At 67.7% G+C, this 115,343-nt stretch carries 105 protein-coding genes and 2 pseudogenes (1 of these 107 running past the window's edge); 55 read left to right on the top strand and 52 right to left on the bottom strand.

The window, feature by feature from the left end:
* From GWK61_RS00785 to GWK61_RS00765, 5 genes are all read right to left on the bottom strand, one after another.
* Positions 1-861 carry the 5' portion of an acetaldehyde dehydrogenase (acetylating) gene (locus GWK61_RS00785; protein WP_194903810.1) on the bottom strand. 78 nt of this gene lie to the left of the window's left edge, so only the first 861 of its 939 coding nucleotides appear in the window; it begins with the start codon at positions 859-861; its stop codon lies beyond the left edge, outside the window.
* On the bottom strand, positions 858-1,661 hold the full coding sequence (locus GWK61_RS00780; RefSeq protein WP_194903808.1) for a 2-keto-4-pentenoate hydratase: 804 nt from the start codon (positions 1,659-1,661) through the stop codon (positions 858-860). The genes GWK61_RS00785 and GWK61_RS00780 overlap by 4 nt, the downstream gene beginning before the upstream one ends.
* Complete coding sequence (locus GWK61_RS00775; RefSeq protein WP_194903807.1) at positions 1,658-2,509, bottom strand: alpha/beta fold hydrolase; 852 nt, start codon at positions 2,507-2,509, stop codon at positions 1,658-1,660. The genes GWK61_RS00780 and GWK61_RS00775 overlap by 4 nt, the downstream gene beginning before the upstream one ends.
* Positions 2,506-4,200, bottom strand: coding sequence for a bifunctional 3-(3-hydroxy-phenyl)propionate/3-hydroxycinnamic acid hydroxylase (locus GWK61_RS00770; protein ID WP_194903805.1), 1,695 nt, complete (start codon positions 4,198-4,200; stop codon positions 2,506-2,508). Before GWK61_RS00770 ends, GWK61_RS00775 begins: the two co-directional genes overlap by 4 nt.
* A gap of 119 nt (positions 4,201-4,319) precedes the next feature.
* Positions 4,320-4,865, bottom strand: a complete 546-nt coding sequence (locus GWK61_RS00765; RefSeq protein ID WP_194903803.1) for a cysteine hydrolase family protein — start codon at positions 4,863-4,865, stop codon at positions 4,320-4,322.
* 87 nt (positions 4,866-4,952) lie between these two features.
* Between GWK61_RS00765 and GWK61_RS00760 the strand changes: the two genes are divergently transcribed.
* Positions 4,953-5,570: a TetR/AcrR family transcriptional regulator gene (locus GWK61_RS00760; RefSeq protein ID WP_194903800.1), complete on the top strand. Its 618-nt coding sequence runs from the start codon at positions 4,953-4,955 to the stop codon at positions 5,568-5,570.
* Positions 5,571-5,771: 201 nt separating this feature from the next.
* On the opposite strand, the gene GWK61_RS00755 is transcribed toward GWK61_RS00760, so the two are convergent.
* The 3 genes from GWK61_RS00755 to GWK61_RS00745 all read right to left on the bottom strand — a co-directional run bounded on the left by GWK61_RS00755 (position 5,772) and on the right by GWK61_RS00745 (position 10,030).
* Positions 5,772-6,479, bottom strand: a complete 708-nt coding sequence (locus GWK61_RS00755; protein ID WP_228561518.1) for an IclR family transcriptional regulator — start codon at positions 6,477-6,479, stop codon at positions 5,772-5,774.
* A gap of 73 nt (positions 6,480-6,552) precedes the next feature.
* Positions 6,553-8,358, bottom strand: coding sequence for a flavin-containing monooxygenase (locus tag GWK61_RS00750; protein ID WP_194903796.1), 1,806 nt, complete (start codon positions 8,356-8,358; stop codon positions 6,553-6,555).
* A gap of 16 nt (positions 8,359-8,374) precedes the next feature.
* The gene (locus tag GWK61_RS00745; RefSeq protein ID WP_194903794.1) at positions 8,375-10,030 is read right to left on the bottom strand and encodes an FAD-dependent oxidoreductase; all 1,656 of its coding nucleotides are present in this window, start codon (positions 10,028-10,030) and stop codon (positions 8,375-8,377) included.
* A gap of 211 nt (positions 10,031-10,241) precedes the next feature.
* Here GWK61_RS00745 and GWK61_RS00740 point away from each other — a divergent pair, with 211 nt between their 5' ends.
* The 3 genes from GWK61_RS00740 to GWK61_RS00730 all read left to right on the top strand — a co-directional run bounded on the left by GWK61_RS00740 (position 10,242) and on the right by GWK61_RS00730 (position 13,673).
* The gene (locus GWK61_RS00740; RefSeq protein ID WP_194903792.1) at positions 10,242-11,180 is read left to right on the top strand and encodes a 3-carboxyethylcatechol 2,3-dioxygenase; all 939 of its coding nucleotides are present in this window, start codon (positions 10,242-10,244) and stop codon (positions 11,178-11,180) included.
* Positions 11,181-11,274: 94 nt separating this feature from the next.
* Positions 11,275-12,372 carry an NAD(P)H-dependent amine dehydrogenase family protein gene (locus tag GWK61_RS00735; RefSeq protein WP_194903790.1) on the top strand — a complete coding sequence of 366 codons (1,098 nt, stop codon included), beginning with the start codon at positions 11,275-11,277 and terminating at the stop codon, positions 12,370-12,372.
* A 53-nt stretch (positions 12,373-12,425) separates the two neighbouring features.
* Complete coding sequence (locus GWK61_RS00730) at positions 12,426-13,673, top strand: amidohydrolase family protein (protein WP_194903788.1); 1,248 nt, start codon at positions 12,426-12,428, stop codon at positions 13,671-13,673.
* An 11-nt stretch (positions 13,674-13,684) separates the two neighbouring features.
* On the opposite strand, the gene GWK61_RS00725 is transcribed toward GWK61_RS00730, so the two are convergent.
* Positions 13,685-15,088 carry an amidohydrolase family protein gene (locus tag GWK61_RS00725; protein ID WP_194903785.1) on the bottom strand — a complete coding sequence of 468 codons (1,404 nt, stop codon included), beginning with the start codon at positions 15,086-15,088 and terminating at the stop codon, positions 13,685-13,687.
* Complete coding sequence (locus tag GWK61_RS00720; protein ID WP_194903783.1) at positions 15,085-16,275, bottom strand: CoA transferase; 1,191 nt, start codon at positions 16,273-16,275, stop codon at positions 15,085-15,087. The genes GWK61_RS00725 and GWK61_RS00720 overlap by 4 nt, the downstream gene beginning before the upstream one ends.
* 22 nt (positions 16,276-16,297) lie before the next feature.
* On the opposite strand from GWK61_RS00720, the gene GWK61_RS00715 reads away from it, so the two are divergent.
* From GWK61_RS00715 to GWK61_RS00705, 3 genes are all read left to right on the top strand, one after another.
* Positions 16,298-17,368, top strand: coding sequence for an enoyl-CoA hydratase/isomerase family protein (locus GWK61_RS00715; protein WP_194903781.1), 1,071 nt, complete (start codon positions 16,298-16,300; stop codon positions 17,366-17,368).
* A gap of 546 nt (positions 17,369-17,914) precedes the next feature.
* Positions 17,915-18,091, top strand: a complete 177-nt coding sequence (locus tag GWK61_RS00710; protein ID WP_194903779.1) for a hypothetical protein — start codon at positions 17,915-17,917, stop codon at positions 18,089-18,091.
* 4 nt (positions 18,092-18,095) lie between these two features.
* Positions 18,096-18,869, top strand: a complete 774-nt coding sequence (locus GWK61_RS00705) for a hypothetical protein (protein WP_194903777.1) — start codon at positions 18,096-18,098, stop codon at positions 18,867-18,869.
* Positions 18,870-18,930: 61 nt separating this feature from the next.
* On the opposite strand, the gene GWK61_RS00700 is transcribed toward GWK61_RS00705, so the two are convergent.
* From GWK61_RS00700 to GWK61_RS00665, 8 genes are read right to left on the bottom strand one after another with little or no spacing between them, the layout of a single operon-like run.
* Positions 18,931-19,992 carry a phosphotransferase family protein gene (locus GWK61_RS00700; RefSeq protein WP_194903775.1) on the bottom strand — a complete coding sequence of 354 codons (1,062 nt, stop codon included), beginning with the start codon at positions 19,990-19,992 and terminating at the stop codon, positions 18,931-18,933.
* Entirely contained in the window at positions 19,989-21,314 is a 1,326-nt protein-coding gene (locus GWK61_RS00695; protein WP_194903773.1) for an acyl-CoA dehydrogenase family protein, read from the bottom strand. The genes GWK61_RS00700 and GWK61_RS00695 overlap by 4 nt, the downstream gene beginning before the upstream one ends.
* Before the next feature lie 30 nt (positions 21,315-21,344).
* On the bottom strand, positions 21,345-22,583 hold the full coding sequence (locus tag GWK61_RS00690) for a metal-dependent hydrolase family protein (protein ID WP_194903770.1): 1,239 nt from the start codon (positions 22,581-22,583) through the stop codon (positions 21,345-21,347).
* A gap of 3 nt (positions 22,584-22,586) precedes the next feature.
* Complete coding sequence (locus GWK61_RS00685) at positions 22,587-22,910, bottom strand: hypothetical protein (protein ID WP_194903768.1); 324 nt, start codon at positions 22,908-22,910, stop codon at positions 22,587-22,589.
* Positions 22,894-24,162, bottom strand: coding sequence for an aromatic ring-hydroxylating oxygenase subunit alpha (locus tag GWK61_RS00680; RefSeq protein WP_194903766.1), 1,269 nt, complete (start codon positions 24,160-24,162; stop codon positions 22,894-22,896). The genes GWK61_RS00685 and GWK61_RS00680 overlap by 17 nt, the downstream gene beginning before the upstream one ends.
* 11 nt (positions 24,163-24,173) lie before the next feature.
* A complete protein-coding gene (locus GWK61_RS00675; protein ID WP_194903764.1) occupies positions 24,174-24,716 on the bottom strand; it encodes a carboxymuconolactone decarboxylase family protein in 543 nt (180 codons plus the stop codon).
* Positions 24,713-25,417, bottom strand: a complete 705-nt coding sequence (locus GWK61_RS00670) for an SDR family NAD(P)-dependent oxidoreductase (protein WP_194903763.1) — start codon at positions 25,415-25,417, stop codon at positions 24,713-24,715. The genes GWK61_RS00675 and GWK61_RS00670 overlap by 4 nt, the downstream gene beginning before the upstream one ends.
* Positions 25,414-26,220, bottom strand: coding sequence for a TauD/TfdA dioxygenase family protein (locus tag GWK61_RS00665; protein WP_194903762.1), 807 nt, complete (start codon positions 26,218-26,220; stop codon positions 25,414-25,416). The genes GWK61_RS00670 and GWK61_RS00665 overlap by 4 nt, the downstream gene beginning before the upstream one ends.
* 237 nt (positions 26,221-26,457) lie before the next feature.
* Here GWK61_RS00665 and GWK61_RS00660 point away from each other — a divergent pair, with 237 nt between their 5' ends.
* From GWK61_RS00660 to GWK61_RS00600, 13 genes are read left to right on the top strand one after another with little or no spacing between them, the layout of a single operon-like run.
* On the top strand, positions 26,458-27,192 hold the full coding sequence (locus GWK61_RS00660) for an SDR family oxidoreductase (RefSeq protein WP_194903761.1): 735 nt from the start codon (positions 26,458-26,460) through the stop codon (positions 27,190-27,192).
* Positions 27,138-28,625 carry an aldehyde dehydrogenase family protein gene (locus tag GWK61_RS00655; protein ID WP_369125539.1) on the top strand — a complete coding sequence of 496 codons (1,488 nt, stop codon included), beginning with the start codon at positions 27,138-27,140 and terminating at the stop codon, positions 28,623-28,625. Before GWK61_RS00660 ends, GWK61_RS00655 begins: the two co-directional genes overlap by 55 nt.
* Complete coding sequence (locus GWK61_RS00650) at positions 28,622-29,827, top strand: CaiB/BaiF CoA transferase family protein (RefSeq protein ID WP_194903759.1); 1,206 nt, start codon at positions 28,622-28,624, stop codon at positions 29,825-29,827. Before GWK61_RS00655 ends, GWK61_RS00650 begins: the two co-directional genes overlap by 4 nt.
* 37 nt (positions 29,828-29,864) lie before the next feature.
* A complete protein-coding gene (locus tag GWK61_RS00645) occupies positions 29,865-31,247 on the top strand; it encodes an ABC transporter substrate-binding protein (RefSeq protein WP_194903758.1) in 1,383 nt (460 codons plus the stop codon).
* 47 nt (positions 31,248-31,294) lie between these two features.
* On the top strand, positions 31,295-31,486 hold the full coding sequence (locus GWK61_RS59195) for a ferredoxin (RefSeq protein ID WP_194903757.1): 192 nt from the start codon (positions 31,295-31,297) through the stop codon (positions 31,484-31,486).
* Positions 31,487-31,540: 54 nt separating this feature from the next.
* On the top strand, positions 31,541-32,899 hold the full coding sequence (locus tag GWK61_RS00635) for a cytochrome P450 (protein ID WP_194903754.1): 1,359 nt from the start codon (positions 31,541-31,543) through the stop codon (positions 32,897-32,899).
* The gene (locus GWK61_RS00630) at positions 32,892-34,568 is read left to right on the top strand and encodes a thiolase C-terminal domain-containing protein (RefSeq protein ID WP_194903751.1); all 1,677 of its coding nucleotides are present in this window, start codon (positions 32,892-32,894) and stop codon (positions 34,566-34,568) included. The genes GWK61_RS00635 and GWK61_RS00630 overlap by 8 nt, the downstream gene beginning before the upstream one ends.
* Positions 34,565-35,530, top strand: a complete 966-nt coding sequence (locus tag GWK61_RS00625; RefSeq protein ID WP_194903749.1) for an alpha/beta hydrolase — start codon at positions 34,565-34,567, stop codon at positions 35,528-35,530. Before GWK61_RS00630 ends, GWK61_RS00625 begins: the two co-directional genes overlap by 4 nt.
* The gene (locus GWK61_RS00620; RefSeq protein WP_194903747.1) at positions 35,527-36,048 is read left to right on the top strand and encodes a DoxX family protein; all 522 of its coding nucleotides are present in this window, start codon (positions 35,527-35,529) and stop codon (positions 36,046-36,048) included. The genes GWK61_RS00625 and GWK61_RS00620 overlap by 4 nt, the downstream gene beginning before the upstream one ends.
* 5 nt (positions 36,049-36,053) lie before the next feature.
* Positions 36,054-37,631 carry a methylmalonyl-CoA mutase family protein gene (locus GWK61_RS00615; RefSeq protein WP_194903745.1) on the top strand — a complete coding sequence of 526 codons (1,578 nt, stop codon included), beginning with the start codon at positions 36,054-36,056 and terminating at the stop codon, positions 37,629-37,631.
* Positions 37,631-38,071 (top strand): cobalamin-dependent protein, encoded by a 441-nt coding sequence (locus GWK61_RS00610; RefSeq protein ID WP_228561516.1) that lies wholly within the window; start codon positions 37,631-37,633, stop codon positions 38,069-38,071. Before GWK61_RS00615 ends, GWK61_RS00610 begins: the two co-directional genes overlap by 1 nt.
* 14 nt (positions 38,072-38,085) lie before the next feature.
* Positions 38,086-39,042, top strand: coding sequence for an LLM class F420-dependent oxidoreductase (locus GWK61_RS00605; protein WP_194903743.1), 957 nt, complete (start codon positions 38,086-38,088; stop codon positions 39,040-39,042).
* Positions 39,039-40,085, top strand: a complete 1,047-nt coding sequence (locus GWK61_RS00600; RefSeq protein ID WP_194903741.1) for a CaiB/BaiF CoA transferase family protein — start codon at positions 39,039-39,041, stop codon at positions 40,083-40,085. Before GWK61_RS00605 ends, GWK61_RS00600 begins: the two co-directional genes overlap by 4 nt.
* A 48-nt stretch (positions 40,086-40,133) precedes the next feature.
* Here the strand turns inward: GWK61_RS00600 and GWK61_RS00595 are convergent, their stop codons facing one another.
* Entirely contained in the window at positions 40,134-41,309 is a 1,176-nt protein-coding gene (locus GWK61_RS00595) for a hypothetical protein (RefSeq protein ID WP_194903739.1), read from the bottom strand.
* 363 nt (positions 41,310-41,672) lie between these two features.
* Between GWK61_RS00595 and GWK61_RS00590 the strand changes: the two genes are divergently transcribed.
* Both GWK61_RS00590 and GWK61_RS00585 read left to right on the top strand, forming a co-directional pair.
* Complete coding sequence (locus tag GWK61_RS00590) at positions 41,673-41,993, top strand: hypothetical protein (protein ID WP_194903738.1); 321 nt, start codon at positions 41,673-41,675, stop codon at positions 41,991-41,993.
* A gap of 263 nt (positions 41,994-42,256) precedes the next feature.
* The gene (locus tag GWK61_RS00585; RefSeq protein ID WP_194903737.1) at positions 42,257-42,550 is read left to right on the top strand and encodes a hypothetical protein; all 294 of its coding nucleotides are present in this window, start codon (positions 42,257-42,259) and stop codon (positions 42,548-42,550) included.
* A 100-nt stretch (positions 42,551-42,650) separates the two neighbouring features.
* Here GWK61_RS00585 and GWK61_RS00580 read toward each other — a convergent pair whose 3' ends face one another.
* The 3 genes from GWK61_RS00580 to GWK61_RS59190 are packed head-to-tail and all read right to left on the bottom strand — an operon-like array spanning position 42,651 to position 45,459.
* A complete protein-coding gene (locus GWK61_RS00580) occupies positions 42,651-43,442 on the bottom strand; it encodes an enoyl-CoA hydratase (protein WP_194903736.1) in 792 nt (263 codons plus the stop codon).
* 11 nt (positions 43,443-43,453) lie between these two features.
* Entirely contained in the window at positions 43,454-44,602 is a 1,149-nt protein-coding gene (locus tag GWK61_RS00575) for an acyl-CoA dehydrogenase family protein (RefSeq protein ID WP_194903735.1), read from the bottom strand.
* Complete coding sequence (locus GWK61_RS59190) at positions 44,599-45,459, bottom strand: acyl-CoA dehydrogenase family protein (RefSeq protein ID WP_194903734.1); 861 nt, start codon at positions 45,457-45,459, stop codon at positions 44,599-44,601. The genes GWK61_RS00575 and GWK61_RS59190 overlap by 4 nt, the downstream gene beginning before the upstream one ends.
* Before the next feature lie 145 nt (positions 45,460-45,604).
* Here GWK61_RS59190 and GWK61_RS00565 point away from each other — a divergent pair, with 145 nt between their 5' ends.
* Entirely contained in the window at positions 45,605-46,267 is a 663-nt protein-coding gene (locus tag GWK61_RS00565; RefSeq protein ID WP_323747354.1) for a TetR/AcrR family transcriptional regulator, read from the top strand.
* 45 nt (positions 46,268-46,312) lie between these two features.
* Here the strand turns inward: GWK61_RS00565 and GWK61_RS00560 are convergent, their stop codons facing one another.
* Positions 46,313-46,936, bottom strand: coding sequence for a TetR/AcrR family transcriptional regulator (locus GWK61_RS00560; RefSeq protein ID WP_194903731.1), 624 nt, complete (start codon positions 46,934-46,936; stop codon positions 46,313-46,315).
* A gap of 154 nt (positions 46,937-47,090) precedes the next feature.
* On the opposite strand from GWK61_RS00560, the gene GWK61_RS00555 reads away from it, so the two are divergent.
* From GWK61_RS00555 to GWK61_RS00545, 3 genes are all read left to right on the top strand, one after another.
* Entirely contained in the window at positions 47,091-47,855 is a 765-nt protein-coding gene (locus GWK61_RS00555; RefSeq protein WP_194903729.1) for an SDR family NAD(P)-dependent oxidoreductase, read from the top strand.
* 119 nt (positions 47,856-47,974) lie between these two features.
* Complete coding sequence (locus GWK61_RS00550; protein ID WP_194903727.1) at positions 47,975-49,537, top strand: AMP-binding protein; 1,563 nt, start codon at positions 47,975-47,977, stop codon at positions 49,535-49,537.
* 100 nt (positions 49,538-49,637) lie between these two features.
* The gene (locus GWK61_RS00545; protein ID WP_194903725.1) at positions 49,638-50,405 is read left to right on the top strand and encodes a rhomboid-like protein; all 768 of its coding nucleotides are present in this window, start codon (positions 49,638-49,640) and stop codon (positions 50,403-50,405) included.
* A gap of 66 nt (positions 50,406-50,471) precedes the next feature.
* Here the strand turns inward: GWK61_RS00545 and GWK61_RS00540 are convergent, their stop codons facing one another.
* From GWK61_RS00540 to GWK61_RS00515, 6 genes are all read right to left on the bottom strand, one after another.
* Entirely contained in the window at positions 50,472-54,659 is a 4,188-nt protein-coding gene (locus GWK61_RS00540) for an NACHT domain-containing protein (protein ID WP_194903723.1), read from the bottom strand.
* A gap of 218 nt (positions 54,660-54,877) precedes the next feature.
* Positions 54,878-55,675, bottom strand: coding sequence for an acyl-CoA thioesterase (locus tag GWK61_RS00535; protein ID WP_194903721.1), 798 nt, complete (start codon positions 55,673-55,675; stop codon positions 54,878-54,880).
* A 28-nt stretch (positions 55,676-55,703) separates the two neighbouring features.
* The gene (locus GWK61_RS00530) at positions 55,704-56,492 is read right to left on the bottom strand and encodes an acyl-CoA dehydrogenase family protein (RefSeq protein WP_194903719.1); all 789 of its coding nucleotides are present in this window, start codon (positions 56,490-56,492) and stop codon (positions 55,704-55,706) included.
* Between the two features lie 2 nt (positions 56,493-56,494).
* Positions 56,495-57,583 carry an acyl-CoA dehydrogenase family protein gene (locus tag GWK61_RS59185; RefSeq protein WP_194903981.1) on the bottom strand — a complete coding sequence of 363 codons (1,089 nt, stop codon included), beginning with the start codon at positions 57,581-57,583 and terminating at the stop codon, positions 56,495-56,497.
* 14 nt (positions 57,584-57,597) lie between these two features.
* A complete protein-coding gene (locus GWK61_RS00520) occupies positions 57,598-58,011 on the bottom strand; it encodes a nuclear transport factor 2 family protein (RefSeq protein ID WP_194903717.1) in 414 nt (137 codons plus the stop codon).
* Between the two features lie 82 nt (positions 58,012-58,093).
* Positions 58,094-58,525, bottom strand: coding sequence for a pyridoxamine 5'-phosphate oxidase family protein (locus GWK61_RS00515; protein WP_194903714.1), 432 nt, complete (start codon positions 58,523-58,525; stop codon positions 58,094-58,096).
* A gap of 321 nt (positions 58,526-58,846) precedes the next feature.
* Here GWK61_RS00515 and GWK61_RS00510 point away from each other — a divergent pair, with 321 nt between their 5' ends.
* The 12 genes and pseudogenes from GWK61_RS00510 (at position 58,847) to GWK61_RS00460 (ending at position 67,115) form a co-directional block, all read left to right on the top strand.
* On the top strand, positions 58,847-60,976 hold the full coding sequence (locus tag GWK61_RS00510) for a branched-chain amino acid ABC transporter permease (RefSeq protein ID WP_194903712.1): 2,130 nt from the start codon (positions 58,847-58,849) through the stop codon (positions 60,974-60,976).
* Complete coding sequence (locus GWK61_RS00505; RefSeq protein ID WP_323747352.1) at positions 60,957-61,667, top strand: ABC transporter ATP-binding protein; 711 nt, start codon at positions 60,957-60,959, stop codon at positions 61,665-61,667. The genes GWK61_RS00510 and GWK61_RS00505 overlap by 20 nt, the downstream gene beginning before the upstream one ends.
* Positions 61,664-62,371 carry an ABC transporter ATP-binding protein gene (locus GWK61_RS00500; RefSeq protein ID WP_194903710.1) on the top strand — a complete coding sequence of 236 codons (708 nt, stop codon included), beginning with the start codon at positions 61,664-61,666 and terminating at the stop codon, positions 62,369-62,371. Before GWK61_RS00505 ends, GWK61_RS00500 begins: the two co-directional genes overlap by 4 nt.
* Complete coding sequence (locus GWK61_RS00495; RefSeq protein WP_194903708.1) at positions 62,368-62,751, top strand: hypothetical protein; 384 nt, start codon at positions 62,368-62,370, stop codon at positions 62,749-62,751. Before GWK61_RS00500 ends, GWK61_RS00495 begins: the two co-directional genes overlap by 4 nt.
* A complete protein-coding gene (locus tag GWK61_RS00490; RefSeq protein ID WP_194903706.1) occupies positions 62,717-63,034 on the top strand; it encodes a hypothetical protein in 318 nt (105 codons plus the stop codon). The genes GWK61_RS00495 and GWK61_RS00490 overlap by 35 nt, the downstream gene beginning before the upstream one ends.
* A gap of 27 nt (positions 63,035-63,061) precedes the next feature.
* Complete coding sequence (locus GWK61_RS00485; RefSeq protein WP_194903704.1) at positions 63,062-63,892, top strand: SDR family oxidoreductase; 831 nt, start codon at positions 63,062-63,064, stop codon at positions 63,890-63,892.
* 69 nt (positions 63,893-63,961) lie between these two features.
* Positions 63,962-64,723, top strand: a complete 762-nt coding sequence (locus tag GWK61_RS00480) for an SDR family oxidoreductase (RefSeq protein ID WP_194903702.1) — start codon at positions 63,962-63,964, stop codon at positions 64,721-64,723.
* A gap of 28 nt (positions 64,724-64,751) precedes the next feature.
* Entirely contained in the window at positions 64,752-65,078 is a 327-nt protein-coding gene (locus GWK61_RS00475; RefSeq protein ID WP_194903701.1) for a DUF1330 domain-containing protein, read from the top strand.
* Between the two features lies 1 nt (position 65,079).
* Positions 65,080-65,841 (top strand): SDR family NAD(P)-dependent oxidoreductase, encoded by a 762-nt coding sequence (locus tag GWK61_RS00470; RefSeq protein WP_194903698.1) that lies wholly within the window; start codon positions 65,080-65,082, stop codon positions 65,839-65,841.
* Between the two features lie 69 nt (positions 65,842-65,910).
* Positions 65,911-66,270, top strand: a complete 360-nt coding sequence (locus tag GWK61_RS61450) for a DUF7003 family protein (protein WP_438939744.1) — start codon at positions 65,911-65,913, stop codon at positions 66,268-66,270.
* Positions 66,195-66,455, top strand: a pseudogene (locus GWK61_RS61445) (DUF7003 family protein). Before GWK61_RS61450 ends, GWK61_RS61445 begins: the two are co-directional and overlap by 76 nt.
* Positions 66,456-66,494: 39 nt before the next feature.
* On the top strand, positions 66,495-67,115 hold the full coding sequence (locus GWK61_RS00460) for a YfbM family protein (RefSeq protein WP_323747351.1): 621 nt from the start codon (positions 66,495-66,497) through the stop codon (positions 67,113-67,115).
* Between the two features lie 26 nt (positions 67,116-67,141).
* Here the strand turns inward: GWK61_RS00460 and GWK61_RS00455 are convergent, their stop codons facing one another.
* Entirely contained in the window at positions 67,142-68,728 is a 1,587-nt protein-coding gene (locus tag GWK61_RS00455) for a WD40 repeat domain-containing protein (protein WP_194903695.1), read from the bottom strand.
* A gap of 100 nt (positions 68,729-68,828) precedes the next feature.
* Between GWK61_RS00455 and GWK61_RS00450 the strand changes: the two genes are divergently transcribed.
* Complete coding sequence (locus GWK61_RS00450; protein ID WP_194903693.1) at positions 68,829-71,477, top strand: ATP-binding protein; 2,649 nt, start codon at positions 68,829-68,831, stop codon at positions 71,475-71,477.
* Between the two features lie 52 nt (positions 71,478-71,529).
* Here the strand turns inward: GWK61_RS00450 and GWK61_RS00445 are convergent, their stop codons facing one another.
* Positions 71,530-72,525: a ferredoxin--NADP reductase gene (locus GWK61_RS00445; RefSeq protein ID WP_194903691.1), complete on the bottom strand. Its 996-nt coding sequence runs from the start codon at positions 72,523-72,525 to the stop codon at positions 71,530-71,532.
* A gap of 178 nt (positions 72,526-72,703) precedes the next feature.
* Here GWK61_RS00445 and GWK61_RS00440 point away from each other — a divergent pair, with 178 nt between their 5' ends.
* Entirely contained in the window at positions 72,704-75,604 is a 2,901-nt protein-coding gene (locus GWK61_RS00440) for an AfsR/SARP family transcriptional regulator (protein ID WP_228561513.1), read from the top strand.
* Positions 75,605-75,689: 85 nt separating this feature from the next.
* On the opposite strand, the gene GWK61_RS00435 is transcribed toward GWK61_RS00440, so the two are convergent.
* Genes GWK61_RS00435 through GWK61_RS00405 form a run of 7 tightly spaced genes read right to left on the bottom strand, consistent with a single transcriptional unit; the run spans position 75,690 to position 83,452 of the window.
* Positions 75,690-76,475, bottom strand: coding sequence for an SDR family NAD(P)-dependent oxidoreductase (locus tag GWK61_RS00435; RefSeq protein WP_194903687.1), 786 nt, complete (start codon positions 76,473-76,475; stop codon positions 75,690-75,692).
* A 41-nt stretch (positions 76,476-76,516) separates the two neighbouring features.
* On the bottom strand, positions 76,517-77,665 hold the full coding sequence (locus GWK61_RS00430) for an acyl-CoA dehydrogenase family protein (protein WP_194903685.1): 1,149 nt from the start codon (positions 77,663-77,665) through the stop codon (positions 76,517-76,519).
* A gap of 33 nt (positions 77,666-77,698) precedes the next feature.
* Positions 77,699-78,925, bottom strand: a complete 1,227-nt coding sequence (locus GWK61_RS00425; protein ID WP_194903683.1) for a CaiB/BaiF CoA transferase family protein — start codon at positions 78,923-78,925, stop codon at positions 77,699-77,701.
* Entirely contained in the window at positions 78,915-80,495 is a 1,581-nt protein-coding gene (locus GWK61_RS00420; protein ID WP_194903680.1) for a FadD3 family acyl-CoA ligase, read from the bottom strand. Before GWK61_RS00420 ends, GWK61_RS00425 begins: the two co-directional genes overlap by 11 nt.
* A gap of 19 nt (positions 80,496-80,514) precedes the next feature.
* The gene (locus tag GWK61_RS00415; RefSeq protein WP_194903678.1) at positions 80,515-81,654 is read right to left on the bottom strand and encodes an acyl-CoA dehydrogenase family protein; all 1,140 of its coding nucleotides are present in this window, start codon (positions 81,652-81,654) and stop codon (positions 80,515-80,517) included.
* Positions 81,651-82,622, bottom strand: coding sequence for an acyl-CoA dehydrogenase family protein (locus GWK61_RS59180; RefSeq protein ID WP_194903677.1), 972 nt, complete (start codon positions 82,620-82,622; stop codon positions 81,651-81,653). The genes GWK61_RS00415 and GWK61_RS59180 overlap by 4 nt, the downstream gene beginning before the upstream one ends.
* A 2-nt stretch (positions 82,623-82,624) precedes the next feature.
* The gene (locus GWK61_RS00405; protein ID WP_194903676.1) at positions 82,625-83,452 is read right to left on the bottom strand and encodes an enoyl-CoA hydratase/isomerase family protein; all 828 of its coding nucleotides are present in this window, start codon (positions 83,450-83,452) and stop codon (positions 82,625-82,627) included.
* A 71-nt stretch (positions 83,453-83,523) separates the two neighbouring features.
* Between GWK61_RS00405 and GWK61_RS00400 the strand changes: the two genes are divergently transcribed.
* A complete protein-coding gene (locus GWK61_RS00400) occupies positions 83,524-84,690 on the top strand; it encodes an acyl-CoA dehydrogenase family protein (RefSeq protein ID WP_194903675.1) in 1,167 nt (388 codons plus the stop codon).
* Positions 84,690-85,457 carry an SDR family oxidoreductase gene (locus GWK61_RS00395; protein ID WP_194903674.1) on the top strand — a complete coding sequence of 256 codons (768 nt, stop codon included), beginning with the start codon at positions 84,690-84,692 and terminating at the stop codon, positions 85,455-85,457. The genes GWK61_RS00400 and GWK61_RS00395 overlap by 1 nt, the downstream gene beginning before the upstream one ends.
* A 5-nt stretch (positions 85,458-85,462) precedes the next feature.
* On the opposite strand, the gene GWK61_RS00390 is transcribed toward GWK61_RS00395, so the two are convergent.
* Positions 85,463-86,224, bottom strand: coding sequence for an SDR family NAD(P)-dependent oxidoreductase (locus GWK61_RS00390; protein ID WP_194903673.1), 762 nt, complete (start codon positions 86,222-86,224; stop codon positions 85,463-85,465).
* A gap of 50 nt (positions 86,225-86,274) precedes the next feature.
* On the opposite strand from GWK61_RS00390, the gene GWK61_RS00385 reads away from it, so the two are divergent.
* The 4 genes from GWK61_RS00385 (at position 86,275) to GWK61_RS00370 (ending at position 90,834) form a co-directional block, all read left to right on the top strand.
* Entirely contained in the window at positions 86,275-87,708 is a 1,434-nt protein-coding gene (locus GWK61_RS00385; protein WP_194903672.1) for a class I adenylate-forming enzyme family protein, read from the top strand.
* On the top strand, positions 87,701-88,843 hold the full coding sequence (locus GWK61_RS00380) for a thiolase family protein (protein ID WP_194903670.1): 1,143 nt from the start codon (positions 87,701-87,703) through the stop codon (positions 88,841-88,843). Before GWK61_RS00385 ends, GWK61_RS00380 begins: the two co-directional genes overlap by 8 nt.
* 204 nt (positions 88,844-89,047) lie before the next feature.
* On the top strand, positions 89,048-90,079 hold the full coding sequence (locus tag GWK61_RS00375) for a hypothetical protein (protein WP_194903668.1): 1,032 nt from the start codon (positions 89,048-89,050) through the stop codon (positions 90,077-90,079).
* A 170-nt stretch (positions 90,080-90,249) separates the two neighbouring features.
* Positions 90,250-90,834, top strand: a complete 585-nt coding sequence (locus GWK61_RS00370) for a TetR/AcrR family transcriptional regulator (protein WP_194903666.1) — start codon at positions 90,250-90,252, stop codon at positions 90,832-90,834.
* On the opposite strand, the gene GWK61_RS00365 is transcribed toward GWK61_RS00370, so the two are convergent.
* Both GWK61_RS00365 and GWK61_RS00360 read right to left on the bottom strand, forming a co-directional pair.
* A complete protein-coding gene (locus GWK61_RS00365; RefSeq protein ID WP_194903664.1) occupies positions 90,788-91,516 on the bottom strand; it encodes an alpha/beta hydrolase fold domain-containing protein in 729 nt (242 codons plus the stop codon). The genes GWK61_RS00370 and GWK61_RS00365 overlap by 47 nt on opposite strands.
* 78 nt (positions 91,517-91,594) lie before the next feature.
* Complete coding sequence (locus tag GWK61_RS00360) at positions 91,595-92,326, bottom strand: enoyl-CoA hydratase/isomerase family protein (RefSeq protein ID WP_194903660.1); 732 nt, start codon at positions 92,324-92,326, stop codon at positions 91,595-91,597.
* A gap of 113 nt (positions 92,327-92,439) precedes the next feature.
* On the opposite strand from GWK61_RS00360, the gene GWK61_RS00355 reads away from it, so the two are divergent.
* From GWK61_RS00355 to GWK61_RS00320, 8 genes are all read left to right on the top strand, one after another.
* A complete protein-coding gene (locus GWK61_RS00355) occupies positions 92,440-93,621 on the top strand; it encodes an amidohydrolase family protein (RefSeq protein WP_194903658.1) in 1,182 nt (393 codons plus the stop codon).
* A gap of 29 nt (positions 93,622-93,650) precedes the next feature.
* Positions 93,651-95,078, top strand: coding sequence for a FadD3 family acyl-CoA ligase (locus GWK61_RS00350; protein WP_194903656.1), 1,428 nt, complete (start codon positions 93,651-93,653; stop codon positions 95,076-95,078).
* A gap of 8 nt (positions 95,079-95,086) precedes the next feature.
* Complete coding sequence (locus GWK61_RS00345) at positions 95,087-96,046, top strand: alpha/beta hydrolase (RefSeq protein WP_194903976.1); 960 nt, start codon at positions 95,087-95,089, stop codon at positions 96,044-96,046.
* A gap of 26 nt (positions 96,047-96,072) precedes the next feature.
* Entirely contained in the window at positions 96,073-97,083 is a 1,011-nt protein-coding gene (locus GWK61_RS00340) for a phosphotransferase family protein (protein WP_228561512.1), read from the top strand.
* Positions 97,084-97,298: 215 nt separating this feature from the next.
* Positions 97,299-99,671 (top strand): sensor histidine kinase, encoded by a 2,373-nt coding sequence (locus GWK61_RS00335; protein ID WP_194903653.1) that lies wholly within the window; start codon positions 97,299-97,301, stop codon positions 99,669-99,671.
* Positions 99,672-99,682: 11 nt separating this feature from the next.
* A complete protein-coding gene (locus GWK61_RS00330; protein ID WP_194903652.1) occupies positions 99,683-100,165 on the top strand; it encodes a roadblock/LC7 domain-containing protein in 483 nt (160 codons plus the stop codon).
* Positions 100,134-100,523: a DUF742 domain-containing protein gene (locus tag GWK61_RS00325; RefSeq protein ID WP_194903651.1), complete on the top strand. Its 390-nt coding sequence runs from the start codon at positions 100,134-100,136 to the stop codon at positions 100,521-100,523. The genes GWK61_RS00330 and GWK61_RS00325 overlap by 32 nt, the downstream gene beginning before the upstream one ends.
* Positions 100,504-101,109 (top strand): GTP-binding protein, encoded by a 606-nt coding sequence (locus tag GWK61_RS00320; protein WP_194903650.1) that lies wholly within the window; start codon positions 100,504-100,506, stop codon positions 101,107-101,109. The genes GWK61_RS00325 and GWK61_RS00320 overlap by 20 nt, the downstream gene beginning before the upstream one ends.
* 45 nt (positions 101,110-101,154) lie before the next feature.
* Here GWK61_RS00320 and GWK61_RS00315 read toward each other — a convergent pair.
* The 4 genes and pseudogenes from GWK61_RS00315 to GWK61_RS00300 form a co-directional block, all read right to left on the bottom strand.
* Positions 101,155-102,270 (bottom strand): annotated as a pseudogene (locus GWK61_RS00315) (MFS transporter); the annotation flags it as partial.
* Positions 102,271-102,322: 52 nt separating this feature from the next.
* Positions 102,323-103,441, bottom strand: coding sequence for an ArsR/SmtB family transcription factor (locus tag GWK61_RS00310; protein WP_194903649.1), 1,119 nt, complete (start codon positions 103,439-103,441; stop codon positions 102,323-102,325).
* Between the two features lie 81 nt (positions 103,442-103,522).
* On the bottom strand, positions 103,523-104,017 hold the full coding sequence (locus tag GWK61_RS00305) for a MarR family winged helix-turn-helix transcriptional regulator (protein ID WP_194903648.1): 495 nt from the start codon (positions 104,015-104,017) through the stop codon (positions 103,523-103,525).
* Between the two features lie 130 nt (positions 104,018-104,147).
* Positions 104,148-104,810: a TetR/AcrR family transcriptional regulator gene (locus GWK61_RS00300; protein WP_194903647.1), complete on the bottom strand. Its 663-nt coding sequence runs from the start codon at positions 104,808-104,810 to the stop codon at positions 104,148-104,150.
* Between the two features lie 150 nt (positions 104,811-104,960).
* Between GWK61_RS00300 and GWK61_RS00295 the strand changes: the two genes are divergently transcribed.
* Positions 104,961-106,031: a Gfo/Idh/MocA family protein gene (locus GWK61_RS00295; protein WP_194903646.1), complete on the top strand. Its 1,071-nt coding sequence runs from the start codon at positions 104,961-104,963 to the stop codon at positions 106,029-106,031.
* A gap of 395 nt (positions 106,032-106,426) precedes the next feature.
* Here the strand turns inward: GWK61_RS00295 and GWK61_RS00290 are convergent, their stop codons facing one another.
* The 7 genes from GWK61_RS00290 to GWK61_RS00265 all read right to left on the bottom strand — a co-directional run bounded on the left by GWK61_RS00290 (position 106,427) and on the right by GWK61_RS00265 (position 115,156).
* A complete protein-coding gene (locus GWK61_RS00290) occupies positions 106,427-107,665 on the bottom strand; it encodes a flavin monoamine oxidase family protein (RefSeq protein WP_228561511.1) in 1,239 nt (412 codons plus the stop codon).
* A gap of 288 nt (positions 107,666-107,953) precedes the next feature.
* Positions 107,954-108,484, bottom strand: a complete 531-nt coding sequence (locus GWK61_RS00285) for a TetR/AcrR family transcriptional regulator (RefSeq protein WP_194903643.1) — start codon at positions 108,482-108,484, stop codon at positions 107,954-107,956.
* On the bottom strand, positions 108,481-109,047 hold the full coding sequence (locus tag GWK61_RS00280; RefSeq protein ID WP_194903642.1) for a TetR family transcriptional regulator: 567 nt from the start codon (positions 109,045-109,047) through the stop codon (positions 108,481-108,483). Before GWK61_RS00280 ends, GWK61_RS00285 begins: the two co-directional genes overlap by 4 nt.
* Before the next feature lie 348 nt (positions 109,048-109,395).
* The gene (locus GWK61_RS00275) at positions 109,396-110,799 is read right to left on the bottom strand and encodes an NAD(P)/FAD-dependent oxidoreductase (protein WP_194903641.1); all 1,404 of its coding nucleotides are present in this window, start codon (positions 110,797-110,799) and stop codon (positions 109,396-109,398) included.
* Between the two features lie 88 nt (positions 110,800-110,887).
* Positions 110,888-112,399 (bottom strand): aldehyde dehydrogenase family protein, encoded by a 1,512-nt coding sequence (locus GWK61_RS00270; RefSeq protein ID WP_228561510.1) that lies wholly within the window; start codon positions 112,397-112,399, stop codon positions 110,888-110,890.
* A gap of 10 nt (positions 112,400-112,409) precedes the next feature.
* Positions 112,410-113,792 carry a flavin monoamine oxidase family protein gene (locus GWK61_RS55795; RefSeq protein ID WP_228561509.1) on the bottom strand — a complete coding sequence of 461 codons (1,383 nt, stop codon included), beginning with the start codon at positions 113,790-113,792 and terminating at the stop codon, positions 112,410-112,412.
* Positions 113,793-113,833: 41 nt separating this feature from the next.
* Positions 113,834-115,156 (bottom strand): APC family permease, encoded by a 1,323-nt coding sequence (locus GWK61_RS00265; RefSeq protein ID WP_194903639.1) that lies wholly within the window; start codon positions 115,154-115,156, stop codon positions 113,834-113,836.
* Between the last annotated feature and the right edge of the window lie 187 nt (positions 115,157-115,343).

Below are 115,343 nucleotides of genomic sequence, written 5' to 3'. Positions count from 1 at the left end.
GGCGTACGCCGGGAGGTAGTGAGCCGCGCCTTCGACTTCGAGGAACACTGTCACCTTCCAGGCGACAGCGGCGTCCGGGTCGATCAAGGTCGCCACGTCGGTCTTCTCGACCGGGGTGAACTGGACCTCTTGGACCAGGCGGTACCCGGGGACGTACGTCGCCACCTCGGCCGCCATCCCTAGGATGGACGCCCGCACGGCGTCGTGGTCGGCGTCGCCGATCAGGCAGTAGACCGTGTCCCGCATGATCAGCGGAGGCTCCGCCGGGTTGAGGATGATGATCGCTTTGCCGCGGCGTGCGCCGCCGACCGCCTCGATGGCGTGCGCGGTGGTCTCGGTGAACTCGTCGATGTTCGCCCGGGTGCCGGGGCCGGCGGACTTCGAGGACACCGAAGCGACGATCTCCGCGTAGGGGACTTCGGTGACGCGGGAGATCGCGGCCACGATGGGGATCGTGGCCTGACCGCCGCAGGTGACCATGTTGATGTTCGGGGCGTCGAGGTGTTCGTCGAGGTTCACCGGCGGGATCACGAACGGACCGAGTGCGGCCGGGGTCAGGTCGACCAGGCGGCGCCCGTACGGTTCCAGAGCCCGGGCGTTCGCCACGTGGGCAGCCGCGCTCGTGGCGTCCAGGACGATCTCCACGTCCTCGAACTCCGGCATCGCTATGAGGCCCTCGACCCCGTCGGAGGTCGTGGCGACTCCCAGCCGCGTCGCTCGGGCCAGCCCGTCGGAGGCGGGGTCGATACCGACCATGGCGGCGACCCGGAGAGTCTCGGATCCTCGCAGGATCTTGATCATCAGGTCCGTGCCGATGTTCCCGGAGCCGATGATGGCGACTCCGGTTTTCTCGTCTTTCATGCTTCTGCTTCCTTCTGGGAGAACCGTGCCGTCACGGTCCCGAGCGGTGCGATGACGGCTTCGAAGACGTCGCCGGGATCCACGGACACCATCGGGCCGAGCGCACCGGAGAGCACCAGGTCGCCGGCGCGCAGCGGCGTTCCGAGGTCGATGGCGGTCGCGGCGAGCCACGCGAGGGCGTTGAGCGGGTCGCCCAGACAGTCTCGGCCGGTGCCCTGCGAGACGACCTCGCCGCCGCGGCGCATCGCCATCGTGACGTCCACGGGCTCGAAGGCTCCGGGCGGACTTCCGATCGCTCCGAGCACGAAGACCCCGGACGAGGCGTTGTCGGCGATGGTGTCGGTGATCCCGATCCGCCAGTCCGCGATCCGGGTGTCGACGATCTCCAGGGCCGGGAACGCGAACGCGATCGCGGCGCGGACGGCGGCGGGATCGGAGGCGTCGTGGATGTCGTGCGAGAGCAGGAACGCCACCTCGGCCTCGGCCTTCGGCTGCAGTAGCCGGCCGATCGGGATCTCGTCGCCGTCGTTGTAGCGCATGTCGTCGAAGAGCACGCCGAAGTCCGGCCGGTCAACGCCGATCTGCCGCTGCACGGCCGGCGAGGTGAGGCCGATCTTCCGGCCGACGATGCGCGCTCCGGCGGCGAGCCGTCGTTCGGTGAGTAACTGCTGCACCCGGTAGGCGGCATCGATGTCGTCCGGGCCGATCAGATCCGCGACCGGGGCACAGGCGACTCCGAGCCGTGCGGCGTTCTCCAGCCGCTCGGCCGCGGCCTCGACGACGTCCTCGGTGACCTTCACGCAGGCCTCCCCAGGAACTCCAGCACGATCTGGTCGAACTGTTTCTGCTGCTCCCACTGCGGCCAGTGACCGGCGTCCTCGATGAGACGGAATTCCCCCGACGGGATGCGCTCGGCCATGTCCAGTCCGGCCTTGGCGGGGCCGGAAGGGTCGTCACTCGTCCAGATGACCAGGGTTGGCGCCGTGACCGCCGCCAGTTCGTCGTCGGTCACCAGGTTCCGCCGGCGGATCTCCGGGTCCTGCAGGCACAGGATGTGCCGCATGGACTCGGCGAACCCCGGCCTGCTGTAGATCTCGCGGCGGATCGTGACGAGTTCGTCGGTGACCGAGCCGGGATCGGCCATGAGCCATTCGAGCCGGGTGCGGACGCGCTCCTGGCTGGGATCGTCGGCGGCGGCCTGGCTCAGGGCGCGGATGCGCTCCATGACCTCCGGCGTCGCCATGGTCCCACCGGGGGTGTTGAGCACCAGTCGGCCGACGCGGTCGGGATAGCGTGCTGCGAACTTCACCGCCACCCATCCGCCGAGGGATTCTCCGCTCAGATGGGCGCGCTGGACGCCGAGCGTGTCCATGAGGCCGATCAAGTGGTCGATGTAGTCGTCGATCTCCAGATCCGCCCCAGCCGTCGTCGTCCAGCCGTGACCGGGATAGTCGTACGCGATGACGCGGTACTCCGCAGCGAGCGCCGGGACGTTCTTTGTGAACGCCTCCAGATGCCCGCCGGTGCCGTGCATGAGGATCAGCGGCGTCCCGGAACCACTTTCCAGGACCCGGGTCGACCATGGGCCCACGGGGACGTGCCTGATCGAGTAGTCCGTGCCGGCGAGTCCGGTCCAGACGGTGTTCACGCGGTGCTCTCCCGGTGGGTTGAAGTTGAGGTCGCGGTCGCTGCGGGCATCGGATCGGGTGCGCCGATCGCGAGGGCGAACGCCCGGACCATGTCGGAGGCGGCGTAGGCGCGGCTGGCTCCGGCGACGATCCGGTCGGGGCGGAGGAGTAGGACGGATTCCGCGTGCGCGTCGAACCAGCGCTTGAGGGAGCCGTCGAGGTCGCCGACGATCAGGACGTCGTCGTCCGGCACCGCCTCATCCCAGTCGAGTTGCACACCGGGCCGGGCCGCGACGAGACGGACGCCGGCTTGCCTCAGCCGGCGCTGTGCGTCCTCGTCGAGGATCGCGCCCGGATCGTTGTTCCACGCGACGAGAGCGAACCAAGGGCCCAGGGCGTCGTCGAGCCTGACCGGCGACCTCTCCCTGGTGCCGACTGTTGGCTGGATGAACAGCCGTCCCACTGGCGTCGGTTCGGTGATCGACCCGGCCCGCGTCAACGCTCCGTCCTTCATTGTGGGCATCGGCTTGAACCGCATCTGCACGATGTACGCCTTCGTCTTCGGCACGGCCGACAGCGCGCGGAACACGGCATCGCGCGTCGCTGCCCCGACCTTGTTGGTCATGGAGACCATCCGGCCGACCCACGCCGACAGCTGGATCATCGCGCGAACGTGCTCCCGGCGCTCGGAGTCGTAGCTGTCCAGCAGCTGGTCGCCGGCCTGGTCCCGGAGCACCATCGCGAGCTTCCAGGACAGGTTCAGCGCGTCACGGATCCCGCTGTTGTACCCCTGTCCCTGCCAGACCGGCATGATGTGTGCCGCGTCGCCGACCAGGAACACTCGGCCGGATCGGAACCGCTCGGCCATGCGCGAGTGATGGGTGTAGACGCGTCGACGGATGATCTCCACCGGGGCGCTCGCCGGCACGAACGGCTTCAGCAGCGATCTGACGAACTCGTCGGTCATCGCTTCGGCCTCGGTTTCGCCGGGCTTCAACATGAACTCGAACCGCCGGATGCCGTGCGGGATGCTGATCGACACGTACGGACGCCGGGGATCGGCGCAGACATACGCACCGGGCTGACCGAACGGGTCGTTACGGATGTCGATGACGAACCAGTTCGCGGTCGCGGTCCGGCCTGCGAAGTCCAGGCCCAGGGTCCTGCGGGTGGCAGAGCTGCCGCCGTCGGCGCCCACGACGTAGGACGCCCGGACAGTCCGCGTACCGTCCGGACCCGAGACCGTGAGGTCGACACCGTCAGCGTCCTGGACGAACCCTGTCACCGGCGAGGACCAGTGCACGTCGACGGCGTCGAAGCGGCGCAGTCCGTCGAGCAGCACCCGGTCGGCGAGCGGCTGGACGAATCCGTTGCGCCGGGGCCAGCCGAAGTCCGCCGTCGGCGGCGCGATCCTGGCCAGGTCGCGCTGCTTCCGGTCGACGAACACCAGCAGCTGGTGCGGGACGGTGTGCGGCAGGACGGACTCGACGAGCCCGGCTGTCTGGAACGTCCGCAGCGTCTCGTCGTCCATGCCGACGCCGCGGGGGAAGTCGATGAGCCGGGGCTCGGCCTCGAACACGGAGACCCGCAGTCCGTGCAGGCCCAGCAGGTTCGCGGTCATCAGGCCGGACGGCCCGGCGCCGATCACGGCGACGTCGACCTGCGGGGGGGATGCGGTGCTCGAGCCGGGGGAGCCAGGTGCGGTGACCATAGCCGTCCTTGTGCAGTATTTACTACATGCTGATGCACTAACTGCTCAGAGGCTAATGAGTGGCCCGAGGCGTGTCAAGATTCGAAAACGCCCCGGGCCAGGTCGGCATCACCGCGTGCTCAGGCGGTCTTCTCCCAGTCGGCAGCGGTCATGACCTCGGCCTGCATGGGGAAGACGCGGGTCAGAAGGACGTCGTGGACGAGCGGATCCGGATCCAGGCACCGGTCCGACAGCACGGTGATGCGGTAGTCGAGGTCTGCGGCCTGGCGCAGCGTCGAGAGCACCACTCCGGAGGTGGCGATGCCGCACAGCACCAGGTGGTCGACCTCCATCGCGCGCAGCATGAGGTCGAGGTCGCTTCCCGAGAACGCGCTGACGCGGCGCTTGATGACGACCGGGTCGAGTTCCTCGGGAGCGATCCCCGGATGGATGCCGTTCTCGGGCCGCTCGGCAGGCGCTCGCCCGGGTATCGCGGCGAACATCTTGTTGCGGGGGCTGATCTCGGGATAGCCCGAGCGGAAGTCCACGGCGACGTAGACCACGGCGATACCGCCTGCTCGGGCCGCGTCGATGGTGTCTTTGAGGGCGGGGATGTACTCGGGCTCGGCGAACCGTTCCACGATCATTTGCTGCACGTCCATGACCAGCAGAGCTGTCTTGGGCATCGTCACTTCCCATCAAGTCAACAGTTGATTACTTGTTACGGTAGGCGGCAGGAGCACGGGGCGTCAAAGCCCGATGGGAGGAGCGCGATGGCCGAGTCGAACCCCGACGGTGGCGCGACCTCCCCGCGCGCGAAGGTCCGAGATGCCCAGGCGACTCGCGAAGCGCTGCTGTCTGCAGCACACCAGCGGTTCACACGCCTAGGCTTTCAAGGGACGACGCTGCGAGACGTCGCCGCCGATGCCGGAGTGAACATCGCGCTGGTGAAGCGCTATTTCGGTTCCAAGGAGGGCCTGTTCAAGGCCGCGCTCGCCCTGCAGCCGCAGGGCCTGGCCGCGGGTGCGGCGGCACCGGCGGATCGCGAAGCACTGGTGCGGGAGATGGCGCGTCAGCTTTCACCGGATGCCTGGTCCGCCTATCAGGAGCACCCGGTGCTGCTGCTTGTGCGTGAGTCCGGCGACCCGGGCACCGACGAGCTCCGCCGCGCCGCGCTGACCGATATCAGTCGCTCGATTGCCTCCGCAGCCGGCGACGGTGCTGGATCCGTGGAGCAGGACCTGCTGCCGGCGCAGGTGCTTCTGGCAACAGGGGTGGGAATGGCCGTGTTGAGGGCTGCTGTCGGACTCCAACCGCTTGTCAGCGCGGGAAGCGATCAGATCGAACCCATGGTGCGGCGTCTCGTGGATGCCCTGTTCCCCAGTGACTGACCTCCGGCTCCGCACGGATCGGTAGTGGTGAGGCGGCCAGGCCGCCGAGCCGAGGCGTCGCCTTCCGGCGCCGGAACGTCGGCGACTGCGCGATCGGCTTCACCGGGGTTGAAGGAGGGCCTGGAGAAGTACCCTGCCGCAGCGGGTTCGGTCCGTACATGCGCGGTCGAACGTCGGGGCGGCCCTCGTTCGCCGAGCGGCTCAGGGCCGTCGCAGCAGCCGCCCGACCTCATCTGCTGCATCGCGCATGACCGGACCCGCGCCGTCCGCGATGTCCTGCCGGTAGGTGATCAGGTTCAGGCAGGCACGCACCGCGGTGTCGCCCGTCGGAATCCAGGCGGCGACTCCGTACGCCCCCGCCTCGATCTCGCCGTGGCTGCGCGCGTACCCGAGCTCGCGGGCGGTCTCCACCGCAGCCGGTTCGTCCGGTCCGGCCGGCCCTGACGCGAGGATCGCGTAGGCCGCGGCGCCGAGATCGAGCGGCGTGCGCATTCCCGGCGCGAACGCGATGTGGTGTGAGGCGGTCGTCGGCTCCACCAGAACGATCGCGACCGCCTCGCCGCCCTGCTCGACGAACAACGAGACGGTCGACTGCAACTTCTCGGCGAGCGACTGCATGACCGGGCGGGAGACGTCGCGCAGCGTGGGAAGGTAGGCCTCGGCGAGCGTCGCCAGGCGCGCGCCGGGGTTGTAGACGCCCTCGCGGTTGCGGGCGACGAGCCCGAAGTCGGCGAGCGTTTCCAGGAGCCGGTAGGCGATCGACCGGTGAACCCCCAGCAGTTCGCTGGCCTGCTGGACCGAGAGGCCTCGCTTGGAGTCGGCGATCGCCAGCAGGACACTGAGGCCGCGTGCCAGAGTCTGGTTCCCCTCGCGGCCCTTCGGCGATGCGGCCGCGTTCGATTCCGGCATGCGGCTCAGCATACTCTGCACACCTTGAACGCCCGCGCAGAACCGATCACGCCCCGTTCACCACATGCCGTGGTCAGGACGGGTTCTTCTTGGTCGGCTTGTCCGGGTCCACAGGTTCCAGGCCCTCTTCGATGGCCTTGATCAACAGAGCCATGAACCTCGTGTAGAACCGGGCCATCCGGATGAAGCCGGTGCCGAACCACAGTCCGGGCTGTGCCGATCGGCGCCATGTGTTCGCGTACTCGTTGTCGGCGGCCCGGCCGTACGCCTTGTCGATCTTGGCTGCCGCCGTGCCGAGCGAGGGCCGGATGTGGTTCCAGAACTGTTCGTAGCCGGTGGCGAAGACGATGAGCTCGACCTTCAGCTCCGAGCCGTCGCTGAACACCGCCGTCGTCCCGTCCTTCACTTCGGCCAACTCCACGCCCTGCTTCAGGTGGACCTTGCCGTCGGCGATGAGCGAGGAGGCGCCGATGTCGATCTGGTAGCTGTCCCGTCCGGACATGTGGCTGCCGATGATGCCGGTGCCGTCCGGCCCCCACTCGAACTTGAAGCCGCGGGCCGCGAGCCGGTCGAGGAGGTCCTTGTCGGCCTCCGCAGCCAGCTTGACCAGCTTCTTGTTGATCTCGTCCGATCTCAGGTTGGGCGTGGCGTAGGCGATCTGGTCCGCGAACTCGGGAGGGAAGACCGCGTCTTCCGTGAAGTGGCCGGACCAGTACTTGTGGTAGGAGTCGAACGTGACGACGTAGGTCGCGCTGCGCTGCAGCATGGTGACGTCGGCGCCGTGCTCGTACAGGTCATGGACGATCTCGTGGCCGCTGACGCCGGCGCCGACCACGAGCGCCTTCTTGCCGGGGAAGTCGGCGCCGCCCTGGAACTCGTCGGAGTGCGCCACGACGCCCCGGAACGACTCGATCCCCTTGATCGCGGGAATCTTCGGCGATCCGAACAGGCCGCCGGCGACGACGAAGTGCCGCGGGTGCAGGGTGCGTATCGAGCCGTCCTCACGACGCACGTGGATCGTCCACCGTTCGGCGTCCTCGTCGTAGTGCCCGTTGAGGAACGTCGTGCTCATCCACACGTTGAGGTCGAGCAGCGTCGCGTACGACTCCAGGAAGTCCGCCCACTTGTCCTTGGGCGTGTGGGACGTCCAGGTCGGGGGCAGCGGGATGTAGGGCATGTGGTCGCCCCACACCGTGCTGTGCAGTGCGAGCGAGGCATAGCGCTTGCGCCACGCGTCGCCGATACGGACCTCACGGTCGATCACCAGCGTCGGCACGTCGAGCGCGCCGAGGCGCGCGGCGATGGCCAGACCGTTGTGCCCGGCGCCGAGGATGAGCACGGCGGGGTCGCCGTCATCGAACGCCGCCTCCTTGCGGCGCTCGCTGGTCCACCGGGGACGGTCCGGGACGATGCCGTAGGTCTTGCCGTCCTTGCGCCTGTGGCCGGTCTGCTCCGGGTGCTCCTTCAGGCTGATGACCTGGGTCTGCACCGTCGCTGCTGCGAATCGCCGGGCGCCGGGGACGAGCGACACGTAGCCCCGGTCGATCCGGTCCCTGGTGGTGAAGTCGAAGAACGCGTGGACGCGGCCGTCGGCGGCGACGGGAGGCTGCTGGGCGTTGACGGCGAGCCCGTCGAGATCGGCGGCCTTCGCGAGGTCGAACAGCCGGGAGACCAGCGAGTCGCGGCCGATGCTGTGCGTGAAGTCCCAGCTGAACGCCATGAAGTCGCGCCAGGTCGCGTCGTCGGTGAAGAGCTCCTCCAGCGCCGACGCGGATCCGCTCTCCAGCGCTGCAGTGAGATCGGCGATCCATTGCGCGGCCAGTCGGGCGGCGTCCTGGGCGGTGAGCTCCATGACCAGGCTGTCCAAAGTGTCTGTCATCGTCTTCGTTCTTCTTTCAGTGCGTTGCGGAATCGACGACCACTGGTGGCGGTGTCTTGAAGTCGCGGACAGCCGCGCGACCGGTGTACAGGCCCCAAACGCCTGCGACCGCCAGCGTTGCCCCGGCGCCGCCGTAGACCATGCCGGCCGGACTTGCCATGACGTTGCCTGCTGCGTAGAGTCCCGTGATCACATCGCCGTCCACATCGAGGACACGGCCGTCTCGATCCGTGCGAGGCCCGCCCTTCGTGCCCAGCGCGGAGATCGCGACCTCGACCCCGTAGAACGGCGCGTTCTCGAGCGGCCCCAGCGTCGCGCGCGCCGAGCCGGGATCCTCGGCCTGCCCGGCTCCCGGGTAGCGGTCGTACGCGCTCTGTCCGCGGGCGAAGTCGGGGTCGACTCCGGCGCGGGCGTTCTTGTTGAACCGGTCGACGGTCGTACGGAACTCGGCAGCGGGGATGCCGAAGGCGTCGGCGAGTTCGTCGAGTGTCGCCGCGCGCTGCACCCAGCTCGGCATCTCGCCGCCGGGCGCCAGACCGAACGCTCCGAACCGGTCGACCACTGACTGGTCGAAGACCATGAACGCCGGCACGTTGAGGTAGTCGAGCCGTGATTCGTCCAGGCGGTGGAAGGCACCGCCGAGCGCGTTGTAGTTGGCGGCCTCGTTCGCGAAGCGGCGGCCGTACCGGTTGACCATGATGGAGCCCGGCAGCGCGCGCTCGCGAGCGGACAACAGGCCGTTGCGCCCGCCGTCGCGCCGGACCCCGGGGTAGCCGACGACCGGCGACCACCAGGCTTCGCGCATGTTGCCGAGCTGAGCGCCGATCCGCATCGCCATCCGCAGCCCGTCGCCGGAGTCCGTCGGTGCCCCGATGGGCCGGGTGAGCGGTCCCCGGAGGAAGTCGCGGACCAGGTCGGGGTCGTATTCGAAGCCGCCGGTGGCGAGGATGACCGCGCCCGCGGTCACGAATCGCACGCCGTCAGGGTTCTGGATCTCGACCCCTGTCACGACGCCGTCTTCGGTCAGCAGCCTGACCCCTTGGGAATTCGTGGTGATCTGCACCCCGTGCTTCAAGCAGGCTTGGAGCAATCCGCCGATCAGTGCCCGGCCGAGTCCCTCCAGCTGCGCCTTCTCGCGTTCGGCGAGCAGTTCCGGCTCCACCGAACCGGTCCCGCCGCCCAAGGGCGTCTCGGCGATCAGCATCCGCCGGATGTCTCCCGCTATGCGATCGGACCAGTCCTCGAGTCCTGCGAACGAGACGAGTGCGGGCTCGATCGACCGGCCTCCGCCGGGCATTCCACCCGGGTGTTCCGGGTGGTAGTCCGGGTAGCCGTGGACGACTTGGAGACGTATCTCCGAGTGCTCGTTCAGGAAGTCGACAAGCTGCGGCCCGCCATCGACGAGAGCCTCGGCGAGTTCCGGCAGGATCATCCCGTTCGACAGGCTCGCGAGGTATTCCAGCCCGCGCTCGCGCGAGTCCTCGATCCCGGCCTCGCGGGCGGGCTGGTTGTTCGGGATCCAGATCGTCCCGCCGGACAGCGCGGTGGTGCCGCCCAGCAGCTCGGCCTTCTCGAAGACCGCGACCCGCGCGCCCTCCACCGCCGCCGCGAGGGCCGCGGTCAGCCCGGCCGCCCCTGATCCGAGGACTACCACGTCGTATGTCTGTCGCATTGCACACCCTTGGCGCGAGAAAGGGGATTCGTGAGGTCGCTGTCCCGTCTGGCGCGACGGGGAACAAGCATTGACGGTGCCGATACTGCACCATAGTGTGCTAATAATGCACCACCGCTCCGGCAGCGTACCCGCGCGACTGGTGGGTGGCAAGACTGCCGCGGTGTTTCCGGCTCGGCTCGATGTGATGACCCTCAGGGGGATGTACTGCATGCCCATCGCTTTGTGTACGACGTCTCATTCGCCGCTCATCGGCCTTCACGATCCGGAGCCGGGGGTGCGCGCCGAGGTCGACGAGGTGCTCGGCCGGGCCCGCGCGTTCGTCGCCGAGTTCGATCCCGACCTGGTCGTGCTGTTCGCGCCAGACCACTACAACGGGTTCCTGTACGACCTGATGCCGCCGTTCTGCATCGGTGCGGCGGCCACCTCGGTCGGCGACTACGGCCTGCCGGCGGGTCCGCTCGACGTGGACCGGGACGCTGCGCTCGGCATTGCGCGGAGTGTGCTGCGCGCCGGCATCGACGTCGCCGTCTCGGAAGACATGCAGGTCGATCACGGAGTAGTGCAGCCGCTGACCTTCCTGTTCCCGGCACTCACCGCTGTTCCCGTCGTGCCGGTCTTCATCAACTGCGTCGCGGATCCGCTGGGCCCGGCCGTCCGAGCGCGCCTCCTGGGCGGCGCAGTCGGGGACGCGCTGCGCGGGACGGAGCGCCGCGTCCTCGTCGTCGGCTCCGGCGGTCTGTCCCACGACCCGCCGGTTCCGCGACTGAGCGAGGCGCCGCCAGAGGTCGTCGAGCGGCTCAAGCACGGCCGGAACCCTTCGCGCGAGCAGCGTGCGCGGCGCGAGAGCGGCACCGTTGCCGCGGCACGCGAGTTCACGCAGGGGCGAGGGGGCTTCCGTCCGTTGAATCCCGAGTGGGATGCCCTGGTGCTCCGTTCCCTCGCGGCCGGCGACTTCGCGGCCGTGGACGAACAGCCCAACGAGTGGTTCGTCAAGGAGGGCGGCCACTCGGCGCACGAGGTGCGGACGTGGATCGCGGCCTACGCAGCGCTGGCTTCGCAGGGGCACTACGAGGTCCTTTCGACCTACTACCGGGCCATCCCCGAGTGGTTCGCCGGCTTCGCGACGACGACGGCGGTGCCGAGGTGAGTCCGGCCGGATCGCCTCTGGAGTACGCATGATGGTAATGCTATTCTCCGAATCGAGATGAGCATTCTCGATCTGTGGAGCCGAGGGCGACGAGATGACGACGGAACAGCTCGACGGAGAGGTCAGGGCGCTGATAGCAGCCGAGCGACCCGATGGCCGACGCTCGTACCGTGTCGTTCAGTGGGCCACCGGAAACATCGGCGGCCGTGCGTTGCGTGCCGTCATCCAGCACCCGGACATGGTCTTGGCCGGGGTGTACGTCCACTCGCCGGAGAAGGCAGGACGCGACGCGGGCGAGTTGTGCGGGCTCGACGACATCGGCGTGACCGCGACCCGGGACATCGACGAGATCGTGGCGCTCGGCGCCGACTGCGTCATCTACGCGCCGTTGGCCACAGACCTCGACGAACTCTGCCTCCTGCTGGCGTCGGGCGCGAACGTCGTCACGACCCGGACTGACTTCCACCGTGCGGGCAGCCTCGATCCGGAGATCCGTGCCCGGGTCGAGGAGGCGTGCCGGCGCGGCGGTACCTCCATCCACAGCACCGGCAGCAGCCCCGGTTTCGTCACGGAGGCCCTGCCGCTGGTGCTGACGTCGATTCAGCGGACGCTCGACGGACTGACGATCGAGGAGTCCGCTGATCTTTCGCATCGCGACTCCCCGGACCTGCTGTTCGAGGTCATGGGGTTCGGAAGGCCTCCAGCGGAGTACAACGAGCGGCGGGTCTCGGCCCTCCAGGACAGCTTCGGTCCGTCGCTGCATCTTGTCGCCGACGCACTTTCGATACGACTCGATTCGATCCAGTCGATCGGTGAGGTCGCGACAGCGCGTCGCCGCGTGCAGATCGCCGCCGGAACCTTGGAACCGGGAACCGTGGCAGCGCAACGCGTCACGGTGTCGGGTCTGCAAGACGGTCGGCCTGTCCTGCGCTTCCGTGCCACCTGGTACTGCACGGCCGACCTCGAACCGGCGTGGACGGTCCACGCCACCGGCTGGCACATCTCGGTCGACGGCGACGCGCCGCTCGACGTGGACATCCGGTTCGCGGTGCCGCTCGAACGGATCGCCGCGGTGTCGCCCTCGTATACGGCGAACCGCGCCGTCAACGCTGTTCCCTTCGTCTGCGAGGCGTCACCGGGAATCCGATCGACCGTCGATCTTCCTCCCATCGTCGCGATGCTCGGGACCTGACACAGCGACGCAGGTACTCATTTCCACCTGTCTGCCAAAGGAGACGGTGCACAGTGACCAGAGATTTCATCGTGTCTGCCGACGGCCACATCCTTGAGCCGATGGACCTCTTCCGGACCCGGCTTCCGAAGCACCTGCGGGAGCGTGGCGTCTGGGAGGAGGAGTTCGAGATCGAGCCGCTCGTCGAGGGCGGCCCGCGACACTTCCGCAAGCTGCACACACCCGGGTACGAGGGCTGGACGATCTCGCGCTACCGCGAGACGACCGGCCGCATCCCCGAAGGCGACCCGGAGATGATCCTCGAGGACATGTCCGAGGACGGCGTCGACGCCAGCCTGATGCACCCCAACCTGTCGCTGTTCGGCTTGTACTCCGACGACCACGAGCTGTCGATGGCGCATGCCCGGGTCTACAACGACTATCTGGCGGAGCGGTTCCTGCCGTACGCGTCGAGAATCCGCCCGACCTGCCCGATCCCGATCACCGACGTCGACGAGGCGGTCGCCGAGATCGAGCGGGTCGCACGGGCCGGCTTCCGGGCGATCCTGCTGCCGGCGATCCCGCCGAAGCCGTACTGGTCCCCGGAGTTCGACCCGGTCTGGGCGGCGGCCCAGGCCCACGGCACGCACGTGTTCTTCCACGTCGCGACCGGCGGCGTGAAGGTCAACGACCCGAAGTCCTCGACGATGCGCACCGTCGTGGAGATGAGCAAGAAGGTCAACCGTCCGATGGACGGCCGGGGGGCTGCGGAGCGGATGTACGAGCAGGGTGTCCTGGGCGTGATGGTGCCGCAGCGCATCATCGCGGACCTGGTCGGCGGGGGAGTCCCCGAGCGCTTCCCGGACCTGCACTTCAGCCTGATCGAGTTCGGGGCCCACTGGCTGGCCTCGCTGATGGGCTCCGTGGACAAGGCCTGGTCGGTCGGCATCGGCCAGGACGCGGAGTGGTGGCTGGGGATGTGGGACGACGAGCGCCCGGCCACAGCGGCCGGCCAGGACGCGATGGCCCGCCTGTTCCTGCTCAACGACAAGTGGCCGTACCCGCTGAAGCCCAGCGAGTACGTCCAGCGCCAGTTCCATGTCTCGTTCCAGGACGATCCGACTGCCGTGGCCTGCAGGAACATCACAGGGCTGTCGACGATCGTCTGGGGGAACGACTACCCGCACGCGGAAGGCACGTTCCGGCGCAGCCAGGAGCTGATCGCCACGCAGTTCGCCGCCGTGCCCGACGAGGAGCGAGCGGCCATTGTCGGCGGCACCCTCGGCGGAATCCTCGGCTTCGAAGCTCCAGCCGTTGTGTGACGCGCAGGTGGTCACGATGACGTGACCGGTTGCCCGTTCATGATGGTCGATCGGACAAGTCCCGCATCGAGGCAAGCCAGTGCCTCGCTCAGCGGCGTGTGCAGAAGAACCAGGTCGGCCGATGCGCCGACGCGGACGCCTGGTCCTTTTCCGCCGGGATTCGCGGCGGGGGAGAGGTATGCGTGCAGCGACTCGGCCGCAGTGAGGCACTCGGCACGGCTCAGCGTTTCCCCGGCGGGAGTCAGCCGCAGTGTCGCGGCCCGCATGACCGACCACGGGTCAAGGGGACCGTAGGGGGCATCGCTGGACAGGGCCAGCGGAACCCGCGCCGCGCTGAGCGAGGCACACCGATAGAGGTCTCCGTGGTCTGCGCGAGGCACGTCGCGCAGGTAGTCGTCGCCTCGATCGGCGATGAAGCCCGGTTGAGTGACCACGCGCAGGCCGCGTCGACGGATCGCCGGGATCAGCTCGGCGGGGACGAGCGCGGCGTGCTCCAGCCGGTCTCCTGGGAGGGAACCGGCTTGTTCGAAGGCGGCGATCAGGAGGATAAGGGATTCGCGGGTGACGGTGTGCACTGCTACAGGACGTCCATTGTCGTGGGCTGCGGTGATGGTGTCGACCAGCTCGTCGAAGGCCGGCAGGCCGGAATCGGCGAGCACGATCTTCCAGGGGCCGGCGGTCGGTCCGTGCTCGGGCGGAGGGGCGGTGTCGAGTGGCATGCCGAGCAGCTGCACGCGTTGGGGGATGTCGCTGGATGCCATTGCCTCAGCGATCGCGCTTACCGTCTCAGGCGACAGGTCCGGCGTGGCGTCGGTGACCGCTGTGACTCCGTAGCCGGCGAGCAGATGTCCGACCTGAGCGAGGGATGGCGGCTCCGAGTGCGGCAGACGCCAGCGGAGCCAGTCGTCGGCGCGCCAGAGCCGCCCGGTCGCGTGGCCCTCGCCGTCTCGTTCGATGCCAGGGTGATCCGCTGTTTCCAGTCCGACGGCTTCGGCTGCGCGCGAGTTGAGCATCCACAGCGCGCCGCTGCGGTGTTGGATACGCACTGGAACGTTGTCGCGCAGGGCGTCGAGTCGTGCGCTGTCCAGGTCTCCTGCGACGGACTCGTGGTAGCGAACGCCTCGGACCCAGCCGGCGTAATCGGGCGTTGCTTCGCGCAGCGTCTCAGCCAGCTGCGCGGGCGTGCGAGCCTGGGACGGACTGCAAGCTGCGGAGGCGAGGTCGCCGGCGGTGGCGAAGAGGTGGATGTGGTGATCCGTCAGGCCCGGGAGCAACGCTCCGCCGGCCGCGTCGAGCACGTCGTCGTCTCCGGCGGGCCGCAGACGGTCGCCGATCTCGACGACGAGGCCGTGCCTGGTCCGGACGTCGCAGCGCGTCCCCTCGACCTCGGCATCGCGGATCAGCAGGCTGCTCACGGGACACTGATCCCGAGTCGGTTCAGGACCGCGGCGGTGTCGCTGCCTGACGGCGATGCCTCGCACGTCGGAGTTCGAGCCGTGGGCAGCTCGATGGGGACGCCATCCAGGTCGGCCCCGTCGATGCCGTCGACGAGCGTGGCAGCCACGACATCGGCCATCGCGACGTCCCAGAGGACTCCGCCGCCGTCGGTCGGCTCGGAAAACACCAGTGCAGCGGCTGCGAGCCCGGTCAACGGATCGGCGATTGCGTCCCCGCAGAAGACGGGAATACCCGTGGCGTCCTGCGCGACCAGGCCGGTCACGGCGGCCACGTCGTCGCCGAAGCCGACACGCTGCGACGACCGGCCGGCAGCGGTGATCGACGCCCAGACGCACCCCCGCGCGACCTCGGCCGCGGCGTCGAGGCCGAACCTGGCCAGCGCCCTGGGTCGTGAGGACTCGATGACGAAATCGGCTCGCCGCACCAGGGCTTGGAGGGCTGCGCGTCCCGCCGCATCGTCCGGATCCAGGACGACCGAGCGGTGGCCGCCGTGCAGCAAGTCGTAGAAGGCCGGGTTGCCGTGTCGGGCGCCGTCCGGCCGGGCCGGTGTCTCAACCTTCACCACTTCGGCTCCTGCCAGCCCGAGCAGGTTCGCGCAGAGCGGCCCGGCCCACAGCGCGCTGAAATCCACCACCAGCGACCCTTCCACCGACCTCGGACGCCCGAGCGGGGCCAGCTGGGCGCCGCGCGGGGCTTCCGTACGCACGGAGCCACCCGCCAGCCCGATCAGCTCCACTCGTTCGTCCAGCTCGCCACCGGTGTGCGAGGCCAGCCACGCTTCGAGGCGCTCGGGGAACCGGTCGTCGAGCTCCTGGCCGATCAGGGCGCTCCAGAGCAGCGGATCGTCCGTTCTGGCGACGGAGACCGCAGCCCAGCCGTCCAGCGTCGGCAGCAGCCGGCAGCTTCCCCCGACCGACGTCGAGCCCCGGCGCGTGCCACCGGTCAACGCGGCGCGCTCCGCGAGCAACCGCGCGCCGTCGACGAGCACAGGATGGCGACTGCCGCGGGTCGCCGCCGCGATGTGGTCGGCCATGCGCGCAGCCCACGAGGCGGCGCTCCCAGGGGGCATCATCGGTGATCCGCTACGGTGTCCCGTCAGAGGCAGCACCCCGCTGCGTGCCCAGTCACGAGCCGTGTCGGTCATGCTCAGATGCTAGGTGAGGACGATGCCGAAACCTACAGCCCTTTCCATCGGCGACCTCGCGGGCGGGGCGGCGGACATCGAGGCGCTCGCCGAGGACGGCTCGATCGTGGATCCTCTGATGATCGTGGAGCTCGACCGCGGCGGTGTCTCGGAGACCGAGTTGAGCCGGGCCGTGGAACGCGCGCGGGGATGCGACCGGGTCCTGATCGGGACGACGAACGGCGTAGTCTCCGATGCCTTGGTTTCCTTGGCCGAAGCGCTGGACCTGACGTTGGCACATGGTTCTGGAGGACTGCGCTGTGCCGTGGAGGCCGCTGATCCCGAATCCGAAGCGATGGCGCTGCGACGCAATGCCGAGGTAGCCCCGCAAGCGGCGCTCGTCTTGGCCCAGGTTCTCCGCATCGGCGAGTCCCTGCCCGTACGCCAAGCCCTCGACGTCGAATCGCTTGCTTACTCCACCCTCCTTGCGGGTCCCGGATTCGCCCGATGGCTGGCCGCACGCGGCGAGCGCCCCGAGCCTCCTTCCCGACCCGGCGAGACAGTGATCATCCGTAGGTATGGCGGGACGCTGCATCTCACCCTCAACCGCCCCGAACGCCGCAACGCTCACTCCCGGGACCTGCGCGACGCACTGGTGGCGGGGCTGCGGGTTGCCGAGCTCGACGACAGCGTCGCCGCTGTTGTGCTGGACGGCAACGGGCCGTCGTTCTGCTCCGGAGGCGACCTCGACGAGTTCGGCACCGCCCTGGACCTGACCACGGCGCATCTGGTCCGGACCCGAGCCGGCGCGGCCAGGCCCCTACACGCGCTGCGCGACCGCCTTACGGCCCGCATCCACGGACACTGCGTGGGCGCGGGTATCGAACTGCCGGCGTTCGCCGGGCGGGTCGTCGCGGATCCGGGCACCGTCATGCGGCTGCCCGAGCTGGAGATGGGGCTCATCCCAGGCGCCGGCGGCACGGTGAGCTTCCCGCGCCGGATCGGGCGGTGGCGCACCGCGTACATGGTGCTCAGCGGGGAACCGGTGTCGGCCGCGTTCGCCCTCGCGTGGGGACTGGTCGATGGCATTGAGCCTGTGATCCCGGAGCCGTGACGTAGGAAGACCTCATCCTGGGCATAGGTCTGCTCTCTAGAGGCTCTGTTGCTTGAAGGCTGCGGGAGCCTCAGGCTCATCCGCCTGTAGAGCCAGTGCGGTTAGTGCCTGCTTCCGCGGTCGGCGTGCTTTGTAGACCGGCATGGATCCAGGGCGGTGGCGTTGGTATCGCTGCGCGTGCCGTTGGAAAACGAACTGGATCCGCTGGCTTGTTACGAAACCTCCGAGGGAACCGGACTGTGTCGACTTCGTGACCTGCAAAGACAACGCAGCAAAGAATCAGGCTTGGCATTTGCCCAGTTGGGCGCGTAGTGTCACCAACGGCTGGGAGAGTCGTGTCTTCAGCCAGACACCCGTCTCATAGAGGCGGGTTTTTTGCTGTCAGCAACCTGAACGGGCCCCGATGCGCACGTGCGCATCGGGGCCCGTTCAGGTTTCCGGAGAGGACGGTGCCCCGTGGCGCCTGCGGTAGTGGCCGTGCCTGTGGCCGTAGCGGTTGTTGTGATCGTCGCACTCTTGGTGTACGGAAGGATTGCAAGCCTTGTTGTGCGCCGAGCACGCGAGGAGGACATGGCCAAGATCCTGGCCGTCAGCGGCAAGACCATGATCGGACTGCTTCGAATCCTCGGAGTGGCTTCTCTGCAGCGTGCCGAGGACTCGCAGGAGTTGCCTTCGGCGCAGACGCCAGCTGGGCAGCCCCCCGTGCAGGAGCGGGAGAGGTAGCGCGGTGGTGCGGCGCAAGATATACGGGCCGGACTGGGACCCTGTCGGACGCTTTGCCGGCGACGATGTTCTGGGGACGGCCATGCGCGAGGTTCTCAAACCGTTTGAGCGGCGGGTGCTGCTGGACTACCTGCATGAAGCTCCCCCGGAGCAGATTGGCAGGCACCACGGTTTAACCGCCCGCCAGATCGAGCAACTGATCGCAGGCATCCTCGATCGGCTTCGCGGCTCCAAGTATGGGGACCGCTTGCGCCAAGAGCTGCAAGGTTTCGGTCCGCAGCACAGCCCCGAGGTGTGGTCGGCGGTCGACAACGTACCGGTGCACCGTTGCCTCCGGGTCGGGTGCGATTCACCCCCGTTCCTTCAGAAGGCAACAGGTCATCCGCGGCTTTACTGCAGCTCTCGTTGCCGACAGGCCGCATATCGGCAACGCCGGGACGCGGGCGCCGTGCTGACGCAACCTGCATCAGCGCAGCCCAAAGAAGATCGTCAGCCGGTGACGTACTTGCACCGTGCCTACGCCGACGTTCCAATCGATTTCCCGACGCCCCGCCCCGAACGGCCGACTGCCGCCGAAGTCACCGATCGCATGGCCGAGTGGTTGGCCTCGCGAGGCATCCGGGTCGTCGAGGCAGACTTTGTGATCCTGCCATCGGGACGCAAGCCGCGAGCGACTTTGCGAAACGCTCGTCAGGAGCTCCTTGGCGCGCTTGTCAAGTATCAGCAACGTCGGCAGGCAGAGATACAGCCGAGGCAGCCCGTAGAGCCTTTGCCGTGAGGACGACGGCGTGAGCACGCCGGTCCCGAGGTCATGCGCCGTCCCGGGACCGGGCCGTCAGTCAGGCGCGGCCGATCTCCTGCTCGGCCTTCGCCCACAGCCACTGCGCGTAGCTGTGCAGGCCCTCACCCATCGTGCGATCCATCTTCCCGTTCAGGGACCGTACATAGCCGCCCTCAAGAAGCGCCGCGAGCCGGAAGCAGGCCAGGACCTGGAACCACCCGAACTCAGAGACGTCCCGGCCGGTCAGCTGGGCGTAGTGGTCGACCAGTTCGGCGCGGCCGGGCATGCCGTTCCACGGTTGCAACTGCGGCTCGCTGCCGGGTGGGTCTCCCTCCTCGCGCCACGCCGTGAGGATCCAGGCGAGGTCCAGAAGCGGGTCGCCGAGCGCGGCCATCTCCCAGTCCACGATGCCGGCCAGCCGGGGCTCGTCGTGGTCGAACATCACGTTCGCGAACTGGAAGTCGCCGTGGACGATGCCGATGTGGGCCGTCTTCGGGGCGTGGGACTGGAGCCATTCGCCGACCGGCTCGACGAGCGGCGACTCCGCGAACAGATAGTGCTCGTTCTCGCGGTATGCGTGCAGCATCCTGAGGTACCGAGGTGTCTGGCGCCCGATCCAGTCCTCGGTCTTGCTCAGGTCGCTGAGTCCGACCTCGGCAGGGTCCACCGCGGCCAGTTTCGCGGCCCCGGCGACGAGCTCGAACGCCACCGTGCGCCGCCAGGCCGGATCGGTGCCGTAGGTACCCGGCAGCTGCCCCTTCGGGGTGAAGCCGACGATCTTCTCGAGGATCGAGAACGGCGCTCCGATGACGGTGTCATCGGAACAGCTCGCGTACAGGCGCGGATGCGGCACCGCGGTCCCGGACAACGCGCTGAGCACCCGGCTTTCGCGGGCGAAGGCGGCCGCCGTGTCCTCGCGGATATGCCGCCCTGGCCGGCGCAGCACGAGTTCGGTGCCGTCGGCGCGGCGAAGCGTGAACAGCAGGTTCTGCGCGCCTCCGGTCAGCGGAGTGAGAGACTCGACCGGGCCGCTGCCCGGCACGTCGGCGAGTCCCGGCCAGGCGTTGAGCCGGACGAGATCGACGATCGGCCGGGCGGGCTCAGTTTTCGGGGCGCTCACCGTGCTTCCTCCAGCTTCCCCAGGAAGACGGCGTACTTCTCACGGGCCGCAGCGAGTCGAGTGGGGATGTGCTCAGAGCCGAACAGCACGTCTTCGGCCGGCTGCGCGTTCTTGACCAGGGCGCGCGCCACGACGTCCTTGTGGACCTCGGTCGGCCCGTCGGCGACGCCGAGCACCGGACCCGACTGCCACATCCGGGCCAGCGGCAGTTCGTTCGACATACCGAGCGCACCGTGCAGATGCATCGCCTTGTAGATGACGTCGACCAGGGTCCCCGGGGTGGCAGCCTTGACAGCCGAGATGTGCAGGCGCGCTGTTTTGGCATGCTCGCGATCGCCGGTGCGCTTGGCCAGGTCGAGCTGCCAGGCGGCGTGCAGCACCTGAAGGCGGAACTGTTCGATCAGGATCCACATGTCGGCCAGCGACTGCCGGACCGCCTGCTGGTCGGCCAGTCCGCCGCCGCGGGTCTTCCGCGTGGCGACGCGCTCGACCGTCATCTCCAGGGCCCGCTTGCACATGCCGACCGAGCGCATCGCGTGGTGCAGCCGGCCGCCGCCGAGCCGCGTCTGGGCGATGGCGAAACCCGTCCCGGGCTCCCCGAGCAGATGGTCCAGGGGGATGCGGCAGTCGGTGAACCGCAGGTAGCCGTGGGCGCCTTCGCCGAACGGCTCGTTGGCCATGCCGGTTCCACGCAGCATCTCCATTCCCGGGGTGCCCGCCGGGATGATGAACATCGACGAGCCCTGATGCACGGGGACGTCGGGATCGGTGATCACCATCGCGATGACGAACGAGGCCAGCGGATAGTTGGAGGCGAACCACTTCTCGCCGTCGATGACCCACTCGTCGCCGTCGCGGACCGCCCGGCAGGTGAAGTCGTTCGGGCTGGCACCGCCGGTCGGCTCGGTCATCGCATACGTGGACACGATGCGGCCGTCCAGGAGCGGCTCCAGGTACTTCGCGCGCTGCTCCTCGGTCGCGTAGTGCGCCAGGATCTCGGCGTTGCCGGAGTCGGGTGCCTGGGTGCCGAACACCATCGGAGCCCACGAGGTCCGTCCGAGGATCTCGTTGAGCAGGGCGAGCTCGACCTGCCCCATGCCCATCCCGCCGAGCTCGGGCGGCAGGTGCGCCGCCCACAGGCCCTGTGCCTTGACCTGGGCCTGGAGCGGTCGGACGACCTCCCGGAAGACATCGCTGTCGCGGTCATAGGGGTCGGCGTTGCCTGGATAGAGCAGTTCCAGCGGCTCGATCTCGTCGTGGACGAACGAGGACACCCAGTCGAGCTTGGCCTGGAATTCGGCGTCGGTGCTGAAATCCCACATGAGCTTCCTTCTTCTGCAGGTCGGTGGTGGTTAGCGCGGTGACCCGTGGTAGACCTTGCCGCCCTTCATCACGAACCGGACGTCGGCCATGACCGAGATGTCTTCGAGCGGGTCGCCCGGGACGGCGATGAGGTCCGCGAGCAGACCGTCGGCGAGGCGGCCGCGGTCGTCGACACCGAGCAGCTCGGCGGCATCGACGGTCGCGGCCCGGAGAACGTGGAGCGGTGCCATGCCGCGTTCCACGAGGGCGATGAGTTCCTGCGCGTTGCGGCCGTGCGGGATCGCCGGCGCGTCGGTGCCGACCGCGATCTTGACGCCGGCCGCGGCCGCGCGGCTGACGACGGTCCGGGCCGCCGGGAAGATCTCCGCGGCCTTGGCCTGGAGCTCGGGCGCGGCGTGGGAGGTGTCCATCCCGTCGATCAGGGCGGTCGTCGGGACCAAGAAGGTGCCGCGGGCCGCCATCAGCGCGATGGTCTCGTCGTCGAGCAGGAACCCGTGCTCGATACAGTCGATCCCGGCCTCGACGGCTGATCTGACGGCGCCCGCCCCGTGCGTGTGCGCCGCGACCTTGAGACCACGCCGGTGCGCCTCGTCGACGATGGCCCGGAGCTCTTCGTCCGAGTAGTGCTGGGCGCCCGCGACCCCGGTGTGCGACATCACGCCGCCCGAGGCGCACACCTTGATCAGGCGTGCCCCGTGCTTGATCTGGTACCGGACCGCCTTGCGTACCTCGTCGACTCCGTTGGCGATGCCCTCCTCCAGCGTGAGGGACATGACCCCGGGGGCGAAGGCCGCGAACATCGTCGGATCCAGATGCCCGCCGGTCGGGGTGATCGCGTGACCGGCAGGGACGACGCGTGGACCGTCGATCCATCCGGCGTCGATCGCCTTGGCCAGAGCGACGTCGAGCAGGTAGCCGCCGGTCTTCACGAACAGGCCGAGATTCCGGACCGTCGTGAATCCCGCACGCAGGGTCCTGCGGGCGTTGCCCACGGCACGCAGCATCCGCAGCGGTGGATCGTCCTGGACGGGGGAGAGGTGGGCCGTCTCGCCCCGCCCTCCCATCAGGAGATTGACCTCCATGTCCATCAGGCCGGGCAGCAGCGTGACGTCGCCCAGGTCGATCAGCTCGCCGACCTCGCCGCCTCCGACACCGCCAGGGCCGGCCGAGGTGCGCACGATCCGTTCACCGTCGACAACGACGAAACCCGGCGCGCGCACCTCACCGGTCTCGACGTGCAAGACCCGGGCAGCCTTGAGAGTGATCACGTCTCACACCCGCGGTTCGACGATCAGGTCGAGATAGGCGGCGCCGGAGTCCGGGACGCGGGGCTGCTTCCAGACCTCGACCGGGAACGACACCATCACCAGCGAGAACATCAGCTGTAGGAGCCGGCCCTCCGGTTCGGGCAGGTCGTTGAGATCGAACACGTCCAGATGCGCCATGGCGGCCTCGAGCAGCGGGAACGCCGCGTCGTAGAACGCCTGCATCTCGGGCATCGAGCTGGCCAGCCGCTTTGCGTAGCGTTCCGGCTCGGTGGCCAGGATCCATTCGCTGTAGGGCTCGAGGGCCGCGAATTCACTGGGCAGCAGCATCGGCGTGCTCCTTGACGTAGTCCCCGACGGCCTTGTGCAGGTGGCGCAGCAGCAGTTCCTGGTCGTTGAGGGGGAAGTCGGTGACGACGCGGCCCTTGAGCATCGATTGGGTGGCCTCCAGCGTGTTCGCGTCCTGGAGCGCGTACTCCTTGAAGGTCACCGCCGCGAGCTCCTGGGCCAGGCGCGCGCCGGCGGTCTTGGCGGGCACGAAGTAGAGGTTCGCCTCGAAGATGTGCCGGTCGACCGCTGTCGGCCAGTAGTGATAGGTGAGATACCAGCCCGGCGCCCAGAACAGCAGCGTGAGGTTGGGGAAGAACTCGAACGAGTCGGTGCCCCACGACTTGTGCCGGGCCGGATTGATCGCGGGCGGGAGAGGGTCCAGGCCGTCGATGTCGGGCCGGTCCCAGGGCCCGAACAGGCCGCTGCGCAGGACCCGCTCGATCGGCTTGACCATCGAGGGGTCCTTCGGCGGGGCCATCCCGCCCCAGGAGGAGATCATCGAATGCGGGCTGTCCAGCTGGTAGTGCAGCGCCTCGAAGCCGATCGCGAGGAGCTTCTCGGCTTCCTCCTTGGTGGCCTGCTTCTGGTGCAGCACCGGTGCGTGGTAGAACTCGGCGAAGGCATCGATGAACAGCTTCCAGTTGCTGCCGATCTCCGCTCGGTAGGAGAAGACCTCGGTCATCTCGTGGAACGGATAACCCTCCAGTCCCTTGGCCAGCTCTCCCAGGTACTCCGTGAGCGGGGCGGCGTTCGGGTCCAGGTTGATGAAGATGAACCCTTCCCAGATCTCGCAGCGCACCCCCTTGAGCCCGTAGTCGCCCTTGTCGAGATCGAAGAACTCGTCTTCCTGCTGGATGAAGGTCAGTCCGCCCGAGAGGTCGTACCGCCAGGCGTGGTACTTGCACGTGAACTGCCGGCAGGTCCCTGAGACCTCCGCGCCGGGGAAGTCGTTCCACACCAGCTTGTTGCCGCGGTGGCGGCACACGTTGTGGAACGCGCGGATCTCCTTGTCCTTGCCCCGGACGATGATCAGCGAGGTGTTCGCGACCGGCAGCTCCTTGGTGAAGTAGCTGCCGGTCCGAGGCACGCGCTCGACCCGGCCGACGTTCAGCCAGGTCCGTTTGAAGACGGCTTCCCGCTCGGCTTCGTAGTAGGCCGGGTCGACGGAGTCGGTGTAGTCCACAGGGCCCGTGCCCAGGTCGGGATACTGCTCCGTCCAGCTTCCCGCGGCCGGTTTGGCGAAGTGTGCCATGACCTGTCTCCTCAGTCGTGGGTGTCGAAGTCCTCGTCGGACACACCGGGTTCGAGTTCCACCTCGAAGCTGTTGAACGCCATGGCCAGCAAGGCATACGCGCCGACCGTGAAGACGAAGTCCATGATCTGGCGGTCGTCCAGCTCGGCGGCGAGTTCGGCGTAGGTCTGGTCTGACAGCTTGGAATCGGTGTCCAACTCGTCGACAGCCCGGTTCACCAGGGTGGTCGGGTCCTCCCAGGCCTGGGCGAGCTCTTCGTCGGTGACGCCCGCCTTACGTGCGATCAGCAGGTGCTGGGCCCACTCGTAACGGCAGCGCCGCCGCCAAGCGACCCGCAGGATGGCCAGCTCGCGCGTCCGGGCCGGCAGAGACGACTCGAACAGGTACTTGCTGAAGGTCAGGAAGGACTTCGCCAACTCCGGATGCCGGGCGAACAGTCCCAGGACGTTGTTCTGCGGTAGCCGGCGTCCGGGCGCCAGGACCGACAGAGCGGCGGTGTCCCACTCGTCGTAGGGGAGTGGAGTGACCCGGCGGACCTGGTTGACGTCACTCATGTGTTCCGGCCTCCGTTCACGCCGAGGATCTGCCCGGTGATGTATCCGGCTTCCTCGGAGACGAGAAATGCGCATGCGGCAGCGATGTCCTCGGGTCGGCCGATCCGGCGGACCGGCGTGGTGGCGATGTGCTCTTCGACCCCTTTGCCGAGCAGTTCGCGGGCTTCGGCGCGACGCAGCATCGGCGTGTCGATGAATCCGGGCGGCACCGCGTTGACGGTGATCCCGGCCGGGCCGAGTTCCAGGGCCAGGGCCTTGGTCAGGCCGTTGACCGCGGCCTTGGACGCCACGTAGTGCGCCATGAACGGCTGGCCCGATTGCGCGCTGGAGGACGAGATGTTGACGATCCGTCCCCAACCGGCCTCGACCATGTCGGGCAGGGCGGCCTGGACGCAGTGGAAGACGCCGTTGAGGTTGACGTCGATCACTCGCTGCCAGGACTCGAAGCTCAGGTTCGCGAAGCGCTTGAACCCGTCCATGCCGGCCGCGTTGACCAGGACGCTGATCGGGCCCAGTTGCTCGCGGACCGCTGTCAGCGCCGCGTCCACCTGCGAACGGTCGGTGACGTCGGCGGCGTAGGAGAAGGGGGTGTCGGCGGGCTTGAGGTCGAGTGTGGCGACCTGGTGCCCGTCCGCGGTCAGCCGCTCGGCGATCGCCCGGCCGATCCCCGAGCCGCCGCCGGTGACGACGGCGGTCTTCATACGAGCACCTCGTCGCCGACGATCGTGGTCCGGTGCAGGTTGCGCTCGGACGACGGGTCGTAGGGGAGCGCACGGTGCAGAATCCCGGTGTTGTCCCACATCACCAGGTCACCGATCTGCCAGTCGTGGGTGTAGCGGAAACGGTCCTGGGTGGACCAGGTGAGCAGCCGGTCCAGCAGGGCTCTGCTGTCGGCGGGTTCTATTCCGACGATGTGGTCGGCGGTCGCGCCGATCACGAGCGAGCGGCGTCCGTCGCGGCGCTTCCAGACCAGCGGCGCCTCGTGCGAGCCCTGGGTGCGCCAGGCGGCGAGCTGCTTCTCGGTCGGCTCGGGGTACAAGAGGCGCTGCGCTGCCTCGAAGCTGTGCACCACGCGCAGGTTCTCGCAGAACTCGCGGTCGGTCTCCGGCAGGTTCTCGTAAGCCGCGTAGGTGCTGGCGAACTCAGTGCCGCCGCCGAGCATCGCCACGTGCCGGGCCGTCAGGACGGTCGCCTTGATCGGGGTGTCGTCCGTCATGCCGTCGAGGTGCCAGTGGAAGGTGCCCTTGAGGTACTCGGCCGCCGGGTTCACGGACGGGTCGAGTGAGACTTCGAAGATCCCGCTGCCGCGGAAGGTCACGATCTCGCCCAGAACCCGGCTGAACGCCAGTTGCCTTTCGTCATCCAAGTGTGCGCCCCGGACCAGGAGCACCCCGCGCCACTTCAGCGCTTCCACGCACTGGCTGATCAGAGCCTCGTCGAGCAGATCGGCGCCGTCCGCGACCACGACGCCCATGCTGGGGGTGAGCGCTCTCGTCTCGATCATGAAAACCTCCGTTCCGTTTGGCGAGAAGAGTATTCTCACGAGGTTTCCGTGGGAAGCCCTTGCGATGATCTCTTGATTTGTCCGTTTATGGACCGTCGATCCAGGAGGGATGCTCGGGACCCCGCCACCGGCGAGCTGATCGCCGGCTCACACCGGGCCGTGATGTTCTCGAAATCGGATGGTTGCTTTCCGCTCTACGAGAATGTAGTTTCCGACACATCCGAGCGAGGAGAGAAGATGCGGTTCGAGGACAAGGTGGCGATCGTCACCGGGGCCGGCCAGGGGATCGGCGAGGGTTACGCCCGGGCACTGGCTGCCGAAGGCGCGCGGGTGGTGGTCGCCGATATCAACGTGGAAGAGGGCGAGCGCGTAGCCAAGGAGATCGGCGACGCGGCGCGGTTCGTGAAGGTGGACGTCGGCGACCCGGCCTCGGCCGAAGCGATGGCGGCTTCCGCCCTGAGCGCGTTCGGCCGGATCGACTACCTGGTCAACAACGCCGCCATCTTCCAGAACATGCGGCGCGAAGGCCTGGCCACGGTCGATCTGGAGTATCTGAACAAGTTCCTGCAGGTGAACCTGATGGGGGCGCTGTACTGCACCCGCGCGGTGGTTCCGCACATGACGTCCGGCGCGGCGATCGTCAACCAGTCGTCCACCGCCGCATGGATGGCCTCCGGCTACTACGGACTGGCCAAGGCCGGGATCAACCACCTGACCGCCTCGCTGGCCGCCGAGCTCGGCGACCGCGGCATCCGCGTCAACGGCGTAGCGCCGGGCCCCACCGACACGCCGGCCACCCGCGACATCATGCCGGAGGAGTACAAGGCCTCGATGACGCGGACGCTGGCCATCAAGCGGATGGGTACCCCCGAGGACCTGGCTCCCATGGTGCTGTTCCTCCTCTCGGACGACGCCCGCTGGCTCACCGGCCAGGTGGTCAGCGTCGACGGCGGTCAGCTGGTGCGGCTGTGAAGCGCCTGCTCATCGGTGGCGAACTCCTCGACGCTCCGGCGACCTTCGCCTCCTACAACCCCGCCACCGGCCAGGAGCTCGGTCAGGCCCCGGACGCCAGCCTCGCGCAGGCCGAAGCCGCCGTCGCGGCCGCCCGCCGGGCCTTCGACACGACCGACTGGTCGACGGACGTCGAACTCCGCGTCCGGTGCCTGGAGCAACTAAGCCAGGCGCTGGCCGACCATGTCGAGGAGCTGCGCGACCTCACCATCGCCGAGGTCGGGGCACCCCGGATGCTCACGCATGGCCCGCAGCTCGACGACCCGGTCAAACTGCCCGGCTACTACGCCGGAGTGCTGCGGGACTTCCCGCTGAGCGAGGACCTCGGCGAAATCGAGATCAGAGGCCAGCGACACCGGCGCTGGGTGGAGCGGGAGGCCGCAGGCGTCGTCGCCGCGATCATCCCCTACAACTACCCGAACCAGCTCGCGCTGGCCAAGCTGGCTCCGGCGCTCGCCGCCGGCTGCACCGTCGTGCTCAAGGGCGCCCCGGACACCCCTTTGACCACGCTGGCGCTGGGTGAACTGATCGCCAAGCACACCGACATCCCGCCGGGTGTGGTCAACGTACTGACGTCCTCGGACGCCGCCATCGGCGAGCTGCTCACCACGCACCCCGACGTGGACATGATCAGCTTCACCGGGTCCACGGCCACCGGCCGGCGGATCGCCGAGGCGGCGGCGGGCACGGTGAAGCGGGTCTTCACCGAACTCGGCGGCAAGTCGGCGATGATCCTGCTCGATGACGCCGACTTCACCTCGGCCTCGATGTTCGCGGCGTTTACCATCTGCTCGCACTCCGGGCAGGGTTGTGCGCTGACCTCGCGGCTGCTCGTGCCGGCCGCGCGGCACGACGAGATCGTCGACCTGGTGGCCGCCAACCTCGCCCGGGTGACCTACGGCGACCCGAACGAGATGACGACCTTCATGGGGCCGCTGATCTCCGAGCGGCAGCGCGACAAGGTGGACGGCATGGTCCAGCGGGCCGTCGCGGAGGGCGCGACCCTCGTGGCGGGCGGCAAGCGGATCGACCCCGGCTTCTTCTACACGCCGACCCTGCTCACGAACGTCGATCCGGACAGTGAGATCGCGCAGGACGAAGTGTTCGGCCCGGTCCTGGTGGTCATCCCGTATCAGGACGACGACGACGCGGTGCGCATCGCCAACGGCACGATCTTCGGTCTGTCCGGTGCGGTGTACAGCCGCGACGCCGACCGCGCGATCGCGGTCGCCCGGCGGATCCGTAGTGGCACCTTCAGCATCAACGGCGGCAACTACTTCGGCGCCGACGTGCCGTTCGGCGGCTACAAGCAGTCCGGCGTCGGGCGGGAGAGCGGAGTCGCCGGGTTCGAGGAGTTCCTGCAGACCAAGTCGTTCGGGATGGCCGTCGCATGAGGCCGCTAGAGGGCATCAGGGTCCTCGAGGTCGCAATGTACGGCTTCGTCCCCTCGGCCGGCGCCGTGCTGGCCGAGTGGGGGGCGGACGTCGTCAAGGTCGAGCACGCCGTCACCGGTGATCCGCAGCGCGGCCTCAGGCAGACCGGCGCGTATCGCGTCGAGGGCGACCCGAACCCCAATGTCGAGCACGCCAACCGGGGCAAGCGCAGCATCGGCCTCGATCTGGCGAACCCCGAGGGCAAGGAAGTCCTGGACGAGCTGATCCGGCGCGCCGACGTCTTCCTGACCAGCTTCCTGCCCGCTCCGCGCCGCAAGCTCGGGATCGATGTGGACGACGTCCGCAAGGTGAACCCGCGCATCGTGTACGCGCGGGGGAGCGCCCTGGGGCCGCGCGGACTGGAGTCCGAGAAGGGCGGCTACGACATGACGGCGTTCTGGTCCCGCGCCGGCACCGCCGCAAGCATCACACCGCCCGGTGTCGAAGGTTTGATTCCTCCGCCTTCGCCGGCCTACGGCGACACCATCTCGGGGACGAACCTGGCCGGCGGCATCGCGGCTGCGCTGCTCCAGCGCGAGCGCACCGGCGAGCCGTCGATCGTGGACGTCTCGCTGCTCGGCAGCGGGCTGTGGGCGATGGGGCACGCGATCGCGTTGTCCATGCATCTCGATCAGGCCTGGGTAGCCCCCGCGCTGGGTGCCCACGGCTCGCCCACGAACCCCCTCTCCGGTCTGTACCGGACGTCGGACGACTGCTATCTGTCCTTCGTCATGCTGCAGCCGGCCAGGTTCTGGGCCGATGTGTGCCGACACATCGACCGTCCGGAGCTTGCCGAAGACCCCAGGTTCGTCGGCAGCGAGCAGATCGCGGCGAACACCGCCGAAGCCGTCAAGATCCTGCGCGAGGTGATCGCCACCCGCACACTCGCGGACTGGACTGAGCGTTTCGCGACGCTGGCCGGCCCCTGGGCACCGGTCCAGAACTCACTGCAGGTCGCCCAAGACGCGCAGATCCAGGCGAACGGCTACCTGATCCGGGCCGGTGAGCTCGACCTGGTCGCCGGCCCCGTGCAGTTCGACGTGAGCACGGCCGAGACCGGGCCCGCGCCGGAGTTCGCCGCCCAGACCGAGGAGATCCTCGGGGAGCTCGGCTTGGACTGGGACCGCATCATCGCCCTGAAAGCGGCGGGAGCAGTCACGTAAGGACGGGAACGTAGGCCCACGATCTTCAGGAGTTCCGTTGAAACGTCTGCTCATAGGTGTCCTTGCACTGGGACTGAGCGCGACCGCGTGCAGCGGCCGCTCGGCCGCTCCCAGCACCGGCACCAGCACCACGTCCACCGGCGGCGCCGCATCGTCGGCGTCCGCCGGAGCCTTCGGCACCCTGCAGAACGTCTGCCACTCGGGGACGCCCACGGCGTCGACCGCGCAGGGCGTCACCGCGACCACGATCAACGTCGGCACCCTGAGCGATGTCGGGTTCAGCAAGAACCCCGAGCTCGGCGACGCGGCCAAGGTGTTCACATCCTGGTGCAACGACGCCGGTGGCATCAACGGGCGCAAGATCGTCGACACCGTGCGGGACAGCGCCCTGATGCAGGTACCCCAGCGGATCCTGGAAGCCTGCCCGAAGGACTTCGCGCTCGTCGGCGGCAGCGCCGCCTTCGACGGCACGGGCACCGCCGACCGGCTCAAGTGCCTGCTCCCGGACTACTCCGCGCAGACCGACATGGTGCAGGCCACCGGTTCCGACCTCCAGGTCGTCGCCTACGGGGCGGGCGTCGGCTACTCGCAGTACTCGAACTACTTCTCCTGGCTCACCAAAGAGGCGTACCCGGACTCGGCCGCGAACGTGGGCATCATCGCCGGCGACGTGCCGATCACCAAGGTCGATGTCGCGCAGGACACGGAATCACTGACCGCGCTCGGCTCGCACGTCGGCTACTCCGACCTCTACCCGGCCGCCGGCGTGTCCGACTGGACCCCGTACGCCGAGGCCATCAAGTCCAAGGGCGTCAAGGGGCTGGTCTTCCTCGGCGACTTCCGCAGCCTGGCCGTGCTGGAGAAGGCTCTGGACGACATCGGCTACAAGCTCGACTGGATCGACGCCAACAGCAACGCCTACACGCCCCAGTTCATCCAGCTCGCCGGGACGCAGGTGCTCGGCACCCAGAACAACTACGCCGACCTCGGCGGTGTCTTCCCGCTGGAGGAGGCCGCGTCCAACCCGGCGACCAAGCAGCTCGTGGACCTGTTCGCCAAGTACGCACCCGGAGAGCCCGTCACCTACCCGGTCGTGCGCGCGTTCTCGGCCTGGCTGCTCTTCGCCACCGCTGCCGGAGCGTGCAGTGATCTGACCCGGCCGTGCGTGTTCCAGAACGCGATGAAGCAGACGGCCTGGACCGGCGGCGGACTGCAGGCTCCTGCCGACCTGTCCTCGGTGACCGCGCAGCCCAAGTGCTTCAACGTGGTCCAGGCCAAGCCCGCCGGGTGGGTCGCCGCCGACTTCAAGCCGACCGAGGGCGCTTACCGCTGCGACACGCCGGCCCTCAAGTTCACCGGCGACTATGGCAAGCCGCTGACTCTGGCCGACGTCGGCAAGTCCATGGCGGACTTCAAGTAGTGCACCGACCGGAAAGGCCGTCGGTCATCGCAAGAGAAGGAGAGACAGTGAAAGTTCAGGTCGACTCGGAGCGCTGCCAGGGACACACCCTGTGCGCCATGCGGGCCCCCGGGACGTTCGATCTCAGCGAGGTCGACGGCCACTCCATCGTCATCAGCGAAGAAGTCCCGGCCGATCAGGAGGCCGACGTCCGCGAGGCGGTCCGCTCGTGCCCGGAACAAGCGATCTCGCTGACCTGACGGCCGCGGACCCGCGCCGCCCGCCCCTCGTCCCGACCGGAAGTGAGAGAAGCCATGAGTACGGATGACGTCGCCGACGACCGCAAGAAGGCGCGGGTCCACTTCGACCGCCACACTCCCGAGTACCGGCACCAGTTCGAAGAGATCACCCAGGAGTTGCAGGGCAAGTGCCCGATCGCGTGGTCGGACACCTATGGCGGGCACTGGGTCGCCAGCGGCAACCGTGAGGTGTTCGAGCTGGCCCGCTCCGCCGAATTCCTGTCCAACGACCACGACGTCAAGGGTGTGCGTCGTGGGTACCAGGGCATCACGATTCCCCCGCCCAAGCGCGGAACGCAGGGCGGCTTCCTGGAGATGGACCCGCCCGAGCAGCGCTACTACCGCCAGACCCTCAACCCCTACCTGTCGCCGGCGGCGATCGCCCGCTGGGTCCCGCTGATCGACGAGGTGGCGCGGGCCTGCATCGACGACAAGATCGAGGAAGGCCGCATCGACTTCGTCGACGACCTCGCCAACATCGTGCCGGCGGTTCTCACCCTGGCGATGATGGGGATCCCGCTGAAGAGCTGGACGGTGTACTGCGAGGCGGCGCACATCGGGATCTACACGCCGCCGAACTCGCCGGACGCCCCGCGGGTCGCCGAGCTGCATGCGGCGATGGGCAAGGACCTGATGGCCCAGCTGCTGTCGGTGAAGGCCGAGCCGCGGCCGGGCCTGGTGAACGCGCTCGTCAACGCCGACATCAACGGCAAGACCCCGCCGGACGAGGAGTTGCTCGGCGTCCTGGCGTTGCTCATCGGCGGCGGTTTCGACACCACGACCGCCCTCACCGCGCACGCGCTGGAGTGGCTCTCGGAGAATCCCGAAGACCGCGACCGGCTCAGCCGGGAACGGGACACGCTGCTGGACTCCGCGACCGAGGAGTTCCTGCGCTTCTACACGCCCGCCCCGGGTGACGGACGCACCATCTCCGCGGACTGCGAGATCGCCGGAACCTCGTTCAAGGAGGGCGAGCGTCTCTGGCTCTCCTGGGCGATGGCGAACCGGGATCCGTCGGTGTTCCCCGACCCGAACCGCGTGGACCTGGCCCGTGAAGGAAACCGGCACAGCAGTTTCGGGCTCGGCATCCACCGATGCATCGGCTCGAACGTCGCGCGCACCGTGTTCAAGCGGATGATCATCCAGGTGCTGGACCGGATGCCGGACTTCCGGTGCGACCCCGAGACCACCGTGCACTACGAGAGCATCGGTGTCATCCAGGGCATGCGGCATCTGCCGGCCACGTTCAAGCCGGGTACCAGGACCGGCCCGGGCCTGGAGGAGACCCTCGTGAAGCTGCAAAAGGTCTGCGACGAGCAGCGGCTCGCCGAGCCGGTGACTGTCCGCAATGTGAAGGCGAAGATCGTTGGTTGAGACTGCACCGGGCCGTATCCTGCCGTCGCTCACGGCGGAGACCGAGTTCTTCTGGACGTCCGGGGCGGATGGTCAGCTCCGCTTTGCGGAGTGCGGTGCCTGCCAGACGCTGATCCATCCTCCCCAGCCGGTCTGCAGGTATTGCCGCAAACAGGAGATGGCCGTCAGAGCGGTTTCCGGATTCGCCACGCTCATCGGTTTCACGGTCAGCGACCGATTCAAGGCGCCCGGACTTCCGGAGCCCTACATCGTGGCCCAGGTCGCGATCGAAGAGGACCCGAGAGTCAGGCTCACGACCAACGCTGTCGACTGCGAGCCGGATCAGCTCGCACTGGGCATGCGGATGGAGGTCGTCTTCGAGCACGTGGAAGATGTCTGGCTGCCGCACTTCCGTCCGGCGGCCGAGCAGGGACAGGCCGCCCCCGCGCTGCCGGAGGACGAGGTGCCGCCGCAGGCCATGTGGCGGCACGTCCGGCCGATGCCCCGCCCGGACAAGTTCGAGGACAAGGTGGCGATCACCGGCATCGGGGCCTCGCCGATCGGACGCCGCCTGATGGTCCCGCCGCTCGCGCTCACCGTGCAGGCCTGCGAGGCGGCGGTCGCGGACGCCGGCCTCACCATGGACGACATCGACGGCATGTCCACCTACCCGGGCGCCGGAGCCTACGGCGGCTTCGCCGAAGGCGGCGCGACTGCGCTGGAGTGCGCCCTGGGTATTCGGCCGACCTGGTACAACGGCGGACCCGAGACGTTCGGGCCGGTCGGTTCACTGATCTCGGCCATGCTCGCCGTGGCCGGCGGGCTGGCGCGCCACGTCCTGTGCTTCCGGACGCTCTGGGAGTCGACCAACGGCGAACTCATGCGCCGGGGCGAGATCACCCAGGCCCGGCCCAGCCGTGTCACCGGCTCGCACGCCTGGTTCCACACCTTCGGAGCGACCTCGGCCGCGCACACGCTGGCGCAGAACGCGCAGCGGCATTTTCACCGGTATGGAACCACCCGCGAAACCCTGGGCTGGATCGCCCTGAACCAGCGCGCGAACGCCGCGCTGAACCCGACAGCCATCTATCGCGACCCCATGACCATGGACGACTACCTGACGGCCAGGTCCATCACGACACCGTTCGGCCTCTACGACTGCGATGTTCCCTGCGACGGCGCGATAGCCGTGATCGTCTCGGCCGTGGACACCGCGCGGGACCTGGCCAAGCCGCCGATCCTGGTGGAGGCCGTCGGCACCCAGATCCTGGAACGGATCGAGTGGGACCAGAGCACGCTGACTCACGAGCCGCAGGTGCTGGGCCAGTCGGCGCACCTGTGGTCGCGGACGACTCTGCGGCCGGCGGACGTCGACGTGGCAGAGCTCTACGACGGGTTCACGTTCAACTGCCTGTCCTGGATCGAGGGCCTGGGGTTCTGCGGGATCGGAGAGGCCAAGGACTTCCTCGAAGGGGGGAAGAACATCGCCCGGGACGGTCTGCTGCCCCTGAACACCCACGGCGGCCAACTCTCACACGGCCGCACCCACGGCATGGGACTGATGCACGAGGCGATCGTCCAGCTGCGCGGGGAAGGCGGGGACCGGCAAGTCCGTGACGCCCGGGTCGCCGTCGTCAGCAGCGGCGGCCTCACACCCAGCGGTGCGATCCTCCTGAGGTCCGACACATGACCGCCGTGGAACCCGGTCTGGCCGGGCCCGTCTATGACGAAGCCGCCGTGGACCGGACGCCACCGGCGCTGAGCGCGCCGAGCGTGACCCGCCTTGTGGTCGACGTCGACGGCATCCCGATGTCGGTTCTGTTGAGCGAGGCCGAACAGCCGCGCGGCGTCATCGTGGCGCTGCACGGCGGAGCGGCCATATCGGCGTACTTCGACGACCCGGGCCGGCCGAGGCACTCGTTGCTGCGGCTCGGTACAGCGCTGGGGTTCACCGTGATTGCCGTGGACCGACCGGGCTACGGCGACTCCGCTTCACATGCCGCAGACCTGACCTCCGCAGAGCGCCGAGTCGACCTCGTCTATGCGGTGGTGGACCGGCTGCTCGAGACCCGCCCACAGGGCGCGGGCGTGTTCCTGCTCGGCCATTCGATCGGCTGCGAACTCGTGCTCCGAATGGCCGGCCGGCCACGCGGAACGGACTTGCTGGGGGTGGAGCTGGCCGGCACCGGACGCCATCACCACCCGGGCATCCAGGAGCTACTTCAGGGGCGCAGGGAGGCGGCCGCCGTGCCGAAGAGCCAGGGCCGGGCGTTGTTCGACCTGCTCTGGACGCCGTCCCGCCTCTACCCGTCCGAGGTCATCGGCGGCGCGGGCTTCGCCTCGCCGACACCTGGTTACGAAGGCGAGGTGGCGCAGACATGGAAGGAGGAGTTCGCGGAGCTGGCTGGGGCTGTGCGCGTTCCGGTCCACTACACGCTCAGTGATCACGAGCAGGTCTGGCGCACCGGGCCGGCAGCGCTGGCCGACATCGCCTCCCTGTTCACGGCTGCTCCGCGAGTCTGTACCGACGAGTTCGCCGAGAGCGGCCACAACCTCAGCGTCGGACTGACCGCGATGGCCTATCACCTCAGGGCCCTGTCATTCGTCGAGGAATGCGTCCTCGACCGGCTCACGACTCGGAGGGCGGGATGATGAACGCTGATGCCTCCGTGCTTCTGCTCGTGCGCGTGATCGTCGGCACAACGATGATCTTGCACGGGTACAACCACTGGCGAGGCGGTGGCCGCATTGCGGGCACCGCCGGCTGGTTCGAAGGACTCGGCCTGCGCCACGGCCGGCTCCAGGCGTGGATGAGCGTGGTCACCGAGATCGGCGCCGGAGCGCTGCTGGTGGCGGGGCTGCTCACATCGCTTGCCGCCGCGGCGGTCATGACGGTGATGCTGATAGCGGGGCTCCTCGCGCACCGCCCGAACGGATTCTTCGTCTTCAAGGAGGGATTCGAGTACGTCCTCGTGCTCGGGGCTGTCTCCTTGGCGCTCGCCGTGCTCGGTCCCGGCCGGTTCTCCGTCGACTCCGCCGGTGGCATCGCCGTGACCGGCTGGGGCGGGGGCTCCCTCGCACTCGGAGTGGCGGTCGTCTCCACGGCAGGACTGCTCGCGACGTTCTGGCGTCCGCAGCCGTCGGCTCCGGCTGAGCCGGACGGGCACTGAAGCCGATGGACGACACCTTCCGCACCCCGTCCGGCCTCCCCGTCCAGCCGGTCTACGGACCCGCGGACCGGGGATCCGAACCGCCGGAACCGGGCCGCTACCCGTTCACCCGGGGCAACTATTCGTCCGGATACCGGGGGCGGCTGTGGACGTTCCGGCAGTACTCCGGCTTCGGCACGGTCGAGGAGTCCAACCGCCGGTACCGCTATCTGCTGGAGCAAGGCGGGACAGGGCTCTCGGTGGCGCTCGACCTGCCGACGCAGTGCGGTCACGACTCCGATGATCCGGAGGTGGCCGACGAGGTCGGCCGGGTCGGCGTCGCCGTCGACACCCTCGCCGATGCCGAGATCCTGTTCGGCGGGATCCCTCTGGACCGGATCAGCACCAGCTTCACCATCAACGGGACGGCCGCGATCCTGCTGGCGTTCTACATCGCCGCTGCCGAGCGCGCGGGCGTGCCGCGTGCCGCGCTGACCGGGACGATCCAGAACGACATCCTCAAGGAGTACGCGTCCCGGGGCACCTGGATCTGGCCCGCCGAACCGTCGCTGCGGCTGATCGCGGACACGATCGAGTTCTGTGCCGCCGAGGTACCGAAGTTCAACGCGATCTCGGTGGCCGGTGCACACTTCCGCGACGCCGGGGCCAACGCGGTACAGGAGATGGCGTTCACCCTCGCGGACGGGGTCGCCTACTGCGACACCGTCCTCGCGCGCGGCCGCATGACCATCGAGCAGTTCGCGCCGCAGGTCTCGTTCTTCTTCTACACGCACGGCGACTTCTTCGAGGAAGTCGCCAAGTACCGCGCGGGGCGTCGGCGCTGGGCGACGATCGTCCGTGAGCGATACGGCGCGACCGAGGACAAGGCGTCGATGTTCCGGTTCGGATGTGTGGCGGGCGGGGCGTCGCTGTACGCGCCTCAAGCTCAGAACAACATCGTGCGGATCGCTTACGAGGCGATGGCCTCCGTGCTCGGCGGGGTCCAGTCGATGTTCACCGCAGCGTGGGACGAGCCGTTCGCGCTGCCGAGTGAGGAGTCGACGACCCTCGCCTTGCGTACTCAGCAGATCCTGGCTTACGAGACAGGTGTCACGCAGGTCGCGGACCCGCTCGGCGGCTCCTACTTCGTCGAGGCGCTCACGGACGCCACCGAGGCCCGCATCATCGAGGTCATGCGGGATCTCGACGAGCACGGCGGTGTGGTGCGTGCGATCGAGGACGGCTACCTGCAGGGCCTCATCGCCGACGAGGCTTACAAGATCCACCAGGACATCGAGTCCGGTGCTCGGCCGGTCGTCGGCGTCAACCGCTTCGTCTCGGATGAAGCGCCGGCTGATTTCGAGACCTATGAGCTGGACGCCGAGGGTCGTGACCGTCAGCTGAAGCGACTTGCCGCCGTCAAGGCGGATCGCGACGCTGCCGCCGTCCGCGAACGACTTGCAAACCTGGCCAGGTGCGCCGAAGGCAGCGACAACCTCATGCCCGCCCTGATCGACTGCGCCAACGCCTATTGCACGGTCGGGGAGATGGTCGCCGCTCTGAAGGCGGTCTGGGGCGAGTTCCAGCAGCCGGTGGTGTTCTGATGAGTAGCAGACTGACGATGGCCGGGTCCCGCCGGATCAGGGTCCTCATCGCCAAGCCGGGTCTGGACGGCCACGACCGCGGTGCCAAAGTCGTGGCCCGCACGCTCCGCGACGCCGGCTACGAGGTCGTCTTCACCGGGATCCGGCAACGGGTGGCGCAGATCGCGGCCATCGCGGTCGCCGAGGCCGTCGCAGTCGTCGGCCTCAGCATCCTGTCCGGCGCACACCTCGCCCTGACCTCCCGGACCATCGACGCCTTGAAGGCCGCCGGCGCGGACGACGTCGCCGTCGTCGTCGGCGGCACCATACCTCCGGCCGACACGCAGCGGTTGCTCGACATCGGCGCCGCGGCAGTCTTTCCGACGGGCACCTCGCTCGACGCCATCGTGGCGGGGATGCGGGCTTTGACGGCCCCCTCCAATGCCGAACCGACCGCCTGAGAACTGGAGTCATCGTGCGCATCGGTGTCATGATCGGGCCCGAGCGAGGCAGCGCTGAACGAAAACTCGCCCGCATGCTCGACGACGTGGAGTGGGCTGAGAACGCCGGGCTGGACACCGCGTGGATCCCGCAGATCCCGACCGACTTCGACGCTCTGACGACGGTGGCGCTGATGGGGATGCGGACGACGCGGATCGAGCTGGGTACCGCGGTTGTACCACTCCAGGCGCAGCACCCGATCGCCTTGGCAAGACAGGCGCTGTCCGCGCACGCCGCCGCAGGAGGCCGCCTGGCCCTGGGGGTCGGGCCGTCGCATCACTGGATCGTCCATGACATGCTCGGTCTGCCCTACGAGCGGCCGGCCGGCTTCACCCGCGACTACCTCGAAGTGCTCGACGCCGCGCTGCGCGGGCCGGGCCAGGTCGACGTCGAGAACCGGTCCTTCACCGTTCACAACCCGCTGAGCTTGGGCTCCGACGCTCCGCTGCCCGTGCTGGTGGCCGCACTCGGCCCGGTGATGCTGGCGCTCGCCGGTGAGCGGGCCGACGGGACGGTGCTCTGGCTGGCGGACGAACGCGCGATCGCAGAGCACGTCGTACCGCGCATCACGAAGGCCGCGGACGACGCAGGGCGTCCCGCCCCGCGTGTCGTCGCCGGCGTCCCGGTCTGCCTGTGCCTGCCGTCCCAGGTCGACGAGGCGCGGGAGCGGGCCAACAGGATCCTCGGGGAAGCGGAGATCTCGCCCAACTATCAGCGGCTGCTGGAGTACGGCGACGTGCACGACGTCGGTGGCTTGTGTGCGGCCGGCGACGAGGAGGCCATCACAGACCGGCTGCGGCGGTTTGCCGACGCCGGGACGACCGACATGTCCATCCGGCTTCTCCCGATCGGCGAGAACCGGGACGAGCTCGTCGCCTCCAAGCTGCGCACCCGGGACTTCGCCGCCGCACTGGCCGCGGACTTCCGATGACGCGGGGGACAGCCGGGCCGCTGGCCGGGATCCGGATCCTCGAGGTCGGCCACATGCTCGCGGGTCCCTACGCGACGATGATGCTGGCCGACCTCGGTGCCGAGGTGACCAAGATCGAGCCGGCCGCCGGCGACATCTCCCGCACGGTCGGCGACTCCTACTTCGCCAGCCTCAACCGGGGCAAGCGCAGCGTGCGCCTGGAGCTGGCGACCGAGGCGGGGCAGGCCCGCTTGGGCGAGTTGGCCGCCGGGTCGCACGCGCTTCTGGCCAACCTCAAACCGTCCGCGATCCGCCGACTCGGGCTCACGTACGAGGCACTGAGCAAGTGGAACGACCGGATCGTCTGCGTCGCGCTCACTGGCTTCGGCCTGGACGGCGGTGACGATCCGGCGTTCGACTACATCGTCCAGGCGGCCGTCGGTGTCGCGGCGCTCACCGGCGACCCCGACGGGCCGCCCGCCCTGCCCGGGTACTCGGCGGCCGACAACTCCACCGGATTGACCGCCGCCCTGGGCCTGCTGGCCCAGATCGTCTCAGGCCGCGGCGGGCAGGTCGAGGTCTGCATGCGGGACGTGATGCTGTCCCAGCTCAACTACCGGGTGTCGGCCTACCTGAATGACGGGGTGGTGCCCCGGCGGTTTCCGCTCGGCGCGCACTCCCATTACGTTCCGGCGCAGCTCTTCCCGACGGCCGACGGCTACCTCGCCCTGTTCGTGACACATGACGGGTTCTGGCGTTCGTTCGCGGGCGAGGCGGGGATCACCGGATTCGCGACCATGACCGACCGCATTCGGAATCGCGCGCACATTCTGTCGGTCGTGACCCGGGCGTTGGCCGCAGACACCGCCGCTGGCTGGGAGACACGGCTACGGCCGCTCGGCGTTCCGGCCGCCGCTGTCAGGACGCTGCCGGAGGCGCTGGCCGCGTATCCGGAGACCGTTGTCGACGCCGGCGGCTTCCGTCTGGTCGGCAGCCCCATCCGGGTCGCGGAATACGAACCCGAGTACCGGTCGCCCCCGCAGCTGGGCGAGCACGACAGCTGACGGCCCGCCGGCGTCCGGGGCTGCCACAGACCGTGCGCATCTGGCCCGTCACGTGACACTGGTCGGCACACTCTCTTGAGCAGGACCAGGGCCGGCGTACAGGACTGTTCGCCGATCCGCCATGTTGCCATCGGACGATATGAAGTCGCTCAAGGAAGGTGGCCGTGGCGCAGCGGCAGCCTTCCACAGCTGTCCGAACCGGTAGAGCTCCAGGTCCACTTCGTGGTCTGCCGTGGCACAGCAGGAAGCCAGCACCTGGACGACGGCCGCGACCGTGACCATCTCTGCGAGCTCCGTCCCCCGCAGCAGGGCGTCGACCTGCGTGGGAGAGACCTCGCGCGCTGGTTCCAACCGCTTGGTCAGGCCGGAGATCGACCAGGTCCCGGGCCGGCCGGCCCGGGAGTGGAGCTCATGCAGCGCGACCACCAGCTCGCGATGCGCACCCGCGGGCAGGGTGTCCGTGGTCGGCATATCGATCGGGACGCCTTGACGGCCCTGCTGCTGATCTGCTCGGTAGATCTGCTCGTACTCTGCCTGCCGCAACGACGGTGGCGGCGGCGGAGCGCTGTGGCCAGTGACCGGGCGCAGGCGGTCCGCCGACGCGACGGAGCCGAGGTCCGGCTGCGGCGGCGGGCGCAGTGAGGTCTCCCCGATGGCCGACCACCACGGAGGGCTGTGCATCTGATGCTCTTCTGGCGGCGCATGGACACTCGAGGTCCTTGTCTCAGGAGGGCTCGAAGGGTGAGAGAAGGAAGTGAAGGCGGGGCCCTGCGCCTGGCCGGATACGTAGCTGGCGTTGGGGTTGGGGGCTTCCAGAGCTGGCGTTGCGGTGCGATAAGTGGCGGTGGCGCAGTTCCCGCCGGCGTCCAACACGCGTCTCCAGGCGTTCAAGATCGCCTCCATCCGCGTGGAGACCACCGGCGTCCAGCCGGTCATGACCGTGACCTCTTCGGAAGGGTCGCAGCCGGCGATGTCGCACAGCGCCAGAACCACAGCCTCCACCGTGGTCAGGCTCGAATTGACGATCGTCCCGTTCAGCATCCGCCGGACGGTCTCGTAGCTGGCCGTTCCCCGAGGCGCCATTTCCTTGATCTTGTCCGCGATCTTCCGCGCCGAGGGGCGGAGGGCGAGATCGTAGAGGGCAAAGAGCACTTCCACGAAGTCTCGCCCTGGCCCGGGGGCCATTTCGGGCTTCACCAGCCGTGGCGGCAACGTCGGCGCCATTCGTTAGTTGGCCATTTTTGACACATGAAGGCTATCGACGGCATCTGATCGCCGAGTCGTGACACGCCGAGACCGATAAGAACTCGCGACGTGCGGCAGTTGACCTCCGCCGGCTCACGGGCACAGGCGGGTGCGGGCCGGCCCCAGACTCGATGCAAGACAGGACGCGCACCGCGCTGCTGCCGATACAGAGCTTTGACCCATCCGCCGGGGGCGCGCAAGGGCCGCGTCTCACACGGCCACCCAGCCCGAGATCTCGACCCTCCAGGGGTACACATGCCAGCTCATGAGCGTGTCTGTGCTGCGGCCAAGCCAGTCGCCCTCACTGCCGTGACGTCTGCCGCATGCGGCACCACTTCGGCGGTGGCCGGCGCACCGGCCACGATCACCGCAGTCGTTGTCCTCGTGCCGATGGTGACCGGCGCGGTCTCCGCCGTGGCGAGGGAGCTGCGGGCCAACCGGCGCCAGCGGCACAGCCAAGCCCGGCAGAACGCCGCCGACCGGCAGCGCCGTCATCTGGAATCGCAGACCCTGAAGGTGGTTCGGCAGATCACCGACCCGGAGAGGCAGGCCGAGATCGTGCGGCACCTGCTCGATGCCTACCGGGGCACGACCGATGCCGAGAGTCTCGACACCGAGGATGGTCTCGATACCGGATTCAACGAGCCAGATCGGCTTCTGTGAACGTCGGCGGTTCGCGGGCGATGTCACGTCGGGGGTGGCGTTGGCGGCTTGAATATCCCCGCTTGTCATCGGGAAGCATTACACTTGCGCTTGGAACAAAATTTGCGGTTCGTCGAGTGGGTCGAGACCGCAACGGCGAGCAACGGCGCCTCCCTCGGAGAGACCAAGTCATCCGACAACTTCATATCCTGAGACCTCGCCGTTGCAGAGGCTTCGGTTCAGACCAGTCAATCGATGACGACCGGTCGAGCTGAGGCTTCCGTATGCCCCGGCTCGACCCCGCTGGCGAGGACGAGCTGATGTGGACGACTCTTGGGGTGCACGCCGCGATTTTGGCGGTGATCGCGGTGATCGGTGGCCTCGTGATCCGCTACTTCCCTGCCATCGTCGCGGTCACCACGAAGGATCCTCAGCGTCGGCGCGCGGCTCTCGAAGTCCTCCGCCTCCGCCGGAGAGACGCCGCGAAGATCCCTACCTACCTGGTCCCGGACGACGCGCCGGTCGTGAAGCCTTCTAGGCGCAAGGCCCTGCCTCGGTCCAAGGCTCCAGACACGTGACGCATGACGTCCCGAGCTCGCAGAACAAGCCGCCTGCCGCCCGCGTGCCTGGACACCGGCCCCGGTGCCGGCGGCCGCCCTTCCGCTGGAAGATGACAGATCACTGGGCCTTGATGTGCTTCTTCATGTCCTCTAGTTGTGTGAGGATCGGGTACCCCGACACGCTCAGAGCGTTTCCGTGCCCAGTCTGGTGGATGTCGAACACGGACTGCACGGCGGCGTAGAAACCCTGCACATCAAGGGTCTGGTTGACGGCCCGTTTGGCCTGCCGCAGTGCGAACGGATGCATCTGGGCGACATCGCGTGCCAGATCCATCGTGACGGTGTCGAGGTCCGCCAGCGGCACGACTCGGTTGACCATGCCGACCTTCTCTGCCTCCGTCGCCGTGATCGCCCGGCCGGTGAACAGGATCTCCTTGGCCTTGCGCGCACCGAGTTCCCAGGTGTGTCCGTGGTACTCCACTCCACCGATGCCCATGCGCACCACAGGATCGGAGAACTCCGCGTTCTCCGCAGCCACGATCAGATCACAGGGCCAGCAGAGCATCAGCCCGCCGGCGATGCACTTGCCCTGGACGGCCGCGATCGACGGCTTCGGGATGTTCCGCCAGCGCAGGGAGTACTCCAGATAGCGGCGGGACTCGGCGTTGTAGATCCACTCCAGCGTTACTTCCTCCGGCGCCGGCCAACGGTCCTTCAGATCGTGGCCCGAGGAGAAGTGCTTCCCGTTGCCCCGCAGTACGATCACCCGGACGTCCTCGTCGGCCGCCGCCCGGCACCAGGCCGCGTCCAGCGCGTCCAGCAGTTCGCCGGTCTGGGCATTGGCGACTTCCGGGCGGTTCAGACTGATGACGGCGACCTTGTCGGTGACCTCGTACAGAATCTGATCCATGCGTGGTTCTCCTACCTGGGAAGGCCGAGGATCCGCTCGGCGATGATGTTGCGCTGGATCTCCGAAGTGCCGCCGGCGATCGTTCCGCCGAAGCTGCGCGCATAGCGCTCGAACCAGCTGGCGGAGAACGCCTCCAGGGTCATGTGGTTGAACGGGGCCGTCGAAGTCGGGTGGACCAGGCTGTCGGGAGCGTGTTCTTCGAGGGCGGCCAGGCTCGCCGCCTGGATGGCCTCGGAACCGAGCAGTTTGAGGACCGACAGCTCGGCCTCGTTCCGGTGCTCACCGAGCTGGCGGTAGCCGAGCAGCCGAAGCGCTTGGGCGTCCATCAGCAGCTTCGCGTACCAGTCCTCGGTGCTAGGCGCGTCCCGGATGAGGTCGTCCAGCCGTTCGGCGAAGCTCAGCCACAACATCGACCGTTCGTGGCCGAGGGAACCGTGAGCCACCGACCACCCGCCGTGCAGCGGGCCGACCAGGTTCTCGACGGGCACGGCGACGTCGGAGAAGAAGACCTCGTTGAAGTCCAGGTCGTCGGGGGCGGCGATGGACCCGAACGGCTTCCTCAACAGCCCTTCGGTGTCGGTCGGGATGAGCAGGACACTGATGCCCTTGTGCTTCGGCGCGTCCGGGTCGGTGCGGACGAAGGTCAGAAGGACGTCCGCATCGTGAGCCCCCGACGTCCAGACCTTCTGCCCGTTCACGATGAAGCGGTCGCCGTCCAGCACCGCGCGCGTCCGCAGCCCGGCCAGATCGCTGCCGGCGCCGGGCTCGCTCATGCCGAGCGCGGCTGTGATCTCCGCGCGCAGGATCGGCAGGGCCCACTTCTTCTTCTGCTCGTCGGTCCCGAACGTCAGCAGGGAAGCGGCGATGATCCCGAGTCCTTGCGGGTTGAAGCTGTGATAGATCCGCCGCCGGGACAGCTCTTCGAGGTGGGCCAGCTGCTGTGGGACGGTGGCATTGCGCCCGCCGAACTCCGGCGGTTGGCCCGGCAGCAGCCAGCCGGCGTCGAACAGCGTCCGCTGCCACCGCCGAGCCCACTCCGGGACGTCGGCGCTCGACATCGAACGCGGTACGGCCTGCTCCTGGCTCGGCAGGTTCGCGTCGAGGAAGGCGGAGAACTCCGCCCGGAAGGCCTCGACCTCGGGATCGGACGCCAGTTTCATGCCACCAAGGCCTTTCTGTGGACGGCGGCCGTGCCTAACAGCAGGTCCCCGGCCTTGGCTCGCTTCAGATGCACCTGCAGCTCGTTCTCCCAGGTGAACCCCATGGCACCGAAGAGCTGGAAGCCGTTCTGGAAGACGACGCGCTGGCACTCGCCGGCAGCGGCCTTCGCCATGGCCGCCGCCTTGCCACGGCGTGGGTCGTCCTCGGCGATGGTCAAGGCCGAGTAGTAGGCCAGCACCCTGGCCCGCTCGATGGCGACGTACATGTCGGCCGCCTTGTGTTTGACGGCCTGGAACGAGCCGATCGGCTTGTCGAACTGCACCCGCTGTTTTGCGTGCGCGACGACCAGGTTGAGGATGCGGCGGCAACTGCCGACCGTCGAGATCGCCAGGCCCATGAGGGCCAGGTCTGGGATCCCGGCGACGAGGTCCGGCGCGGCCGTGAACGACACCTGTGCCACGTGCAGGGTCGGATCGAAGGTGACGATCCGCTCGGCCTCGACCTCGGAACCCTTCAGGACGGTGACCCCGTCACGGCTCAGGACCGCGACCTCGTCAGCCCGGTCGGCATCCAGGACGAACCGGCCCGCGCCGTCGAACACGCCGGTCCCCGAGCCCTCGGGCAGGCGGCCGGCGAGCGGAGCGAACCAGGTGGCCGAAGCCAGGAACGGGGTCGGATCCGCCGCGTATCCCAGCTCCTCCAGCACGATCGCCAGCTCGACCGGCGGAGCCTCGAGCCATCCCAGCTGCTGGTAGGTCGCCCAGAGTTTCTCCTCCGGAAGCGAACGGGACTTGGCCACGGTCTCGCGTACCGACTGCCGCAGCAGTAGCTGGTCCTCGTCGAACTCGAACTCCACAGGCTTCCTCCGCAGGATCGCACCCGGCCGATGGGGCTGAGAATAACATTTACGTTTCGCGAAAGTAAGACTCTCGAAAGATGTGATGCGCGGTTCGGTAGGGCGTCCCGTTTCCTTATCGCTGAGGTGGAGTATCGTTCTGCCTGTGACCGAAGCAGCGACTGAACCCGCCTGGCGCCAGCGCGCCGTCGAGAAATCCACTCGTGCGGCCAAGCTCCGCGCCGAGCAGCGCGTCCAGCGTTTTCTGGACTCGGCGCAGGAGCTCATCGGCGAGAAGGGGACGACGGACTTCACGGTCCAAGAGGTCGTCGACCGCTCGAAGCAGTCCCTCCGGAGCTTCTACCAGCACTTCGACGGCAAGCACGAACTGCTGCTCGCGTTGTTCGAGGACGCGCTCGCCAGGTCGGCGGTCCAGATGCGGGAAGCGGCCTCCGCCGAGACCGATCCGCTGCGCCGGCTGCGAGCCGCGGTCGAACTGCTCTATATGCAGTCGCACCCGGACCCGGGCGTCCAGCGTCCGTTGTTCAGCGACTTCGCGCTACAGCTGCTGGTCAAGCACCCCGCGCAGGTGGCGACCGCGCACGTGCCGGTGCTGACGGTCCTGACGGACCTCATCGAAGAGGCCGCCGACTCCGGCGCGATCCCCTCCGGCAAGCCCCGCCGCCGGGCAGCGCTGGTCATGCAGACGGTGATGTTCGCGGCTCAGGCACACGGTGTTCCTGCTGACGGCCATGGTCATCCGGTCGATTCCGGCGAGATCTGGCGGTTCTGCCTCGGCGGCATCTCTGCGGATCAGGCTTCTGACTGACCGTCCGTTTCACCCCACGTTCGGGGGCCGCTGCCGCAATACAGATCACTGCGGCAGCACATGAGACAGCGCCAGCAGCGCTTCGCGGTACACCACACTCGGGTCGGCGGCGACGGCCGGATTGTCCAGACCGTGCCAAGCGTGTTGCTCGGCCGCCACGCGCAGCGCCGAGTTGATCGCCGCGGCTTGGACGCGGATCTCAAGACTGTCCGGGCTCCCGCCAGCACGGTCGGCCAGAACAGCGCCGAACACGGCTTCGGCTTCGTGGTGCGCCTGCAGCCAGACGGATCGCAACGCCGGTTCGTCCCGCATGAGCCGGAGCACTGCGGTGAACGCCTCGGCATCGATGCCGGCGGCGAGCACCTCGCCTGTCATTTGCCGTCCGCGGGCGGCTAGATGATCCATCAGGGCGACATCGTGGGGCCAGTCGCGCAGCCATGCCGCGGTCGCTTCGATCCCGGTCGCCAGCACCGGCTGGACGAAACTCTCCTTGGTCGGGAAGTAGCGCCACAGCGTTCGCACGGACACCCCGACGGCGCGTGCCACGTCCTCGCCAGAGGTCGCCGCGACGCCGTTCGCCGCGAACAGGCGAACCGCCTCCCGGGCGACTTCCAATCGCGTCTGCTCTTTGCGCCGCTCGGTGATGGGGGAACGCGCGCCGGTCTGCACATCCGGTTCTCGGGGCACGCTCGCTCCTCACTCTCTTCGGTGGTCCTGGCTCCCAGCCTATCTCACCAACTGTCCTTGAACGACAACTTGGCACTTAGTGACAGGCAAGGTAGCGTCGGTGCGACAGCTGATCTCGACCGACAGGAGCCATGAAATGAGTGCCAGCAGCTTCGCCACCAGGAGCGTCATCGTCACCGGGGCGGGTTCGGGGATCGGCCGTGCCGCCGCGCTGCGGTTCGCCGACGAAGGCGCGAACGTCGTCGTCGCCGATCTGAACCAGGACTCCGCCAAGGCGGTCGTCCATGAGATCGAGCAGGCCGGCGGCACCGCAGTGGCGGTGGTCGGGGACCTGTGCCAGCAGGCGGTCATCGACAGGGTCGTCGCGACCGCCGTGGAGTCCTTCGGGGGCGTCGACGTGCTGGTCAACAACGCCGGGATCATGGACACGATGTCCGCCGCTGGGGATATCGCCGACGCCGAGTGGGACCGGGTCCTGCGGATCAATCTCACCGCCCCCTTCAAACTGACGCGCGCGGTTCTGCCCGTGATGGTGGCGCGGGGCAAGGGGGCGATCGTCAACACCGCCTCGGAGGCCGGTCTTCGCGGCAGCGCAGCAGGCGCTGCGTACACGGCGTCCAAGCACGGCGTCATCGGTCTGACGAAGTCGACGGCTGTGATGTACCGCGACAAGGGGATACGCGTGAACGCGATCGCTCCCGGCGGTACGGCCACGAACATCAGCATCGACGTCGATCCCGGGTCTCTGGGGCTGTCCGTGATCGGCGCGTACATGGGCAACGTCGGTCGCGTCGCCGAGGCTGATGAGCAGGCGGCGGCGATCGTCTTCCTGGCCTCCGACGCCGCGAGCAACATCAACGGCGCTGTTCTGCCGGTGGACAACGGCTGGTCGGCAGTCTGAGGTGACGCCGGCGATCCGGTGCGGCGGTCGGCCGCCGGAAAGTATTGACCCTCGCTCGGTGTGGGATTTAGGTTCTCCGAGACGGAGAGTGCAGTTCTCATTCAAGGATGGGGCGTTGCATGCGAGCGATTCCTACTGAGCTGGTCGACCGCTACGAGGCCGAGGGCTGGTGGACCACGGACACGATCGGCGATCTGGTGGCCACCGGGCTCGCGGCCGCGCCCGACACGGTCTTCCGGGTGCACTCGGCCGTGCGGCCGTGGGCGGGCACCTACCGCGATGTCGAACTCGTGGCGCGTCGGCTGGCCGCCGGTCTGCGTGAGCGCGGCGTCGGTCCCGGCGATGTGATCGCGCTCCAGCTCCCGAACTGGATGGAGGCCGCCGCGGTCTTCTGGGCCGCGTCGTTCCTGGGCGCCACGGTCGTGCCGATCGTGCACTTCTACGGGCGTAAGGAGGTCGAGTACATCCTCCGGTCCGTCACACCGAAGGTGTTCGTGACGGCCGAACGGTTCGGGCATCTGAGCTATCAGCCGGATCTGAGTGCGGACGTCCCCGTCGTGGGCGTCGTGGGACGCGACTTCGACGACCTGCTCGGCGACGAGCCCATGGCGGGTGTGCTCGCGGTCGACCCGGCCGGCCCCGCGCTGATCGCGTTCACCTCCGGCACGACGCGCGACCCCAAGGGCGTCGTGCACAGCCACCGGACGCTGGCCTTCGAGACCGGCCAACTGGCCGGAATCTACCCGCCCGACCGGGCCCGGCAGCTTACCGCCGCGCCGGTGGGCCACTTCATCGGGATGGTGAACGCGTTCCTGATCCCCATCGTCGAGAGGAACCCGGTGAACCTCATCGACGTCTGGGACCCGACCATCGTGCTGGAATTGATGGAAACCGACGGGCTGAACGTCGGTGGCGGGGCGCCCTACTACGTGATGAGCCTCCTCGACCATCCCGACTTCACCCCCGGGCACCTGGCTGCCATGAAGTACGCCGGCCTCGGCGGGTCGGCGGTTCCGGCGGCGTTCACCGAGCGGCTCGCCGCGCTCGGCATCACAGCGTTCCGGTCGTACGGCAGCACCGAACACCCCTCCATCACCGGGTGCCGGTACGACAAGCCCGAGAGCAAGCGGCTGTACACCGACGGGAATCCGATGCCCGGCGTAGAGATCCGCCTGGCCGAGGACGGAGAGATCCTGAGCCGCGGGCCGGACTTGTGCATCGGCTACACGGATCCCGCATTGACCAAGGCAGCCTTCGACGACGACGGCTGGTACCGCACCGGCGACCTCGGCGTCCTCGACGAGGACGGATACCTCACGATCACCGGCCGCAAGGCGGACATCATCATCCGCGGCGGGGAGAACGTCAGTGCCGTGGAGGTGGAAGAGGCGCTGCTCGGCATGTCGGCGTTCGCTGAAGTCGCCGTCGTCGCGGCCCCGGACGCCCGTCTCGGCGAGCACGCGGCAGCCGTCGTCCGGCTCCGGCCCGGTCACGACTCGCCGTCGATCGACGAGATGCGGGTGCACCTCGCCGGGGTGGGCCTGGCCCGGCAGAAGTGGCCGGAGGAACTTCACATCGTGGAGGAGTATCCGCGGACCGGGAGTGGGAAGATCCAGAAGTTCGTGCTTCGGCAGGAACTCGCGCGCGGACAGAAGTCCGGTGTCCCGACCGTATCGGCCTGACCTGGCTGGATAAACTGTCGCCGACACCACAACCAGTGCACGCCGTCGACGACGGCGCCCCGACGCTTCGGCACGATGGCCGGGGAGAGGAACGACCCGGATGGTCTTCGTCGCTGAGGTCGCCGTCTTGTTCTGGTACGTGCTCAAGGCCCTGGGACGCCGAGTCCCGTCGGCTCGCCGTCTCGTGCGTCGCCTGACACCGTGGACCGGACGGCTGCACGCCTGGATCCTGTCGGCCCCCGCGACGTTCTGCTACATCGCCGTGTTCACCTGCTTCACCCTGGTCCAGGCGACGACCCCGCCGCACCTGATCGACATCATGACCACGGTGAACAGCACCAACCTCGACCAACTCCACAGCCACGCCCTGACCGTCCTGGCCACCAGTGCCTTCTGGGTGGACGACCACGGCTCGGGCCTGGACCTGTACATCCTCGCGTTCGCCACCTTCGGCGCCTTCGCCGAGCGCCGCTGGGGCACCCCGCGACTGGCCGTCATCGCGGTGTCCGGCCACGTCCTCGGCTCCCTGCTCACCGAGGCCGTACTGCGCAGCGCGATCGACCGGGGCCGCGCGCCGGTGAGGCTCGAAAACGCCACCGACGTCGGGGTGAGCTACATCCTGGTCGCGAGTCTGGCCGCGGCCGTGCTGGCGATGCACGGCCGGGCGCGTCTGGCGTTCGCGGCAGTCCTGCTCGGCATCCTCATCACGCCTATGATCACGAGCGGTACCGTCTGGGATCTGGGCCACATCTTTGCCGCGATCTGCGGGCTGGCTGTGGCGGCGCTGTGCCGTCTTGCCGGTCCGCTGCGGGCGTCTCAGCTTCAGCTCAAACACGAGCTAGTGAAACCAGTCCCACAGCAGGCGTAGAACTCCAGGCGTACGTCGGCGCGGCCCTGACAGATGTCGTCTACAAGGCCTTGTCGTCGGGACGATTCAAGGACTGCTGGAGGCGAGGCGGTACCAGCCGGGTGCGGCGGTCTGAACCGGGTTCCCGGGGGTCCAGGATCGAACCAGAGAGCGAATCAGCCTGCCCGGGTGGCCTCCTTTACCGCCGGAACTGTCGTATACGTCCTTGCCGGCGTTCTCGACCCAGATAAGCGACTTCCGCTCGGCGGTGAGCCACTGTTCGAGCCATTCAGTGTCGACGAGGAGCTCGTTGTGGCCTGCATTGGTTGCGTGCCGGACACTTGCGACGCGTTGGCCTGTGCGGTCGCTCCAACCGTTGCGTCCGTTCCAGCGGAGTTCGCCGGGCACGGCTCCGAAGAAGGCGGGGGCTGGGACGTCGAGAGAGATCGTGCTTTGGTCTCCAGGAGCGTACTCGTACTCACCGAAGAGACTCCAGGCGGCGGGCTGAGTAGGAACGGCGAGCGGGCTGGTCCAGTCGTGTTGGATCTCGTGGAGACGCTCTCCGTGGTGATGGCCGTAGGGGAATTCGCCGACGAACCCGCGGTACGTCTGGGGTTGCCTGGCGATGGCGGCGTTTGATAGATCACGTCCTTCGAGCTCGCCGACGGCGGTATCAAGGTCTTGGGCCGCGACTAGATGGCTGTTGATGTGTGTCCAGATGCCCCGGGTACGGCTTTTGGAGTCGGAGGCGTTGGTCCATTCGTAGCTGCCGGACAGGACGGTGTGAGGACGACCGTCGAGGATGGCGTCGCCAACTGCGATGTCTGGGAGGTCTGCATCGTCAGCAACCCACTCGGCATCGGTCATCGAGACTGTGGGTGCCCAGTCGTAGCGGGGTACCCATGTGCGCGGGATCGGGTCGGCCGGCGCGAACTCCACGACGGTGGGGTCGACCTGGCGGGAGATGCTGGTGTGAGGACCGGGGATGGCGGGCGCCGGCGGGTCCCAGCTGTCGGGTGTCTTGGGAACGTGGTCAGAGACGATGCCGATCAGGCGGTTGAGCGCGATCCACTGGTACTTCTTGCCGATGCGTTCAATCCAGGCGGGCTTGGATCGGCCGATGCCGTACTTGGCGACGACGTAGCCGTCGAAGGCCGCGTGAAGTCGAGGCTGGTAGCCAAGCCGGATGACTTCGTTGACAACCCACCGCGCAGCGTCGCGCAGGTCGATGCCGGGGCGGTCTTCCAGTTCGGGGCTGAGCTGGTAGATGAAGAAGTCGTCGTCTGTGGCCGAGCGAACCAGTTTTGGGTAATTGCTCGGTTCGTCCTCGTAGAGGGCGATGTCGGCTTCGGAAGGCCAGGTGATCGGCCAGTCGCTCGCGTACGGGGGCCGGAATTGATCGGCGGTGACGTCCGTGGGAAGGGCGCCACGGTCGTTGGCGGCTTCGAGGATGCTGCGGGCGGCGTCACGGACAGCAGCATTCGGAGTCACTGCTTCGGGAACGGAGAAGACCTTGTTCCACACGACCTCGGCAACCGCGGACCAGTCGTCATGCGTGCCCTTCGCAAGAAGGGCCACATAAGCCACCTCGCAGGCTCGTTCGACGACCCAGTCGTCGTCGAGTGCCGCAAACTGGTTGATCAATCCGGCCGCTTGGTTCGGGTGACGGGTCAGGAGACGAGCGGCACCGATGGTGGCAGGGTCTCGAACGCGGCGGTCGGTGGCGCTGGCCGCCCACAGGAGCGCGGCTACCCAGAGGCGGGTGGTTTGCTCGCCGACTTGGTCCAGGGGTTTCTCTCTGGCCCACCGAATGAGTCGGTCGACCGCTCCGTTGGTGTCGTGAGTGATGTGAAGCCAGCCGGAAAGGAACGAGTCGCGGGCAGCCATGTTGAAGCCGGTGAGGAATTCGTGCAGGTAGTCGGAGTTCAGAGGGTGGTCGGGGCGGGCGGCGAGCCGGAACAGCATCGTCAAAGCGTCGGAGAACACGTTCTGTAGACGGAGCCCGTCGATGATGACGTCACGGGTTGCATCGGTGATGGATGTCGCGTCGCGCCATGCGATGCCGGCGACGACGGCTGCGGTGATCGCATCGTCGTCGCCGATCTCAGCGCGGAAGTCGGTGAGCTCGAGCCCGAGCCGTTCCGCGATGACTACTGATGTTGCTTCGAGCAGGCCACGGTCGATGGTGGCGCCCAGCCCGATGATCCGGCCGAGACGGCCGCTGAGCTCGGTGGCGACGCCGGCAGCGTCAGTGACCTCGGAAAGCGCGTCGGACACGATGAGGTGATGTCCGATTCGCTCGAAGGTGATGGTGATGATGTCCGTGCCGTAAGGGCTGCTGTCGGGGACGTTGTCCTCTTCGACCAGTCCCTGGGCGATGAGCGCGTCGAGGAGTGACTTCTCGGCGCTTTGGTCAGGCCAGACCGGTACCAGCCGCGTTTGGGCCTCGGGCCGAGTCAGCCACGGCTCGTCGCCGTCGGCGATGGCTGAGGCGAGAGCGGACATGGCCCGGTGGACCACACGGTCGGAGTGCGAGGCGCCGATCCGGTCGCTGACGAGGTCGTTCGCGTTGTCGAGGACCATCCGGGTGAGCTCGTCGAGCCCCATGGCTGCTTGGTCGAGCGTCAGTCGGCTGCTGTTCTTGAACGCTTCGCAGACCAGGCGCAGGTACAGCGGGTTGTCGAACTCGCCATGGATGGGTGGCGACGTCGGCGGTTCGAGGCCGTAGAACGCGGCGTACTCGCTGACCGCCTCGAACTCGACCCCCTCGAATCCGGTGTGCTCGAACCGCTCCAGGGCGAGGCCCGGCGGAAGGATCTGGCTGACGTAGTGTGTGCGGGAGGTGAGGAGAAGCCGGACGTTCGGGTACTTCTCGACGCTGGTGGTAAGACGTTCAAGGTTGTCGCGCCACGTTGACCGCGGACGGGTGTCATTCAGCGCGTCGATGACGAGGAGCACCAGGGTGCCTGCGACCTGGGCCGCCTCATCGAGGAGCCCGATGGCATCTTCACCGGTGAGATCGGACGGCATTTGCAGCAGGTCGCGCAGTTGAGTGAGCGGGTCGCCATCGGTGAACCAGCGCCCGTGCATCATGACGCTGGGGCGCCCCTGGCCCAGGCGCCGGACGACCGCGTCGACGGCAAGATACGTCTTCCCGACACCAGCCGGGCCGGTCATGAGCGCGGCCTGAGCGCCGGCGAGGCGCCCGAGCGGGCTGACGAAGAGCTCGGTGACCTCGGCGAGCTTCTCTCCGAGTTCGCGCAGGGCATCGACGGCGGCTGCCGGGAACTTCGCCTGGTACTCGGCCTGGAACTGCCGCCAGTGCTGGGTGTCCCAGTTGTCGCCGGGGTACTTGGCGTCCATCGCTGCGGTTTCGGTCGCTTCTTGGCCGCTGATGATGTTCGAGGCCGCCTCGAGTGCTTGGGCGAGGCCGTCGAGTCCATTGGTTGTGCGCGCGGTGTACCAGACGGCGAGCGCGTCAGTGACTGTGGTGGCGGCGTCGAGGGCCGCGTTGAGATCCGCGGCGAGTACAAGCCGGTTTGCGATGCGGACTTGCTGGGCGGATTTGTCGACTGCATTGATCTGCTTGTTGACGACCGCCCACCACTCATCGTCGGAGCAGAGCGCTGCGATTGACATCGCGGCGGGCACGGTGACGTTCAGATCAGGCATGTAGCGGGGGCGCGCGGCGTTGACAGCCCCTTGCAGCCGGTCTTCCCACCACTGGGCAGCAAGGACGTCGGCGTCGAACCAGTAGCGTCGTTGGATGCCGGTGGTGTCGAGACGTTCGAGGCGGGCAACGACGTTGGTTGCCCACTCGAACTCGAATCTCACGGTCATGCTGCGGGCGGTCGCCATGTCCTGCCAGCCCTCTAGCCAGCCTCCTGTGTCCTCGATCTTTTCGAGGAGGGACTTGGCCTTGTTGGTGCGCCCGGTGCGACCGGTCGGGTCGGCAGGGATGGCGATTGTGTACTTGGTGAGGTTCGGATGCTGTTCCAGAGCCGCGCTGACGGACTTGTCGAGCTGGGTTTTGTCGACGTCGCTATGAGTGGTCCAGTACTTGGCCTGCCAACCGTGTTCGGTGCTGTCGGGCATGGTCCAATAGCACTCGACGCCACCGTCGCCGCCGGCACCGTGCAGTGAGACGAACGTGGCGCCAGGCATGGGTCGATCCTGCGCGACCTGGCGGCAGATGAACTGCTCAAAACCGTCGCGTTGTCCGCCAGGGCCGAGTGATCGAATCCTGGTGAAGTCGATATCGGGGAGATTGATCACGACGGGTCGTCCTTCAGGATGCTGCGATCGGAGTTGTCAGGGCGTGTGAGAAACGCTACCTGTCTGCCTGCTCGATTGTGTGGAAGCAGCCGTCCGCCCTGTCGCGGGTCGCGGAAGCCGCGGTCCGTCCAGTCCCGGCTCAGTGCCCTGATTTCTACCGTGATCTCGACCGGGCGGGTGGGGTCCTACCTTGTGCCCCGACCGTCCTGGTTTACGCACTACAAGAAACGAAGCATCGCTTCCTGCGCGTAAGAAGCGACGAGGAAGCCGGCCGCAGTGAGCACGTCGCCTCGTCCGAAACAGCGGCCGTGCGCGAGCACAGGGCTGTGCTGGCGGAGGAGCAGCCAGTCGTCTGTGCGGAAGGGGCGATGGAACCACAGACTGTGTGATGTGACGGCCGACTTGAACGCCGTGCCCGCGTCCTGCTGACAGACCCCTTCGACCTGGCGCAGGGCGGTCCCGATAAGGGTTAGATCTGTTGCGTAGGCGGTCAGTGCCGTCGTCAGCGCCGGCTCGGTCTTCGGCGTGCGCATCCAGAGGTCGAACTCTGCTGTCTCCACGGTTCGCGCGTCGAGGTCGTCAGTCGAGCGGGTGTCCCAGGGGATCAGATCGAAGGTCACTTGGTGTGCCCTGCCTGGTAGTTCCGGGACCCGAAAGATCGTTTGGTGGTCGAGCCCTTCCTCGACCGTGTGCATGGACACGGAGGCGGTTGCGATGATGCCCTTCTGCTGTCGGGCTCTGATCGTCAAGGTCGCGAAGGTGCCGCCATCGTGGGCGCGTTCCACTTCGTATCGAACAGGTTCGTCGGACCGGCCCTCCCGCGGGAAGAGGGCGTGCATGGACTTGATGGTCTTGTCCGGACAGACGAGGGAAGCGGCTCGGACGAACTGGGCGAGGAGCTGTCCACCGAACAGCCGATGATAGGTCAGCCGCTGGTTGCTGCCCTCGAAGCATGTGCCCGGCTCCGTCTCGCGGAGATCCAGACAGCCCAGAAGGTCCTTCCAGAGATCGGTCACGTTCTACTCCCAGTGGGGTCCGAGGAAATCAGAGCTGGATGAGGCGCGGAGTTCGGCCGTTCGACAGCAGTAGGGCACCGGCTTCGCGGGTCAACTCCCGTGCGCTGCCGAGCAGTCCGTCCAGCACCAGGACGCGGCGGACATGGCGGTGCAGTCCGTGCTCGGCGGTGAAGCCGATCCCGCCGAGGACCTGCTGGCAGTGGCGGGCTGCCGTCAGTGCGGCGTTTCCGGCCGCTGCCTTGGCCAGCAGGGAGCTGAGGTCGTCGTCGGCTGCCGCCAGAGCTGCTTGGGCACCTTCGAGCGCGACCAAGGTCTCGGCGAGTCGATGCCGTACGGCCTGGAAGGAGGCGATCGGCCGGCCGAACTGCTCGCGATCGAGCGCGTGCGAGCGGGCCAGGTCGAGCATGGCCTGCCCGGAGCCGAGCAGCCACCAGCCCAGAGCTCGGCGGCCGGCGGCGAGTGGGATCGGATCCCCGGACGGGGCCTCCGTCGTGCGGAGGGGCAAGTCGGGGTCCAACGCGCTGCTGTCCACGTCGTCGCGCTCCCAGACGACCCACGATCCGCCTGCGAACGGCAGCGGCACCGTGCCGCCGAGCGTGCGCCCCGCCGCATGGAGTACGACGTCGTTGAGCAGCGGCGCATGAGCGGCGGTCTCGCCGAACAGGCGGAAGGTGGTCGCGATCGCGAACTCCGGCACCTCGGTAAGTAAGTCGGCCCATCCGAGCTCGGCGAGAGCCACGTCAAGGGCCCGGCCGGACGAGGCGGTCATCGCTTTGCGAAGCGACTCGTTGAGCAGATCCCGTTCGGCGGAGTCCATCCTCAGTCCCTCCCGAGATCGAGCAGTCGTCTGGCGATGATGTTGCGCTGGATCTCGGCGGTCCCGCCGTAGATTGTCGCGGCCTTCGAGTACAGGTACTCCGCGCGCCAAGGCGATTCCGCCAGCTCCAGCACGCCCGGCAGCAAGTCGCGGACGGTGTCGAACAGCTGCTGTTCGGCCGAGGCCAGCAGCACCTTGTCGATGGACGTCTCCGGTCCGAGCCGAGTTCCTTCGGCGAGCCGTCGCTGTGTCGCGTGCGACCGGCAGCGAGCGGTGTGCAGCGCCAGATAGGCGGCGCCGAGAGCGGCCTCGTCGTGATCGGCGGCCTCGGCCAGCAGCCGGTCCAGTCGCGAGTACAGGTAGGCGATCCGGTGCCAGAAGCAGGTCGACCGTTCGTGGGGGAGCAGGTCCATCGCCAGCTGCCAGCCGTCGCCGGGCCGGCCCAGCATCCGGTCCCCGGGGACGGCGACGTCGTCGAAGAACACCTCGGCGAATTCGTCGACACCGTGCATGGTCCGCAGTGGTCTGACAGTGATGCCGGGGGTGTCCATGTCGACGAAGAAGGCTGTGATCCCGCTGTGGCCCGGGGCTGTCCGTGTCAGCAGGACGCAGCGCGCCGAATACTGGGCGAGGCTCGTCCAGACCTTCTGGCCGGTGACGACCCAGTTCTCACCGCGCGAGATCGCCTTTGTCGTCAAGGAGGCGAGATCGCTGCCGGATCCTGGTTCCGAGAAGCCCTGGCACCATTGTTCCCGGCCGCTGAGGAGCAACGGCACCATCTCCGCGGCCAGCACCGGCCGGGCGTAGGAGATCATCGTCGGAGCCAGGACCTCGACCATCGAGTAGATCCCCGGCTCGGCCAGGTCGCGGCTTGCGACCTCCTCTCCGAGCGCTGCCCGCAGGACGGCCGGCCCGCCGAGCCCTCCGATCTCGGCGGGCCAGCCGTGGCGCATCCAGCCGGCGTCGTACAGCGCGCGTCGCACCCGGGCCAGCTGTGCGACCTGTCCGTCCAGCGTGTGGTCGGGCCCGGCGGACAGGTCGTTCTCGTCCAGCCAGGACCGCAGACCGGATCGGAACTCTGCGACGTCCACGTCCGCGGCGGCCTTCACGACGCGGGGCGCTCGAAGGCGTGGGGACGCCCCGAGTCGTGCGCTCCGCTGCGCCGGATGAAGGTCATGGCCCTGGTCCGCAACCGCCACCCCTCGGCAGTCCGTACGTAGGTGTCGTTGTAGTAGCCGATCCGCATGTCGTGGGTGGCGTGGTCGATGAAGCACAGGGGTTGGGTCCCGCTCGCAACATCACCGGAGATGTCGACGACGGCGGTCCCGGTGAGGAAGAGCCCCTTGGGCGCGGCGGCGATAAGCGCAGGGAACTCGGCCAGGGGGTAGGTGTCGCCGAACGCGCTGTAGGTCCCGTTGGCGGTGAAGACCGCGAGCACCGCGTCGATGTCGCCCTGTGTGATGGACACCGCGTAGCGGGCCAGGAGCTGCTGGATCTCGATCAGATCGTCGAGCGGCATGATATTACCCTTCTCGTGAGTGAGAATTAGATTCTCACGCCGTGAGCCACGCTGTCAGCCCCCTGATCACGGCCCTGACTTCCTAGCGGCGGATCTTGGCGAAGTCCCAGCTCACGATCTTCTGCGGGGTCAGACGTACCCAGGCATGCCGGCCGTCGTAGGCGAACGTGCGGCCGCCGGCGTACTTGCCGGCGAACAGCAGCTCGGGTTCGCGGAGCTCGTCGACCGGCGCTCCGGTGCGCGGAGCCTCGCCGACGAGCTCTGCGCGGCCGGTCAGCTCGGCCCCTTTGAGCTGCAGGAAGTCAGTCCCTCCGGTATCGACGACGACGCTGATCCGCCGGTCGCGGTCCAAGTCGGTCCAGCGCTGGCTGCGGGTCAGCGAGTTGAGCCACAGCGCGGTGCCGTCCCAGACGAACCACAGTGCGCCGACGTGGGGATGGCCGCCCGGTCCGATGGTCGCGACCCGGCAGATCGGCTCCTCGCGCAAGAACTCGTCCAGTTCGTCCTCGGTCATGGCGATTGCGGTCCCTCGACGTTGAGCGGGCACTGCCCCTCCTCGGCTGGATGGTTGATTCTCCGTCAATGAGAAGCTAATTTACAGACACAGAGAGCGGAAGACTCGCCCGGTTTCGCACCGTGTTCCGAACTCGCTGCTCAGACCTTCATGTGGGACACAGACCGGGTTCACCCGGCCCCGGCCACCCATCGGCCCTCGGCCCGGACGGTCGCCGACGAGAAGTTCACATCCGCCAGCCGACCGCGATCGGCAACGAGGAGGAAACCGTGAATCCGCCGAAGACCAGCACTGCCCCGAGAGCCTGAGCAGCGCCGCGCCATGGAGCAGTTCCTCACATTCGGGATCATCGGCCTGAGCACCGCCGCGATCTACGCGATCATCGGCAGCGGGCTGGTGGTCACGTACACGACCACCGGTGTCTTCAACTTCGCGCACGGCGCAGCCGGCATGTTGGCGGCGTTCTCCTACTGGCAGCTGTCCGTCGGCTGGGGCTGGCCGGTCCCGATCGCGCTGGCCGTCGTACTCCTGGTTCTCGGGCCGGCGTTCGGCCTCGCCGTCGAGCGGTTCGTGTTCCGGCCGGTGCAGGAACTGGGTGAAGCCCAGCGCCTGGTGGTGACCGTGGCGCTGCTCAGCGGTCTGATCGCTGCTGCGCGGTGGATCTGGAATCCCAACACCGCGCGCCCGTTGCAGACGTTCTTCGCCGACCGGAAGCCGTTTCACATCGGACCGGCGGCGATCACCTGGCATCAGGCCACGACGATGATCGTCGCGGTCCTCGTCGCCGTAGGCCTGTGGTTCCTGCTCTACCGTTCAAGGGCCGGCACGCAGATGCGCGCCACGGTCGACGACCGGGCGTTGGTCGGGCTGACCGGAGCTGATCCCGTCCGCAGCAATCGGTTCGCCTGGATCCTCGGCGCCGAGCTCGCGGCGATCGGCGGCATCCTCATCGCCCCCACCGTCGCGCTGGACGCGAGCCAGCTCTCGCTGCTCATCGTCAGCGCCTACGCCGCCGCCATCTTCGGGAGGCTGCGGAGTCTGCCGTTCACGTTCCTCGGGGCGGTCGTCGTCGGCTGCACCGAAAGCTTCCTGACCGGCTATCTCCCGCAGAACCAGTTCCTGCCCGGGCTCCGGCAGGCCGCTCCGGCGCTGCTGTTGTTCGGTGCGCTGCTGGCTTTCCCCCATGGACGCCTGCGGGGACGAGACCGCCGACTTCGCCAGATCCCGATCCCCACGATGCGCGGCGCGCTCATGTTCGCGGCGGGAATCGTCGCGTTCGGGGTGGTTCTGGCGACGGTTCTCAGCCCGGAGGACCTCCTCACGTACGGGCCGATCTTCTCCCTCGGCCTGGTCGCCCTGTCCTACGTTCCGCTCGCGGGATACGCAGGCCAGGTCTCGCTGTGCCAGCTGAGCATGGCCGGGATCGGCGCGGTCGTCTGGTCGCACCTCGGCTCGCACGGCGAACTGTGGGCCCTCGCCGCGGCCGTCGGCATCTCGGCCGCCGTCGGAGCGCTCGTCGCGCTCCCCGCGCTGAGGCTGTCCGGGGTGTATCTGGCTCTGGGAACCGCGGCGTTCGCCGTGACCCTCGACCGGTGGGTCTTCACCCTGCCGACGTTCCATCTGCTCGGGATCCAGATCGCACTGTTCGACCAGGGCTCCCTGCAAGCGGCGCGTCCGGGACTGTTCGGGGTCCAGATCCACGAAGGCGCGCAGCTGCTGATATTCGCAGCGTTCTGTCTTGCGCTCGTCTCGCTGGGCATCGTGGTGCTGCGGCGTGGCAGGTTCGGGCGCCGGCTGATCGCGTTGCGCGACAGCGAGGCCGCGTACGCGACGCTCGGCGGCAATCTGCTGCTGGCCAGGGTGCTGGTGTTCGCACTGGCGGCGGGGATCGCCGGGCTCGGTGGGGCCGTCTACAGCATGCAGGAGCGCGCGGTCACGGCCGGGCAGTTCGACTTCGTGAGCGGGCTGCCGATCTTCTTGGTCGCGGTCATCGGCGGGCTCGGCTCGGTGGGTGTCGGCCTGTTCGCTGGCACGGTGTTCGTCGGGCCGCTGACCGCGGTGGTGACGCTCGCGCCGTGGACGCAGAACCTCGCCGCTGTCGCGCCCGGTCTGGCTGCGGCCGGGGTCGGCAAGAACCCCGAGGGTGTGGTTCCCACGCTGCGCGCGGAGTGGGAACCCCTGGCCCGGGACCGGATCGCCTTCTCGGCGCTCCTCGGCGGGTTCGGCGTGGTCTGGCTTCTCCGCCTCGGGCACGTCATCGACGGCTGGTATTTCACCGGCGGCGCGATCGTCGTGTTCTACGCCGCGCGGTTGTTCGCGGCCGCGCGACGGTCCGCGGTTTCCGGCGTGGCGGACGAGTCACGGGACGTCCCGGTCGAGTGGTGGGGCGTGCGGCGTGCGTGGCGCGCGGACGACGAGGAGGCGCTGACCCGTGGCATCGCTGGAGGTTGAGAGCGTGTCGGTGGCGTTCGGCGCCAACAAGGTGCTGGACGGAGTCGACCTGGCGGCAGCCGAAGGCCGGGTCACCGGCCTGATCGGGCCCAACGGAGCAGGCAAGAGCACGCTGTTCGACGTGATCTCCGGGCTGCGGACGCCGCCGTCGGGCCGGGTCCGGCTCGGGGGCCGGGACGTCACCCGGACCCGGCCTTCGGTCAGGTCCCGCCGCGGATTGGCCCGGACGTTCCAACGGCTGGAACTCTTCGGCCGACTCAGCATCCGCGACAACCTGCTCGTGGCTGCCGAACTGGGACCCGAGCGGCGCAGGGCTGCGCAGGCGGTGGGGGAGATTCTCGCCAGGCTGGAGCTCACAGCGGTCGCTGACGCTTCTCCGGACACACTGCCTACGGGTGTCGGCCGCCTGGTCGAGGTCGGTCGGGCGCTGGCGGTCCGGCCCACCGTGCTCTTGCTCGACGAACCCGCAGCGGGACAGGATGCCAAGGAGACCGAACGCTTCGCATCCCTGCTTCGCGCGCTCGCGGACGAGGGCATCGCGGTCGTGCTGGTCGAGCACGACATGGGCTTGGTCATGAGCGTGTGCGACGAGGTCTACGTGCTCGACCTCGGAAAGATCATCGCCGTCGGCCCGCCGGCCGAGATCAGGCAGGACGAGCGAGTACTCGCGGCCTATCTGGGGGACTCGTGAGCGCTCTTCTCGAACTGCGCGATGTCCGTGCCGCCTACGATGGTGTCAACGTCCTGCATGGCGTGGACCTGCGGGTGGACGCCGGACAGGTGGTGGCGCTGCTTGGTCCCAACGGCGCGGGCAAGACCACCACACTGCGGGTCGCCGCGGGCATCCATCCGCTTGCCGCGGGCGGTCTGCTTCTCGGTGGCCGGGACATGAGCGGGGCGGCACCGCGCGATCTGGCACGGGCCGGGGTTTGCCTCATCCCTGAAGGACGCGGAGTGTTCCCCAACCTCTCCGTACGCGACAACATCCGCATGATGACCTTCACCGGCAGGTCGCGCGACGAGGTCGAGGTTGTCGCCTTCGAGCGGTTCCCGATTCTGGCCAAGCGTGCTTCGCAGACGGCCGGGACGCTTTCCGGCGGCGAGCAGCAGATGCTCGCGCTCGCCAGGGGACTGGCCTGCGATCCGGCTGTGCTGTTGCTCGACGAGCTCTCCATGGGGCTGGCCCCGTTGATCGTCGGCCAGCTCTACGAGCAGGTGGCCGAGATCGCGCGGCAGGGAGTCGCGGTGCTCGTCGTCGAGCAGTTCGCGACCGCGGTCCTCGGCATCGCCGACCACGTGGCCGTCCTCGTGCGGGGCGCTGTGAAGCAGCAAGGCCATCCCGACGGCGTGTTGCGCGCCGAACTGTCAGCCCTCTACCTGGGGAGTCCCGCGTGACATCCACCGATACGCGCGCAGAACGCTTCGTCCGTGATCTGGCGGCGCTGAAGATCCCGGACCCGGCGGCCGGCCGGGCCGGCCTCTGGCTGCGCCTGGGCATCGTGCTCATGGTGCTGGGCCCGGTGCTCGGCATCGTGGCCTACGCGGTCTCCCACAACACCAGCGACGCACTCGTCCAACGCGACGCCATCACGATCGGCCTCGGCGGCATCGTCGCGAGCGTGGTGGGTTCAGCCCTGTTCCTCCGCTATTCGCTGACGGCCTTCCTGCGGTTCTGGATGGCGCGCCAGTCCTACGACCTGACTCTGCTCGCCGACCGCCTGCTCGAAAAGGACAATCGCCATGACCTCAACGGCTCCGACCCTGCGTCCCGGTGACCAGCTCGCCAGCACTGTGTGCGGCGCCCGGGTCGTCGTGATCCGGGTCCCCGGCACGGACCAGCCGACCGTGACCTGTGGCGGGAGCCCGATGGTTCCCGCGCAGAGCCCGCCGACGCCGTCCGCCGAGGGGACCGCTCCCGTCACGCTTATCGGCAAGCGCTACGTAGACGCTGCCGAGACCCTCGAACTCCTCTGTGTCTCCTCCGGTTCGGGCGAGCTGAGCTCCGACGGGGTCCCGATGACCGTCAAGGCCGCGAAGCCGCTGCCCGCTTCGGACTGAATGTTGCTCGAAAGGAAGGGTGCTCCTATGGAGCGGGAAGTACTGGTGGTCGTCGGTGCCGGCGGCATGGGTCAGGACGTGGCCCAGCGGATCGGGAGCGGCCTGCGGGTGCTCTTGGCGGATGTCGACGCGAGTACCCTCGACGCGGCCGCGGCCCGGCTCGGTGATGCCGGATACTCCGTCACCACGAGCATCGTCGACGTGACGTCCCGGGAGTCGGTCTCGGCCTTGGCCCGACATGCGGAGTCCCTCGGGCCGGTCACTCGGCTCGTTCACACTGCTGGGCTCTCACCGGTGCAGGCGTCGGTGCCGGCGGTCCTTGCCGTTGACCTGCTCGGCGTGGCGTTGGTTACGGACGAGTTCGGCAGCGTCATCGCCAGCGGCGGAGCGGGTGTGATCATCGCTAGCATGTCCGGGTATTTCCATCCCGACGTCCTGACTCCTGCCGAGGCCTCGGCTCTTCGCTCGATGCCGGCGGACGACCTGCTGTCGCTGCCGGTTGCGGCGGAGGCCAACTTCAAGGACGCCGGCATGGCCTACAGCTTCGCCAAATTCGCCAACCGCCTGCGGGTGCAGGGCGCGAGCCGGAGCTGGGGCGAGCGAGGGGCCCGGATCAACAGCGTCAGCCCAGGTGTCATCTCCACGGCGATGGGGCGCGCTGAACTCGACGGACCGAGCGGCGCTCGCATGCGCGCCATGGTGGACGGCTCTGCCGCGAGGAGCTTGGGCACCCCGGAGGACATCGCCGTCGCCGTCGACTTCTTGCTCAGCCCCGCCGCGCGCTTCATTTCCGGCACCGACCTGCTCGTCGATGGTGGAGCCGTGGCCGCTGTCCTGGGCGCCGGCTTCGCCAGGTGACCCTGATTCCCGAGGTCACCAACCACTTCCAGCTCTGATCTCTCATCACCGATTTCCAGGGAAGCCACTATGACAAGAAGTGTCGAAGGCAAGGTCGCGGTCATCAGTGGCGGCTCGACGGGGGTCGGCAAAGCCGTGGCCCAGCAGCTGGCCGAAGCCGGAGCGCATGTCGTGCTGCTCGCACGTCGCTCCGATCGACTGGAGTCGGCCGTCGCCGAGGTCGGGGGTTCGGCGATCGGGATCAGGACCGACATCGCCGACAGCGGCAGCGTCCGGGCGGCCTTCGCCGAGATCGGCGAGCGGTTCGGAAGGATCGACATCTTGGTCAACAGCGCGGGCGCGGCCCGGATCCGGGCGATCGACGAGGCGACCGACGAGGACATCGAGGCCTGCGTCGGCACCAACCTCCTGGGCCCCATCCATACGACCCGGTCGGCGGTGCCGCTGCTCCGCGCCGCTGGCGGCGGTGACATCCTCAACATCTCCTCGGAGATCACCCTCGATCACATGCCGCTGATGGGCTTGTACGCGGCCGGCAAGCACGGCCTGAACGGCTTCACCAACGCGATGCGCAAGGACCTGCGCACGGACGGCATCCGCGTCACTTTGGCGATCATCGGTTCCGTCTCGGACTCGGCCTTCTTCGAGAACAACTTCACGCTCGAGGACCGTGAGCGTGCCCGGCCGGTATGGGACGCCGACGGCTACCTGGCCAGAGTCGGGGCCGCGAAGCCGCTTCTGTCCGCGACCGTCGCCGAGATCCTGGTCGAGGTGCTCACCCGGCCGGCCGAGATCGCCCAGGACGTGATCCACGTCCGCCCGGCGGGCTGAGCGGCCGGCGCGGCGAAGGAGAAGTGATATGCCGAAGGGATACGTCATCCTGACCGAGGTGGTCAAGGACCAAGCGGGGATGGACGCCTACGGCCGGGCGGCCGGGTCGTCGCTCGTCGAGGGCGCGGGTTCCGTCTTGGCTGTCGACGACCAGCCGCAGCTTTTGGAGGGAGAGTGGCACGGCAACCGGACGGTCGTCCTGGAGTTCCCGTCCGTGGCGGCGGCTCGGGACTGGTACGAGTCGGCGTCGTACGCCGCGGCCAAGCCGCTTCGGCACGGTGCGGCCGAGACCAACGCCGTGATCGTGTCTGGGTTCGAGATACCGCCGCGGCGCCCGAACGACACGGCACACTGAAATGGGCTACGCGGACGAGCTCTTCGACCTGACCGACCGGGTCGTCCTGATCACCGGCGGCAGCCGCGGGCTCGGCCGGGAGATGGCCAGGGCCGCTGCGGCGTGCGGTGCCGACGTCGTCGTCGCCAGCCGGGACCGCGACGCCTGCGCGGCCGTCGCCTGCGAGATCGAGGAGGCCACCGGTCGGACCGCGATGCCCTATGGCGTTCACGTCGGCCGGTGGGACGAGCTGCCCGGACTGGTCGACGCCGTCTACGAGCGGTTCGGGCGGATCGACGGGCTGATCAACAACGCCGGCATGTCTCCGCTCTACGACTCCCTCGGATCGGTGACGGAGAAGCTGTTCGACGCGGTGGTGAACGTCAACTTGAAGGGCCCGTTCCGGCTCTCGGCACTGGTCGGCGAGCGGATGGTGGCGGCCGGCCGCGGTTCGATCGTGAACGTGAGCTCCACCGGGTCGATTCGGCCCACGCCGGCGATCCTGCCCTACGCGGCAGCGAAAGCGGGGCTCAACTCGCTGACTGAAGGTCTCGCGAAGGCCTTCGGTTCGTCGGTACGGGTCAATACGCTGATGGCCGGCCCGTTCGCCACCGGAGCCACCGCGGACTGGGACCGTTCTGCGCTCGAGGTCGGCGTGCGCCCGCATGCGTTGCAGCGCATCGGAGAGCCCGTCGAGGTGGTCGGTGCCATGCTCTACCTGATCTCGGACGCTTCCGCCTACACGACGGGAGCGACGCTTCGGGTTGACGGCGGCATGCCGTGAGCCCATTCGACTGTCTCCGGTTCCTCGCGGCGGGCTTCGTCGGGAGCGGCGCGTACTGTCGTCCGAGTGATGAGTGCGTCGGCGATCAAGGCCCAGTTCACGCAAGCGGCGGACAACGCGGAGTTCCCCGACTTCAACAACGGCTATTACTACCCGGTAGACGCACGTCTGCGTCTGATGCGCGATCCGGAGCGGTGGGCGATGGTCGTCGAACTCGTCGGCTGCAACCCGCGCGGCGGCAACCTCTTCGATGTGGTGCACACCTTCGGCAACTGCCTGACCAGGGAGAGCCGGGCTTCCGCGGCGACGGCAGCTTCTTGGAGCTGGTCGAGGAGCGGGCCCTACGCCTGCTCGTGCCGGCGCACCGTAGTCTGCTGCTGGCCGACACCACCGAGCTATACCGGCGGCTGCCCGGGGACCTGCCGATGATCCTGACCCTCGACGAACGGCGTCATCCGGAAGGTCTGATGGATGGCTTTGCCGACGAGGTGGATGCGGACGAGACCTTCTGAATGCTCGCCGAGGTGCTGGAAACCGGCGACACCGCGCGTTACCGACCGCAGCATCCACCGAACACCCACTGGTCGAACTGGCCGGAGGCCGGAGCGCTCTGAACAGGACACTTGCGGTGTTCGGAGGGTGGGAAACGATGAGTGTCGTATGCGGTCGCTAGCCTCGCGCCATGTTCGCGACGTCCGGCGGCCGTCTCCCGAAGCTGTTCGCGGTCGGCGGTCCTAAGCCGTTCGTTCTGGCTTGGTCGAGGAGGGGTTCTGGTGGGTTGCCGTGGCGTTCACTACGCGATCAATGCCGGGATGGTGGCTCGGTTGCTGGAAGCTGAGGATGACGAGGACATCACTCGGGTGATCGAGGAGTACGAGGAGTTCGCGGAATCCTGGGATCCCCGGTTCGAGTTCGAGACCGACAAGGCGTGGGACGCGCTGCACCGGTGCCTGTCCGACGGGACGCTGGACCTGGCCGGCGGTTCGTTTCCGCTGTCCCATGTCGTGTTGGGTGGGATGCAGTTGTACGAGGGCGAGGACTATGTGGTTGCCCTGGTGCGTGCCGAGCAGGTCCCGGAGGTTGCTGCGGCGCTGGCTCCGATCGACGAGGCGTGGCTTCGTCGGCGTTATGACACTCTGGAGTTCTCGGACTATCAAGGTTTTCGTAGCGATGAGGACTTCGAATACACCTGGGCGAACTTCCGCGGCCTGGACGTGTTCTTCCAGACAGCCGCTGAGGCCGGGCGCGCGGTGATTTTCACCGTCGATCAGTAGGAACACGTCACGACGGCTCGATCGGATCACGCGTCGCGCAAGATCGATCTACCCCCGCTCAGCCACTGCGCCGCAATGCGTTCCTCGAGATAGCCATCCTCGAGTACGCCGGCGTCGAAGACCTCGTTGCCGCGGCTCGGCGGGAAGGTGAGGTCGCCGTAGACGTCGCCGATGCAGAATGCGTCGATCTCGGCGTCCGGTATTGGGAAATACAGCGAGTAGGACAGTACTTGGGCGCGGATCGCTTTTGCCCACAGCGTGCCGCCGTCGTCGCCGTGGTCGCACATCACCGCGGTCGCGACCTCCAGGGTGCCGCCGATTGACGCCGCGATGCCATAGCGGAACATCGCCGCGTTGGCCCACACGTCCCCCTGCACGACCAGCAGGCTGCCGTATCCGTCGCCGCCGGCGGTCGCGTCGAGCGTGCCGTCGACGATCAGGTCTCCGCGGATCGCGACCGCGTAGCCCCAGTCCCCGGTGTCGTCCAGTAGCTCTTCGGCGGTGGCGACGTGGACATCGCCGTCGTAGAACCGGACCTCCTTCGACGGGCAGTCCGGCCAGCTGACGTCGGGCATCCGCTGCTCGGCGGTGGCGAGGGGGATCACCTCGAAGGCGTCGACCGCGAGAGCGGGCCGGCCGCTGTGACCGACTGTGCGCACCCGCGGCGGGCCGAAGTCTTGTCGGGGAGCCTGATACACCTTGCTCGGGGCTGCTTCGCCGGAACCGTCGAAGTACAGCGCGCCGCGCATCCGGTAAGGCGGCCCCTGCTGAGTCCAGCCGGCGTACAGATGGCCGTCGCGCCACGGCAGAATGCTGGTGAGGCGGTACGGTGGCACCGTGGCGGGCGACGCCTGCAACCTGCCATCGTCTCCGAGTACGCCGACGAAGCCGTTCTCGCCGACGGCTACGAAGCAGTCCCGCCGCGGGTCGTAGTACAGACACTCCAGGTCGAGATCGGGAACGTCGTCGCAACGCACAGGCTGCTGTCCGGGAGCGGCGAGGTATAGCTGGCCTGCGTCGCCGGCCACCGCGAGGCGGCCGTCGGGAGCATAGGCGGCGTCGGTGAGCGGCGCACGTCCTGAGAACCACACATCTGCGGTGCCGTCGCCGGACCGGTGTATCAGCTGGCTGCCGGCGACGAACACCATCGTGCCGCCGGGCGCGGTGACCGCACTCACGATACGCTCGTTGGTGAACCGCGGGTGGACGTTCAGCTTCTCCGTCCGAGGGTCGAGCGTCGCGACGAAGCCCTCGTCCCCGGTGATCCCGATGAGCCCGCCGACGCTGGTCAGCGTGTAGAGGCACCCGTCGAACTGTGTCTCGACCTCCCGGACGCCCTTGTCCTCGTCCTCGTCCTCGGCGTCGACGCTGACGATCGAGACGTACCCGTGCTCCCCGGCGACCACAGCCGTCCGGTCGTCGAGCGGCAGCACCGCGCGCAGGCCATGTGCGTCGAGCGACCGCGCACGCCAGCCCCCGGCGTCGAACCGCAAGAGCCCACTATCGCCGCGACCGCCTCCGGCCGCCCAGATCACACCGTCGCGGCTGGCGAGCGCCAGCGGCCCCGGCACGCTGCCGAGCAGCGGGTGTCCGTCCTTCAGGAACGCTTCCATGGCCGGTGAGATTATCGTCGATGACTGACACGGAGCACCGCCTCGGACAACGTTCACAAACATCGCATCCTGATCAAGCGACTTGGCTCAGACTGGATGGGTGACAAGTGACTCCGCGACCGATGGAGACCCTGGTGCCGGACTGGTGGTGACCGGTTTCCTGCCGTCAAGTGACAGTTCGCGCGTTCGCGTCTACCAACTGCCGGGGCTGGTCAAACCGACGCAGCTTCCTCCCGCGCCCGCGCTGTTCGTCAACCGTGCGCGCGAGCTGCTGCGGCTTGACCGCATCCTGCGGGCACCAGAGCGGGACAGTCCGCTCGTCGTCATCACTGCGGTGGGCGGCAGGGGAGGAGTCGGGAAGACCACGCTTGCTCTTCGATGGGCTGAAGACCATGCTGACTCGTTCCCCGATGGCCAGCTGTTCGTCGACCTGCAAGGCTTCGCACCCGACAGCGAGCCACTGACCACATCAGCAGCGGTTCGGGCGTTTCTCGACGCACTCAAGGTCCCGGTGTCATCGATTCCAGAAAGCGTCGATGAGCAACTAGATCTATATCGCAGTCTGATGACCGGGCGTCGGATGGTAGTCATGCTCGACAACGCGGCCAGTTCGGACCAGATCGCCAGGCTCCTTCCGAAGAACCCGACATGCATGGTCGTCGTTACCAGCCGCAATCGGCTACCCGAACTCGCCGAGCTTGGCGTTGAGTCTTTGGAGCTTGACAGGCTGCCGAATGATGAAGCCCGCATGTTGCTGCAGCAGCGGCTCGGCGTCCCGCTCCTACCGGCCGTGCCCGGTGCCCTGGAGCGGATACTCGTTGTCTGTGCTGGTCTGCCGCTTGCGCTGGCCATCGTCGCCGATCGCGCTGTAGTCAGCAGGCAAGTGCCTCTAGGCGATCTGGCCGCGACGCTGGAGGAAGTAGCGAGGCAGATTCATCGGACCCGTGAGGCCGACGGTGAGCGAACGATCGAAACGATCGTTTCGTGGTCGTTCACTCTACTCACCGCTGATGAAGCGACCTCGCTCGGACTGCTTGCGTCGGCACCTGGACCGGACATCGGCTTGCGCGCGGCGTCCAATCTCCTTGGCCGGCCGGAGGACCTGACTGCGGCTCTCGCGACAGCCTTGGAGAGGCTGTCTCTCATTCAGCGGCTCGACGAATCCCGCTATCGAATGCATGACCTGATCCGTCTCCATGCCGCCAGAGCCGGCCGCGACCGCCTTGATGCGCAATCGCGGGTCAGTGCCATGCGGCGCTTGATCGACTTCTATCTGCACAGCGCCTATGCCGCAGATCGGCAGCTGGACCCGGACCGCGCCACGATCACCCTTCACCCTGCGGTGCCCGGCTGCATGCCGCAGGACTTCTCCGACGACGTCGAGGCTCTTGCGTGGTTCCACGCCGAGCACGCTGGTTTGATCGCAGCCCAACGCTTTGCCGTGGCGCAGGGCTGGCACGACGTCGTGTGGCAGCTCGCCTGGGTGCTCGACGATTTTCACATGAGGCAAGGCCTGCTGAGTGACCAGGTTGCGGTATGGCAGGTCGGCGTCGTCGCAGCCGAGCACGATGGAAACGCAGAGATCCAGGAACGAGCGCATCGCCTGCTGGGCAATGCCTACGCCCGTGCTGGTCGGTATCAGGAAGCATTCGCCCAACTTCAGGATGCCCTAGCGCTCGCGGAGAACATCGGCGATGTAGCTGGCCAGGCGCATACGCACTACGCCCTGACTCTCGCATTTGAGCACATTGGCGATATTCAGCTGGCCCAAGCGCATGCCGTACGGGGTCTGGAGCTGTACCAGCAGCTCGGGAACCGTACACGAGAAGCGACAATGTTGAATGCCTTGAGCTGGCTCTACGCAAGTGGCGGCGACCTCGTTAGTGCGTCCCACGCCGGTGAGCAGGCGCTGGCAGTTTTCGAGGAGCTTGGGCACCGTGAGGGTGCCGCCGTCACCTTGGACAGTCTCGGATACGTTGCTCGGCTGTCTGGCCACTTCGATACTGCCCGCAGCCGCTACGAAGCCGCGTTGGAGATCTTTCGTGACCTCCAAGACGCCTACCAACAGGCCACCACACTCGGTCACCTCGGTGACGTTTGGGCAGCCCTCAGCGAGGACGAGACTGCGCGCGCCTCGTGGCAGACAGCGCTGGAGCTGTTCGAGAGCCAGCAGCGAATCTCAGAAGCCGAACGTGTTCGCGAACAGCTCACTCGACTTCCAGAGAAGACGGACACGATCTCCATCAGCGTCTACCTTTCGGATGCTGCCACCGCCTCCGGAGTCGAAACCGAGATCGAGAACCTGCTGGCGACGGCCGGTCTTGTCGCCTTCGACCCCGAGCCGCCGGTCATCGAGTCCTGGTTTCGTCGGCAAAAGGCGCGCGCAGCCAAAGCCGCGTCCACGCCCGCGGGGAAGGAACTCATAGCCACCGCCGCGCACGCTGTCGAGGCGAAGACGGTGCAGGCCTGGGACGCGGAAGTCACCAGCAAGATGCTGGCGAACCTCGGTCCGGTGTTGACCGCCATCGAGCCCAACAACGAGGTCGTTCTCCGGATCGGCGCGATCCTTATCGTCAAGATCGACGGATCGCTCGGGGTGTACCAGCTGAACGCCTCCCAGCAGTTCGCTCTCGACCACGCGCCACAACTTGCCAAGGACGCGCACGAGATTCTGCGGGTGCTCAACCCTGATCAAAACCAAACCGTCAGGCTCGACAGCGGAGCAGGTTCGCCGCTGGAGCCCATCTGACAGCTAGGGCGCGTGGACTCGCTCGTTCTTGAAGCCGCGTTCGGAACCGCCCCTACTCGTAGACCACGGTCGCCGACGGAGTGTCCGGCACACCCTGGCAGGTGAGGACATACCCCTCGGCCACTTCTTCCTCGGTCAGCGCGTCGTTCACGCGCATGGTCGCGTGGCCCTCGGTGAGTTGGGCGATGCAGGTGGCGCAGTTGCCTGCCTCGCAGGAGAACGGAGGGAGCAGGCCCGCACGCCGAGCGCTTTCGAGCAGCGTCTCGCCGGCGTGCCGGGGCACCGATGCCCGCTTTCGGCCCAGAACGATGGTGACCGTCCCGTCGAGTTCGCCGCCGGGCTCCACGGCAGGCGCTTCGGCGTCGCCGCCGAACCGCTCGATCATGATCCGGCCGGGCCCGGGGAGCGCGGCTTCGACGATGTCCATGAACGGGGTCGGTCCGCAGACGTAGCAGTCGCCGTCGCCGTCCGCGCCGACGAACTCCCGGACGGCTGCCGTGTTGACCCAGCCGTGTTCGACGTCGAGATGACGCAGCACAGAGAACCGCGCCGGAAACCGCTTGGCCAGGTCCGTCAGCACCTTGTCGAAGATCATCGAGTCCCTGTCGCGGTCCGCGCACAACAGACGCACACGCCTCCCGGTGGTCGCCAGCGCACTCTTCGCGAGTGACAGGATCGGGGTGATCCCGCTGCCGCCAGCGAAGCCCAGCAGCGGTGCATCGGTCTCGCGCAGGCAGAAGACCCCCGCCGGGCGCGTCAGTTCGACTTCGTCGCCCTCGGTGAGGCTTTCGTGCAGCCAGTTGGAGACCTGGCCGCCGGGTATCCGCTTGACCGTCGTCATCAGCTCGCTGTCGGTCTCCGGGGCGCTCGACATCGAGTAAGAGCGCAGCAGCTCTGTGCCGTTCAATCGGACCCGGAAGGTGCAGAACTGCCCTGCGCGGTACTCGAACGGTCCTTCGTGGGGAGCTAGCACGTAGGTGCGCGCGTCGGCGGTCTCCTGAACGATCCGTGTCACGGTCGCCCGCTGGAACAGAGGGGGTCTCGGCATGCAACGACTCCTTCTGGAAGGTAAGTTCTACTGAGAGGAGAATACTATTCTCCGAGGTTTCGGCAACGACGAGTCGGTTGTGTAACGGCTTTGCGGCCAGGTCTTGAAGGGGCCTCGCGTCGCAACGACGCGTGCGAAGCTGAGATCGCTTGTGGGTCGTTGTTCGAAGCGGGGGACCATGAGATTCGGATTGCTGGGACCACTGGAAGTACACGTCGACTCGCGTCCTGTCCCTGTCCCGGGTGCGATTCCCCGGGCAGTCCTGGCGCTCCTTCTAACCAGCGCGAACCAGGTGGTCGGGACCGAAATCCTCGTCGATCGCATCTGGGGTGATGCCGCTCCGCGGGCCGCCTTGGCTTCGCTGCACAACCATGTGATGCGCCTTCGCAAGCAGCTCGGGCCGCGTGCCGGCGCCCGGGTGCGGACCCTGTCGCCGGGCTATGTCATCGACGTCGCCGCCGCCGAGCTCGACGTGTCCGTCTTCGAGCTGGCTTGCCGGCGGGGGCACCAGGCGCTGGCTGATGAGGACTGGGCTAGTGCCCGCCGGGAGTTCTCGCAGGCTATCGCGCTTTGGCGCGGCGAGCCGGGCGCCGGGCTGCCGGTCGGCGTGGTCCCGATGGCTGATGTGCAGCGGTTGGTTGAGATGCGGTGGTCGGCCTATGACGGCCGGATCACCGCCGACCTCCGGTTGGGCCGCTACAGCGAGGCTTTGCCCGATCTGCGGATTCTCACTGTGGAGAACCCGTTCGCGGAGGACTTCCACGCGAAGTTGATGCTCACCTTGCACCAGGTCGGGCGTCAGGGGGAGGCGCTGGCCGCGTACCAGAACCTCCGCAAAGGCCTGATCGACGAACTGGGTGTGGAGCCCTCGGCCCGTCTGTCCGCGCTGAACGAGCGGATTCTGGTCGCCGATCCCGAACTCCAGAGTGTCGGCGTCGATCGTGATCCGCCGATACCGGCGCAGGCCGGAGTTCCGCGCCCACTCGGTGTCGCGCCGCATTCCGTGCCGGCGCAGTTGCCCAGGGACGTCCGGGATTTCACCGGGCGGCAGACAAGTGTCGCAGAGCTCTGTGAGCTCCTGCTGGAGGGCGCTGCGGACGGTCAGGCACGGCCGGTCGTGGTCTCGGCGGTCACCGGCATCGGGGGAGTGGGCAAGACGACGCTCGTCCTGCACGTCGGACACCGGGTCCTGGACGAATACCCGGATGGCCAACTCTACGTCGACCTGCGCGGCACCAGCGACGTACCGCGCGACCCGACCGGGGTTCTCGCTGACTTCTTGAGCGATCTGGGCGAACCTGCAGGGTCCATCCCGCAGGACGCGGCGGCCTGCCAGGCCAGGTTCCGCTCGGTGAGCGCAGGTCGCAGACTGTTGATCGTCCTGGACGACGCCCGCGACGCCGCGCAGGTGCGACCGCTGTTGCCGGGAAGCGGCGCTTGTGCGGTACTGGTGACGAGCCGTGGACGGCTGTCGGGCCTGGCCGGTGCGGTCGGAATGAACCTGGGCTTCCTGACGTCATCCGAGGCGAGAGAGCTACTCACCTCGGTAGTCGGCCCGGCACGGGTCCGCGCTGAGCCCGAGGCGGTCGAGCGGGTCCTGGGTTTCTGCGGTGGCCTGCCGCTGGCCGTCCGGATCGCCGCTTCGCGCCTGGCCTCGCGGCCGACCTGGACCGTCGCCGCGTTCGCGGACCGCCTCGCCGACGAACGCCACCGGCTGGACGAGTTGCGGGTCGAGGACGTCGCGGTGCGGGCGACGTTCGAGCTGAGCTACGCGAGTCTGCAGGACGTCGATACCGCCACGGCCACTCTAGCCGCAACCGAAGGGCCGGCTGTGGTCAGCCCGGCCCGGGCGTTCCGACTGCTCGGGCTCCTTCCCGGCCCCACCTTCGCGGCGTCCGCCGCTGCGGTGCTCTTCGATCTGCCGCTCCATCGCACCGAGGACCTGCTGGACTCCCTCGTCGTAGCGAACCTGTTGGATGAACCGTCGCCCGGTCGTTTCCGCTTCCACGACCTGCTCCGGACGTTCGCCACCGAACTGGCCTGGTCCGAGGAGCCCGCATCGTCGCGCGCCGCCGCCGTGTCGCGGCTGCTCGGCTGGTACGTCCACACCGCGGCGGCGGCAGTCCGTTGTGCCCGCCCCTACCGTACGAGCGATATCGAGATTCCCGAGATCACCGAGGCCCCGAATCACCCGATCCCCGTGTTCGACTCGTACGACGGGGCGATGTCCTGGTATGACCAGGAGCGGAGGGGCCTCGTGGCGGCGGTGGGATTGGCCGAGCGGATGGAACGCCACGACGTCGCCTGGCAGCTCCCTTACATGATGTTCGGGTTCTTTTATCTCCGCAATCACACGGCGGACTGGGTCGCGACCCATGAGGCGGCAATCGCTGCGTCCCGGAAGCTCGGCCATGTTCAGGCTGAGGCGCTGATTTGGAACAGGCTCGGCAACGCTTACTACGTCCTGAACAAGTACACCGACGCCATGGTGTGCTACGAACGCTCGCTTGCCGGCATGCAGACTTTCGGCGACCGCTACGGCGAGGCGAAGGCCTTGACCAACCTCGGCGTGCTGAGCGCTGAGCTCGGCCGATATGACGAAGCACTCGAATACAACGCGAAAAGCATGGAGCTGTACCAGGAACTCGGCGACCTGTACGGGCATGTGGACAACCTGAACAACCGTGCCGATGTGCTGCGTCAGGTCGGCCGTCTGCAAGAAGCCGCCGAGACGACGGCCAAGGCGCTCGGATTCGTCCGTGAACATGGCCTTCGCGGTAACGAGGTGTACCTGCTGATCACCTCCGGCGAGATCCACGAGGCCCTCGGCCTGGACCACGAAGCACTCGACGACTTCCAAGCGGCAGCCGAGAGTGCACGCGGTATAGGCAGCCTGCGTCTGGAGGCGATATCCCTGGATCTGGCAGGCCGACGGCTGGCGGCCCGCGGACGGACGTCCGAGGCTGTCGACGCCTGGCGTAAGGCGCTCGCCATCATGAAGGAGTCAGGCGACCCGATGGCTTCCGAAGTCGCGGACCGACTCTACGCGACCTTGGATGAAGCACCATCAATGCCCTGATGAATGACGGCGGCTTGAGGTCCCCCAGCCCCAGTTCATCGCGCCCGCCGAACCTTGTTCTCCGTCTCCTGCCAGACCCCACCGGTCAGACGCTGTACCCGCCATCGACGCCGAGCGCCTGGCCGCTGATGAAGCCGGCACGGTCCGAAGCCAGGAACGCGACCGCTTCCGCGATGTCCGTCGCGCTTCCGAAGCGCCGCAGCGGGATGTTCCGCCGGGTGATCTCCAGAGCCGCGTCGTCGAGCTCGCCGGAGCTGATGAGCCGACCGGCGATGCCGTCGGTCAACATGCCCGGGGCGACGCAGTTCACGCGGACGCCGAACCGGCCCTCCTCGGCGGCCAGGGCGCGCGCCACCGCCTCGACGGCGCCCTTCGTCCCGGATGACAGCCCGTCGCGCACGGGGAAGCGGCGCGTGGCCACGGTGGTGACGGCGACGATGTTGCCCTGGGTCTTGCGAAGCTCGGGGAGCGCCGGGTGCACGAGGTTGAAGAAGGCGACAGCGTCCGCGTCGAGCTGAGCACGGTACTGACTCGGCGTGACCTTGCTCAGGTGCACCATCGGCACGTGCGGTCCGGCTGCGTAGACGAGTGTGTGGATGCCGCCGAAGACGTCGGCCGTCGTCGCGACGGCCTCCGCCGCGGCCGATTCGTCGCCCAGGTCGAGCTGAAGGGCGAGGGCACGCCGCCCGATCTCTTCGACCTTGTCGGCCAAATCGTGGGCCGCGGCCTTGTTGGAGCGATAGCTGAACACCACGTCGCTGCCCCGCCGCGCCATGGTCCTCACGATCTCCGCGCCGATCCCGCCGGTGCCGCCGGCGATGAACGCGGCTCCCTCCCGGCCCGCGAAATCCCACAACGCGTCGTCATCCATACTCGGCCGTCCTTTCCTCACGTGGTCGCGCCGCAGCTGCCTCAAAGCCCGAGGGACTTGGCGATGATGACCTTCATGACCTCGCTGGTCCCGGCGTAGATTCGGGCGATGCGCGCGTCCGCATACAACCGGGCGATCGGGTACTCAAGCATGTAGCCGTACCCGCCGAACAGCTGCAAGCACCGATCCACAGCGCGGGCCTGCATCTCGCTGCAGAACAGCTTGATCTTCGCCGCGTCCGCCCCGGAGAGTCGGCGCTCGACGAGTTCGAGCACGCCGCGGTCGAGCATCGCCTGTGCTGCTTCGATCTCGGCGGCCACCGCAGCCAGCTCGAACTTCGTGTTCTGGTAGGACGCGACGGTGCTCCCAAATACCCTTCGCTCCTTCACGTAAGCGACTGTCGCATCGAGGGCCGCCCGCGCCTGGGCCACCGATCCGACCGCCACCGTCATCCGCTCCTGCGGGAGGTTGTGACCGAGGTATCCGAACGCCCGGCCCTCCTCGCCGAGTCGGTTCGCGACCGGAACTCGGACGTCCTCGAAAGACAACTCGACGGTGTCCTGCGCCTTGATGCCCAGCTTGTCCAGGACCCGGCCGCGGGTGAATCCCGGCATGCCATCCTCGACCACCAGCAGGGTCAGGCCGGCGCGCCGGTCGTCCGGATCGGTCGAGGTCCGTGCCACGACGATCACCAGGTCGGCGAGCAACCCGCCGGTGATGAAGGTCTTGGCGCCGTTGAGGATGTAGCCGTCCCCCTCGCGCACGGCGGTCGTTCGGATGCCCGCGAGGTCGGACCCGGTGCCCGGCTCGGTCATGGCGATGGCGGTCAGCAGGTCTCCCGATGCCAGGCCGGGGAACCACCGCTGCCGTTGCCCCTCGTTCACGTACGCGAGGAAGTAGGGGAGGACGACGTCGAGCTGGGTCCGTACCGTTCCAAGGGTGACGTGCGCGCGCGCCGCCTCCTCCTGCAGAACGACGTTGTAGCGGTAGTCGTCGAGCCCCGCGCCGCCGTATTCCTCGGGGACGGCGATGCCCAGCACACCGAGGGACCCCAGCTTCCGGAAGACCTCCCGAGGGAAGCGTCCGTCCTTTTCCCATTCGGCGTAGTGCGGGACGACGTCCTTGGCCACGAAATCCCGAACGAGCTCCCGGAAGCTCTCGTGGTCAGGGGTGAAGACTTCTCGGCGCACGGCGGCTCCTCGGGCTGGTGGATCGTACGGATGTCAGGAGCGCGCTTCGCCCCGAAGCGAGGCGATCTCGTCGGAGCCGATCCCGAGCTCGCCGAGGACCGTGTCAGTGTGCTGGCCCAGCGCGGGAACGGCGCCCATCGGCGGGCGGTAGCCGGCGATGACCGGCGGCGGCAGAAGAGCCGGTATCGGCCCGTTGGGAGTCTCGACGTCGCGCCATCGGTCGCGGGCGGCGAGGTGGGGGTGGGCGATGACGTCGCTCGGGGTGTTGTAGCGGGAGTTGCCGATCCCTGCCGCGTCAGCACTGCTCTGCACGTGGGCCAGATCGTGTGCGGCGCACCATGCGCTGATCGCGGCGTCCAGCAGGGCCCGATGCTCGACGCGGCCCGGATTGGTCCGGAAGCGCTCGTCGTCGGCCAGATCGGGACGGTTGAGCAGGCCGCGGGCGAGTCTTTGCCACTCGCGGTCGTTCGTGGTGCCGAGTACGACTGTCTGTCCGTCGGCGGTGGCATACGAACCGTACGGAGCCACCGCGGGCGAGCTCATGCCGAGCGGCTGCTGGTCGACTCCGGAATGCCGGGTGTAGTTCAGCGCATACCCCATGAGTTCCGTCATGGTGTCGAACAGGCTTACCGCGACCGCTGTGTGGCTGCTGCGGCCGGTGCGTTCGCGGTCGCGCAGCAAAGCCATGATCGACAACGCCGCGTACAGACCGGTGCAGACGTCCGCCATCGGCGGGCCGGCCTTGGCCGGCGCGCCGGGCTGACCGGTGATCGAGCAGGCTCCCGATTCGGCCTGGACGAGCAGGTCGTAGGCGCGTTTGTGGGAGAGTGGGCCACCGGGCCCGTACCCGTCGATCTCGACGGCGATGAGCCCGGGATGGCGCGCGGCCAGGTCGTCCGGCGCGATGCCGAGCTTGGCCGTGGCTCCCGGGGCGAGGTTGGACACCAGCACGTCGGCCCGCGCGAGCAACCGGTGCAGCACCTCCATCCCGGCCGGGTCCCGCAGGTCCAGGGTCACGGACTCCTTGCCCCGGTTCAGCCAGACGAAATGCGCCGCCAAGCCGTTGACCACGTCGTCGTAGTGCCGCGCGGAATCACCGCCGTCCGGGTTCTCCACTTTGATCACCCGGGCGCCGAAGTCGCCGAGGGTGCGAGTGCACACGGGCGCCGACACAGCTTGCTCCAGCGCCACCACGGTGATTCCGGCCAGCGGGCCGGTCGAGGACCCGGCGGAGGCGTCGGTTTCCGGGCTACCGGGCATTGATCCGGCCCCGCAGTTCGTCCTTGAGGACCTTTCCGCCGGCGTTTCGCGGCAGCAGATCCACGAAGTGGACCTGCCTCGGTACTTTGAAGTTCGCCATGTGCGCACGGGCCCAGCCGATGACCTCCCGTGCGCTGGTCTTCTGGCCGGAGCGCAGCACGACGAAGGCGCAGCCGACCTCGCCGAGCCGATCGTCGGGGACGCTGACGACCGCGGCCTGTTCGATCGGGCCGAACCCGAGGAGGATCTTCTCGATCTCCGCCGGATAGGCGTTGAAGCCTCCGACGATGTACATGTCCTTTTTGCGATCGACGATGGTGAGGTTTCCCTCGCCGTCGAGCAGCCCCACGTCGCCGGTGTGCAGCCAGCCGTCCGAGTCGACGGTCGCCGCCGTCGCTGCGGGGTCGTCCCAGTAGCCGCGAGTGACGTTGTAGCCGCGGACCAGAACCTCGCCGGGTCGCTTCGTCGGGACGTCGTCTCCGGAGTCGTCCACGATTTTGACCTCCACGTCCGGGATGGGACGCCCCGAGGTGCTGGCCACGGTCGCCTCGGAGTCTGCGAGGCGGGTCGTCGTCACCAGCGCCGATGCCTCCGTGAGTCCGTAGGCGCTCATGACGATGTCGAAGGTCAACTCCGACTTCATCGCGCGGATCAGCGATTCCGGCACAGTGGTGCCGCCGGTCATCGACACCCGCAACGACGACACGTCGAACGAGGCGCGCCTGGGGTGGTTGAGCAGGTCCGAGAAGATCGTCGGTGGCCCCAGCATGATGCTGACACGCTCCTTGCTGATGGTCTCCAGGGCCTTCCCGGCATCGAAGACCGGCATCGGGACGACCGTCACTCCGTGGATCAGCGACGCCAGCCACCCCGCCTTGTAACCGAAGCAGTGGAAGAAGGGCGGGACGATGAGGAAGACGTCGGAGTCGGTGAAGGTGTACTCCTCGGCCATCCAGCCGTAGGCCCGCAGGGACTGGCCATGGGTCAGCATGACGCCCTTGGGATGGCCGGTGGTGCCGGACGTGAACATCACATCGGAGATGTCGTCTGGTCCGAGCCGTTCGATCGACGTGTGGGCTCGGGCCGGCGGGACCGCCTTGCCTGCTTCGAGAAACTCCTGCCACGACAAGCCCGCGGCACCCTGCGGACCCAGGATCGACACCGTGTGTACCAGGGCCGGCAGACGCGGATCGGCCTCCTTCAGAGCGCTGATGTAGTCGTTGTCCAGGAAGGTCGACGCGAACAGCGCCTTGGCCCCCGACTTGCGCAGGATGTAGGAGAGCTCCCCGGACTTGAATCTGGTATTGAGCGGGACCACCACCCCTCCGGCTCCGAGGATTCCCAGCGCGGCGATGATCCATTCCGCGGAGTTCGGAGCACACAGCCCGACGCGGTCTCCGGGCTTGATGCCCAGCGCGATGGCGGCCTGGACCGACTCGACCATCTGCTCGGCCAGCTCGCGGTAGCTGCAGCGGTATTCGCCGTCGATGACGGCCGCCGCGTCGCCGTAACGGATCGCCGTGTCCCGAACGGCATGGGGGATGCTCAGGTGTCGCTGGTCGTAGCGCATGGATGGACTCCCTTCGCGATCAGTCGGGCGACGGCAGGTGCAGGACGCGCTTGGCGATGATGTTCCGCTGGATCTGCGACGTTCCGCCGTAGACGGACGCCGCACGGGAGTAGAGGTAGTCCCCGAAGAGGTCGTCGGCCTCCCCGACCAGTGCCTCCGGGAACACCCTGAGCGCTGTTTCGTACAACCGCTGCTCGGTCGCGGTCATCAGCAGTTTGTCGATCGAGGATTCCGGGCCGGCGATCTGTCCGTCCAGGCGTTCGGCGGTCCGCCGCCGTGCGTGGGCCACAAGGACTTCGAAGTCCACGACGCATCGGCCGATCTCGGATCGGAGCCCGTCGGGAAGATCGTCCCCCCGGTCGCGGACGACCTGGCGCAGCCGTTCGACGACGAGGCCGTATTTGGAGATGTGGCCGGTGTCCAGCGCGTTGCGCTCGTAGGACACCGTCGCCATGGCGAGCGGCCATCCTTCTCCCTCGGCACCGATCAGTTCCGATTCCTCGACGCAGACCTCGTCCAGGAACAGCTCGCAGAACTCGTCGTCGCCGTTCGCCGCTCGCAGCGGCTGCACGGTCACGCCGGCTCGGGACAACGGGAGTACGAACGCCGAGATCGAGCTGTGCCGAGGCGCGGCCCGGTCGGTCCGTGCCAGCAGCAGACAGAGATCGGAGTACTGCGCGTAGCTGGTCCAGAGCTTCTGCCCCCGCACGATGAAGTGGTCACCGTGCCGTTGCGCGACCGTCGTCATTCCCGCCAGGTCCGAACCGGCGTCCGGCTCGCTGAATCCCTGGCACCAGACATCGTCGCCGGCGAGCATCCGCGGTAGCAGGCGAAGCCGCTGCTCCTCGGATCCGAAACCCAGGATCGCGTGGGCGAGGTAGCCGATCCTTGGTACACCGGGCGCCCCGCATGCCGCCAGTTCCTCGCTGATCGCGACCTGATGCAGAGTGCTGAGACCGCGTCCGCCATAGATCTCGGGGACGTCGAGGCCGACCCAGCCTCCGGAATGGAGCAGGCGGTGCCACCGGTGCAGGAACGCGGGCACCGGCTCGTCCGGAAGCCGTTCCGGAACCGGATGCCGGGCCATCCATGCGCGGAAGTCCCGCCGCAGCTGCCCGAGTTCGGCCGGGTCCCCGAAGTCCAAGGGCATGTCGGTCATGCGGCGTCGTCCGGACCAGCCAGTGCCGCCAGCAGATCAGCGGTCGTCGCCAGCGTCACGCTGCCGACAAGAATCTTGCGGAGATACAGGTGCGCGGAGTGTTCCCAGGTCTGCGCGACGCCGCCGAACACCTGCATGGCGGCCCGGATCGCCTCCGGAAGAGAGGTGTTGGCCTCGGCCTTCGCGACCCGCGCAGCTTTCAGTGCCTCCGCGGCTTGGTGGTGGTCAAGGGACCAGGCGGCATACCTGACGGCGCTGGTGCAGGCTTCCACGAGGACGGTCGCGTCGGCGAGTAGGTGTTGCACGGCTTGGTACGACCCGATCGCACGACCGTACTGCCGGCGGTAGCGGGCGTAGTCGACGCTCCGCTGCAGGAGTGCGCGAGTTGCGCCCAGGAGTTCGCTGCTCACCATCACGAGCGCGAAGGACTGCCACTGCTTGTGCTGCGAGGGATCGAGCCGTCCGATGACCTCGGCGGGTGAGTCCGAGGGGACCGTGCGAACGCTGCGGGTGAGGTCTGCGGTCGGTATCGGCGAGCCGAGTGGGACGGCGCTCACCGTGCCGTCGCTGCTGATCCTCAATGCGCTGTCCGCGCCGTCACAGTCCCAGGCGATAAGTCCGCTCGACGCGGAGCCGGGAAACCGGAGATCGCGGGCGAGGGCGATGGTCGTCCTGGGACTGGATCCGGCATCCGCGCCGAGCAGCCGGAGCAACTCCGGAGCCAGAAGCAGCGGCCCGACGAACGAGGTCGTCATCGGCAGGCGGCCGTGCTCCTCTGCGAGAAGTGCGCACTCCTGCGAGGTCGCGGCCGGCGGCGTGGATCCGCGCAGCCCGGTCAGGCCCAGCTTGACGAGTGACTCGCGGGCGGCTGCCGGGCGCGCTGATCCGGTGTCGGCCGCATCGGAGTGGAACTCCGTCACGAACGCGCGGACCATGTCGCCGACGAGGGCGAATTCAGTGGCGTCCACGGCTAGCTCTCTTCGGCCGCCGTCGCAGCCCGATCCGCAGCCTGATTCGCGGCCCGTTGCTGCTCCCGCGACATCATCTCGCCGATGATCCGGACATGATCAGGGCTGGACATCGTCAGCTGCTCGGCGAGCAGCGCGGCCTCCATGGCGCCGCGGGTCACGTGTAGGGCCAGCTGCCCGAGCGCCAACTTCGTCGCGCGCAGTGCCTCCGCGGGTTGGGCTGCCAGGCGCCGGGCCAGCTTGAGAGCCTCGTCCAGCAGGTCCGCGGCCGGCACGGTCCGGTTCGCCAGGCCCAGTTCGACCGCCGTGGCGGCGGGGATCCGGTCCCCGGTGAACAGGTACTCCTTCACCCGGAGCAAGCTCGTGAGCAAGGGCCAAAGCGTCACGCCGCCGTCGCCGGCCACCAGGCCCACCGAGATGTGAGGATCGGCGAGGTAGGCGTCCTCGGCGATCAGCACCAGGTCGCATCCGAGGGCGAGGCTACAGCCCAGCCCGACCGCCGGGCCGTTCACCGCGGCGATGACGGGCAGGGGGAAACGGAGCATCGCGAGCTGGATGGCCCGGTCGAATTCGGCCGATCGTTTGCGGAGCTCCGGATCAGTGTGATGGCGCTGCAGATGCTCCAGGTCCCCGCCGGCGCTGAATGCGCGGCCCGCACCTGTGAGCACCACGGCGCGCGCGTCCGAGTCTTCCCTGATCTCACCCCACACCTCGGACAGCCGCTCGTGGAGTTCCGCCGAGACGCTGTTGAGCCGCTCGGGCCTGTTCAGGGTGACGACGCGGACGTCGCCGTCGGTTTCCACCGTCAGCACAGATCCCACTTCGGCCATGGATGTGTATTCTCCTTCAGTGAGAATGTGCTTCTCAAAATAGCCCATCGAGACGGGAGGCGTCCATCGCCGTGGACTTTGGACTGACCGACGATCAGGAGACGATCCGCGATGCCGTCGCCGGGCTGATGCGTGACTTCGACGACCGGTACTGGATGGAGAAGGACCTCGCCCACGAGTTCCCCGCCGAGTACTACGCCGCGATCGCGCGCGGCGGCTGGCTGGGCATGACCGTTCCGGAACAATACGGCGGCCACGGCCTGGGCATCACCGAGGCCAGCATCCTGCTGGAAGAGGTCGCACGGTCCGGCGGCGGAATGAACGCCGCCAGCGCGATCCACATGTCGATCTTCGGGATGCATCCCGTCGTGCTGCACGGTTCTGACGAACTCAAACAGCGGACGCTGCCGCGCATCGCTACCGGCGACCTCCACGTCTGCTTCGGCGTGACCGAGCCGGAGGCCGGCCTGGACACGACGGCGATCACCACGTTCGCTCGGCGCGACGGCGATCACTACCTCGTCAACGGTCGCAAAGTCTGGATCTCCAAGGCCGTCGAGTCTGAGAAGATCCTGCTCCTGACGCGGACCACGAAGCTCAGCGAGGTGGCCAAGCCGACCGATGGGATGACGCTGTTCCTCACCGATCTGGACAGCGACCGGATCGAGGTACGCCCGATTCCCAAGATGGGCCGGAACGCGGTCACCTCCAACGCGGTGTTCATCGACGATCTCCGGGTGCCGGTCGAGGACCGCGTGGGGGAGGAGGGCCAGGGATTCCGCTATCTGATCGACGGTCTGAACCCCGAGCGCATGCTGATCGCCGCCGAGGCGCTCGGGATCGGTCGCGTGGCGATGGACAGGGCCGTGCGCTACGGCAACGAACGCGTCGTGTTCGGCAGGCCGGTCGGCATGAATCAGGGGATCCAGTTCCCGCTCGCCGACTCGCTCGCCCGACTGGACGCGGCTGAACTCGTCCTGCGCAAGGCGACGTGGCTCTACGACAACGGCAGGCCGTGCGGACGGGAGGCGAACACCGCCAAGTACCTGTGTGCGGAAGCCGGGTTCGACGCCGCCGACCGGGCCGTGCAGACCCACGGCGGGATGGGCTATTCCGAGGAGTACCACGTCGCCCGGTACTTCCGGGAGGCCCGGCTGATGCGGATCGCGCCGGTCAGCCAGGAGATGGTTTTGAACTATCTGGGATCACACGTTCTGGGATTGCCGAGGAGCTACTGATGCGCGCTGGAAACGGGCTGTTCGATCTGACGGGACGGTCTGCGCTGGTCACGGGTGCTGCCGGCGGTATCGGGGCGGCCGTGGCCCGGGCTCTGGCGCGCGCCGGAGCCGCGGTGCTGGTGACTGACGTCGACGGCCCGGCTGCGGCGGCCGTCGCCGCGGAGATCTCCACCGAGGGAGGTACGTCGCAGAGCACTGCTTTGGACGTGTGCGACCGGGCTTCGGTCGAGGCCGCGGCGGTTCAGGCCGCGGGGCTGGCCGGCGGCACACTGCACATCGTCGTCAACATCGCCGGTGCGACGGCGCCGGCGATGTTCGCGAACCTCTCCGCGGAGTCGTTCCGGCGCATGCTCGACGTCCACCTGATGGGCACCTTCCACTGCTGCCAGGCCGCGATGTGGCTGCTGCCGACCGACGGCACGGGCCGGATCGTCAACGTGACGTCGTCGGCGGGCATCACCGGAACGCTCGGCCAGGTCAACTACTCCGCCGCCAAGGCCGGTGTCATCGGCCTGACCAAGTCGCTGGCCCGTGAGCTGGCGCCCAGGCAGGTGACCGTCAACGCGCTGGCGCCGCTGGCCGCGACGCCGATGACCGAGACGATACGGACCGACGAACGGTTCGCCGACAAGATGCTCGCCCGCATCCCGATGGGCCGCTGGGCCGAGCCCGACGAGGTCGCCGGAAGCTTCGTGTTCCTCGCCTCCGACGCCGCGTCGTTCATCACCGGCCAGGTGCTCCCCGTCGACGGCGGTCTGGTGATGTGAGGCTGCTACTTCGGCGGGAACCGCAGACCGCCGTCCAGGCGGATGACCTCGCCGTTGAGGTAGTCGTTCTCGCAGATCTGCTGGACCAGCGCCGCGTACTCGGCGGGGTGGCCCATGCGCTTGGGGTGCGGGATCTTCGGTCCCCAGTAGGCCTCCAGCTGGTCCGCGGACGTGCCGTAGGCCGGAGTCAGGAAGGTCCCCGGGGCGACCGTGACGACGCGGACGCCCAGCGGGGCCAGGTCCCGCGCGGCGACGAGCGTCATACTCGCCACTCCGCCCTTGGCCGCGGCGTAGGGGAGCTGGCCGATCTGGCCTTCGTAGGCTGCGATGGAGGCGGTGTTGACGATGACGCCTCGGTCCCCGTCGACCGGCTCGGTCCGGGCGATCGCCGCGGCGGACAAGCGCATCACGTTGAACACGGCCGTCAGGTAGAACTCGATGGTCTTTCGGAAGCCGTCCAGGTCCAAGGGCGTGCCGTCCTTGCCGATGAGTCGTCCGCCGGTCGCCGGTCCGCCATGGGTGTCCACGGAGATCCGGAGCGGTCCGGCGGCCTCCGCCTCGGCGACGGCCGCGGTGACCGAGGCCTCGTCGGTGGCATCGGTGCGGACGTAGACGACGCCCAGTTCGTCCTGGAGCGCCTTCCCCTTCTCGTCCGCCAGGTCGGCGACGACCACCTTCGCTCCAGCGGCGTGCAGGCGGCGGACCGTCGCCTCACCCAGGCCGCCGGCTCCGCCGACCACGATCGCGGAGCTCCCCTTGATACGCATCGTTCCTCCTCTTGCGAGCAAGGTTCTACTCAGATGAGAATAGCGTTATCATGAATATCACGATGATCCTCGAAATGGCAGCCTCGGCCGGCGACCGTGCGGCGGTCACGGCGGACGGTCGTTCCCTGACCGCCTCGGAGCTGCTGACTCTCGCCCGAGGTGCCGCGCATCGGTTCCGGGACCACTCGGCGGTGCTCTACCTCGGCACGAGCCATCTCGCCTACCCCGTCGCCCTGTTCGGCGCGGCGATCGCGGGCGTGCCGTTCATCCCGGTGAACTACCGGCTCGGCGACGAGCAGACGGCGGCGATCCTGGCCCGCCACCCCGGCGCGCTGGTCCTGCGTCAGGCCGAGCTGGACATCCTGCTCATGCGCACCGAGCCGCCGGCGGAGGCCGAAGAACCCGCGGGCCAGGACCCGGATTCCGTCGCAGTGGTGCTCTATACGAGTGGCACGACCGCCGAGCCGAAAGCCGCGACGCTGCGCCACCGGCACCTGCTCAGCTACATCTGGAACACCCAGGAGTTCATGGCCACCGAGGAGGCCGAGGCCACTTTGGTGGCGGTCCCGCCCTATCACGTCGCCGGGCTCATGAACCTGCTGACCAACCTCTATTCCGGGCGCCGAGTGGTGTACCTCGGTCCCTTCGAAGCCGTGGCGTGGCTGGAGACCGTACGGCGGGAGGGGGTCACGCACGCGCTGGTCGTCCCCACGATGCTCGCCCGGATCGTGACCGCGGTCCGTGGCGACGACGCCCGCACGCCGACCCTTCGCAGCCTCGCGTACGGCGGCGCGCGCACGCCTCGCACCGTGGTCGAGCGGGCGCTGCGGATCTTCCCGGACACCGGGTTCGTCAATGCCTACGGGCTGACGGAGACGGCGTCCTCGGTCACCGTCCTGGGGCCTGAGGACCACCGGCGGGCGCTGGCGGCGAGCGATCCCGCGGGCCGGGACCGGCTCGGCTCCGTCGGGCGGCCGCTGCCCGGCGTGGAGATCCAGATCCGTACCGAGGCCGGTGAGCCGTCCGATGCCGGCGAGACCGGCCTGGTCTTCCTGCGCGGCGAGCAGATCGCTGGCGAGTACGGCGGCCGGAGCGTGCTGGACGCCGACGGCTGGTTCGCCACGCGCGACCGGGGCCGGCTGGACGCCGAGGGCTACCTGTTCATCGAAGGGCGGGCGGACGACACCATCATCCGGGGCGGGGAGAACATCGCTCCGGCCGAGATCGAGGACGTCCTGCTGGCCTGTCCCGGGATCCTCGAGGCGGCGGTCGTCGGCCTGCCGGACCCGGAGTGGGGGCAGCGGATCGCGGCCGTCGTGGTCGGCAGCGGCGATCCGGACGACATCAGGCAGTGGGTCAAGGAACGGCTCCGCTCGTCCAAGACGCCTGACGTCGTCGTGTTCCGCTCAGAACTGCCCAAGACCGACACCGGAAAGCTGCTTCGCCGAACTCTGCTGGCCGAACTGGAGACCTCTCATGCCTGAAGCCGTCATCGTGTCCGCTCAGCGCACGCCCGTCGCTGTGGCCAAGAAGGGGATGCTGCGCGACACCTCGGTGTACGACCTCGCCGATCATATCGTGAGCGCTGCGGCCTCCGGCCTCGACCCGGCCGCGGTCGACGACGTCATCCTCGGTGAGGGACTGCACGGCGGAGGAGTGATCGCCCGGCACGCCGCGATCACCGCTGGCCTCACGTCGGTGCCGGGCCTGGCACTCAACCGGCACTGCGCCGCCGGGTTGGCAGCGGTCGAGCGCGCAGCTGCGGGCATCCGCGCCGGCATGGACGAACTCGTCATCGCCGGCGGCGTGAATTCCGCCTCCACCGCGCCGAAGTCCAAGCTCGCGCAGGGCGAGGACTGGATCGATCCGTGGCTCCCGCCGACCCACCCCGACCGGCCGGACGCCCCGAACGCGGACATGACGATCACCCTCGCCTGGAACACGGCGGTCAAGATGGGCGTGACCCGCGAGGAGATGGACGCCTGGGCCCTGCGCTCGCACCGCAACGCCGTGCGCGCCGTCGACGAGGGTCGGTTCGACGCCGAGATCGTCCCGATCAAGACCCAGCACGGTCTGTTCCAGGCCGACGAGAACCCGCGCCGCGATACCAGCATGGAGAAGCTGGCCGCGCTCAAGCCGGTCCACCCGGAGATCGAGGGATTCAGCATCACCGCGGGGAACTCCAGCGGCGCCAACGACGGCGCGGCCGCCCTCGTGGTCGCCAGCGACCGCCTGGGACTGCCGGTCCTGGGCACGGTCCGTGCGTGGGCGTCCGTCGGCGTCGACCCGGCCGAGACCGGGCTGGCTCCCGTGAAGGCGATCCCGAAGGTGCTCGCGCGCTGTGGGCTGTCGGTCTCCGACGTCGACCTGTTCGAGATCAACGAGGCGTTCGCGGTGGTGCCCGTCGTCGCGGTCAAGGTGCTCGACCTCGACCCGGACCGGGTGAACGTGTACGGCAGCGGCTGCTCCCTGGGCCACCCCGTCGCCGCCACCGGAGCCCGGATGCTGACCACGCTCGTCCACGAGCTGCGCCGCCGCGGCGGCGGCATCGCGGTCGCGGCGATGTGCGCGGGCGGCGGGATGGGCTCGGCGATGGTCGTGGAAGTACCGGCTCCCTGAGCGGGATACTCCGCCTTGCGAAGTCGCTGGGCCGCGGTGGAGCCCGTGTCCGCAGCACTCGCAGAGCTACACGATCATGCGAGATGCCGCTCGGCGGGTCATCGGCGGGCTCTATGAAAACGGCGAAGCCCTCAGTGGCCCGGCGCAACTGTCAGGCCCGCTAATCAGGATGCCAACGGGCCCGCGACTTGGCAGTCTGAGGTGATGACAAGCGCTCTGACCTCTCTCGCCGGCACCTTGCTCCGTGGTGTGCTGCCCTACCCCGACCTTTCGCGGCGTCGGCGAGTACGCGCGAGCGCGCGCAAGCTCGTAGTGTGCCGCCGCTGGCCCGAAGACAGCGCGGTTACCGGGCAGGACCTCGCCCAGCTGGCACTGCTGCGGGTTCTGTATCTTCAGGAGGAAACCAGGCGGGCGACACGGTCCCGGCAGCACGAGGCGGCGGTGCTGCTGGCCAGATCCGCGCTGGAGGCCTGCATCCTGGGCCTGTATTGTCTGCACACTCCCGCCGCGTTTCCCGGGCTCCGCCGGGCCCACCTCAAGGCGGGCCTCGACTCGCTGGGCTTCCTCGTCGACGACGGGCTGATCCCTCAGCAGTTGCTCGAACAAGCCGTCGCCACGCTCGGCACGCCGGGCCGGGCCACGAATGTCAAGGACATGGCCGCCGCGATCGACAAGGCGACCGGAGGGCGTGACGCCGCGAGGCTTTACAGCCGCATCTACATCCCCACCTCGACGTTCTTCGTCCACGCCAACGCCGCCTCGTTGCTGCGGCACGTCGGCCCCGAGGACTCGCTCACCGCGCAGCCCAGCAAGAACTGGGCGCGGAGGTCGCCGGTTCGCCTGGCCGACGCCTGCGTCGGGCTGCTGGCAGCCGCTATCGCAGCGGATCGCGGCTCTCCGCCCCAGGAGTTCGCTACCTACGCCCGGGACCACATCGCCCGGGTGCTCACCCCAATGGTTGTCATGGCAGGCAAGCAGGCCGCCGGCCGCTCGGGGCTGGCGCGGCAGGCGGCGATACTGCTCGAGATCCGACGGATGCAGCGTTACCTGCAAGCCCCCCAGGTCTTGAACGATTCCGCACAACAGCGGGAAGCCAAGGTCAGGGCCTTGTTCGGCCGGATCGTCCCGGCGATGGTGGGTCCCGACGTCCCCACAGCAGCGATTCAGCTGGTCGTGGACCATTTCGTCGAGGTCATCCTGCGAGAGACCGAGCAGCTGCACTCGCCGCACGCGTAACCGACCACGACCTGACCTCACCTGGGCGCTCACGGACAGCAGGTGACCCAAGGCTACCGATGTCAGGACATTCATAATCTTGGCCAAGCGGGTTGTGCGATCCCTACCCGCTTCTGCCCCTGTCAACGTAAGGTGACGTCGGTAACTTCCCAGTGACGGGAGCGAAACCGATGACGACGAATCGGCGTGAGGAGATCCTCGACGCGGCGGTCGAGGTCTTCGCCGAGCGGGGCTACAGGGGGGCCTCGTTCGACGCGATCGCCGAGCGGGCCGGCCTCACCAGGCAAGGCGTGCTGCACTACTTCCCGAGCAAGAAGAAGCTCATGGTGGCGATCCTCCAGCACCGGGAGGATCTTGCCCGCAGGCATCTCGTCGAGCACCTCGGCCAGGGGCAGGCCGACGAGGACGAGGACGTGCCTGGCAAGATCGCCGAGATCGTCGCCTTCGACCATCTGAATCCGGCTCTGACCCAGGTCTACAGCATGCTGATGGCCGAGAGCATCGTTCAGGGCGACGGGGCGCGGCAGGACATACAGAACCACTACCGCACACTACTGGAATACATGACCGAGCAGATCGCCGTGCGGTACGGCCCCGTCCTGGGCAACGGTCTGACTCCGCGCGCCGCAGCGACAGCCATGATCGTGATGCTCGACGGCATCCAACAGCAGTGGCTGCTGAATCAGGACGAGACGGACTACCCCACGATCATGCGAGACGTGATGTCCGTCGTGCTGGGGCCCAAGCCCGGATGAAGTCGGCAGCGGCGGCCACAGCCTCCGACTCCAGTGCCGCCGCGTCCAGCCGAATGGACAGGTCGACCGACACCCCGGACCGCGCTGCACGTGAGGCGAACGCCAACGAGTCGTCCAGCAGGGGATCGTTGCCCGCAGCCAGGAGGCGGATCGGCGGCAGCCCGTGGAGGTTTCCGTACACAGGGCTCAGCGACGGATCGGTCCGCACGGTCCCGGCGGCGTAGGCGGCCGCGCGCCCGCGGAGCAGCGTGATGTCGAAGGTGGGATCCGCTGCGGCGTTGAGCGAGACGCTCGGCGCCTCCAACGTCAGGTCGAGCAACGCCGATATCAGGACACCGCACTGTGGCGGTTCGACGCCGTGGTCCCGCAGGCGGAGCATGAGGGCCACGCCGAGTCCGGCTCCCTGGCGCTCGCCGACCACCGCGGTCGGGCCCAGTTCCTGGCAGTACTCGAACCCGTCCTGGACGTCCTCCAGGGCAGTCGGGAAAGCGGAGTCGTAGTCGCAGCACAGGACGGGGGCGCCCGAAGCCAGGGCGATACGGCCGGCTGCCAGGCGTGCCGGCGCCGAGTCGTTGGCCAGGTGCCGATCCCCGTGGAGATAGAGGACAACGGCTTCGCTGGAGTGCTGCGGCCGCACGATCGGGCCGACGGGGCTCATCTCGATACGAACGTCACCTGCCATGGAACATCACACCTTCGTGGCTAGTGGTCTGCGGCGGCCGGGTGCGCGGACCCGGCGTGTCTTCGTCGCGATCGCATGTCAAACCGCACGCGAAGTCATCCTGTCGACGGCCTCCCAGTGTTCGTCGGAGGCCCAGAGGCCGGCGAAGGCCCGTGCGGCCGCCTGCGGCGTCGTGCCGTCCGCCAGGATGTGCTTGATCGCCCGTGCCGGTGCCGTGGCCAGCGATCGTGCCATCGAACGCCACCCCTGTTCGAACTCGGTGCGTGGCAGTACTTGGTCGATCAGCCCGATACGCTGCGCTTGTCCGGCGTCCAGTACCGTCCCGGCGCCCGCCAGCATCAGGGCCCTGCCTCTGCCGACCAGGGTTGCGAGCCGCTCGGCGCCGCCCCAGGCGGGCATGATCGCCAGGGTTGACTGGGTGAAGCCGATCTTGATGTCGTCCGCCGCCACGCGGATATCGGCGGCCACCGCGACTTCCGCACCGCCGCCGAGGGCGTGACCGTTCAGCGCGGCGATGACAGGTCCTGGAAACTCCGCAAGACGGTCGCAGACGCCGCGCATGCGCAACGCCATGGCCAGCGCACCATCCTCGTCCCGGATTGCGGCAAGCTCTTTCAGGTCCCCACCCGACACGAACGCCCGATCGCCGGCGCCGGTGATGACCAGGGAGCCGGCGTGCGCCGCCGAGGCGAGAGCCTTGTCCAGCAAGTCCATGGTGCCCAAGGAGATCGCGTTGCGGCTGCGCGGCCGGTTGATGGTGATGACCGCCACGGTGCCGTCGACTTCGAGCTCTACGTCGTCACGCTCCATGGTTGGAATTTACCTTCTCGCTGAGTGAGAGCGCAATTCTCCTCTGAGGTGAAGGGTCTTGCGGCTGGAAGGGCTCAAGAATATTGTTCTCACAGCGAGAGAAGGAGGATCTCATGCCGTCACGCGAGCTGCCGTATCCGCTGTTCGACGCGGACAACCACCTGTACGAGACCGAAGAGGCGCTGACCAAGCACCTCCCCAAGGAGTACGCCGGGGCGATCCAGTACGTCCAGGTGAACGGCCGCACCAAGATCGCCATCCGGGGCCAGATCAGCGAGTACATCCCCAACCCCACCTTCGAGGTGGTGGCCCGCCCCGGCGCGATGGAGGAGTACTACCGGGTGGGGAATCCCGACGGGAAGAGCCGCCGGGAGATCTTCGGCGAGCCGATGCAGTCCATCCCGGCCTTCCGCGAGCCGGGACCGCGCATGGCGCTGATGGACGAGCTCGGGATCGGCAAGACCCTGATGTTCCCGACCCTGGCCAGCCTGATCGAGGAGCGGATGCGGGACGATCCGGAACTGATCCACGCGGTCATCCACTCGCTCAACGAGTGGCTGCACGAGACCTGGTCCTTCAACTACTCCGACCGCATCTTCACCACTCCGGTGATCACCCTGCCGATCCTGGACAAGGCGATCGAGGAACTGAACTGGTGTGTCGAGCGCGGCGCACGCGCCGTCCTGATCCGGCCGGCGCCGGTGCCCGGATACGGCGGTTCGCGGTCCTTCGGGCTGCCGGAGTTCGACCCGTTCTGGGCGCGGGTCGTGGAGACGGGTGTCCTCGTCGCCCTGCACTCGTCCGACAGCGGCTACAGCCGTTACGTCAACGACTGGGCGGGCAACAAGCGGGAGTTCCTGCCCTTCCAGCCGGACGTGTTCACCATGACGTCGAGCTGGCGGCCGATCGAGGACTCGGTGTCCGCGCTGGTGTGCCACGGTGCGCTGTCCCGCTTCCCGGACCTGAAGGTCGCCGTGATCGAGAACGGTTCGTCCTGGGTGGAGCCGCTTCTCAAGACCCTGGCCGACCTGTACAAGAAGATGCCGCACCAGTTCTTGGAGGACCCGGTCGTCGCGGTCAAGCGCAACGTCCACGTCAGCCCGTTCTGGGAGGAGGACCTGGCCGAGCTGGCCGACCTCATCGGCGTCGACCGGGTGCTGTTCGGCTCGGACTACCCGCACCCGGAGGGCCTGGCCGACCCGGTCACCTATGTCGACCACCTCGGCAAGCTCAGCGAGGAGGACCAGGCCAAGGTGATGGGCGGCAACATGGCCCGGCTGATCAGTTTCTCCTGATGAACCGGGATCTCCTGATGAGTCGGGGGATGAGCTGGGACACCATTCCACGGATGGTGCTCAGCGCGGCCGACCGGTTCGGTGACGCCGAGGCAGTGGTGGACGGCCCGCTGCGCCTGACGTACACCGAGCTGGTCGACCGGATCCGCGTCGCGGCGGGATCGTTCGCGGCGGCGGGGATCGACCGGGGCGACCGCGTCGCGGTCTGGGCGCCGAACTCCGCCGAGTGGATCGTCGCGGCGTTCGGCCTGCTGACCGCCGGGGGAGTCCTGGTCCCCGTGAACACGCGGTTCAAGGCGGCCGAGGCAGGTGACGTCATCCGGCGCAGTGGGGCGAAGGCCGTGCTCGTCCAGGAAGGCTTCTTGGGGCTGGAGTACCCGACGCCGGAGGGCGTGCCTCGGATCGACCTGAAGGGCGGCTTTCTGGCCGGTGGTTCGCCGCTGGAGCGGGAAGTCAGTGGCGACGACGTGTGTGACATCGTCTTCACCTCCGGGACGACCGGCCGCTCCAAGGGTGTCCAGATGACGCACGCACAGACGTTGCGGGCGTACGCGGAATGGTGTGACCTGGCGGATCTGCGCCAGGGTGACAGGTACCTGATGGTCAACCCCTTCTTCCACACCTTCGGCTACAAGGCGGGCTGCATCGCCTCGCTGATCCGGGGGGCGACGATGCTGCCGGTACCGGTCTTCGACGTGGACGTGGTGCTGGAGCTCGTGGAGCGGGAGAAGGTGACCATGCTTCCGGGCCCGCCCACGCTCTATCACTCGCTGCTGGCCGCTCGAGGAGACAGAGACCTGTCATCGCTGCGTGCGGCGGTGACCGGAGCCGCTGACATCCCGGTCGAGCTCATCCGCAGGATCAAGAAGGAGCTGCCGTTCACCTCGATCATGACCGGGTACGGGCTGACCGAGGCCGGCACCGTCACCGCCTCCAGACCCGGCGACTCCTTCGAGGACATCGCCACGACGGTCGGCACCCCGTGCGACGGGGTGGAAGTGCGCGTCGCGGACGACGGTGAGGTGCTGGTCCGCGGCTACACCATCATGCGCGGATATCTCGACGACCCGGTCGCGACGGCCGAGGCGATCGACGCCGACGGCTGGCTGCACACCGGGGACCTGGGCATGCTCGAAGCCGGTGGGCACCTTCTGATCACCGGCCGCAAGAAGGACATGTTCATCGTCGGCGGCTTCAACGCCTATCCCGCGGAGATCGAGGACTTCATCCTGGGACATCCGGCAGTCGCGCAAGTCGCAGTGATCGGTGTCCCCGACGAGCGCCTGGGACAGGTGGGGAAGGCGTTCGTCGTTCGGCGTGGCCCGCTCTCCGACGAAGAGCTCATCGACTGGAGCCGTGCGCGGATGGCGGGCTACAAGGTGCCGCGGTACGTGGAGTTCATTGAGGAACTCCCTCTCAACGCCACCGGGAAGGTGGTTCGGGACCAGTTGTGCTGACCTCACTGATGGCTCGGCCTGTGGTGGCGGCGTTCGCCGCCAGGGCGATGCAACGTCTTGTCCTGCGGGCGGCTGGCCGGCCCGAGGAGAAGCGTCCTGAGGCGTTCCGGCTCGACCGCTTCCCTGAGTTCCCGCGACATACCCGCGAGCTGGTGGTTCCGACGTCGGTCGCGCCGGCCAGGGTCGTGGTCTACCTGCCGACCGCCGACGAAGCAGGTCAGGCGCCGGCAGTCCACGTCAACTTCCACGGCGGCGGCTTCGTCATGCCGCTGACCGAGATGGACGACTGGTTCTGCCGCTTCGTGGCCGCTGAAGCGCAGGTGGCCGCGATCAATGTGGACTACGCCCTGGCGCCGCGACACAAGTTCCCGGCTCCACCTCGTCAGGCGTTCGAGGTTGTCCTCTGGATCGCCCAGCACGGTGCCGAGCAGGGTTGGGACGGCAGCCGGCTCTCGGTCGGCGGCCAGAGCGCCGGCGGCAGCCTTGCCGCAGCGGTGGCGCGGCAGGCGCTGGAGCAAGGTGGCCCAGCCATCGCTCTCCAGGTGCTCCACTACGCGGTGCTCGACCTCGCGACCGAGCTCGGAGACAAGCCGTCGGCCGTCTCCAAGTCGATGCTGAAACCGTGGATGGGAGCGGTCTACAACGGTGCGTACATCCCGGACCGGCGGGCCCGAACCGACCGCCTCGCATCGCCGGCGAACGCCGCAGATGTCGCGGACCTCGCCGGCATCGCCCCGGCCCTGGTCATCACTGCGGAATACGACCGGCTCAAAACTGAAGCCGGTCGGTACGCCGAGCGGCTCCGGAAGGCCGGCGCGTTGATCGACCTCCACGACGTCCGAGGAGCCGATCATGGATATGACGTCAAACACTACGAAACGGCGCGAGACATCTACGCTTTGATCGCCCGGCACGTGCGGCGGGCCACAGCCAGTGAAACTTCGGGGCCGACGTGGCCAACCGAGTAAGCGCCGCGGGGGAGGCACCTGCGGGCTTGGACATCGATGCCCTGCAGAAATATCTGGGAACGGCTGGGCCGGGAGTGGCCGGACCGCTGTCCGCGGAGCTGCTGCACGGTGGGCGGTCCAACCTGACATACCGAGTGACCGACGGTGTCACCATCTGGGTGGTGCGACGCCCGCCGTTGGGCTGGCTCACCCCGTCGGCGCACGACATGGGTCGGGAGTATCGCGTCGTTCGGGCTCTGCGAGACAGCGGTGTGCCGGTGGCGCGCGCGGTCGCCTTGTGCGAGGACGCTTCGGTGTTGGGCACGCCGTTCTCAGTGGTCGAGTATGTCCCCGGGCAGGTGATCCGGACCCATGCCGAGCTGCATACCTTGTCGCGCGCCATGATCGTGCGTTGCGGCCTGGCGCTGGTGGACTCGCTCGCTCAGCTGCACGCCGTCCCGTACCAGGCCGTCGGCCTCGGCGGCTTCGGGCGTCCGGAGGGCTACCTCGGCCGGCAAGTGGGCCGCTGGCGCGACCAGTGGGAGAGGGTCAGTACTCGTTCCCTGGCCGACATGGACAGACTGCACGCGCGGCTGGCGAGGGCGGTGCCGGCCGAGAGCGGAGCGTCGATCGTGCACGGCGACTACCGCATCGACAACGCCATTCTCGATCCCGGCGATCCCGCTTCGATCCGTGCCCTTGTGGACTGGGAGATGGCCACTTTGGGCGACCCTTTGGCAGATCTCGGGCTGCACCTGGTGTACCGCGATCCGGCGTTCGACCCCGTGTTGGGTGGCTCCGCCGCGTCGACGAGCGACCGGCTGCCTGATGTCCGGGACCTCGCCGAACACTACGCCCGGGTCTCGGGTCGCGATCTCGGTCCGCTCGGCTTCTATCTCGGCCTCGGGTACTTCAAGATCGCAGTCATCGCCGAGGGCATTCACGCTCGTCATCTGCGGGGCCTGACGGTGGGCGACGGCTTCGAGACGGTGGGCCGGGCGGTACCGCTGCTCGCGGCGGCCGGGCTGCGGGCGCTGGGCGGGCGCGACAAGTCGTGACACACCCGTAGGGAACCGGAATTCTCGGTCTCAAATCAGGAGAATAAAATTCTCTGAAAATGCCAACGATGACTCCGCTGGCGAGTAGTATCCGTTCGACATCACGCGGCCCCGAGCTCGGCGGCCGGCCATGAGCTTCCTGGGGGCTTCGGGTGGCACTTCACGCACGAGCGGCAAAACGGCAACGGATTCTGGATGCGGGAACGCGACGGCAGGTGCCGTTGCGTGCGGTCCTGCTCGTCCTGGCCCTCGTGCCGAGTGCGGCCATGATCGGCCTGGTCACGCTGAACTCCGGCCAGCTCTTCAACAACTGGCGGGCAACCGGCCAACACAACACCGCGATGGTCAAATTCGCTTCTCCGGTCCTCACGGTGTTCGGCAGCCTCCAGGCCGAGCGGCAGTTGAGCGCGGCAGCTTTGGCCGATCCCGCCGGCTACGGGGCGAAGCTGACACAGCAGCGCCAGGCCACGGACAAGGCCGTAGCAACCCTTCAGGCGCCTACCGGTTCGGCGCAGGCGGAATTGGCGAGCGGCATCAAGCAGATCACCGAAGGACTGCAGCACCTCGCCGACTACCGGTCGGCGGTGGACCACCGGACCGCCACGCAGCAGCAGACGTACGACGACTACACCGGTCTCATCGCGGCAGATCTGGAGCTGTTCGACAACTCCAGCGATGTGGGTCTCGCTGACCTGAACTACCGCGTGCGGCCTGTGGTCGACTCGGTCTGGGGCATTGAGATGCTCTCGCGTGAAGACGCAGTTCTCACCCCGGGCATCGTCGGTGGAAGGCTTTCGCGCGCGGAACGTACTCAACTCGATCAGTTGAGCGGCGCTGAGCAGTTCATCTACGACGACAAAGTCGTGCCGTTGCTGCCCGTTGCCATCGGCGACCAATATCGCAACCTGTTCGCCGGCCAAGCATGGCAGCTGAGGACGCAGGTCGAGCAGACCGTTCTGAACACGCCTCAAGCTGCCGACGGAACCACACTGCTTCCTGCGGCGACAGGTAAGCAATGGCAGCAGAGCGTCGCAGCCATCACGCCCCAGCTCCAGAGCCTCAACCAGGTCTTCGGGGCGACGATCACCAACGACACCAACGTCGAAGTCCACAAGATGGCCGTGAACTTGATCGTCAACAGTGTTGTCGGGGCAGTGGGCGTCATCTTGGTCGTCGTGCTCACGTTGGTGTTGACCGGCGTGCTGCGCCGACGCATCTTCGCACTGCGTTCAGCGGCTCTGGACCTGCAGGACAGACTGCCGATCGTGGTGGAGCGGCTGCGGCGCGGTGAGACCGTCGACACGGATGCCGAACTGCCCGCGATCCGCTACGGCTCCGATGAGTTGGGGATGCTGGGGCGGGCGCTCAACGCGGCACGCAGCAGCGCGCTGGAGACGACCGTGCGGCAGGTCGAGCAGTACCGCGGGTTCGAGCGGCTGCTTCAGCGCATCGCGCGGCGCACGCAGCTGCTGATCGGCTTGCAGATGAAGCGCCTGAGTGAGATGGAACGCCGGCATGAGGATCCTGATGTGCTCGAGGGTCTGTTCGATCTCGACCATCTGACGGCGCGGCTGCGGCGCTACGAGGAGAACCTCGTGATCCTCGGTGGCGGGCAGCCGCAGCGCCGCTGGCGAAAGCCCGTGCCGCTGTTGGACCTGTTGCGGTCGGCGCAGGGCGAGGTCCAGGACTACCGCCGCATCCGGATCGAGGCGGAGAGCCACGTCTGGTTGTCGGAGCGCGCGGTCGGAGCGGTGGTGCACATCCTGGCGGAACTGATGGAGAACGCGGTGGCGTTCTCCAAGCCACCGACCCCCGTTGAGGTGACAGCCTCCCGCGTGATGCGCGGCTTGGCGATCGAAATCGAAGACCGCGGCATGGGAATGAACGCGGTCCAGTACGACGAGGCGAACACCTTGATGGCCGCTCCGCCCCGAATGGACGTGGTCTCACAAGCTGATGACGCGCGCCTCGGGCTCTACGTGGTCGCGCGACTCGCGGCCGGGCTGGGCATAGGCGTGGAGTTGCGGCCCTCATCGTTCGGGGGCACGCGGGTTGTTGTCCTCGTCCCGGCCGATCTCGTGGTCGCCACGGAGCAGGAGTCCGGCGGCGAGCCCGAGGACGTTTCCGACTTCGGCCCGCAGCTGTCGCTCGTCGACGCGAGCCTGCCCGTCAGCGCCGACCACTTCGAGCGTATCGACGGACCGGCCATCCCTCATCAGCGCGTTGACTGGTCGGAGCTGGCGGCTCCGGCTCCGTCGCCGGAGCCGGCGTCAGCTTCTGCTCCGACGCTGGTCGATGTCGTGAGCGACGAGCCGGAGCCTACCGCGGTGTCGCAGCTGGATCCTCTGCCGCGCCGCGTGCGTCAGGCCAGCCTCGTCACCGAGCTCCGCGAACCACGGCGTGAGAACGGGACCCGTCAGTACCAGCCCGAACACGACACACCGGCGCGCCGGCATGAGCCGACCCGTTCCGGCGCGTCGATCGGCGCGTTCCAACGCCAGTCGCGCCTGGCCCGGATGCCCGCGGACAACGAACACCCACCCACCCATCCCGCGCCGGACCGCGCGCCGGCCCCGGAAGAAGACTGACCATGACATCGATGACAGGACCGACCTCCGCGCCGCGCCGAACCACCGCCACGAACCAGGACCTGGACTGGCTCCTGGACCGCCTCGCCGACCAGGTCCCGGGGACGCGGCACGCGATCGTGCTCTCCGACGACGGTCTGGTGATCAGTCAGTCCCGCGGCATCGACCGCGCTGACGCCGAGCGCCTGGCCGCGATCGCCACCGGCCAGCAGAGCCTGGCGCGCGGTGTCGGGGACATGTTCGATGGCGGCACCGTGCACCAGGTCATCGTGGAACTGGCGGAGCTGTGGCTGTTCATCAGCTCGGCCGGCTGGGGCACCCACCTGGCGGTGGTCGCGGCACAGGAAGTGGACGCCGAGGTCATGGCGGTGGCGATGCACACCTTGGTGCTGCAGGTCGGACAGCACATGGGCACTGCGGCGCGGGCCGGAAGCGAGCAGGGACCGGAGGGGGTGACCGTGGGTGAACCACTGGGCCGACGAGTCCCTCGATGAAGACCCCGACGACTCCTTCGTCCGGCCCTACACGATCACCCACGGCCGTACCGCCTCGGCGCGCGACGACCTGAATCTGATCACGGTGATCACCACACTCGCCCCACCCGAGAACCAGCCGACGATCCGCGGTCTGGAACCGGAGCACCGGCTGATCCTGGAGCAGTGCCGCCGCCCGGCGGCCCTGGCCGAGGTCGCTTCGGTGCTGAACCTGCCGGTGGCGGTAACGAAGATCCTGATCAGCGACCTGATCACGTGGGGCGTGGTGTCGGCCCGCCCGCCGCTGGCGGTCGCGGTCGGCCAGAGACCGGACATGACAATCCTTCAGGCGGTGCGAGATGGCCTACAACGACTCTGACGGGCGCGACGCGGCCCGCGGCGGTTCCGCGCCGATGGCGGTGAAGATCCTGATCGCGGGCGGCTTCGGCGTGGGCAAGACCACGATGGTCGGCGCGGTCAGCGAGGTCGCGCCGCTGCGCACGGAGGAATACCTGACCGTGGCCGGAGTCGGCGTCGACGACGTCGCTGGGGTGGCGACCAAGGACACGACAACCGTCGCGATGGACTTCGGCCGGATCACCATCAGCTCCGACCTGGTGATGTACCTCTTCGGCACACCGGGCCAGGAACGCTTCTGGTTCATGTGGAACGACCTGGTCCACGGCGCGCTCGGCGCGGTCGTTCTGGCGGACACCCGGCGACTGCAGGGCAGTTTCGCGTCCATCGACTTCTTCGAGAACCGCGGCATCCCCTTCGTGGTCGGCGTCAACTGCTTCGACGGCCGGCAGGAACGCACCGTTCCCGAGATCCGTGACGCGCTCGACCTCGACCCGAACGTCCCGATCCTGATGGGCGACCTGCGCCGGCGGCCGGTCAGCCGCGACGTCCTGGTCGCCTTGATCGATCATCTGATGTCGGAGCAGAAGACGGCGTCGGTTCGATAGCCGAAGTACCGCGGCGGCGACGCCGGCCAGCGCGATCAGGGCCGCGCCCGACAGCATGAACGCGGCCTTCACTCCGAACATCGAGATGGTCGTCGACGCGATGAACGGGGACACGGCGAGCGCGCCGGCGATGCCGGCTTCCCACAGACCGAGGGCCTTGGCGAGGTGGTCGTCAGGGATGCGCTGCTGGACCAGGGCGATCAACGGGATGTCGGTCAGCGCGGATGCGAGCCCGGTCATCGCGAGCAGAGCGGCTGCCACGATCGGAGAAGTGGCCAGGCCGAGCGGAAGCCGGAAGACGCCCAGCAGCGCCCACGCCAGCACGGCGGCCAGGGCGAGTCGGCGGATCGCGATCCGGGCCAGGAGCAGTGCCCCGGCGACCTCGGCCAAACCGGCGGTACCCAGCAGCAGTCCGTACTGCCCGCCCTGACCCACCAGAGATACCAGGCCGACGGTCAGGAATCCGCTGGCCAGGGCGAGGGCCACGACGAAAGTCACGATCACGAGCAGCACTTCCGGCTCGGACCGAAGAGCTGCTAGCCCCGCGACCAGGTCCGACCGCAACCCGCTCTGTCGGCCGTGGCGAGCGGGACGGCGGAGGCGAAGGGCCGCGACGGCGGAGGCGGAGATCAGGAAGGTGAGCCCGTCGAGCGCCAGGGCCGCCGTCAATGATGACACGGCGAGTATCGGCGCGAGCACCAAAGGACCCACGAAGAACGCCGCACGGAAGGCCACCTGTAGCAGCCCGTTGGCCTGCTGCAGAAGTCCGGCCGGCACGATCTGCGGCACGATGGCGTTGCGGGCCGGCGCGAACGGAGCCCCGACCAGGGCCAGCAAAGCCGTTGCCGCCACCAGCACGGTCAGGTTCATCAACCCGGATGCGAGCAAGCCCACAGCGAGGGCCACCAGGACTGCCCGAACGAGGTCGGTGACGATCATCAGACGCCGCCGGTCGTAGCGATCGGCATAGGAGGCGGCGACAAACGTGACCAGAAAGCTCGGCGCGTACGCGGCCACGGTCACCAGCGCGACCGCGGCTGGATCGTGGGTGAGCGACCAGGCCAGCCAGGCGGTTGCGGCGGTGAACATGCCGTCACCGAAGCGTGAAACGCTCTGGCCCGCGAACAGGAGCAGAAAGTCTCGGTCTTTCAGGAGTGCCATAGGCCCAGTGTCGGAACGGGCCAGGCACATAATCAACTAATTGAGCGGAATGCTAATCGGTGGCAGATCGGTCGCCATCGTGCAGGAACGCCTCCAAGCTGGGGGCGAGGGCTGCCACGTGATCGGACAGCAGCCGGTACAGCACGTAGTAGCCTTCGCGGCGGCGCTCGACCAGGCCTGCGTCGGCCAGCACCCGCAGTTGCTTGGACAGGCCGGCCTCCGTGATTCCGACGAGCGGAGCGAGCTCCTGAGTGCTACGTGGCTGCTCGGCCACCAGGCGCAGGACGCGCAGGCGGGTGTCGTCGGCCAGGGCCCTGAGGATGCCTGTCAGTTGCGCCGGAGGGATACGCGGGCGCGCCTCCCGTACGATGGAGGAGGCGGGAAACACCAGGCCGAGCGGCCAAGGACCGTCACAGTTGACGCGGACATGCGGCCACACGTAGGCGCTGGGCGCCAGGACGAGCGGTTGCTGAGGCGTGATCTCGACTTCGTGTTCGTGCGGTTGGTCCAGCCAGAGCCGCCCAGCCTTGGGATCGCTGCGTACCTCTGGCCACAGCCCACGGAACAGCGTGTACAGACCGCCCTCGGCGACCTGGCGTCCGGCCTCGATGACACTCTTGGCAAGTTCCGGCTCGATCCGCCGCCACTCCTGCGAGAACGCCTCCTCCCAGTAGCGCTCCACCATGCCCAGAAACCGTTCCAGCAATGCGACCGGATCGTCGAGCAGCATCCTGGCCAGGCCTTGATCGCCTGCGGCCACCGCTTGTTCGCCGAGCCGGCGGCGGACCTCGGGTTTACCGATGACGGCTGTGTCCCTGCCGGATCCGCCTCCCAGTGGTTCAGCACCGAGTGCGACAGCGAACTCCAGCTGCACCAGTTCCGGGTCGGCCGAGCGCAGTCGCCGCAATTCATCCTCGAAGCTGAGCAGCTCACCCGTCGGCGACGGGAAGAAGAACTCTGGAAAATAGGTACGGAAGGCGAAGGAGAGCGCGTTGATCTCGTGCTTGAGTGCCGGCGACAGCTTGCGCATCGCCCGCACCCAGGCGTGCTGGACGGGATGATGCTTGGGTTCCATCAGAACATGGAGACTCAACACCGCCTCCATCGACGGCGAGTACGAGAACCCCACGAGCTCCGTGCCGGACGCCGGGATCCGGAAGGTGATTGTCATAGTGACATCATCGCTGTCAGGCCGAACATTCGGCGGCATCAATTCCAGCGGTCGGCCTCTGTGCCCACCGTAACGGTGACTTCACTTCACAACGTCGTCAGCGAATCGTTCCAGCAGGACCTTGAACAGCCGTAGATCCTCCGGCGCCCAGTGGGACAGCCCGTCACGAATGACTGCCGCCCGTCGCCGCCAGGCCTCTTGGAGTCGAGCCACGCCTGCGTCCGTCGCGTGTAGCTTCGCAGCTCGACGATCTGTGGGATCGGCGGCCTTCGCCAGGAATCCTGCCCGCTCCAGGTTCTGGACGTGGCGGGACACGGTGGACGGGTCGAGCCCCACGTGCTCTGCGACCTTGCTCAGGCGTACCGGGCCGTGGGTGGCCACGGCAGACAGGACGCTCATCATGCCGATCTCGGGATTCCTCATGCGGGCCCGCATGACGAGAGTGAAGAACGCCGACAGTTCCTTGTCGAGTTCGACGAGATCCTCGTCGAGCACGGCCGATCGTAGTTCTCTATGTTCGTCAACCATCATCACGGTCTGATGTCCCTCATCGAACGCTTGGCCATCGCGTTGCATGCGATTCCGCGAAACGGTTCACACTGATGCTCGATCATACCTGGTAACCGGGTATCGGGTCGATTCCGATCAGACATCAAGAGCTTCGAATAGTTACTGCTCCGGGGTCTTCGAAGCGATGCCAGAGCGCCTATTCAGGGGGGAAGGCTGATGTCTGTTGTCCTGCCTGTCCGAAGATGACTTCGGATGCGGCCGTCCATTCCTTGACCAGGTCGACGGAGTCGGGATCGCGCAGCCATTGCAGCTGTAAGCCGTCCATCGTGGCCAGGATCTGGCGGGCCAGAGATTGCGGCTGGGCGGAGATGGTTTTGGCCAACTCGGCAAGGCCGGCGAGCGCTCGTCGGTGGCGGGCGAGAAAATACCCGTGGGCGGGATGACGTGGCTCAAGCGATTCGGCTGCGAGCACCGCTTGTAGCCGGACGATCTCCGGCTGCGTCGCATTGCGGCTGACGATCGCGGCGCACACCTGTCGTAGATCGACCATCGGCTGCCCTGCGCTTCCCGCCGCGCTGTCTGCCGGATTGACGCCCGCGCCGAGCTGTGTGGCCAGCTGTAAGGCGTCCTCGGTCTCGGATTGCTCCAGGACTGACGCGAGCAGCCCCTCCTTGGAACCGACATGGTGGAGCAGGCCCTGGACCGTGAGTCCGCAGCGGTCGGCGACGTCTTGCGTCGACAAACCCCAGAAGCCTCGCTCGGAGATCAGCCGCGTCGTCACCTCGATAATCTGTCGGCGCCGCTCGGCGGCCGGCATGCGGCGCCGATCGCGGCGGTAGGGCGGGGCGTCGTCAGCCATGTTCCAAGGGACCTTCGCACCAGGACATCTTCTGTCGGTCTGCTTCCGGCGTCGTGAGACTTGCGGTAGCTTACCTCATACTTCACAAGTACTCGGTAACGACAACTCCGCGACTCGGCGTTGCCACTGTCACGATCAGGAGAACGAAGAATGCCTGACCCCCGTCCGCTCGGCGAGGTTCGCTGGGCGATCGCCGCGACCGGCGACGTGTCGCGGCAGGTGGCCTCGGATTTCGCGGCCGTTCCCGGAGCCCGGCGAGCGGCGGTGCTTTCCCGGGACGTGGCGCGGGCTCGCGCGTTCGCCGACGAATTCGACTTCTCGCGCGCGTTCGACAGCCTCGACGACTTGGTGGCCGATCCGCAGATCGATGCGATCTACATCGCGACACCACACGCGCTCCACGCCCCAATGGCGTTGCAGGCCATCGCGGCGGGCAAACATGTCCTGGTCGAAAAGCCTCTGGGGGTGAACGCAGCTGAGGCCCGTCAGATCGCCGAAGCGGCACACCGGCAGGGGGTGTTCGCGATGGAGGCGATGTGGATGAAGTTCAATCCGGCCTTCCGGGCCTTCACCGACCAGGTGCGCACCGGTCGCATCGGTGAGATCCGCACCGTCCGCGGCTGTTTCGGGCTGCCGTTCGGGGCCGCGGATTCGCCCCGCTGGTCTGCCGAGCGGGCCAGCAGTACCCTGCTCGACCAGGGCATCTACCCCGTGACGCTGGCGCTGGAACTGCTGGGCGCACCCGACGGAGTCACCGCTGACGGTCGTATCCGGTCCGACGGTGTCAACCTGACGACTTACGTGACGTTGCGGTACGACGGGGGACAGGTCGCGCAGTTGGCTGCATCCATGGTGGAGTTCATCGATCCGACCGCCTCGGTGAGCGGGACCGCCGGGTGGATCACGATCCCCGCGCCGTTCATCAGGGCCTCCCAGTTCGCCACCCACGCCACGGACGGCGCACTGACCGGCGCGGTCTTCTCATCGCCCGAGGTCTCGCGATTCGACCGCGAGGGTAACGGCTACGTGCCCATGCTCCGCGCCGTGACTGAGGCGATCCTCTGCGGCGACACCGAGCACGAGTGGCACCCGCTCCGGGCTTCCGTCGAAGTCTTCGACGTGCTCGACGAGATTCGGTCTGCCTTGACGTCTTCCACGAACGCGGTGCCGACTGATCTACAGTCCATTGCGGACAAAGCATCGAGGCCAGGGACGCCGTAGCCGCCTCCTCTACGTCGGAGTCTTGTGCCGTAGCCCGCCTGCCAGATCCGCGCTTGCCGGCGTCCGACGTCCGCGCCTCGCGGTCCCGTGCGCTGCCGCCGCGCCGCCGTTGCGGCGTACGCCGCGCGGGCCGAGCCCGGGCGCTTCGCTCCCGATTCGCCCACCCTCCGGACCGCGATCGACCGCTCTTGGGAACACACTGATCTCAAGAACATGGTCGGCGATTCGAGCCGGATCGGTCGTCGGCTGTCGCGTCGTGCAGAGTCCGGCTTTCAGGAGATCATCGGCACGCCGATCGGGTTGGCTGTAGCTCGGGAGCTGCGTGTTTTTGCCATTGTCAGGGCACGCTGACGGTTCGGTAGAAGCCGAAGCGGGCAGTTGCCGTCGTCTCGTCGTCAGCGCCGGGATTCACTCTGCGCGAGATGGAGGCCGATGTTCCGGGCGGCCTCGGCGCCGCTCACCACGGCGCCCTCGATGGTGCCGAAGTTCTCGGCGATGTCCGCGCCGGCGAAGAATAGCGGCGGCTCGGCGACCGCGTAGCGAGTGGGGTCGACACCCGCGGTGTAGCTCGCCCACGAGCCTTTGGAGAAGGGACTCCGGTTGAAGTCGAAGCTGTGCACGGCCTGTACCTCGGCCTCTGGCAGCACGCGGTCGACGAAGGCCTGTACTGTCGCGGTCGTAATCTGCGCGAGCTCGTTCTCGCAGGCGAACCCGACGAGCACGGAGCGGCCGTCCGGCAGCAGGCGATCGGTACGCAGATATGAGAAGCCGCCATCCGGGTCGACCGTGCGCACGGTCGTCTCCAGTCCCGAGGCGACGATCCAGACCTTCGTCGACCGGCCGCAGTGCCCTGTTTCGACCACTTCCTTCTTGTCCCCGTCGAACGCGGGCGTCACGCAGATGTCGGCCCACGTGTTGACCGGTGTCGCCAACAGGACGGCAGCTGCGGTCACGGTCCGTCGGCTTGTGACGATTTCGAGGAGTTCGCCGCGGCGATCGATCTCGACCACCGGTTCGCCCAGCCGCGGTTTCACTCCCGCGTCCGCGAGCAGGGCTGCGACCAGAGCGTCGGTGGTCCGGCGGATCTTGGCGCTGTACATGTCCATGGCGGCGAGGTATTCCATGGGCACGTCCTTGAATACCGCGACCGGTACGTTCTCCGGCCGCGTGCCACAGACATACTTCGTCCAGGCTCGAATCCATGTGCTCAGTTCGTCGTCCACCCCGCGGCCGTCGAGCAGGTCCTGGACTGTCGCGCCTGCGCCGCTGTCCGCGGTCTTTCGGATCGCCGCCGCGAACTCACGTACCTGACTCGATGAGGGCTGCGAAGCATCGGACAGCTGGCCGGCGTGCCGAAAGACGAACCGCTCAGGCTCCGGAGAGTGTTCGATCTCCAGTCCGTACCGTTCCAGTTCGGCCACGACGGCGGGTTCGTCCTCTTCCAGGATCCACGTCCCGCCCATCTCGACCCGCAGGCCGGCCCCGGGAAGTTCATCGGCGAACGTTCGCCCGCCGGGCCGTTTGCAGGCCTCGAACAGCACAACTGTCCGCCCGGCGCCACGGAGATCGCGAGCGGCCACCAGGCCGCTGAGCCCGGCCCCGATGACGACCACGTCGGCGTGGGTTGAGGACATGCGGTCATCTCCCATCATTCAGGCACCTGGACCGCTCGGCCGGTGGTGCAGGGGCAGGCGAACCCTTGCCAAAACCGTACCATATGTACGGTACAGTTTTGGTGAAAATCGGAGCGTGTGCGACCGGGTGGAGCCCGGCCCACGGATACTGCGGCTTGATACCCCGATGCCGGCTGACCTGCGGCCAGGCTCCGGTTCGGGATCGTCGCGGACGGAGAGCCGGGCTTGGCGGCTCGGCCTGTGGCATGAGCCGGGCACCGTTTTCTCGGCACCATGTGCTCGGTCTTGCTAGGGGTGGACCTGATTCTCGGGGCAGCCGGCGAGGACAGTGAACAACTCGTCGCGCTCCTCAGGGGTGAAACGCTGCTTGTCGATGAGGTCGCTCCACGACAAGCCGTCCAGGGCCAAGCGGGTCAGCATCGTTGAAACCCATTCGTCGTGTGGAAGATCGGCTTCTAGCGCGTCGATTCGGCGGGCCTGTCGGGAAAGCTCATCGATGAGTTCCGGGGCCGTCGTGATGGCCAAGGCCCAAGGAAGCGGGATGGCGGAATAGGCCGGGTCGAAGGTGCACTGTGCGTAGGTGAGATCGCGCCGGCGCACCGACCCCGGGTCATCACCGATGGCCTCGACCTCGGACCCGTGCTTGAGCATCAGATCGATGAGTGCCTGGACGATGTCGGACTTGGAACCGAAGTGGTACAGGATGCCGCTCTTGCTGACGCCTGACTCCTCTTTGAGCGCGGCGAGCGTCACGTGAGACAAGCCCCGCGTCGTCGCGATCACCGGGACGGCGTCGAGAATGCGCTGCTTGGCCTTCACGCCTGGACCGCTTCAGGCAGCGCGTCGCGACTGGGTTTCCAGCCCATGGCGCCCTGGACGAGCGCCGCGAACTGTTCCGGTGTGAACCTGTTGGGGTCGGTCACGCGTGTCCACCACAGGCCGTCGACCGCGAGTCGGCGCAGGAGGATGTCGGCCCGGGACCGGCTGGACCCCCTCTCGACGTCGTCCAGTCGGCGGTACAGCGCGATCCACTCGCCGAGCAGGGCCGGCGCCTCGGCCAGGCCGAGCATCAGGGCGACACGGTCGAGGCTGTCGGGGTCCAACGTCGCCGACGCGTAGGCTGCGGTCCTGTCGGCCTCGTCCGGCGCGGGGTCGTCGGCGCCGAGCCGCTTCGTGTAACTGCTCAGACTGGCCGCAAGGACTTCTTTGAGGAGCGTGTGCTGCGACGCGAAGTAGTGGGTCACACCACCGCGGCTGAGCCCTGTCTCGTTCATCACGGCGTCGACGGTGACGGACGCGGGGCCCTCCCGTAACGCGATGACCAGCGCGGCACGAATGATTCGCTGCCGAGTGCCCCCGGCAGCCGCGTTTGTCGCCTCCACCACGTCAGGCTGCCAACTTCCCCGCTCTGGTGATCTCTCGCTTGATCCCGCCCTGTCCTGGCCGCACAGGGGCGTCGCAGGGCGGGGAGCGCCGATGTCGGGAGCCGTCAGTAGACGACTTGCCCGTTGTCGCCGCGTCGCACGAAGTCATCCTCGGTGAACGTCATGACGTGCTTGATCCACTTGTGCTCCTCGACCGCGTACATGGACAGATCCTTTGCCAGCCGTGTCTGTAAAAGCGAACGCTCACCTGGCGTGGTCCGACTCCACTTCGCCGTCGGCTCGACACCCGAGGCATGTGCCGCTGCGACGTCCTCCGCCCGCGACAGCGCGCATCGCAGGACTTGCTCAAGCCGGCGGCATGAACGGCTTCACGAGCTTGGCTCGCCAGGCCGCGCGGTTCGTGGAGTCTTCGCGACGGTCTGCGCTATCAAGAACGCGGACGATGCCATTGGCAGCGAGAAAGCGAAGCGGCTCCGGTTCCCATCGACGCGACTTGTGACCGACCCAAGGAGCGTCGGCGTGCGGCGAATTCACACCAAGGACAAGGTCGCACAGTGAGCGTCCGGCCAAATAGGACGCGACAACCCCGTGACCGGAATATCCGCCTGCCCAGCCGAGTCCTGTGCTGTGGTCGTAGCGCACTCCCATGGACCAGTCGCGAGGTACCGCAAGTGTTCCTCCCCAGCGATGAGTGACGGTGTGCTGCTCTGTGCCGGGGAAGTGCTCATGCAGGGTTCGTATCAGCCGATCCCAGATGGCGGTGTTGTCCGACTGAGCAGAGTCGAACTCGCCGAGCGGATCTCGTAGAGCGTACGGGGCGCCACGTCCGCCGATCGCTATACGATCATCGCTGGTTCGCTGGGCATAGAAGAACAGGTGCCTGCGGTCGCGGATGGTGAGTCCGGGCGGCCATCCGAGAGCTTTCCACTGCTCAGCGGTCAGCGGGGCAGTGGCCACCATCATCGAAGTGAGAGGCATGTACCGACGTCGCTGACCGGCGAACCTCGACGTCCATGCCTCAGTCGCCACCAGCACGGACGAGGCTCTCACCACACCGCCGGCTGTGACCACGGTGTTTGAGTGCACACTCGTCGCCTCCGTGTGCTCGTAAACGGACACCCCGCGACGTTCGCATGCCGCTGCCAGCCCGCGGGCGAGTTGCGCAGGCTGGACACGAGCGCAGTGCGGTGTGAACGCGCCACCGACGACTTCTGGGACAGCGACGTAGTCCCGGACCTGCTCCGGAGACAGCAACTCCACGCCTGGAGCCAGCATGCCCGTCGTCTTTGCGTGATCTACCTCGGCTTGCAGTCGCTGCCACTGTGGAGTGGTTCGTGCGATGGTCAGCGTCCCGCGCTTCAGATAGTCGCAGGGGATTTCCTCCGCATCCGCCACAGCACCGATTTCATCCACGGCCTGCTCCGTCAGATGCGAAGCAAGACGAGTGCGCTGCCAACCGGCCTTTGCCGCGTACACGGCCGAACTCCCAGCGATCCCCGCTCCGACCCATCCGCCGTTGCGGCCGGCGGCGCCGTATCCCACGATTTCGCGCTCCAGGACTGCGATGCGTAGTCCCGGACGGGCGACGGCGAGGTAGTACGCGGTCCACAGACCGGTGAAGCCTCCACCGATGATCGCAACGTCGACATGCACGTCACCTGACAGCGTAATGCGCGGGGCTCCGAGGTCGACTTCATCCAGCCAAAGGGAGCGGGACCTGTACCAGGCCTCGGAACGGTTGGATGTCATGACCGCCCGCCTCGGATGTACGCGACCCTTGCACAGGGCCGAACCAGTTGGTCTCCCGTAAGGATTCCGTATCTTGTGGGAGCAGCCATCACATGACGACCGATCCGTCTTCGTGAATGCGAATGTAAGGATCGTCCGCAAACGTCATGACGTGTTTGATGCGCGTGTACTCTTCGAGCGAGTAGATGGAGAGATCTTTGCCGTAGCCGGAGTCTTTGAAGCCGCCGTGGGGCATTTCGGGAACTGTGGGAAGATGGCAGTTGACCCAAACGCATCCCGAATCGAGCTCGCGAGTGTAGAAGCTTGCTGTTTTCAGGGAGTCTGTCCAAATGGATGCAGCGAGTCCGTACGCCGTTCCATTCGCCAGGGCGAGCGCCTCCTCGTCATCCCGGTATGACTGCACGGTCACCACAGGGCCGAAGACCTCGTCCTGAACGATCTCGTCGTCCTGGCGCACGTCGACGACGACCGTTGGCGGGAAGAAGAAGCCGGGCCTGTCCACCCTCTTGCCGCCGAGCAGAACTGTTGCGTGCGGTGGCAAGCGATCCAGGAAACCCTCGACACGTTCCAGGTGGGCTGCGTTGTTCAGGGGACCGTAGTAGACCTTGGGCTCGGATGGTGCACCTACGCGGAGGCGGGTCGCGACGTTGGTGAACATCTCTACGAACTCGTCGTAGCGCGAAGCGTGGACGATGAACCGTGTCGCCGCAGTACAGTCTTGCCCCGCGTTGAAATAGGCAGCCAGAACCATCGCAGGAACGTGCGACCCGAGGTCTGCGTCGGGCGCGACGATCGCCGGCGCCTTGCCGCCCAACTCGAGATGGACACGCGTGAGTTTGGCGCCGGCGCCCACCGCCACTTCTCGTCCGGCGCGTACCGATCCGGTGAGTGCGACCAGGCCGGGAACCGCGCTTTCGACGATGGCCTGGCCGGTCTCCCGGTCGCCTGTGACCACATTCAGGACGCCTGGACCCAAGACTTCAGCGGCGATCTCAGCCAGCAGGACCGCACTCGAGGGAGTTGTCTCCGCCGGTTTGAACACCGACGTGTTTCCGGCGGCGAGGGCCGGGCCGATCTTCCACGCGGCCATTATCAACGGGTAGTTCCACGGCCCGATCTGGCCGACCACCCCGATGGGCTCCCGGCGGATCACCGAGGTGTGGCCCGTCATGTATTCCCCAGATGCCCTGCCCTCGAGAGACCTCGCGGCGGCTGCGAAGTACCGTATGTCCTCGACGGCCGAACGAATTTCGTGGTCTCTTAGCCTGGTCCGCGGCTTACCTGTATCCACACACTCCGCGTCGATGAACTCATCCGCGCGTGCCGCGACCTGTGCCGCCAGGTGTTCAAGAAGTCGGTGCCGGTGCCCAGGGGTAGTGCGGTTCCACGTTTGAGCGGCAGCCAGACTGGATGCGAACGCTTCCTCGACATCCGCGGCGCGCGAGAGCGCGGCACGTCCGCAGACCTCACCGGTCGAGGGGTCGACCAGTTCGCTCCATTGACCTGCCCGTGCCGGGCGAGCCGTGCCGTCGATGACGTTCAGCAATTCGCGATTCACTTCGGCCTTGCCTTCCGCGGTGGCTTTGGGACTGTCTTTCAAGGGTGAGATCTCAACCCTCGTGGACGGGTCGCAGAGCCCGTCGTTCCCGATCGATCCGATCAAGGTCTCGGAGGACTTCGGCGCCGGCCTTCGCTCCCATCTCCAACGCGCCCTCGATCCAGCCCGGTGCGGAGATCGCGACATCGGAGCCGGCGAAATGGATCCGTCCTTCGGAGGTGCTCAAGTGCGAGTGGGACTTGCTGAGGCGACCTGCTCTGAAAGCCACGTAATGGCCGTTTCCTCCGTTCCACTCGTCTGCCACCCAGTTGTAGGCGTAGAAATCGACGAGCTCGGCATCCGGCAGGATCGCGCCGAGAAAGCGCTCAGCGCCCTTTCGGGTGTAGTCGAACGACGAAGGATCGTCCGGCACGTCAACGCACCAGCCGAGCATGATTTGGCCGTCGTCACCCAGATCGGTGACTGTCGAGAGTGCGTATCCGCCGTTGGTATCGGCTATGTCCGCTATCTTGTGCGGATAAGGTGGAGCGTTCCGCACCTGCATGAAGATTTTGGCTTCCCGTGAAGCGTGATTCTCTGCGCTTGCCTCGGTTTTGTGCTCGTTGAGTGACGGACTGAACTGGATGTCCTTCCAACAGGCGAGAGGGGCGGCGACGATCGCCAGCTCGGCGGAGAAGACGTGGCCGTCTCGGGATACGACCTCAACACCATCACCGACCTGGGAGATGGCTGCGACCGGGGTGTTGAGCCTCATGTCCGCTCGTGAATCCGCCGTCATCGCGTCGACGAGAAGTCCGGATCCACCGTCGATGGAGCTGGATGCTTCGTCCATAAAGGCAAGCGCGCTGTAGCCGGCGTCGGCAAACCGGAAGAGAACCAGGAGGGCGGACAGTTCTTCCGCGCGCATGCCTCCGCAGGCGCCGGCTATGTACGACATGTAGCCACGGGTGGCTGCCGGGAGCCTGAGCCGATCGAGATACTCCGAGAAAGGGATGTCCAGATCTTGGGCATTTTGCTGATCCAGCGGTATTCCGACCCGCAACCGGCGGCAGTCGGTCATGATCTGGAATGCGACCCGCTCCAGGTCGATCATCTCGCTGGTGGGAACGGGTACCGGGCCGGGAAGATGGTGTCCGGCGAGCAGTGTCGGATATGACTGCGGTGTGGGGCCGGAGCGGACCCCGATTCCGTATCGGTCCAGTTCGGCTTTCAAGTACAGCTGCCGGTCGGTGTTGACGTACTGTCCGCCGATCTCGACGTTCAGTTCGTGGCCGTCGAGCGTCACCTTGTCAGTCCAGGTGCGGCCGCCGAAGCGGTCACGTGCCTCCAGGAGCAAGACGGAACGCCCTCGCTCAGCGATATCGCGGGCCGCCGCCAGTCCTGCGAAACCTCCGCCGACCACGATGACATCGTATCGTTCGGATTCGTTTTTCATTCTCTGCTCCCTGCCTTCTGGATCTCGCATGTGTTCGGTTTCTATTCGACACCGTCGATAGCCGTGACATCGATGTCGTACGAGCTGCGCTTCCGGACAAGCAGGAAGACCCCGGTGAGAACGGCAGTGGCTCCGACGCAGATCCATGCTTGAGTCGCGTCGGCCGATGTGAAGCCCCGGCGTAGTCCGTTGATCTCGAACGCGACGAAGCCGATGACGGAGACGACGGCCGCCGCGGCGACTCCCCACTTCGACCGCCAATTGCGGGCGACTACCCGCACTGCGACAATCGCGACGACGATGTATGCGATGCCCCACGAATAGCCGATCGCGGCTGCCAGGTAGACGACCGCGTTCGACGGTATTCCGCCGACGAGGAGGGCTACACCGATCGGGACGATGAGCGAAAGAGCTCCCGCCACGATGGTCGCACGGCGTGGCGTACCATCGCGTTCGCTTCGCTTGCCCAGCGAACGAGGCAGAAGCCCGATATCACCCATTGTGGCGATCATGCGGGCGGCGAAATTCAGAAAGGCGATGGCCGCGGCGATCATGCTGGCGCTGATGAGCACGTCGATCGGTATTGCCATCCACGATACGCCGCCCTGCTTCGCCATGATTGAGGACGCGGTCTCGCCTGCGGCGAAGGCGTCGGTGTTCGCGATCGGCCACTGGAGAAACAGGCTGATCGCCAGCATCGGGGCGCCGAACAGAACTGTCGCGTACAGGATTCGGGGCATATTCTTTCGCGGCTCAGCGGTGTCCGCTGCCAGCGTCGCCAGTCCGTCGAATCCTATGAACGCCGACGACATGAAGACCATGCCGGCCAATGAGGTGCTCAGGCTGAAATGGGATACATCGAACAACGGTGCGATGTGGATGCCGTGATGCGCCGCGTACTGGATGAGCAGCCATGCGATGACCGGTATGCACGTCAGGCCGAGTATTGCCGAGACCCAGAAGGACGCGTCGAGGCCGAAGTAGCAGACGGTTGTCGTCGATACCGCGATAAGGGCCAGGATTGCGATCTGCCATCCGCCCTGGGTGGCGCTTTCGAATCCCATGTTGTACAGCACGCCCGTGACGAAGACGCTGGTGGCGGTGACGGTGGAGCCGATCATCGCGATGTATCCGGTGAACAGTCCGGCGGTTGCGACGAAGGATGAGACGTAACCGGTGTTCGTGGATGTATACGTGAGGATTCCGCCGGTACCGGCCTGTCGCGCGGCGAAGTACGCGACGACCTTCGCGAGGCAGATGAACAGGACGATGGTGGTCAGGAGCTCGAGTCCGGGCGCACCGGCCGCGTATGCCATGGAGTACGCGCCGAATACTCCCATGAAAGGCCCGTACTGCATTCCCACCACGCCTAGGGAAATCGCCCTCGCGGGCGACAGGGGTCGCGTTGTCGCCGGCGAATCGGCGGGGGGTACTACAACTGTCGTCTGTTGCCTCTCAGTGACCATGGCTGTCCTGACTTCTAGTCGGCCTCGATGGTTGAGCGGATTCTTGGGACTGTACCGTATGTACGGTCGAGTTGAAAGAGTCGAC

This window comes from Catenulispora rubra (assembly GCF_015356825.1).
In the GTDB taxonomy this organism is placed as follows: domain Bacteria; phylum Actinomycetota; class Actinomycetes; order Streptomycetales; family Catenulisporaceae; genus Catenulispora; species Catenulispora rubra.
The sequence above is the reverse complement of the archived record's forward strand: the minus strand, read 5'-3'. Positions and strand labels throughout refer to the sequence as shown.

Bases quoted from the DNA above. Each gene is read 5' to 3' on its own strand.
- GWK61_RS00770 (WP_194903805.1), bottom strand. From the start codon at position 4,200: ATGGTCACCGCACCTGGCTCCCCCGGCTCGAGCACCGCATCCCCCCCG.
- GWK61_RS00765 (WP_194903803.1), bottom strand. From the start codon at position 4,865: ATGCCCAAGACAGCTCTGCTGGTCATGGACGTGCAGCAAATGATCGTG.
- GWK61_RS00760 (WP_194903800.1), top strand. From the start codon at position 4,953: ATGGCCGAGTCGAACCCCGACGGTGGCGCGACCTCCCCGCGCGCGAAG.
- GWK61_RS00755 (WP_228561518.1), bottom strand. From the start codon at position 6,479: ATGCCGGAATCGAACGCGGCCGCATCGCCGAAGGGCCGCGAGGGGAAC.
- GWK61_RS00750 (WP_194903796.1), bottom strand. From the start codon at position 8,358: ATGACAGACACTTTGGACAGCCTGGTCATGGAGCTCACCGCCCAGGAC.
- GWK61_RS00745 (WP_194903794.1), bottom strand. From the start codon at position 10,030: ATGCGACAGACATACGACGTGGTAGTCCTCGGATCAGGGGCGGCCGGG.
- GWK61_RS00740 (WP_194903792.1), top strand. From the start codon at position 10,242: ATGCCCATCGCTTTGTGTACGACGTCTCATTCGCCGCTCATCGGCCTT.
- GWK61_RS00735 (WP_194903790.1), top strand. From the start codon at position 11,275: ATGACGACGGAACAGCTCGACGGAGAGGTCAGGGCGCTGATAGCAGCC.
- GWK61_RS00720 (WP_194903783.1), bottom strand. From the start codon at position 16,275: ATGACCGACACGGCTCGTGACTGGGCACGCAGCGGGGTGCTGCCTCTG.
- GWK61_RS00715 (WP_194903781.1), top strand. From the start codon at position 16,298: ATGCCGAAACCTACAGCCCTTTCCATCGGCGACCTCGCGGGCGGGGCG.
- GWK61_RS00695 (WP_194903773.1), bottom strand. From the start codon at position 21,314: ATGTGGGATTTCAGCACCGACGCCGAATTCCAGGCCAAGCTCGACTGG.
- GWK61_RS00685 (WP_194903768.1), bottom strand. From the start codon at position 22,910: ATGCTGCTGCCCAGTGAATTCGCGGCCCTCGAGCCCTACAGCGAATGG.
- GWK61_RS00680 (WP_194903766.1), bottom strand. From the start codon at position 24,162: ATGGCACACTTCGCCAAACCGGCCGCGGGAAGCTGGACGGAGCAGTAT.
- GWK61_RS00675 (WP_194903764.1), bottom strand. From the start codon at position 24,716: ATGAGTGACGTCAACCAGGTCCGCCGGGTCACTCCACTCCCCTACGAC.
- GWK61_RS00670 (WP_194903763.1), bottom strand. From the start codon at position 25,417: ATGAAGACCGCCGTCGTCACCGGCGGCGGCTCGGGGATCGGCCGGGCG.
- GWK61_RS00665 (WP_194903762.1), bottom strand. From the start codon at position 26,220: ATGATCGAGACGAGAGCGCTCACCCCCAGCATGGGCGTCGTGGTCGCG.
- GWK61_RS00660 (WP_194903761.1), top strand. From the start codon at position 26,458: ATGCGGTTCGAGGACAAGGTGGCGATCGTCACCGGGGCCGGCCAGGGG.
- GWK61_RS00650 (WP_194903759.1), top strand. From the start codon at position 28,622: ATGAGGCCGCTAGAGGGCATCAGGGTCCTCGAGGTCGCAATGTACGGC.
- GWK61_RS00635 (WP_194903754.1), top strand. From the start codon at position 31,541: ATGAGTACGGATGACGTCGCCGACGACCGCAAGAAGGCGCGGGTCCAC.
- GWK61_RS00625 (WP_194903749.1), top strand. From the start codon at position 34,565: ATGACCGCCGTGGAACCCGGTCTGGCCGGGCCCGTCTATGACGAAGCC.
- GWK61_RS00620 (WP_194903747.1), top strand. From the start codon at position 35,527: ATGATGAACGCTGATGCCTCCGTGCTTCTGCTCGTGCGCGTGATCGTC.
- GWK61_RS00615 (WP_194903745.1), top strand. From the start codon at position 36,054: ATGGACGACACCTTCCGCACCCCGTCCGGCCTCCCCGTCCAGCCGGTC.
- GWK61_RS00610 (WP_228561516.1), top strand. From the start codon at position 37,631: ATGAGTAGCAGACTGACGATGGCCGGGTCCCGCCGGATCAGGGTCCTC.
- GWK61_RS00600 (WP_194903741.1), top strand. From the start codon at position 39,039: ATGACGCGGGGGACAGCCGGGCCGCTGGCCGGGATCCGGATCCTCGAG.
- GWK61_RS00595 (WP_194903739.1), bottom strand. From the start codon at position 41,309: ATGGCGCCGACGTTGCCGCCACGGCTGGTGAAGCCCGAAATGGCCCCC.
- GWK61_RS00585 (WP_194903737.1), top strand. From the start codon at position 42,257: ATGCCCCGGCTCGACCCCGCTGGCGAGGACGAGCTGATGTGGACGACT.
- GWK61_RS00580 (WP_194903736.1), bottom strand. From the start codon at position 43,442: ATGGATCAGATTCTGTACGAGGTCACCGACAAGGTCGCCGTCATCAGT.
- GWK61_RS00575 (WP_194903735.1), bottom strand. From the start codon at position 44,602: ATGAAACTGGCGTCCGATCCCGAGGTCGAGGCCTTCCGGGCGGAGTTC.
- GWK61_RS00555 (WP_194903729.1), top strand. From the start codon at position 47,091: ATGAGTGCCAGCAGCTTCGCCACCAGGAGCGTCATCGTCACCGGGGCG.
- GWK61_RS00550 (WP_194903727.1), top strand. From the start codon at position 47,975: ATGCGAGCGATTCCTACTGAGCTGGTCGACCGCTACGAGGCCGAGGGC.
- GWK61_RS00545 (WP_194903725.1), top strand. From the start codon at position 49,638: ATGGTCTTCGTCGCTGAGGTCGCCGTCTTGTTCTGGTACGTGCTCAAG.
- GWK61_RS00530 (WP_194903719.1), bottom strand. From the start codon at position 56,492: ATGGACTCCGCCGAACGGGATCTGCTCAACGAGTCGCTTCGCAAAGCG.
- GWK61_RS00520 (WP_194903717.1), bottom strand. From the start codon at position 58,011: ATGCCGCTCGACGATCTGATCGAGATCCAGCAGCTCCTGGCCCGCTAC.
- GWK61_RS00515 (WP_194903714.1), bottom strand. From the start codon at position 58,525: ATGACCGAGGACGAACTGGACGAGTTCTTGCGCGAGGAGCCGATCTGC.
- GWK61_RS00510 (WP_194903712.1), top strand. From the start codon at position 58,847: ATGGAGCAGTTCCTCACATTCGGGATCATCGGCCTGAGCACCGCCGCG.
- GWK61_RS00490 (WP_194903706.1), top strand. From the start codon at position 62,717: ATGACCTCAACGGCTCCGACCCTGCGTCCCGGTGACCAGCTCGCCAGC.
- GWK61_RS00485 (WP_194903704.1), top strand. From the start codon at position 63,062: ATGGAGCGGGAAGTACTGGTGGTCGTCGGTGCCGGCGGCATGGGTCAG.
- GWK61_RS00480 (WP_194903702.1), top strand. From the start codon at position 63,962: ATGACAAGAAGTGTCGAAGGCAAGGTCGCGGTCATCAGTGGCGGCTCG.
- GWK61_RS00475 (WP_194903701.1), top strand. From the start codon at position 64,752: ATGCCGAAGGGATACGTCATCCTGACCGAGGTGGTCAAGGACCAAGCG.
- GWK61_RS00470 (WP_194903698.1), top strand. From the start codon at position 65,080: ATGGGCTACGCGGACGAGCTCTTCGACCTGACCGACCGGGTCGTCCTG.
- GWK61_RS61450 (WP_438939744.1), top strand. From the start codon at position 65,911: ATGAGTGCGTCGGCGATCAAGGCCCAGTTCACGCAAGCGGCGGACAAC.
- GWK61_RS00455 (WP_194903695.1), bottom strand. From the start codon at position 68,728: ATGGAAGCGTTCCTGAAGGACGGACACCCGCTGCTCGGCAGCGTGCCG.
- GWK61_RS00445 (WP_194903691.1), bottom strand. From the start codon at position 72,525: ATGCCGAGACCCCCTCTGTTCCAGCGGGCGACCGTGACACGGATCGTT.
- GWK61_RS00440 (WP_228561513.1), top strand. From the start codon at position 72,704: ATGAGATTCGGATTGCTGGGACCACTGGAAGTACACGTCGACTCGCGT.
- GWK61_RS00435 (WP_194903687.1), bottom strand. From the start codon at position 76,475: ATGGATGACGACGCGTTGTGGGATTTCGCGGGCCGGGAGGGAGCCGCG.
- GWK61_RS00425 (WP_194903683.1), bottom strand. From the start codon at position 78,925: ATGCCCGGTAGCCCGGAAACCGACGCCTCCGCCGGGTCCTCGACCGGC.
- GWK61_RS00420 (WP_194903680.1), bottom strand. From the start codon at position 80,495: ATGCGCTACGACCAGCGACACCTGAGCATCCCCCATGCCGTTCGGGAC.
- GWK61_RS00415 (WP_194903678.1), bottom strand. From the start codon at position 81,654: ATGACCGACATGCCCTTGGACTTCGGGGACCCGGCCGAACTCGGGCAG.
- GWK61_RS00405 (WP_194903676.1), bottom strand. From the start codon at position 83,452: ATGGCCGAAGTGGGATCTGTGCTGACGGTGGAAACCGACGGCGACGTC.
- GWK61_RS00395 (WP_194903674.1), top strand. From the start codon at position 84,690: ATGCGCGCTGGAAACGGGCTGTTCGATCTGACGGGACGGTCTGCGCTG.
- GWK61_RS00390 (WP_194903673.1), bottom strand. From the start codon at position 86,224: ATGCGTATCAAGGGGAGCTCCGCGATCGTGGTCGGCGGAGCCGGCGGC.
- GWK61_RS00385 (WP_194903672.1), top strand. From the start codon at position 86,275: ATGAATATCACGATGATCCTCGAAATGGCAGCCTCGGCCGGCGACCGT.
- GWK61_RS00380 (WP_194903670.1), top strand. From the start codon at position 87,701: ATGCCTGAAGCCGTCATCGTGTCCGCTCAGCGCACGCCCGTCGCTGTG.
- GWK61_RS00375 (WP_194903668.1), top strand. From the start codon at position 89,048: ATGACAAGCGCTCTGACCTCTCTCGCCGGCACCTTGCTCCGTGGTGTG.
- GWK61_RS00370 (WP_194903666.1), top strand. From the start codon at position 90,250: ATGACGACGAATCGGCGTGAGGAGATCCTCGACGCGGCGGTCGAGGTC.
- GWK61_RS00365 (WP_194903664.1), bottom strand. From the start codon at position 91,516: ATGGCAGGTGACGTTCGTATCGAGATGAGCCCCGTCGGCCCGATCGTG.
- GWK61_RS00360 (WP_194903660.1), bottom strand. From the start codon at position 92,326: ATGGAGCGTGACGACGTAGAGCTCGAAGTCGACGGCACCGTGGCGGTC.
- GWK61_RS00355 (WP_194903658.1), top strand. From the start codon at position 92,440: ATGCCGTCACGCGAGCTGCCGTATCCGCTGTTCGACGCGGACAACCAC.
- GWK61_RS00350 (WP_194903656.1), top strand. From the start codon at position 93,651: ATGAGCTGGGACACCATTCCACGGATGGTGCTCAGCGCGGCCGACCGG.
- GWK61_RS00345 (WP_194903976.1), top strand. From the start codon at position 95,087: ATGGCTCGGCCTGTGGTGGCGGCGTTCGCCGCCAGGGCGATGCAACGT.
- GWK61_RS00330 (WP_194903652.1), top strand. From the start codon at position 99,683: ATGACAGGACCGACCTCCGCGCCGCGCCGAACCACCGCCACGAACCAG.
- GWK61_RS00320 (WP_194903650.1), top strand. From the start codon at position 100,504: ATGGCCTACAACGACTCTGACGGGCGCGACGCGGCCCGCGGCGGTTCC.
- GWK61_RS00310 (WP_194903649.1), bottom strand. From the start codon at position 103,441: ATGACAATCACCTTCCGGATCCCGGCGTCCGGCACGGAGCTCGTGGGG.
- GWK61_RS00305 (WP_194903648.1), bottom strand. From the start codon at position 104,017: ATGCAACGCGATGGCCAAGCGTTCGATGAGGGACATCAGACCGTGATG.
- GWK61_RS00300 (WP_194903647.1), bottom strand. From the start codon at position 104,810: ATGGCTGACGACGCCCCGCCCTACCGCCGCGATCGGCGCCGCATGCCG.
- GWK61_RS00295 (WP_194903646.1), top strand. From the start codon at position 104,961: ATGCCTGACCCCCGTCCGCTCGGCGAGGTTCGCTGGGCGATCGCCGCG.
- GWK61_RS00290 (WP_228561511.1), bottom strand. From the start codon at position 107,665: ATGTCCTCAACCCACGCCGACGTGGTCGTCATCGGGGCCGGGCTCAGC.
- GWK61_RS00275 (WP_194903641.1), bottom strand. From the start codon at position 110,799: ATGACATCCAACCGTTCCGAGGCCTGGTACAGGTCCCGCTCCCTTTGG.
- GWK61_RS55795 (WP_228561509.1), bottom strand. From the start codon at position 113,792: ATGAAAAACGAATCCGAACGATACGATGTCATCGTGGTCGGCGGAGGT.